Origin of the sequence: Bradyrhizobium sp. STM 3561, from assembly GCF_045571455.1 — a bacterium.
Taxonomy (GTDB): domain Bacteria; phylum Pseudomonadota; class Alphaproteobacteria; order Rhizobiales; family Xanthobacteraceae; genus Bradyrhizobium; species Bradyrhizobium vignae.
In genome coordinates, this window is record NZ_CP120695.1 from 1,254,601 (window position 1) to 1,365,998 (window position 111,398).

Annotated in this window: 111 protein-coding genes and 4 pseudogenes (1 of these 115 running past the window's edge); 64 read left to right on the forward strand and 51 right to left on the reverse strand. The window is 63.6% G+C overall.

Annotated features, from left to right (window positions below):
• Positions 1-63: 63 nt before the first annotated feature.
• The 4 genes from P6U28_RS05635 (at position 64) to P6U28_RS05650 (ending at position 3,213) form a co-directional block, all read left to right on the forward strand.
• Positions 64-1,038 (forward strand): GlxA family transcriptional regulator, encoded by a 975-nt coding sequence (locus P6U28_RS05635; RefSeq protein ID WP_122404535.1) that lies wholly within the window; start codon positions 64-66, stop codon positions 1,036-1,038.
• Between the two features lie 184 nt (positions 1,039-1,222).
• Positions 1,223-1,864 carry an HD domain-containing protein gene (locus tag P6U28_RS05640; RefSeq protein WP_407121926.1) on the forward strand — a complete coding sequence of 214 codons (642 nt, stop codon included), beginning with the start codon at positions 1,223-1,225 and terminating at the stop codon, positions 1,862-1,864.
• A 31-nt stretch (positions 1,865-1,895) separates the two neighbouring features.
• Entirely contained in the window at positions 1,896-2,645 is a 750-nt protein-coding gene (locus P6U28_RS05645) for a nitroreductase family protein (protein ID WP_407121927.1), read from the forward strand.
• 22 nt (positions 2,646-2,667) lie between these two features.
• A complete protein-coding gene (locus tag P6U28_RS05650; RefSeq protein ID WP_122404533.1) occupies positions 2,668-3,213 on the forward strand; it encodes a DUF4863 family protein in 546 nt (181 codons plus the stop codon).
• 250 nt (positions 3,214-3,463) lie between these two features.
• On the opposite strand, the pseudogene P6U28_RS05655 reads toward P6U28_RS05650, so the two are convergent.
• Positions 3,464-3,975 (reverse strand): annotated as a pseudogene (locus P6U28_RS05655) (cupin domain-containing protein).
• 14 nt (positions 3,976-3,989) lie between these two features.
• Entirely contained in the window at positions 3,990-4,865 is an 876-nt protein-coding gene (locus P6U28_RS05660; RefSeq protein WP_122404532.1) for an SDR family NAD(P)-dependent oxidoreductase, read from the reverse strand.
• 102 nt (positions 4,866-4,967) lie between these two features.
• Between P6U28_RS05660 and P6U28_RS05665 the strand changes: the two genes are divergently transcribed.
• From P6U28_RS05665 to P6U28_RS05675, 3 genes are all read left to right on the forward strand, one after another.
• Positions 4,968-6,191, forward strand: coding sequence for a Rieske 2Fe-2S domain-containing protein (locus tag P6U28_RS05665; RefSeq protein WP_122404531.1), 1,224 nt, complete (start codon positions 4,968-4,970; stop codon positions 6,189-6,191).
• A gap of 71 nt (positions 6,192-6,262) precedes the next feature.
• Positions 6,263-6,619, forward strand: coding sequence for a non-heme iron oxygenase ferredoxin subunit (locus P6U28_RS05670; protein ID WP_122404530.1), 357 nt, complete (start codon positions 6,263-6,265; stop codon positions 6,617-6,619).
• Positions 6,616-7,854 (forward strand): NAD(P)/FAD-dependent oxidoreductase, encoded by a 1,239-nt coding sequence (locus tag P6U28_RS05675; protein WP_122404529.1) that lies wholly within the window; start codon positions 6,616-6,618, stop codon positions 7,852-7,854. Before P6U28_RS05670 ends, P6U28_RS05675 begins: the two co-directional genes overlap by 4 nt.
• 12 nt (positions 7,855-7,866) lie before the next feature.
• On the opposite strand, the gene P6U28_RS05680 is transcribed toward P6U28_RS05675, so the two are convergent.
• Complete coding sequence (locus P6U28_RS05680; protein WP_160118850.1) at positions 7,867-8,460, reverse strand: MarR family winged helix-turn-helix transcriptional regulator; 594 nt, start codon at positions 8,458-8,460, stop codon at positions 7,867-7,869.
• 219 nt (positions 8,461-8,679) lie between these two features.
• On the opposite strand from P6U28_RS05680, the gene P6U28_RS05685 reads away from it, so the two are divergent.
• Together P6U28_RS05685 and P6U28_RS05690 are read left to right on the forward strand one after the other, a co-directional pair.
• Positions 8,680-9,864, forward strand: a complete 1,185-nt coding sequence (locus P6U28_RS05685) for an ABC transporter substrate-binding protein (protein WP_122404527.1) — start codon at positions 8,680-8,682, stop codon at positions 9,862-9,864.
• A 337-nt stretch (positions 9,865-10,201) separates the two neighbouring features.
• Positions 10,202-11,905 carry an amidohydrolase gene (locus P6U28_RS05690; protein ID WP_122404526.1) on the forward strand — a complete coding sequence of 568 codons (1,704 nt, stop codon included), beginning with the start codon at positions 10,202-10,204 and terminating at the stop codon, positions 11,903-11,905.
• Between the two features lie 223 nt (positions 11,906-12,128).
• Here P6U28_RS05690 and P6U28_RS05695 read toward each other — a convergent pair whose 3' ends face one another.
• The 4 genes from P6U28_RS05695 to P6U28_RS05710 form a co-directional block, all read right to left on the reverse strand.
• The gene (locus tag P6U28_RS05695; protein WP_122406789.1) at positions 12,129-12,302 is read right to left on the reverse strand and encodes a DUF3606 domain-containing protein; all 174 of its coding nucleotides are present in this window, start codon (positions 12,300-12,302) and stop codon (positions 12,129-12,131) included.
• A 323-nt stretch (positions 12,303-12,625) separates the two neighbouring features.
• A complete protein-coding gene (locus tag P6U28_RS05700) occupies positions 12,626-12,931 on the reverse strand; it encodes a hypothetical protein (protein ID WP_122404525.1) in 306 nt (101 codons plus the stop codon).
• Between the two features lie 34 nt (positions 12,932-12,965).
• Positions 12,966-13,262, reverse strand: coding sequence for a hypothetical protein (locus P6U28_RS05705; RefSeq protein ID WP_244607712.1), 297 nt, complete (start codon positions 13,260-13,262; stop codon positions 12,966-12,968).
• 263 nt (positions 13,263-13,525) lie between these two features.
• Positions 13,526-14,656 carry a LysR family transcriptional regulator gene (locus P6U28_RS05710; protein ID WP_244607711.1) on the reverse strand — a complete coding sequence of 377 codons (1,131 nt, stop codon included), beginning with the start codon at positions 14,654-14,656 and terminating at the stop codon, positions 13,526-13,528.
• 74 nt (positions 14,657-14,730) lie between these two features.
• Here P6U28_RS05710 and P6U28_RS05715 point away from each other — a divergent pair, with 74 nt between their 5' ends.
• The 3 genes from P6U28_RS05715 to P6U28_RS05725 are packed head-to-tail and all read left to right on the forward strand — an operon-like array spanning position 14,731 to position 17,224.
• Positions 14,731-15,960: an ABC transporter substrate-binding protein gene (locus P6U28_RS05715; protein WP_244607710.1), complete on the forward strand. Its 1,230-nt coding sequence runs from the start codon at positions 14,731-14,733 to the stop codon at positions 15,958-15,960.
• Positions 15,936-16,664, forward strand: coding sequence for a nitroreductase (locus P6U28_RS05720; RefSeq protein ID WP_244607709.1), 729 nt, complete (start codon positions 15,936-15,938; stop codon positions 16,662-16,664). Before P6U28_RS05715 ends, P6U28_RS05720 begins: the two co-directional genes overlap by 25 nt.
• Positions 16,665-16,678: 14 nt before the next feature.
• Positions 16,679-17,224, forward strand: a complete 546-nt coding sequence (locus tag P6U28_RS05725; protein WP_407121928.1) for a DUF4863 family protein — start codon at positions 16,679-16,681, stop codon at positions 17,222-17,224.
• Between the two features lie 826 nt (positions 17,225-18,050).
• Here P6U28_RS05725 and P6U28_RS05730 read toward each other — a convergent pair.
• Complete coding sequence (locus P6U28_RS05730) at positions 18,051-18,224, reverse strand: hypothetical protein (RefSeq protein ID WP_407121929.1); 174 nt, start codon at positions 18,222-18,224, stop codon at positions 18,051-18,053.
• A 21-nt stretch (positions 18,225-18,245) separates the two neighbouring features.
• On the opposite strand from P6U28_RS05730, the gene P6U28_RS05735 reads away from it, so the two are divergent.
• From P6U28_RS05735 to P6U28_RS05750, 4 genes are all read left to right on the forward strand, one after another.
• Positions 18,246-19,088 (forward strand): LysR family transcriptional regulator, encoded by an 843-nt coding sequence (locus tag P6U28_RS05735; RefSeq protein ID WP_407121930.1) that lies wholly within the window; start codon positions 18,246-18,248, stop codon positions 19,086-19,088.
• Positions 19,089-19,196: 108 nt separating this feature from the next.
• Complete coding sequence (locus tag P6U28_RS05740; RefSeq protein ID WP_122404521.1) at positions 19,197-20,390, forward strand: CaiB/BaiF CoA-transferase family protein; 1,194 nt, start codon at positions 19,197-19,199, stop codon at positions 20,388-20,390.
• Complete coding sequence (locus tag P6U28_RS05745) at positions 20,387-21,328, forward strand: hydroxymethylglutaryl-CoA lyase (RefSeq protein ID WP_122404520.1); 942 nt, start codon at positions 20,387-20,389, stop codon at positions 21,326-21,328. The genes P6U28_RS05740 and P6U28_RS05745 overlap by 4 nt, the downstream gene beginning before the upstream one ends.
• Positions 21,329-21,377: 49 nt before the next feature.
• Entirely contained in the window at positions 21,378-22,763 is a 1,386-nt protein-coding gene (locus P6U28_RS05750; protein ID WP_122406785.1) for an MFS transporter, read from the forward strand.
• On the opposite strand, the gene P6U28_RS05755 is transcribed toward P6U28_RS05750, so the two are convergent.
• Complete coding sequence (locus tag P6U28_RS05755; RefSeq protein WP_122404519.1) at positions 22,734-23,408, reverse strand: hypothetical protein; 675 nt, start codon at positions 23,406-23,408, stop codon at positions 22,734-22,736. The two genes, P6U28_RS05750 and P6U28_RS05755, sit on opposite strands and share 30 nt — an antisense overlap.
• Positions 23,405-25,228, reverse strand: coding sequence for a DNA ligase D (gene ligD, locus P6U28_RS05760; RefSeq protein WP_122404518.1), 1,824 nt, complete (start codon positions 25,226-25,228; stop codon positions 23,405-23,407). The genes P6U28_RS05755 and ligD overlap by 4 nt, the downstream gene beginning before the upstream one ends.
• 180 nt (positions 25,229-25,408) lie before the next feature.
• Between ligD and P6U28_RS05765 the strand changes: the two genes are divergently transcribed.
• On the forward strand, positions 25,409-25,609 hold the full coding sequence (locus tag P6U28_RS05765; RefSeq protein ID WP_122404517.1) for a hypothetical protein: 201 nt from the start codon (positions 25,409-25,411) through the stop codon (positions 25,607-25,609).
• Positions 25,610-25,943: 334 nt separating this feature from the next.
• Here the strand turns inward: P6U28_RS05765 and P6U28_RS05770 are convergent, their stop codons facing one another.
• On the reverse strand, positions 25,944-26,138 hold the full coding sequence (locus P6U28_RS05770) for a hypothetical protein (RefSeq protein ID WP_122404516.1): 195 nt from the start codon (positions 26,136-26,138) through the stop codon (positions 25,944-25,946).
• Between the two features lie 253 nt (positions 26,139-26,391).
• Here P6U28_RS05770 and P6U28_RS05775 point away from each other — a divergent pair, with 253 nt between their 5' ends.
• Positions 26,392-26,697 (forward strand): hypothetical protein, encoded by a 306-nt coding sequence (locus P6U28_RS05775; protein WP_407121931.1) that lies wholly within the window; start codon positions 26,392-26,394, stop codon positions 26,695-26,697.
• A gap of 616 nt (positions 26,698-27,313) precedes the next feature.
• Here the strand turns inward: P6U28_RS05775 and P6U28_RS05780 are convergent.
• The 3 genes from P6U28_RS05780 to P6U28_RS05790 form a co-directional block, all read right to left on the reverse strand.
• On the reverse strand, positions 27,314-27,997 hold the full coding sequence (locus tag P6U28_RS05780; RefSeq protein ID WP_122404514.1) for a hydrolase: 684 nt from the start codon (positions 27,995-27,997) through the stop codon (positions 27,314-27,316).
• A gap of 135 nt (positions 27,998-28,132) precedes the next feature.
• Positions 28,133-28,381, reverse strand: coding sequence for a hypothetical protein (locus P6U28_RS05785; protein WP_129145525.1), 249 nt, complete (start codon positions 28,379-28,381; stop codon positions 28,133-28,135).
• Entirely contained in the window at positions 28,374-28,604 is a 231-nt protein-coding gene (locus P6U28_RS05790) for a hypothetical protein (RefSeq protein ID WP_122404512.1), read from the reverse strand. Before P6U28_RS05790 ends, P6U28_RS05785 begins: the two co-directional genes overlap by 8 nt.
• A 71-nt stretch (positions 28,605-28,675) precedes the next feature.
• Between P6U28_RS05790 and P6U28_RS05795 the strand changes: the two genes are divergently transcribed.
• The 4 genes and pseudogenes from P6U28_RS05795 (at position 28,676) to P6U28_RS05810 (ending at position 31,257) form a co-directional block, all read left to right on the forward strand.
• On the forward strand, positions 28,676-28,891 hold the full coding sequence (locus tag P6U28_RS05795; protein ID WP_122404511.1) for a hypothetical protein: 216 nt from the start codon (positions 28,676-28,678) through the stop codon (positions 28,889-28,891).
• Positions 28,892-28,964: 73 nt separating this feature from the next.
• A pseudogene (locus P6U28_RS05800) lies at positions 28,965-29,854 on the forward strand (Ku protein).
• Positions 29,855-30,039: 185 nt separating this feature from the next.
• Positions 30,040-30,933 carry a helix-turn-helix domain-containing protein gene (locus P6U28_RS05805; protein WP_244607706.1) on the forward strand — a complete coding sequence of 298 codons (894 nt, stop codon included), beginning with the start codon at positions 30,040-30,042 and terminating at the stop codon, positions 30,931-30,933.
• Positions 30,934-31,044: 111 nt separating this feature from the next.
• Positions 31,045-31,257, forward strand: a complete 213-nt coding sequence (locus P6U28_RS05810) for a hypothetical protein (RefSeq protein WP_122404510.1) — start codon at positions 31,045-31,047, stop codon at positions 31,255-31,257.
• A gap of 104 nt (positions 31,258-31,361) precedes the next feature.
• On the opposite strand, the gene P6U28_RS05815 is transcribed toward P6U28_RS05810, so the two are convergent.
• Entirely contained in the window at positions 31,362-31,583 is a 222-nt protein-coding gene (locus tag P6U28_RS05815) for a hypothetical protein (RefSeq protein ID WP_122404509.1), read from the reverse strand.
• 211 nt (positions 31,584-31,794) lie between these two features.
• Between P6U28_RS05815 and P6U28_RS05820 the strand changes: the two genes are divergently transcribed.
• Positions 31,795-32,073 (forward strand): hypothetical protein, encoded by a 279-nt coding sequence (locus P6U28_RS05820; protein WP_407121932.1) that lies wholly within the window; start codon positions 31,795-31,797, stop codon positions 32,071-32,073.
• Positions 32,074-32,203: 130 nt separating this feature from the next.
• On the opposite strand, the gene P6U28_RS05825 is transcribed toward P6U28_RS05820, so the two are convergent.
• Positions 32,204-32,428: a hypothetical protein gene (locus P6U28_RS05825; protein ID WP_122404508.1), complete on the reverse strand. Its 225-nt coding sequence runs from the start codon at positions 32,426-32,428 to the stop codon at positions 32,204-32,206.
• Between the two features lie 338 nt (positions 32,429-32,766).
• Between P6U28_RS05825 and P6U28_RS05830 the strand changes: the two genes are divergently transcribed.
• On the forward strand, positions 32,767-32,943 hold the full coding sequence (locus tag P6U28_RS05830) for a hypothetical protein (RefSeq protein WP_164937167.1): 177 nt from the start codon (positions 32,767-32,769) through the stop codon (positions 32,941-32,943).
• Positions 32,944-34,037: 1,094 nt separating this feature from the next.
• Here the strand turns inward: P6U28_RS05830 and P6U28_RS05835 are convergent.
• The 5 genes from P6U28_RS05835 to P6U28_RS05855 form a co-directional block, all read right to left on the reverse strand.
• Entirely contained in the window at positions 34,038-34,337 is a 300-nt protein-coding gene (locus P6U28_RS05835; RefSeq protein ID WP_145987026.1) for a hypothetical protein, read from the reverse strand.
• A 532-nt stretch (positions 34,338-34,869) separates the two neighbouring features.
• Positions 34,870-35,703, reverse strand: a complete 834-nt coding sequence (locus P6U28_RS05840; protein ID WP_122404506.1) for a helix-turn-helix domain-containing protein — start codon at positions 35,701-35,703, stop codon at positions 34,870-34,872.
• Positions 35,704-35,744: 41 nt separating this feature from the next.
• Positions 35,745-36,302 (reverse strand): cytochrome P460 family protein, encoded by a 558-nt coding sequence (locus P6U28_RS05845; RefSeq protein WP_122404505.1) that lies wholly within the window; start codon positions 36,300-36,302, stop codon positions 35,745-35,747.
• Positions 36,303-36,374: 72 nt separating this feature from the next.
• A complete protein-coding gene (locus P6U28_RS05850; protein ID WP_122404504.1) occupies positions 36,375-37,403 on the reverse strand; it encodes an alpha/beta fold hydrolase in 1,029 nt (342 codons plus the stop codon).
• A 31-nt stretch (positions 37,404-37,434) separates the two neighbouring features.
• Positions 37,435-37,854, reverse strand: coding sequence for an organic hydroperoxide resistance protein (locus tag P6U28_RS05855; RefSeq protein ID WP_122404503.1), 420 nt, complete (start codon positions 37,852-37,854; stop codon positions 37,435-37,437).
• Positions 37,855-38,051: 197 nt separating this feature from the next.
• Between P6U28_RS05855 and P6U28_RS05860 the strand changes: the two genes are divergently transcribed.
• The 5 genes and pseudogenes from P6U28_RS05860 to P6U28_RS05880 form a co-directional block, all read left to right on the forward strand.
• Positions 38,052-40,901: an ATP-binding protein gene (locus tag P6U28_RS05860; protein WP_407121933.1), complete on the forward strand. Its 2,850-nt coding sequence runs from the start codon at positions 38,052-38,054 to the stop codon at positions 40,899-40,901.
• Between the two features lie 133 nt (positions 40,902-41,034).
• The gene (locus tag P6U28_RS05865; RefSeq protein ID WP_122404501.1) at positions 41,035-41,346 is read left to right on the forward strand and encodes a hypothetical protein; all 312 of its coding nucleotides are present in this window, start codon (positions 41,035-41,037) and stop codon (positions 41,344-41,346) included.
• The gene (locus P6U28_RS05870; protein ID WP_122404500.1) at positions 41,343-41,546 is read left to right on the forward strand and encodes a DUF1656 domain-containing protein; all 204 of its coding nucleotides are present in this window, start codon (positions 41,343-41,345) and stop codon (positions 41,544-41,546) included. The genes P6U28_RS05865 and P6U28_RS05870 overlap by 4 nt, the downstream gene beginning before the upstream one ends.
• 107 nt (positions 41,547-41,653) lie before the next feature.
• Positions 41,654-42,406 (forward strand): biotin/lipoyl-binding protein, encoded by a 753-nt coding sequence (locus P6U28_RS05875; protein WP_407121934.1) that lies wholly within the window; start codon positions 41,654-41,656, stop codon positions 42,404-42,406.
• 64 nt (positions 42,407-42,470) lie between these two features.
• Positions 42,471-43,055: pseudogene (locus tag P6U28_RS05880) on the forward strand (TetR/AcrR family transcriptional regulator); the annotation flags it as partial.
• 157 nt (positions 43,056-43,212) lie between these two features.
• Here the strand turns inward: P6U28_RS05880 and P6U28_RS05885 are convergent.
• Positions 43,213-43,968 (reverse strand): TSUP family transporter, encoded by a 756-nt coding sequence (locus P6U28_RS05885; protein ID WP_407121935.1) that lies wholly within the window; start codon positions 43,966-43,968, stop codon positions 43,213-43,215.
• Between the two features lie 96 nt (positions 43,969-44,064).
• Between P6U28_RS05885 and P6U28_RS05890 the strand changes: the two genes are divergently transcribed.
• The gene (locus P6U28_RS05890) at positions 44,065-44,985 is read left to right on the forward strand and encodes a LysR substrate-binding domain-containing protein (RefSeq protein ID WP_407121936.1); all 921 of its coding nucleotides are present in this window, start codon (positions 44,065-44,067) and stop codon (positions 44,983-44,985) included.
• Between the two features lie 39 nt (positions 44,986-45,024).
• Here the strand turns inward: P6U28_RS05890 and P6U28_RS05895 are convergent, their stop codons facing one another.
• On the reverse strand, positions 45,025-46,005 hold the full coding sequence (locus P6U28_RS05895) for a LysR family transcriptional regulator (RefSeq protein WP_407121937.1): 981 nt from the start codon (positions 46,003-46,005) through the stop codon (positions 45,025-45,027).
• 102 nt (positions 46,006-46,107) lie between these two features.
• Here P6U28_RS05895 and P6U28_RS05900 point away from each other — a divergent pair, with 102 nt between their 5' ends.
• Genes P6U28_RS05900 through P6U28_RS05955 form a run of 12 tightly spaced genes read left to right on the forward strand, consistent with a single transcriptional unit; the run spans position 46,108 to position 55,428 of the window.
• A complete protein-coding gene (locus tag P6U28_RS05900; RefSeq protein ID WP_122404472.1) occupies positions 46,108-47,052 on the forward strand; it encodes a ketopantoate reductase family protein in 945 nt (314 codons plus the stop codon).
• A 4-nt stretch (positions 47,053-47,056) separates the two neighbouring features.
• Complete coding sequence (locus tag P6U28_RS05905; protein ID WP_407121938.1) at positions 47,057-47,443, forward strand: VOC family protein; 387 nt, start codon at positions 47,057-47,059, stop codon at positions 47,441-47,443.
• An 11-nt stretch (positions 47,444-47,454) separates the two neighbouring features.
• Complete coding sequence (locus tag P6U28_RS05910) at positions 47,455-47,925, forward strand: MaoC/PaaZ C-terminal domain-containing protein (protein WP_122404470.1); 471 nt, start codon at positions 47,455-47,457, stop codon at positions 47,923-47,925.
• Positions 47,922-49,148 carry a CaiB/BaiF CoA-transferase family protein gene (locus P6U28_RS05915; protein WP_209294599.1) on the forward strand — a complete coding sequence of 409 codons (1,227 nt, stop codon included), beginning with the start codon at positions 47,922-47,924 and terminating at the stop codon, positions 49,146-49,148. Before P6U28_RS05910 ends, P6U28_RS05915 begins: the two co-directional genes overlap by 4 nt.
• Positions 49,149-49,151: 3 nt before the next feature.
• Complete coding sequence (aroE, locus tag P6U28_RS05920) at positions 49,152-49,979, forward strand: shikimate dehydrogenase (protein ID WP_209294598.1); 828 nt, start codon at positions 49,152-49,154, stop codon at positions 49,977-49,979.
• Between the two features lie 14 nt (positions 49,980-49,993).
• Positions 49,994-50,848, forward strand: a complete 855-nt coding sequence (locus tag P6U28_RS05925; RefSeq protein ID WP_245162673.1) for a shikimate dehydrogenase — start codon at positions 49,994-49,996, stop codon at positions 50,846-50,848.
• A 51-nt stretch (positions 50,849-50,899) separates the two neighbouring features.
• Entirely contained in the window at positions 50,900-51,568 is a 669-nt protein-coding gene (locus tag P6U28_RS05930) for an amino acid ABC transporter permease (protein WP_122404467.1), read from the forward strand.
• Positions 51,569-51,578: 10 nt separating this feature from the next.
• Positions 51,579-52,235: an amino acid ABC transporter permease gene (locus tag P6U28_RS05935; RefSeq protein WP_122404466.1), complete on the forward strand. Its 657-nt coding sequence runs from the start codon at positions 51,579-51,581 to the stop codon at positions 52,233-52,235.
• A gap of 55 nt (positions 52,236-52,290) precedes the next feature.
• On the forward strand, positions 52,291-53,118 hold the full coding sequence (locus P6U28_RS05940) for a transporter substrate-binding domain-containing protein (RefSeq protein ID WP_407121939.1): 828 nt from the start codon (positions 52,291-52,293) through the stop codon (positions 53,116-53,118).
• A gap of 59 nt (positions 53,119-53,177) precedes the next feature.
• Positions 53,178-53,924, forward strand: coding sequence for an amino acid ABC transporter ATP-binding protein (locus P6U28_RS05945; RefSeq protein ID WP_407121940.1), 747 nt, complete (start codon positions 53,178-53,180; stop codon positions 53,922-53,924).
• A 13-nt stretch (positions 53,925-53,937) separates the two neighbouring features.
• Positions 53,938-54,387: a type II 3-dehydroquinate dehydratase gene (aroQ, locus tag P6U28_RS05950; RefSeq protein ID WP_122404463.1), complete on the forward strand. Its 450-nt coding sequence runs from the start codon at positions 53,938-53,940 to the stop codon at positions 54,385-54,387.
• 6 nt (positions 54,388-54,393) lie between these two features.
• A complete protein-coding gene (locus P6U28_RS05955) occupies positions 54,394-55,428 on the forward strand; it encodes a Gfo/Idh/MocA family protein (protein WP_407121941.1) in 1,035 nt (344 codons plus the stop codon).
• Here P6U28_RS05955 and P6U28_RS05960 read toward each other — a convergent pair.
• Positions 55,388-55,690: a hypothetical protein gene (locus tag P6U28_RS05960; RefSeq protein WP_407121942.1), complete on the reverse strand. Its 303-nt coding sequence runs from the start codon at positions 55,688-55,690 to the stop codon at positions 55,388-55,390. The two genes, P6U28_RS05955 and P6U28_RS05960, sit on opposite strands and share 41 nt — an antisense overlap.
• A gap of 25 nt (positions 55,691-55,715) precedes the next feature.
• Entirely contained in the window at positions 55,716-56,339 is a 624-nt protein-coding gene (locus P6U28_RS05965; protein WP_407121943.1) for a TetR/AcrR family transcriptional regulator, read from the reverse strand.
• A 51-nt stretch (positions 56,340-56,390) separates the two neighbouring features.
• Here P6U28_RS05965 and P6U28_RS05970 point away from each other — a divergent pair, with 51 nt between their 5' ends.
• The 6 genes from P6U28_RS05970 to P6U28_RS05995 all read left to right on the forward strand — a co-directional run bounded on the left by P6U28_RS05970 (position 56,391) and on the right by P6U28_RS05995 (position 62,954).
• Positions 56,391-57,323, forward strand: a complete 933-nt coding sequence (locus P6U28_RS05970; protein WP_407121944.1) for a crotonase/enoyl-CoA hydratase family protein — start codon at positions 56,391-56,393, stop codon at positions 57,321-57,323.
• A 63-nt stretch (positions 57,324-57,386) separates the two neighbouring features.
• Positions 57,387-58,445, forward strand: coding sequence for a hypothetical protein (locus P6U28_RS05975; RefSeq protein WP_122404458.1), 1,059 nt, complete (start codon positions 57,387-57,389; stop codon positions 58,443-58,445).
• 285 nt (positions 58,446-58,730) lie between these two features.
• The gene (locus P6U28_RS05980) at positions 58,731-60,335 is read left to right on the forward strand and encodes a beta-(1-6) glucans synthase (RefSeq protein ID WP_407121945.1); all 1,605 of its coding nucleotides are present in this window, start codon (positions 58,731-58,733) and stop codon (positions 60,333-60,335) included.
• A 221-nt stretch (positions 60,336-60,556) separates the two neighbouring features.
• Positions 60,557-60,871 carry a co-chaperone GroES gene (gene groES / locus P6U28_RS05985; protein ID WP_164937067.1) on the forward strand — a complete coding sequence of 105 codons (315 nt, stop codon included), beginning with the start codon at positions 60,557-60,559 and terminating at the stop codon, positions 60,869-60,871.
• A 36-nt stretch (positions 60,872-60,907) separates the two neighbouring features.
• Entirely contained in the window at positions 60,908-62,527 is a 1,620-nt protein-coding gene (groL, locus tag P6U28_RS05990; protein ID WP_407121946.1) for a chaperonin GroEL, read from the forward strand.
• Between the two features lie 91 nt (positions 62,528-62,618).
• Positions 62,619-62,954: a hypothetical protein gene (locus P6U28_RS05995; protein ID WP_122404455.1), complete on the forward strand. Its 336-nt coding sequence runs from the start codon at positions 62,619-62,621 to the stop codon at positions 62,952-62,954.
• Between the two features lie 111 nt (positions 62,955-63,065).
• On the opposite strand, the gene P6U28_RS06000 is transcribed toward P6U28_RS05995, so the two are convergent.
• Genes P6U28_RS06000 through dctP form a run of 5 tightly spaced genes read right to left on the reverse strand, consistent with a single transcriptional unit; the run spans position 63,066 to position 68,935 of the window.
• Positions 63,066-64,586, reverse strand: a complete 1,521-nt coding sequence (locus P6U28_RS06000) for a malonyl-CoA synthase (RefSeq protein ID WP_129144790.1) — start codon at positions 64,584-64,586, stop codon at positions 63,066-63,068.
• Positions 64,583-65,992, reverse strand: a complete 1,410-nt coding sequence (locus P6U28_RS06005; protein WP_129144791.1) for a malonyl-CoA decarboxylase — start codon at positions 65,990-65,992, stop codon at positions 64,583-64,585. The genes P6U28_RS06000 and P6U28_RS06005 overlap by 4 nt, the downstream gene beginning before the upstream one ends.
• A 17-nt stretch (positions 65,993-66,009) precedes the next feature.
• A complete protein-coding gene (locus tag P6U28_RS06010) occupies positions 66,010-67,365 on the reverse strand; it encodes a TRAP transporter large permease (protein WP_129144792.1) in 1,356 nt (451 codons plus the stop codon).
• On the reverse strand, positions 67,362-67,919 hold the full coding sequence (locus tag P6U28_RS06015) for a TRAP transporter small permease (RefSeq protein WP_407121947.1): 558 nt from the start codon (positions 67,917-67,919) through the stop codon (positions 67,362-67,364). The genes P6U28_RS06010 and P6U28_RS06015 overlap by 4 nt, the downstream gene beginning before the upstream one ends.
• A complete protein-coding gene (gene dctP, locus P6U28_RS06020; protein WP_407121948.1) occupies positions 67,916-68,935 on the reverse strand; it encodes a TRAP transporter substrate-binding protein DctP in 1,020 nt (339 codons plus the stop codon). The genes P6U28_RS06015 and dctP overlap by 4 nt, the downstream gene beginning before the upstream one ends.
• A 123-nt stretch (positions 68,936-69,058) precedes the next feature.
• On the opposite strand from dctP, the gene P6U28_RS06025 reads away from it, so the two are divergent.
• Positions 69,059-69,742, forward strand: a complete 684-nt coding sequence (locus P6U28_RS06025; protein ID WP_122404449.1) for a GntR family transcriptional regulator — start codon at positions 69,059-69,061, stop codon at positions 69,740-69,742.
• Positions 69,743-69,798: 56 nt separating this feature from the next.
• Here the strand turns inward: P6U28_RS06025 and ftsH are convergent, their stop codons facing one another.
• Complete coding sequence (gene ftsH / locus P6U28_RS06030; protein WP_129144795.1) at positions 69,799-71,640, reverse strand: ATP-dependent zinc metalloprotease FtsH; 1,842 nt, start codon at positions 71,638-71,640, stop codon at positions 69,799-69,801.
• Between the two features lie 347 nt (positions 71,641-71,987).
• Between ftsH and P6U28_RS06035 the strand changes: the two genes are divergently transcribed.
• The 3 genes from P6U28_RS06035 to P6U28_RS06045 all read left to right on the forward strand — a co-directional run bounded on the left by P6U28_RS06035 (position 71,988) and on the right by P6U28_RS06045 (position 75,269).
• On the forward strand, positions 71,988-72,350 hold the full coding sequence (locus tag P6U28_RS06035; RefSeq protein ID WP_122404447.1) for a copper resistance CopC family protein: 363 nt from the start codon (positions 71,988-71,990) through the stop codon (positions 72,348-72,350).
• Between the two features lie 7 nt (positions 72,351-72,357).
• A complete protein-coding gene (locus tag P6U28_RS06040; protein ID WP_129144796.1) occupies positions 72,358-74,013 on the forward strand; it encodes a copper resistance D family protein in 1,656 nt (551 codons plus the stop codon).
• A 68-nt stretch (positions 74,014-74,081) separates the two neighbouring features.
• Complete coding sequence (locus P6U28_RS06045; protein WP_129144797.1) at positions 74,082-75,269, forward strand: CaiB/BaiF CoA-transferase family protein; 1,188 nt, start codon at positions 74,082-74,084, stop codon at positions 75,267-75,269.
• Positions 75,270-75,302: 33 nt separating this feature from the next.
• On the opposite strand, the gene P6U28_RS06050 is transcribed toward P6U28_RS06045, so the two are convergent.
• The 4 genes from P6U28_RS06050 to P6U28_RS06065 all read right to left on the reverse strand — a co-directional run bounded on the left by P6U28_RS06050 (position 75,303) and on the right by P6U28_RS06065 (position 79,553).
• Entirely contained in the window at positions 75,303-75,986 is a 684-nt protein-coding gene (locus P6U28_RS06050; RefSeq protein ID WP_164937072.1) for an SDR family oxidoreductase, read from the reverse strand.
• The gene (locus tag P6U28_RS06055) at positions 75,983-77,182 is read right to left on the reverse strand and encodes an exo-alpha-sialidase (RefSeq protein ID WP_129144799.1); all 1,200 of its coding nucleotides are present in this window, start codon (positions 77,180-77,182) and stop codon (positions 75,983-75,985) included. The genes P6U28_RS06050 and P6U28_RS06055 overlap by 4 nt, the downstream gene beginning before the upstream one ends.
• Entirely contained in the window at positions 77,179-78,603 is a 1,425-nt protein-coding gene (locus tag P6U28_RS06060) for a sodium:solute symporter family protein (protein WP_122404443.1), read from the reverse strand. The genes P6U28_RS06055 and P6U28_RS06060 overlap by 4 nt, the downstream gene beginning before the upstream one ends.
• 227 nt (positions 78,604-78,830) lie before the next feature.
• Positions 78,831-79,553, reverse strand: a complete 723-nt coding sequence (locus tag P6U28_RS06065) for a DUF72 domain-containing protein (protein WP_129144800.1) — start codon at positions 79,551-79,553, stop codon at positions 78,831-78,833.
• An 88-nt stretch (positions 79,554-79,641) separates the two neighbouring features.
• Between P6U28_RS06065 and P6U28_RS06070 the strand changes: the two genes are divergently transcribed.
• On the forward strand, positions 79,642-79,857 hold the full coding sequence (locus P6U28_RS06070) for a hypothetical protein (RefSeq protein WP_122404441.1): 216 nt from the start codon (positions 79,642-79,644) through the stop codon (positions 79,855-79,857).
• A gap of 1 nt (position 79,858) precedes the next feature.
• Here P6U28_RS06070 and P6U28_RS06075 read toward each other — a convergent pair whose 3' ends face one another.
• The 4 genes from P6U28_RS06075 to P6U28_RS06090 all read right to left on the reverse strand — a co-directional run bounded on the left by P6U28_RS06075 (position 79,859) and on the right by P6U28_RS06090 (position 84,876).
• Positions 79,859-81,007 carry an amidohydrolase gene (locus P6U28_RS06075; protein WP_129144801.1) on the reverse strand — a complete coding sequence of 383 codons (1,149 nt, stop codon included), beginning with the start codon at positions 81,005-81,007 and terminating at the stop codon, positions 79,859-79,861.
• Positions 81,008-81,192: 185 nt separating this feature from the next.
• Entirely contained in the window at positions 81,193-82,281 is a 1,089-nt protein-coding gene (locus tag P6U28_RS06080; RefSeq protein WP_129144802.1) for a mandelate racemase/muconate lactonizing enzyme family protein, read from the reverse strand.
• A 74-nt stretch (positions 82,282-82,355) separates the two neighbouring features.
• The gene (locus P6U28_RS06085) at positions 82,356-83,549 is read right to left on the reverse strand and encodes a M20/M25/M40 family metallo-hydrolase (protein WP_129144803.1); all 1,194 of its coding nucleotides are present in this window, start codon (positions 83,547-83,549) and stop codon (positions 82,356-82,358) included.
• An 82-nt stretch (positions 83,550-83,631) separates the two neighbouring features.
• Positions 83,632-84,876, reverse strand: a complete 1,245-nt coding sequence (locus P6U28_RS06090) for an MFS transporter (RefSeq protein WP_164937068.1) — start codon at positions 84,874-84,876, stop codon at positions 83,632-83,634.
• Between the two features lie 300 nt (positions 84,877-85,176).
• Here P6U28_RS06090 and P6U28_RS06095 point away from each other — a divergent pair, with 300 nt between their 5' ends.
• Positions 85,177-86,601, forward strand: a complete 1,425-nt coding sequence (locus P6U28_RS06095) for a TAXI family TRAP transporter solute-binding subunit (RefSeq protein WP_122404436.1) — start codon at positions 85,177-85,179, stop codon at positions 86,599-86,601.
• A gap of 124 nt (positions 86,602-86,725) precedes the next feature.
• Here the strand turns inward: P6U28_RS06095 and P6U28_RS06100 are convergent, their stop codons facing one another.
• From P6U28_RS06100 to P6U28_RS06115, 4 genes are all read right to left on the reverse strand, one after another.
• Complete coding sequence (locus P6U28_RS06100) at positions 86,726-87,106, reverse strand: avidin/streptavidin family protein (protein WP_245162671.1); 381 nt, start codon at positions 87,104-87,106, stop codon at positions 86,726-86,728.
• 10 nt (positions 87,107-87,116) lie between these two features.
• Positions 87,117-88,637, reverse strand: a complete 1,521-nt coding sequence (locus P6U28_RS06105) for a CHAD domain-containing protein (RefSeq protein ID WP_122404435.1) — start codon at positions 88,635-88,637, stop codon at positions 87,117-87,119.
• A gap of 256 nt (positions 88,638-88,893) precedes the next feature.
• On the reverse strand, positions 88,894-89,211 hold the full coding sequence (locus tag P6U28_RS06110; protein ID WP_244607694.1) for an HGGxSTG domain-containing protein: 318 nt from the start codon (positions 89,209-89,211) through the stop codon (positions 88,894-88,896).
• On the reverse strand, positions 89,177-89,827 hold the full coding sequence (locus P6U28_RS06115) for a hypothetical protein (RefSeq protein ID WP_245509590.1): 651 nt from the start codon (positions 89,825-89,827) through the stop codon (positions 89,177-89,179). The genes P6U28_RS06110 and P6U28_RS06115 overlap by 35 nt, the downstream gene beginning before the upstream one ends.
• A gap of 419 nt (positions 89,828-90,246) precedes the next feature.
• Between P6U28_RS06115 and P6U28_RS06120 the strand changes: the two genes are divergently transcribed.
• Entirely contained in the window at positions 90,247-91,230 is a 984-nt protein-coding gene (locus tag P6U28_RS06120; protein WP_122404433.1) for a tripartite tricarboxylate transporter substrate binding protein, read from the forward strand.
• Between the two features lie 35 nt (positions 91,231-91,265).
• Here the strand turns inward: P6U28_RS06120 and P6U28_RS06125 are convergent, their stop codons facing one another.
• On the reverse strand, positions 91,266-91,727 hold the full coding sequence (locus P6U28_RS06125) for an NUDIX domain-containing protein (RefSeq protein ID WP_122404432.1): 462 nt from the start codon (positions 91,725-91,727) through the stop codon (positions 91,266-91,268).
• Between the two features lie 99 nt (positions 91,728-91,826).
• On the opposite strand from P6U28_RS06125, the gene P6U28_RS06130 reads away from it, so the two are divergent.
• Positions 91,827-92,894, forward strand: coding sequence for a DUF1236 domain-containing protein (locus P6U28_RS06130; protein ID WP_122404431.1), 1,068 nt, complete (start codon positions 91,827-91,829; stop codon positions 92,892-92,894).
• Positions 92,895-92,976: 82 nt separating this feature from the next.
• Here P6U28_RS06130 and P6U28_RS06135 read toward each other — a convergent pair.
• The 3 genes and pseudogenes from P6U28_RS06135 to P6U28_RS06145 form a co-directional block, all read right to left on the reverse strand.
• Positions 92,977-93,129: pseudogene (locus tag P6U28_RS06135) on the reverse strand (transglycosylase SLT domain-containing protein); the annotation flags it as partial.
• 9 nt (positions 93,130-93,138) lie between these two features.
• Positions 93,139-93,996, reverse strand: coding sequence for a VOC family protein (locus tag P6U28_RS06140; RefSeq protein WP_122404430.1), 858 nt, complete (start codon positions 93,994-93,996; stop codon positions 93,139-93,141).
• A 144-nt stretch (positions 93,997-94,140) separates the two neighbouring features.
• Positions 94,141-95,331 (reverse strand): urate hydroxylase PuuD, encoded by a 1,191-nt coding sequence (locus P6U28_RS06145; protein ID WP_122404429.1) that lies wholly within the window; start codon positions 95,329-95,331, stop codon positions 94,141-94,143.
• 230 nt (positions 95,332-95,561) lie between these two features.
• Between P6U28_RS06145 and P6U28_RS06150 the strand changes: the two genes are divergently transcribed.
• A complete protein-coding gene (locus P6U28_RS06150; protein WP_407121949.1) occupies positions 95,562-96,899 on the forward strand; it encodes a PQQ-dependent sugar dehydrogenase in 1,338 nt (445 codons plus the stop codon).
• A 50-nt stretch (positions 96,900-96,949) separates the two neighbouring features.
• On the opposite strand, the gene P6U28_RS06155 is transcribed toward P6U28_RS06150, so the two are convergent.
• Entirely contained in the window at positions 96,950-97,750 is an 801-nt protein-coding gene (locus P6U28_RS06155; RefSeq protein WP_122404427.1) for an SDR family NAD(P)-dependent oxidoreductase, read from the reverse strand.
• 242 nt (positions 97,751-97,992) lie between these two features.
• On the opposite strand from P6U28_RS06155, the gene P6U28_RS06160 reads away from it, so the two are divergent.
• The 4 genes from P6U28_RS06160 to cyoD are packed head-to-tail and all read left to right on the forward strand — an operon-like array spanning position 97,993 to position 101,840.
• Complete coding sequence (locus P6U28_RS06160) at positions 97,993-98,826, forward strand: cytochrome ubiquinol oxidase subunit II (RefSeq protein ID WP_122404426.1); 834 nt, start codon at positions 97,993-97,995, stop codon at positions 98,824-98,826.
• A complete protein-coding gene (gene cyoB, locus P6U28_RS06165; RefSeq protein ID WP_209294616.1) occupies positions 98,816-100,816 on the forward strand; it encodes a cytochrome o ubiquinol oxidase subunit I in 2,001 nt (666 codons plus the stop codon). Before P6U28_RS06160 ends, cyoB begins: the two co-directional genes overlap by 11 nt.
• A complete protein-coding gene (locus tag P6U28_RS06170; RefSeq protein WP_122404425.1) occupies positions 100,816-101,457 on the forward strand; it encodes a cytochrome (ubi)quinol oxidase subunit III in 642 nt (213 codons plus the stop codon). Before cyoB ends, P6U28_RS06170 begins: the two co-directional genes overlap by 1 nt.
• Positions 101,454-101,840 carry a cytochrome o ubiquinol oxidase subunit IV gene (gene cyoD, locus P6U28_RS06175; protein WP_122404424.1) on the forward strand — a complete coding sequence of 129 codons (387 nt, stop codon included), beginning with the start codon at positions 101,454-101,456 and terminating at the stop codon, positions 101,838-101,840. Before P6U28_RS06170 ends, cyoD begins: the two co-directional genes overlap by 4 nt.
• Before the next feature lie 327 nt (positions 101,841-102,167).
• Here the strand turns inward: cyoD and P6U28_RS06180 are convergent, their stop codons facing one another.
• The gene (locus P6U28_RS06180) at positions 102,168-102,956 is read right to left on the reverse strand and encodes a thermonuclease family protein (protein WP_122404423.1); all 789 of its coding nucleotides are present in this window, start codon (positions 102,954-102,956) and stop codon (positions 102,168-102,170) included.
• Between the two features lie 200 nt (positions 102,957-103,156).
• On the opposite strand from P6U28_RS06180, the gene P6U28_RS06185 reads away from it, so the two are divergent.
• The 3 genes from P6U28_RS06185 to P6U28_RS06195 all read left to right on the forward strand — a co-directional run bounded on the left by P6U28_RS06185 (position 103,157) and on the right by P6U28_RS06195 (position 106,531).
• Positions 103,157-104,755: a GMC family oxidoreductase gene (locus tag P6U28_RS06185; RefSeq protein ID WP_129144805.1), complete on the forward strand. Its 1,599-nt coding sequence runs from the start codon at positions 103,157-103,159 to the stop codon at positions 104,753-104,755.
• A gap of 210 nt (positions 104,756-104,965) precedes the next feature.
• The gene (locus P6U28_RS06190) at positions 104,966-105,418 is read left to right on the forward strand and encodes a hypothetical protein (RefSeq protein WP_122404421.1); all 453 of its coding nucleotides are present in this window, start codon (positions 104,966-104,968) and stop codon (positions 105,416-105,418) included.
• Between the two features lie 93 nt (positions 105,419-105,511).
• A complete protein-coding gene (locus P6U28_RS06195; RefSeq protein ID WP_122404420.1) occupies positions 105,512-106,531 on the forward strand; it encodes a S1C family serine protease in 1,020 nt (339 codons plus the stop codon).
• A gap of 77 nt (positions 106,532-106,608) precedes the next feature.
• Here P6U28_RS06195 and P6U28_RS06200 read toward each other — a convergent pair.
• Positions 106,609-107,551 (reverse strand): IS630 family transposase gene (locus P6U28_RS06200; protein ID WP_122401624.1). Its coding sequence is split into 2 segments (ribosomal slippage): positions 106,609-107,214 and positions 107,216-107,551, totalling 942 coding nucleotides; the frame shifts between segments, so codons are not numbered across the junction.
• Between the two features lie 402 nt (positions 107,552-107,953).
• A protein-coding gene (locus P6U28_RS06205) for an indolepyruvate ferredoxin oxidoreductase family protein (protein WP_129145177.1) crosses the window boundary here: on the reverse strand, positions 107,954-111,398 show its 3' portion. The gene runs 32 nt beyond the window's last position; only the last 3,445 of its 3,477 coding nucleotides appear in the window; its start codon lies off the right edge, out of view — the gene reads right to left on this strand; it ends in the stop codon at positions 107,954-107,956.

Consider the following 111,398-nt stretch of genomic DNA (forward strand, 5'->3'; position numbering starts at 1 on the left):
AGGCCTTTTACAGGGTCCGGACTACCTGCATAATAAGGCTCCAGGGTGGAGAGGCAGTAGCAGGTGCCGGTACAAGCTGTCGCGATCGTCGTCTGTGATGGGGTCCAGGCCCTGGACGTGGCGGGGCCGATGGATGTGTTCAGCGAGGCGAACACGTTTCTTGGCAGCGCGGATCGCTACGAAACTGTATTGGTTGCTGCTCACCGTGATCCGCTGCGCGCGTCGAACGGCATACGCATGGTCGCCGACATGACCTTCGAGGAGGCGGCGGGCGGCTTCGACATCGTTCTGGTGGCCGGCACTCCGACGCCACCGGAAGCGGAGCCCGAACCGTGCCTGCTTCAGTGGGTCAAGGAGCTGCCGTGGCGCTCGAGCGTCTATGGATCGATCTGCACAGGGGCTTTTGTCCTCGGCTATGCCGGCCTCCTCGATGATCGGCGAGTCACGACCCATTGGCAGGATGCACAGGCGCTGGCGGCGAGATTCCCGAAGGCAAAAGTCGAACCGGATCTGATTTATGTGCGCGATGGACGGCTGATCACCGCGGCCGGTGTGACGGCGGGGATAGATCTGGGCCTGGCGCTCGTCGGGCAGCGGCACGGTGCCGAAACGGCGCTCAAGGTCGCCAAGCGGTTGGTCGTGGTTGCGCAGCGGCAGGGCGGACAGTCGCAGTTCAGTCCGTATCTCACAGCACCTGCCGATCCTGAATCGCCGATCGCACGCATCCAGGACCACGTCATGGCCAATATTGGGGATCGCCACACGTTGGAGTCGCTTGCCGCTGTCGTCGGAATGAGCCCCCGGAATCTGGCCCGGCATTTCGGGCAGGTGACCGGAACCACGCCGCACGAATTCATCGAGCGCGCCCGCGTTGATGCCGCGCGCATGATGCTGGAAGCGAGCGACCGACCGCTGAAGGCTATCGCCTTCGACTGCGGCTTCGGATCGGCGGACCGGATGAGGATCGTCTTCAGCACTCGTCTCGGCGTGACCCCTGTCCAATATCGCGCCAGCTTCCGGCGAGCAGAACCGGAATAGTTCGCGAGCTACCCGAGCACGAGACTGCGGGTTCCTACTGCTCTGAAGGCTCCGAGCGGCCTTTTGTCAGGAAACGACGTACGGCTGTCCTGATCCGTAGCATCCCGCTTGTTGTCCGGAGCAGGGCTCTGTTGCCTAATCCCGATAAGCAACCAGTCCGTTATCCAACCGAGGAGATTGCTCGATGTCCGAGATCATCGCCGGCATCCGCGTGCCTGACAGCGCCATTGCGCGCGCCGCCACGCAGCTTGTGCGCGAGACCGAAGACGACCTGCTCTACAACCATAGTCGCCGTGTCTTCCTGTGGGGCGCGCTCACGGGCGAGCGCCGCGGGCTGAAATACGATCCGGAGCTGCTTTACCTCGGCGCCATGTTCCACGACATGGGCCTCACCGAGAAATATTCGAGCCCTGATCTGCGCTTCGAGGTCGACGGCGCCAATGCCGCCCGCAAATTCATGAAAAGCTACGGCGTGCCCGAGCGTGACATCGAGGACGTCTGGACTGCCATCGCGCTCCACACCACGCCGGGGATCCCCGAGCATATGCGCCCGACCATCGCGCTGGTGACCGCCGGTGTGGAGATGGACGTGCTCGGCATCGCCTATCACGACTTCACGCATGAACAGCGCGACCATGTCTGCGTCCATCATCCGCGCGAGACAAACTTCAAGGAGAACATCATCGATCACTTCGCCAGCGGTATCATGAAGAAGCCGCTGACGACGTTCGGAAATGTGAAGGCCGACGTCCTGGCGCTGAAGGACATGAACTATGTCCGTCAGAACTTCTGCTCGATCATCCTTGGCTCAGCCTGGCCGCACTGAGCGCTCGTTGCTCCGAGCCGAGGAGGCCGAGATGGATACCAGCCATGCGATGATGTCCGGTCCTGAACGAGCCGCCATCGGCACGCGTGAGGGAGATGTCGTTGTGCAGACCCCGATCGATCAGATCTTGGCCGGGCGGTTTGCGTGCCGCGAGTTTTGCAGCACTCCAGTCCCGCGACGCACAATTGAGCAGATTCTCCGTATTGCGCGGTTCGCCCCCAGCGGTGCGAACATCCAGCCTTGGCGCGTCTACGTGCTGGCTGGCGCGGCCAAGGACAGAGTCTCGACCGCGCTGTTGGACGCGCACGAAAACTCGCGTGACGAGCACGTCTCGGAATACAAATACTACGCCAGCGATTTACCGGACCCGTACCTCAAACGCCGGCAAGAATTTGGTCGGTTGTTCTACGGATCGCTCGGAATTGCTCAAATCGATCTCGAGGCGAGGAGCAGACAAACCGCGAAGAACTACACATTCTTCGGCGCGCCGGTGGGATTGATCGTGACCATCGACCGTCGCCTGGAAGTCGGAAGCTGGCTCGACCTCGGAATGTTCGTGCAGAACGTGATGCTCGCGGCGGCGGGACGCGGATTTCAATCGTGCCCGCAGGAAACGTTCGCAAAGTACCATCGAATTTTGCGCCCGCTGCTGTCAATCCCGGCGGAGCAGATGGTGGTGTGCGGTATCGCCGTCGGCAAGGCCAAGGTTGAGCGGCCGGGTAGATTGATGCCGCGGGCGGACATTGATGAGTTCGCTACGTTCGTAGGGTTCGAAACGTAGTAGTCGAAGAGGAGAGATCGCAATGGGAAGCCGGGAAGAACTGATTCAGCGCAGCATTCCGTTTCTCCGGGAAGTCAAGGACATGACGCCTGGCGCCGAGATGGAACGTTGGCTCAACGAGACATATGGCGAAAACAGCGCGCTCTACCAGGATCTGGCGCGCCTGGTCAAAATCGGGGTCGAGGAGGGATGGGCGGCGAACCAGGAGGTGGACGGTCCGAACTACCGGCGCAGCCGCATCCTGGAGCCGACTCCCGAAACGTTCCAGTTCAGCATCACCGCCGTGTACATGAACAGCGCCGATCCACGCCGCTTCAAGGACGAGGACGATCACGACGTGTTGCGTGGACAGTACCATGGCCATCCCTATGGCGAGCTCAACCTCGTCGTGCCCCTGGACAAGGGCGCGGAGTTGAAGGGATTGCAGGGCTGGCAGGGACCGGGCTGGACGGCGCCCGATCCGGGCAGCAGGCACTATCCCGAGGTCAGGGGCGGCGCGGTGATCGCGCTGTTCTATCTGCCGGCCGGACGCATTTCATACGATTTCAAGGCTCCGTCTGATCGGTAACGGAACTCCGAGGTGGCTCGACACGATGGCTCCTCCGCCAGCAAAGGACATGGCGCCAGTATCCGCAGGCGGTCAAAGCCGATGACCCGATGCCGACCCAGCTGTCCGTCGGAAGGCGGTGCAACTCTCGTCACCGCACGGAGCTCGGGTCCGGTATTGCCGTCCACAGTCTCGACGTCGATCCGTAGGGCGACTGGGAGAACGTGTTCTTCGGCCCCCTTGGCCGGCAGAAGCCGGCCGGTGCGTTGAACTATGGCTCGAGAACGGTGGTCAATTCAGCTCCCTCATCAGCGACAAAGGCAGCTATCAGTTCGGCCGGTTCGGTGTTGCTCGCGTTGGCGGAGACGAGATGCGTCGCGCCGGGCGGTTCGAAGAACGATTGCCCTACCTCGAACGTCTCCAGCGGGCCACCGCTCAGCTGTGAGCGGACCTGACCTTTGGTGATGCAGGCGGTCACCGAGCCGCCGTGGCGGTGCGGCGGCGTGAAGGCGCCTGGCCCGTAGCTGACGCGCACCACCGTGACGCGCTTGCCCGGTAAATTCGGAAGCGCGTGCGAGGAAATCACCGCGACCTTGTTGAGCGACGTGCCCGACGAAGACATCTCGGCGCAGAGGGCGCCGGGAATGCTGTTGTTGCGCTCATCGTCAGCGCAATGATCTTGGCGATCCCCACCGCGCAGGCGAAGCCGCTGATAAGGGCCAGTAACAGCGGGCGCCAGTCGCGCTCCGCGAACGGCGCCAGGGCTGCGATTGCGATCCGCATGAGGTTCTCCTCCCTCAGGTCTTGACGTTTGGCGTGAACACGGACAGCGGCGCGGGATCGCGGCTCGGCGGCGGCGGGACCTTGCCGTCGACATCGGTGAAGCCGTATTCGGCCGCCAACTCCGAGGCGAGCAGAATCTGGCCGCTTTTGGCAATCACGCCGGGATCGGCGGCGAGCGCGGCGACCGCGCGCCCGGCGAACACCGGCGTCTCGCCGCGCTCGGCAATCAGTTTGGCGAGCGCTGGCGGCACGCGGTCGGGCTGCGCCGCAAGCTTCTCGCTCTTGATGTAGCCGGGCCAGATCGAGACCGCGGCAATGCCGAACGGCTTCAGCTCATGCGCCATGTCGCGCGCCATCCGGTCGACGCCCGATTTCTGCACGCCGAATGGAACGTTGAACGTGTAGCGGACGCCGCCGCCCGAGGACGTATTGACGATCAGGCCGCGCCGCTGCGGCAGCATCAGCGGCACGGCGAACTGGCTGGCGACGAAATGCGAGCGCAGGCCGACGCGATGCATGGTGTCCCATAGCGAGGCCGGCACCTGCCAGAACGGGACGTTGACCGGCATCGCGTTCGGCGCCGCAAACACGTTGTTGACGAGAACGTCGAGCCGGCCGTGGTCGCGCCGGACGAGGTCGAACACCTCGCGCACTGCTGCATCGTCCGAGTGATCGCACAGGACGCCGATGCCGCGGCCGCCGGCTGTGTCGATCGCGGCGATGGTCTCGTCGAGCGAGCCCGGCCATTCCGATCCGCCGCTATTCCGCGTGCGCGCCGTGACGATTACCGTCGCGCCGGCTTCGGCGAGGCCGATGGCAACACCCTTGCCGACCCCCCGGCTTCCTCCTGTCACCAGCGCGACGCAGTCCCCAAGCCGTCCCTTGGTCATGCGATTCCCCGATATGGCTTTCCTGGAAGACAACTTGACAACAATCTTCCTAGGAAGATAGTAGATCAAGAACGCCGGAGGCGTCAACCAGGGAGGTTCGCGATGGTCACGAGGGAAGAGAACGAATTGCTGTGCCGCGTCACGGGCGACGCGCCGATGGGACGGATGTTGCGCCAGCATTACTGGCTGCCGGCAGTGCTCTCGGTGCGAGTGCGCAAGGGCGAGGCGCCGGTGCGGGTCAAGCTGTTTGGCCGCAACTTCGTGGCGTTCCGGGGCAAGGACGGCACGGTCGGATTTCTCGACGAGGCCTGTCCGCATCGTGGCGCCTCGCTCGCGCTCGCGCGCATCGATGACTGCTCGCTCACCTGCCTGTTTCACGGCTGGAAGATCCGCGCCGATGGCGCGGTGCTGGACGTTCCCAACGAGCCGAACAATCCGAAGGAGTTTGCCAAGACCGTCAAAGCAAAAGCCTATCCGACGCGCGAGGGCGCCGGCTTGATCTGGGTCTGGCTCGGCGAAGGCGACGCGCCGCCCGCGCCGGACTTTGAATGGATGGATCTGCCGCCGGACCAGGTCTACGCCGCCGGAATCGAGCTGAAGGCAAACTGGCTGCAGGGCGTCGAGGCAACCATCGATTCCTCGCACGTCGCGCTGCTGCACCAGAGCTGGACCGCGACCTCGTCGACCGACTTCGGCGCAACGCGGGTCAACACCGAAGTCGCCTACGAGTTCGAGAAGAAGCCCTATGGCTTCCGTGCTGCGGCATTGCGCACCGCGCCCGACGGATCGTGCCTCGCCCGCGTCACCGAGTTCGTTATGCCGTACTACGGCTTGATCGCGCCGATCTTCTCCGGACCTCAGCAGGATCGCACTGCGATCATCGCGGTGCCGATCGACGATGAGAACCTGATCCAGTGGTACATCTTCTACAATCCGGAGAAGCCGGTAGATTCCTGGCGCAAGGTGCAGCGTGCCAACCAGTGGCCGATGGCCGGCGGCCTGCCGGGCGATCAATCAAACAATTGGGGCCAGAACCGCCAGATCATGGATGCCGGCAACAGCACCGGCTTCCATGAGATCGTCATCGAGGATTTCGTGGTCATGGTCAGCATGGGCCCGATAGTCGACCGTTCGCAGGAATATCTTTGCTCGGCGGACCAGGCGATCGTCAGGGTGCGTCGCCAGCTGCTCGACGAGGTGCGCGGCTTCATGGCGGGAAAGCCGCCGAAGAGTGGGCAAAGCGAGACCATGTCCTACAAGGACATCCGCGCGGTGGGCGGTCGGCTCGCCTCCGCCTCCGAGGATTGGCGGCAGATTCCCCGTTGACCGGATCGAAAGTAAAGGGCGCGGACTGCATGTCCGCGTCGATTCCCCAGCTCTGATCGAGGAGACGTCCCATGATCTGGCACCGCCTGTGCGCCGTCGCGAAACTGTCTGAGGGAGAGCCGTTGGGCTTCAGGGTGAGCGACCGGCGCATCGCACTCTTCAAGGTCGGCGACGAGGTCTTCGCAACGGATGACGTCTGTTCGCACGCATTTGCGCTGCTGTCGACGGGTTTTCTCGAAGGCCATGTGATCGAATGCCCGCTACATGGGGCGATGTTCGATGTCCGTGACGGAAAATGCCAGTCCGGCGCCTACAAGGACATCAAGGCGTTCAAGGTCGAGATCCGTGACGGTGAGGTCTATGTCGAACTCGACGGCGACGCCGCCCTGCAAGCCGCTGATGACGGCGGCGTGGACGTTAAGCCGTGAGCGGACTTGTCGTCATCGGCGCATCCTATGCCGGCATTGAGGCCGCGCTCACGGCGCGGGACGCCGGCTATGCCGAACCGGTGACGGTGGTCGCCGACGAGACGTCGTTGCCCTATCAACGGCCGCCGCTTTCGAAGGAGTTCTTGCTTGATCAGGTCAGTGCCGAGAGGCTCATTCTGCGCGATGAGGCTGTTTTCGCGAGCAAGCGGATTGAACTGCTGCTGGGTCGCCGTGTTGTCGCGATTGACCGCCATGCAGCAAGAGTCGCGCTGGCCGACGGCGCCGTACTGGACTTCGACAGGCTGGTCATCGCTACCGGTTCGCGCGCGCGGCGGATAGCGGTCCGCGGGGCCGAACTCGACGGCGTCTGCTATCTCCGATCGGTAGGAGATGCCGCCGATCTCAAGGCGCGGCTCGGCCGGGCGAGCGAGATCGTGATCGTCGGCGGCGGCTTCATCGGGCTCGAGGTGGCTTCGTCGGCGGCCAAGCTCGGCAAACGGGTTACCGTGATCGAGCCTGCCTCCCGGCTGCTCGAGCGGGCGGTGTCTCCAGTGGTGTCGTGCTTCCTGCTCGACATCCATACCCGGGCCGGCGTCGCGGTGAAGCTCAGCACATCTGTTTCGGCAATGGTCGGCGATGGGGGACGAGTGGTGGCGGTCGAACTGGACGGCGGCGTCCGCCTCGGCACGGACCTGGTCGTCGTCGGCATCGGCGGCATCCCGAACCACGAGCTCGCCGCCGCTGCCGGGCTCGGATGCGCCAATGGCATTGTGGTGGATCAGAACGGGCGAACCGCACGCGAGAGCATCTACGCCGCGGGCGACTGCACCACGCACTTCAACCAGTTTGCTGAGGACTGGATCAGGCTGGAGTCGGTTCAGCACGCGCAGGACCAGGGACGCACCGTCGGGCTTGCGATCGTGGAAAGCCATGAACCATACAACAGCGTGCCGCGGTTCTGGTCGGATCAGCACGATCTCAAGCTTCAGATCGTCGGTCATGGCGCGCGCAGGGACCGCATTGTGATCCGCGGCTCGATCGAAGCTGGCCGGTTCTCCGTGTTCAATTACCGGCAGGGCAGGCTGGTCGGCGTCGACAGCATCAACAATCCCGGGGATCAGATGGTGGCGCGGCGCCTGATAGCAGCGGGCATTTCGCCGGCGCCGAGCCAGGCCGAGGACAGTTCATGCGATCTCAGATCGCTGCTGAAGGCGGGTGTCGGGGCCGTCGTGTAGCAGGTGCCGCAGCTAGTCCACCGCCGTAAGCCGGCCGGACTTCTTCGGCGTTTTCACCGTCCGCACCGCCAGCAGCTTGCGCAGGCAGCGGTCGAGCATCGCGATCTCCGCCTTGGTCAGCCCGCTTGCCTCGATCGTGCGCGCGACGACCCTTGCCACCTCGGCGATGCCGCGGTCGGCGGTCGCGAGACCCTTGGCGGTGAGGCGGACCAGCTCGGAGCGGCCGTCGTCGTTGGCGGAGACGCGCAGCACGAAGCCGCCTTCCTGCAGCCGCGCTACGCGCTTGGTCATCGCGCCCGATGTGACGAGCAGGGCCCGGAACAGGTCGGTGGGACGCAGCTCGTACGGTTTGCCCGAGCGCCGCAGCGCCAGCAGCACATACAGCTCGCCGGTCTGCAGCCCGACCGCCTTCGCTATGTCCTGCAGGCGCCTCTCGTGGAGCTGGTTGACGCGCTCCAGCCGCAGCAAGGTGCAGGCGGCGGCGAGGTCGAGGTCGGGCCGTTGCTCCAGCCACGCGGCCTCGATATCGTCGTAAAGGGTGCTGTCAGGTGATGGCGACTGCTTGATCGCGGGTTCGCCGCGGTGTGACACGCTGCTCTTCTTCATTCCCTTCCAGTCCCCTTCACCGCGGGCCAATTGCGCCGGCATCATGCGTCGCAGCAATCTAGCACCGCCAAATTCAGGTGTCGCCTCGCAAGTTCCTGGTCTCGCTCCAGCCCCGTGCATGGCCGCGGCGCAGCGGCCAATTGCGGCCGCGTAGCGCGGGTTGACAAATAGCTTCCTAGGAAGAATATTCCAGGTAAGAAAAATCGAGGGAGGAGCGCAATGCACGGACTTTGCGCGACATTGATGTTGGCGGCTGCACTGGCTGCTTGCGGTTCGGCCAGGGCGGCGGACTCTGAACTGGTTCTCGGGCAGACCATGCCGTATAGCGGGCCGGCATCGGCCCTGAGCGCCGTCGGCAAGGTGCAGACCCGCTATTTCCAGATGATCAACGATCGCGGCGGCATCAATGGCCACAAGGTCAAGCTGATCTCGCTTGACGATGGCTATAGTCCGCCGAAGGCGGTAGAGCAGACGCGCCGGCTGATTGAAAATGACGAGGCGGTCGCGATCTTCGGCAGCATGGGAACCGCACAGAACGCTGCGGTCCAGAAATATCTCAACGCCAAGAAGGTCCCTCAGCTGTTCGTGTTCGCGGCCAGCGAGCGCTTTGCCGATCCGAAGACCAGTCCCTATACGATCTCGGGGATGACGCTGTTCAGCACCGAGGCTGCGATCTACGCGCGGTTGGTGGCCGAGCACACGCCCGGTGCGCGCGTGGCCGTGTTGTACCAGAACGACGACTACGGCCGCGAATATCGTCGCAGCTTCAAAACCGAACTGGCCCGGCTCGATCCCAAGGCCGAGATTGTCGCGGCGTCGCCTTACGAAGTCACGTCGCCCACGGTCGATTCGCAGGTCGTGGCGCTGGCGAGCACCAACGCCAACGTCTTCCTCAATGCGTCGACCGGCAAATTTACCTCGCAGGCGATCCGCAAAGCGGGCGAGCTCGGCTGGCGCGCGCAGCAGTTCCTGCCGATCGGCAGCAACTTCGTGCCGACGATCCTCAAGCCGGCCGGGCTCGACAACGCCAAGGGGGCGATCTCGGCGACGCCGACCAAGTCGGTCGGCGATCCCGAATGGGCCAACGATCCCGCATATCTGGAGTGGCTGGCTTTCATGAGGAAGTATTATCCCGAGGGCGATATCGAGGATCAGCTCAACTTCACCGGATGGAACGTCGCTGTTCTCATGACCAAGGTCATCGAGGCCTGCGGTAACGATCTGTCCCGGCAGAACATCATGAAGCAGGCCACTGCGCTGAAGAACGTGGCGCTGCCGGGCCTGATCCCGGGCATCACCGTCAATACCAGCCCGGATGATTATCGCCTGATCACGTCGCTGCGCCCGCAGCGTTTCGACGGCGAGCGCTGGGTTCCGATGTCCGGTACAATGGCCGCGCAATGAGGGCCGCCGATAGTGTGGCGAAGCGGGGCCGGCCACTAGCGGCCGTGCCTGAGCTCTCTGGTGGCGCGGCGGAGCACCTCGTGAAGCCATTCGTGCCAAGTGCTCGTTCTCGACGCGGTGCCAAGGCAGCCGAACCTTGGGCGAGTCATTGGACATCGCGAACGCGGTCCACTTTCTCGCCTGCAATCCCTTCTCGACCGGTTCGATCGTCGTCGTTGATGGGGTGCAACGATCGCGGCGTGCACGACCCTGAATCGGTGGACCGCTTTGACAGGCGGGGTATCATCGAGAAAAGGGAAGATGTTCGTCTATTGAACACAACGATCGGGAGGTTGGAATGATCTGCAGGTCGGCGGCGCTCGCGATGCTCGGTGCAGGAGTTCTATTCGCGGGCGCAGCGCCCGCTGCTGCCCAGCAAGGCAATGTCAACTCGCCCGATCTCGTCCTCGTCAACGGAAAAGTTCTGACCCTCGACGAACGATCCAGCGTGACCGAGGCGATCGCCGTTCGAGACGGAAAAATTCTTGCGACCGGTAGCAGCGCATCCATCCGGGCGCTCGCCGGAGCGCGCACGCAAGTGCTCGACGTGTCCGGCAAGACCGTGATTCCCGGCCTGATCGATACTCACGCTCACTTCAAGGCGGCCGGTCTCGCTGATTATGTCGTCAACATGAGCCGCGCCAAGACGGTCGCCGAAGCGCTCGAGGCGATCAAGACGTTCGTGGCCAAGAAGAAGCCGGGCGACTGGATTGTGGGCGGCGCGTGGCACCCGCCGTCGCAACTCGCCGAGAAACGGTATCTAACGAGGCAGGAGATCGACCGCGTCGCCCCCGACAATCCGGTCTATCTGCGGACCGTCGGTCATTTCTCCATGGCGAACACGATGGCGCTGCAGAAGGCAGGCGTCGACAAGACCACCGCGAACCCGAGCGGCGGTTCCTTCGAGCGCGACGCCGCCGGGGAACTGACCGGCGTCCTCTCCGAGACGGCGATCGACCGGGTCGAGCAGGCTGTTCCGCCGTGGACCGAAGACGACGAAATCAGGCAGTTCACGCTCGCGGAGGGGGCACTGAACACTTTCGGGATCACGAGCGCAGTCGAGGGCGCCACGGAAGCGCGCGACGTCCGCACACTGCAGAAGATCGCCGCGTCCGGACAGGCGACGTTGCGGACGGGATTGATGTTCAGACCCGAGCCGCCCGCCGAGCTGACCGCTTGGGAGGCGATCATGTCGGGCAACGGAGCTTCGTCAGGCTTTGGCGACGACTGGGTCAAGTTCGCCGGCATCAAGATCTTCTACGATGGCGGCATGACCCTGAAGACGGCGCTAATGCGAGATGTCTATCCGGACTCGCACGATGACTACCATGGCATGGCCCAGCAAACGCCCGAACGGCTCATGCAACTCGTCTCGATCTGCAATCGCTACGGTTGGCGTGTAGGTGTGCACGTCGTCGGCGATCTCGGCATCGACCAGGTACTCGATGCTTTCGAAGCTGCCGACAAGGAAAGGTCCATCCGGGACCGTCGTTTCGTTCTCATTCACGCGAGTCTGATCAGGCCCGAGCAGATGGAGCGCGCTCGCAAGCTGGGGGTCAGGGTCGATTTCCAGAACGTCTTCATGTGGGATAAGGCCGCGACCGTCGAGCGCTTCCTGGGACGGCCGACCGCCGATCGCGCCGTGCCGACCAAGACCTTGATCGAAAAAATGGGGCTGGACAGCCTCGGCGCCGGAACCGACTTCCCCGTCAACCCGATCAACCCGTTCCTCAACATGTACATCATGGTGACGCGGAAAGATCCCAATGGAAGCGTGTACGGCGCCACGGAAGCTATCAGTCGCGAACAGGCGCTCCGTCTCTACACGTCGGCAGCTTCGCGCTACACGTTCGACGAAGCACGCAAGGGTACGATACAGCCGGGCAAGCTTGCAGACCTCGCGGTCCTTTCCGCGGACTACATGGCCATTCCGGAAGAGCAGATCAAAGACATCAAGGCGGACATCACGCTGGTCGGAGGCAAACTCGTCTTTCAACGCTGACCCAGAGAGGAGACGAACGCCGAAGCGTGCAATGTCGACGTCGCCAGCAATCGCCGACGCTTGGGTCGGAGGACGGCGGGGAGCGGGCTCTGGCGACGGAAGTGTGTTCCTGACATCTGACGGTATTTGAAGAGTTGTGTCAGTCGAGCACACTGTCAGTGTTGGTGGCGCGCCATCCAGTCGATAGACTCCGATAGATAGCGAAATTGCTAGTGTGAGGGACCTAGCGGCCGAGACGCTTCTCGACGCGCTTGCGGGAATTCCCGACCTTCTTGACGGCCGATGCCGAGCGGCCGGTTTTCTTCGCTTCATACCGGACTTCGTAGTCCTGTCCCGTGGCCACTCGGGCCCGGTCCTGTTTGCGTCCACGCGCTGTTTTCTTCTTCGTTGCGGCCATCGGCTCCTCCTGTTGCTTATGGCGATGCAACGCCGCAAGAAATCGCGGGTTCCGCGTCAGCTGCAGTACGCGACTCAGAGGCCATAGGGATGGCGAGAGACGATGGGAGTCCATCCATCGAGCAACAGGCCGTCCCAGGTTACGACGCCGTCATCCCCATTCCGACGCGTGCTCTCGGTACAACGCAGCTCACTGAGGGCTCCATTTGATGATCTGGTCGTTGAGTCCAGCGTGAACGCGACACATCGGGATCGAACGTGGCCATCGAATTCATGCGGGATGCGCGGGGTCGACGTCCTTTGGCGTTTTCTTCGGTTCGGGCATCATTCAATCCGCGCCTTGTCTTTCAGGTCGCGGATCCGGATCTCGGCTTCTTCCTTCGAAGTCACGATCTCCGATTCGTCCGGGACCCGTGCGATCGCACTGAGCCTCTTGAGCTCGGCTATTTGCTCTGCAGTCGGTTTTTCCATCTTTGATTCCTTGAGCGCCTGCACGACGGTCTCGTCGTCGAGCACGTCAAGCAGCTGATTTATGGTTTGCTCGCAATCTCTGTGGCCGGGCTCGACATATCGGGCCAGAATGCCCTGAGCGTCTTCCAAGGCCTTCGCAACTCGCCGTTCCGGATCCATGGCCGGTACTCCACATACTCTCGGGAAAACGCGGCTATGAACGGCGTGTTCCTCTGCTCAGCCCCTTGAACGAGCTGGCCCGCAGGAGGCCTTCGGAGGTGATGTCGCGGTACTCGATGTCGGCATAGAACTTGGGTTCGACCCATGTTGCCTTCGGCTTCCTGATGGTCCTCGTCAGCCTCTGCTTCGGACTAACTACGGTGTCGAGCGCCTTGCGGATCTGCGCTGAGGTCGTCCGGCTCCATCCCGTACCGACCTTGCCCATGTAGACGAGGTCCGGAACATCGTAAGGTGACGCGTCCTCGCTAGTAGGAGCGAGCTGCTTAACCATTTTGTTAAACCTCGCGAAGGCACGGGCCCAAGGGCGATCCCGTCCTCTGACGGGTTCTCCACTGCGCGGGACGAGAGGCGCCCGATCGCCATTTGCACCAACAGCGCACTGATCCGTGCAAGAATTGCCAGGAACGCAAGGTGGCTAAAAAAGCGACGATTACCCGCACAGTAACGGTCGGCAACCAACTAGGTACCTTGCGCAGGCGCATAGCCGTGCGACGACGCGACATCCGGTGACGGCAACTGATGCGCTAAGGCCAACTAACGCGCGCGCCTCAGCTCCTCGGTCGCGCGGCGGAGTACCTCGTGAAGCCATTCGTGCGATGGCTCGTCCGCGATTCGCTCGTGCCACAGCATCCGCACCTCCACAGGGGTCGTGCTGTAGGGTAGTTCATAAATCGTGATCGCATGCGCTTGCTCGAAGGCACGCGCCAACGGCCGCGGAACGATGGCCGCCAGCTCGGATTCGGCCAGGAGCGCGGGCAAGGCAAGGAAGTGCGGCAGCGAAACCGCGATTCGCGGGGGCCGGTCGGTCTCGGACAACGCCCGTTCAAGCGCGGCGCGGTCATACATCTCCGACCGCCTGGCCAGCCCGCGCTCTGAGATGAAACCACCGATCGCGCCTTCCTGCTCTCCTCCGAAGGAGACGACGACTAGCGGAAGGGCGGCGAGCTTCGCGTTGTCGAGCCGGCCGAGCTTACGCTTTCCGCCGACGATCAGCACATCGTCATACTCGAACAAGAAAGCTGTGCGGAAGCGATTCGGCGGAGACGAGAACACGCCGATGGCGACGTCGATGCGTCCTAGGTCGATCTGCTGGGCGAGATCGATCCGCGTTACAGGCTTGATTGTGAGGTCGATCGACGGAGCCTCCCGGCTCAATATCTTCAGCAGCGGCGGCGCAAGCGCCATCGTCGTGAAGTCATTGGCGGCAAGCGTGAACGGCTTGGTGGATACCGCCGGAGCGAAGGTCGGCAGCTCGACCGCAGCCTCGAGCGATCGCAGCGCCTCGCGAACCTGCGGCGCCATCGTCAGCGCCCGCGCCGTCGGCTGCATCCCGGCGGCGGTGCGGACGAACAGTTCGTCCTCCAACATCTCGCGCAACCGCGCCAGCGAGTGGCTGACGGCGGACTGACTCAACGCGACCTTCTGGCTGGCGCGCAGAACGCTCCGCTCCTCCATGACGGCGTCGAAAACCTTAAGCAGGTTCAGGTCCAATGTCTTGAAGGAAACCGGCACGCCGGGAGCCCTCTCTGTAGCGGATCGCAGCCGTGGCAGGGTTTTGCGACTGAACGCAGTTAAGGCCAGACGTTCGGCGGATGCAACCGATTGGATAAGCCATGGGCGTATTGCTGTGGCGCCACCGGCCATCTGAAGCCGGTTCAGGATCATCCTGAAAGACTTTCACTTCCGTAACGCGCCGTCCTGGTCAAGATTGTCGGTACCGGGTTGGGAGGAGAAAAACGATGATGGCCTGGGTGAGATCGGCTCGAAGCCGCGTACACAAATCTCTTGGACTGGCCGCGGCGCTCGTGGCGCTCGCGACCTCGGCGATTGCACAAAACGGCCCGATCAGGCTCGGCGTGCTGACGGACATGTCGTCGCTCTACGCGGACAATGGCGGCCGGGGCTCGGTCGTCGCGGCGCAAATGGCGGTGGACGATTTCAACGGCAAGGTCCTCGGGCGCCCGATCGAGATCGTCGCCGGCGATCATCAGAACAAGGCGGATATCGGCGCGGCGATTGCCCGGCGTTGGCTGGAGAACGACAATGTCGAGGCCATCCTGGACGTCCCGAACTCCGCGGTCGCGCTGGCCGTGCAGGGCATCACGCGAGACAAGAAAAAGGTGTTTCTTGCCACCGGGGCCGCTACGTCCCGGTTGACTGGTGACGAGTGCTCGCCCACCGGGATCCATTGGACCTACGACACCTACGCACTGTCGCAGGGGACGACGAGGGCGATTTCGCGTCTCGGCGCCAAGTCCTGGTTCTTCCTTTCTGCGGACTATTCGCTCGGTGCGCAGCTCGAAGCCGACAGCCGGAAGGTGATCGACGCCACCGGCGGCAAGGTCGTTGGTGCAGTGAAGCATCCGATCAATACGCCCGATTTCTCGTCCTTCCTGCTGCAGGCGCAGGCCTCCAAAGCCGACGTGATCGCGCTGGCCGATGCCGGCGGCGACTTCATTAATGCCGTCAAGCAAGCCGGCGAGTTCGGTGTGACGCGCAGGCAAAAGCTTGCCGGCTTGATCGTCTTCATCGCCGACATTCACAGCCTCGGACTGCAGAGCGCGCAAGGCCTAATGCTGAGTTCGGCTTTCTACTGGGACCTCAACGACGAGACGCGCGCGTGGTCTAAGCGGTTCATCGAGAAGACAAAGAAGGTGCCTACCATGATCCACGCCGGCACGTATGGCGCGGTGATGCATTATCTCAAGGCGGTCGAAGCCGCAGGCACGCTCGATGGACCGATTGTGGCGGCCCAGATGCGTGGATTGCCCGTGAACGATTTCATGACCCGCAACGGCAGGATCCGGCAGGACGGTCGGCTGGTTCGCGACATGTATCTGTTTCGCGTCAAGTCACCGGAGGAGTCCAAGTACCAGTTCGACTACTACGAACTCCTGGCCACCATCCCGGGGGACGAGGCTTTCAGACCGATGGAGGACGGCGGATGCTCGCTCGTGAAGAAGTCGTGATCGACATGGACCCAGCGTACGGAGTCGCGCGTAATCCGATCGACGAGGTAATCGCCGGTCGGCTCTCGTGTCGCGAGTTCTCCGGTCGACCCGTCTCGCGGACGACCGTCGAGCAGATCCTGCGCGTGGCGCGGTTCGCGCCGAGTGGCGCTAACATCCAGCCCTGGCACGTTTACGTGCTGGCAGGCGCCGCTAGGTCCGAAGTGTCGGCCGCGCTTCTGCATGCGTATGAGAACGAGCCGAACGAGCACTTCTCCGAATATCAATACTACGCCACCGCATTGCCTGAGCCCTATCTCGGCCGTCGCCAGGAGTTCGGGCGATTGTTTTATTCCTCGCTCGGGATCGGTCAGTTCGATGCTGCCGGGAGGAGTCGGCAGACCGCAAAGAACTACACGTTCTTCGGCGCCCCGGTTGGATTGATCGTCACCATCGATCGGCGCCTGGCCATGGGAAGCTGGCTCGATCTCGGCATGTTCATCCAGAACGTGATGCTGGCGGCGGTAGGACGTGGGCTGCAATCCTGTCCGCAAGAAACCTTCGCCAAATTTCACCGGATTTTGCGTCCGCTGCTGTCCATCCCTCCCGAGCAAATGGTGGTCTGCGGGATCTCGATCGGGCACCCCAGGGAGCAGGCGAGCGGGCGGCTGATGCCACGCGCGGATGTGGAGGCATTCGCCTCCTTCAAGGGTTTCGAGGACTAAAACAGGAGAAAGTCATGGGAAGCCGTGAACAGCTGATCGAGCGCAGCATTCCTTTTCTGCGCGAGGTGAAGGATATGACGCCGAGCGCGGCGATGGAGCGATGGCTCAACGAGACTTATGGAGAGCACAGCGCGCTCTACCAGGATCTCGCTCGTCTCATTAAAATTGGAGTCGAGGAGGGTTGGGCGGCGAACCAGGAGGTGGACGGACCGAACTATCGACGCAGCCGCATCCTCGAGCCGGTCCCCGAGACGTTTCAGTTCAGCATCACCGCAGTCTACATGAACAGTGCCGATCCGCGCTGCTTCAAGGACGAGGACGATCACGACGTGCTGCGCGGGCAATATCACGGCCATCCTTATGGCGAGCTAAACCTCGTCGTTCCTCTCGACAAGGGGGCGCAGCTGAGGGGATTGCAGGGCTGGCAGGGGCCAGGCTGGACAGCGCCGGATCCCGGCAGCCGGCACTATCCGGAGGTGAGGGGCGGCGCGGTGATTGCCCTGTTCTATCTGCCCGCCGGACGCATCTCGTATGACTTCAAACCTCCGTCCGATCGCTGAGTTCGCATCGCGGGCGCGTCATCTGAAGGCGTTTGACTTGGAGCCCAGCTGCTCCACGTAATAGGGACTACCTAGCCGTCCGATGATAGATATGTAATGACTGATGCAAAACAATCGTGAGGCTGAGAATAAATTGAAAGGCATCTTTGAGAAGTATCCGACGCGCCAGGAACGATATCAGGCCGCAAGCAATGCGTTCGCTATCAGGGCGGGGTCAATGCAGGACGCGGTCTTTCGTCTCTGGTTTGACGAGCGGCATAAGGAATTTGAGCGGAACCAAAGTACATAAATCGAACTAAATGCTTTCGCGCGGTCAGCGGAGTGTCGACCTTGCCCGCGATTTGGCGCAGTCGCCTGTCCGTTGCAAGGCGCGGTCCAACTTTCACGACCGGCAACACGCTTATGCGGAGATGTCAATCTGAACTATTGCCGATTTCATGTGGAATGCGATCGCTGCCTTGTCGTACGTTATACAGGATCGTATCGAGCTAATTACCGCGAGTGCTGCGGGTTGCCATCTCTGTTCATGACGCGTCAGCGGACGGGGCATGCCAAATTAGACCGTCGCGATTTTGTCTTTAGGGCTAATTGCGGACGATCGGAGGCCGGAAACAGGGCGGGCAAGCTCGGCAGATTGCGAGCGCGAAGATTGAGAGCGCGGAACTGTTCGCCCTCGCGAACAGGCGCTGGTTCTAAGGCATGACCTCAACGGCAGCTCGGGTGATGCAGCGCAGCTGAGTGGATGCGGATTAAATGCGCGCTGCACAGCGGCACCAACTCGGTTGAAATAAAAAATAGATTTTTGGACGCATTTTGAGATTCTATCCTAATTTTGCTCGATGGCGCCGTGAAGTTTGAGAAAACGCTCCACATTGGAGGGCTTATCTTGCAGGTTGGGAAAGCCGACCATGCAACAGAAAACAATGCCGCCGCGATCAACGTCGTCACACAGGATTGATCTCGTTCGGCGCATCGACCTCACCACCTTGCGGCTGTTCATCGCCATCTGCGAAGAGGGTAAGTGACGCGCGCCTCGCAACGGGAGGCGATTGCCGCATCCGCAGTTAGCAAGCGCATGCATGATCTCGAGGAGGCGCTCGAGGTTGCCCTGTTCGAGCGGCACCCGACCGGGATGGCTCTGACGCCTGCGGGAGAATCGCTGCTGCATCATGCGCGCGTCACCCTGCTCAACGTCGAGAAGATCGCGGTCGACATGGCCGAGCACGCCCGAGGCGTGCGCGGACACGTGCGGATGCTGGCCAATCTGTCCTCGATCGTCGAATTCCTTCCCGACGATCTGCCGGGATTCTTTCGGTCGCACGAGATGGTGCGCCTCGATTTGCAGGAGCGGGCAAGCGCCGAGGTGGTTCGCGGTGTCGAGGAGGGCGTAGCCGAGATCGGCATCTGCTCAGCGGATGTGTCGACCCGCGGGCTGGAACGCTTCTCATACCGCAGGGATCGCCTCGTCATCGTGGTGCGGTCCGATCACCCGTTGACGAGGTCCGGCAAGGTCACCTTTGCCGATACGCTGGACTACGATCATGTCGGCCTGTTCGCGACCAGCTCGATCTATCTGCGCTCGCAATACACCGCGCAGCAGATCGGCAAATCGATCAGACTGCGTGTTCATGTCCCCGGCTTCGATGCGGTTTGCCGCATGGTGCAGGCAGGCATGGGCATCGGTCTCATTCCGGATCGTGCGTTCGAGGTGCTGAGCCACGGCATGGGTCTGGCGGCGGTTCCGTTGCGCGACGACTGGGCCGACCGCGAACTGGTGCTGGTTGCGAGAGATCCTGCGGGCTTGTCGGCAACGAGCCATCTGATGCTCGCGCATCTGCGCTCTCCATCGGTCAGCGCCCACTAATTTTGCGGCGTTCGTCATCCGCGAACGCTCCTTCATCAACGACTATTGGACTCAACACCTCCTGGTCGGCGACATCTCGACGAAACAGATCGTCGAGGAGCGCCTGCCATGGATGGACCGCTGTCCGGAATTCGAGTCGTCGAACTCGGAACTTTGATTGCCGCGCCGTTTGCCGCGCGGCTGCTCGCCGAGTTCGGCGCCGAGGTGGTCAAGATCGAGCAGCCCGGCACCGGTGATCCGCTGCGCAGCTGGCGAAAGCTGCATCAGGGCACCTCGCTTTGGTGGTACCTGCAATCGCGCAACAAGAAGTCGATCGCGATCGATCTGAAGTCGCCAGAAGGCCGCGAAGTGGCGCTTCGCCTTGCGGCTCAGGCAGATGTCGTGATCGAGAACTTCAAGCCGGGCAACCTCGAGAAGCTTGGCCTCGGCTGGGATGTGCTGTCCAGGCTCAATCCCGACCTGACGCTGGTGCGGATCTCCGGTTACGGCCAGACCGGCCCTTACCGCGACAGGTCCGGCTTCGGCGCGATCGGCGAGGCCATGGGGGGCCTCCGCTTCACCACGGGCGATCCGGAACGTCCGCCGGCTCGTGTCGGCATCAGCATCGGCGACAGCCTTGCTTCGCTCCACGGCGTGATCGGCGCTCTGATGTCGCTGCTGCGGGTCAAGACCGGCCAGGGGCGTGGCCAGGTGGTCGACGTCTCGCTCTACGAGAGCGTGTTCAATCTGATGGAGAGTCTCGTCCCCGAATATGACCTCATGGGGCATGTCAGGACCCGCACCGGTGGCGCTCTCCCGGGTATCAGCCCCTCCAACACCTATCCGAGTTCGGACGGTCAGCACGTCGTCATCGCCGGCAATAGCGATGCGATTTTCCGGCGCCTGATGCAGGTCGTCGGCCGGCCGGATCTCGCCGACGATCCATCGCTCGCCAGCAATGACGGGCGCGTTCGCCGCAACGCCATCCTGGACGCCGCCATCACCGCGTGGACGACGACGCGGATGATGGAGGAGATTCTGGCGGTCTTGGACGGCGCCGACGTTCCCGCAGGACGGATCTACTCGGTCGCAGACATCGTCAGCGATCCCCATTATGCGGCTCGCGAGATGATCCTGCCGACCGAGCTGCCGGGTGATGTCACCGTAAAGATGCCGGGGATTACGCCAAAGTTCTCCGACACGCCAGGCGCCGTCAGATGGTCAGGCCCCACCCTCGGTCAGCATACGGACGAGGTTCTGTCGGGTCTCGGTCTCGAGGAGGCTGACATCGCGCGGCTGCGCCGCACTGGAGCGGTGCAATGACCGCCGCACTACCCGCCATCGTCATTCAGGAGGTTGCGCCGCGCGACGGATTGCAGATCGAGCCGAAATGGGTCGGGACGCCCGACAAGATCAAGCTGATCGATTCCCTGTCCGCGATCGGCTTCGCCCGCATCGAGGTGTCGTCCTTCGTCTCGCCAGCGGCCGTTCCGTCGCTGCGCGACGCTGCCGAGGTTTTCGCCGGCATCACGCGGCGGCCGGGTACGGTCTACACCGCATTGATCCCGAACCGGCGCGGCGCCGAGCTGGCGCTGGCGGCACGCGCCGACGAGCTCAACTTCGTGATGTCGGCGAGCGAGACCCATAACCGCGCGAACATGAACATGACGCATGCGCGCTCGCTGGCGTCGCTCGCCGAAATCTCAGGGCCCGCACACGAAGCTGGCGCTCTGCTCAACGCCACCGTCGCGACGGCGTTCGGTTGCCCGTTCGAGGGGGCGCAGCCGATCAACAAGGTGCTGGACATCGTCAGCCGCTATCTCGCTCTCGGCGCCGACGGCATCACGCTCGCCGATACGACCGGCATGGCCAATCCGAACCAGGTCTCTCAACTAGTGGCCAGGACCTTGCTGCTGGTGCCCGCGGACAAGCTGACGCTTCACTTCCACAACACCCGCGGCCTGGGGCTAGTCAATGTGCTCGCCGCTCATGATGCTGGAGCGCGACGCTTCGATGCGGCGCTCGGCGGCTTGGGCGGATGCCCGTTTGCACCCGGGGCTACCGGCAATGTCTGTACCGAAGATCTTGTCAATCTCTGCCAGGAGATGGGCCTCGCGACCGGCCTCGATCTGCGAGGCCTGATTGACGTGTCATGCCGTTTGACCGGACTGGTCGGGCATGACGTGCCCGGTCAGGTCGCCAAGGCCGGCCCCGCCTCGGACCTGCATCCGCTTCCGGAGCGATTGCGGCACTCGGGCTGAACATCCAACAACTCAGAATCTCAAATAACATAAGGAGGAAACCATGACCATGACAGCGGCGGCCATCGGGCATGTGGACACCGGGATCTCCGAACATCGGGTCATCAGGAAGATTGCCTGGCGGCTGATGCCGCTGATCATAGTCTGCTACTTCTTCGCGTTCTTCGACCGCGTCAACATCAGCTTCGCCAAAGCCGCGCTCCAAGCCGATCTCGGGCTCAGCAACACGGCCTATGGGTTGGGCGCAAGCCTGTTCGTCGTCGGCTACGTCCTGCTGGAAGTGCCGAGCAACATGCTGCTGTATCGCTTCGGCGCGCGGCGCTGGATCGCCCGCATCATGATCTCCTGGGGCATCGCCACCGCGGCCATGGTGTTCGTGCGCAGCGAATGGCAGTTCTACTCACTGCGGTTTGTGATCGGCGCCATGGAAGCAGGATTTGCACCCGGCATTCTCTACTATCTGACACTTTGGTTTCCGAAGTCGCACCGTGGGCGCATGACGTCGGTATTCTTCCTCGCGACCGCCTTCTCAGGGATCATCGGTGCGCCGATCTCCGGCCTCATTCTCAACTATCTCAACGGACTGCATGGTCTCGCCGGCTGGCAATGGCTGTTCGTGGCTGGCGGTCTGCCGTGCGTTGCGCTCGGCCTGGTCGTCCTGTTCCGCTTCGATGACGGCATCGAGCAGGCGAAGTGGCTGAGCGACGACGAACGTCGTATCATCTCGGTGCAGCTCGACCGGCAGAAGAGCGAGGTCGACGAGCGCTCGGCGTGGCGCTCGCTGCTGATGCCGGGCGTGCTGCTGCTGGGCTTCATCTACTTCCTGATCCAGGTCTCATCCTACGGGCTGAATTTCTGGGCGCCGGATCTGATCAAGGCCGCGGGCGTTGGCAGCGCGGCGGCGATCGGTTTCCTGACGGCCGCTCCCTATGTGTGCGGTGCCATCAGCATGTTGGTGGTCGGGCGGATGTCCGATGCCTCGGGCGAACGTCCGAAGTTCGTGGCCGCCTTGATCCTGGCCGCAGGATTCGGCTTCTTCGCCAGCGGAGCCTTCGACAAGAATGTCGTGACGCTGGTGGGGGCGCTTGCCGTCCTCGGCGCCGGCGTGGTTGCAGCGATCCCAACGTTTTGGACCCTGCCGCCAAAGATCCTGACGGGAGCGGGCGCAGCGAGCGGCATCGCACTGATCAACACGCTCGGCCAAGTCGGCGGAATCGTGAGCCCGGTGATGGTCGGCTCGGTCAAGGACTGGACCGGCAGCACCACACCTGCGCTTTACGCGATCGGTAGCGTCTGCGTGCTCTGCGCGATCCTGCTGCTGACCTCGCTGCCGCGCGGGTTGAGGGCGAACGATCTGCCCGAAGCGGACGCGGGCGCACTCGGCCCGTTGAAGGCCGAGAACGTGTTACGGACGCCGACGATCCGACCATCCTAGTCGAACTTGACCATCCCGAGCCCGATGATCTCGTCCTTGGCGTGATCGAGGCTGGTCGTCTCGGTGTCCAGAAGGATGCCGGTCCTGCAATCCTGCCCGACGGTCCGCTGGGATGCGGACCGCGGCACCGGGCGACGCAGCACCCTGTAGTCCGCCGACCGGCTCAAGGCCTCCGCCATCGTTGGGAGCATTGTGCTGGAGCCACTTGTCGGCGGCCTGCTTGGAGGCGAAGAGCCTGGCCCAGGAAGTGTCGCCGATCGCTCTGGAATTCTCATCGGCGAGATAGATCCAAACGGAAGTTTGCCGCTGCCCGCCTTCGATCTCGTATTCCCACGCAACGCCCTCGGGATCGTGCTTGTCGAACCATCTATCGGCCGCCTCTGCGGACGCAAACACCTTTACCCATTCCTGGTCGCCGACGTTCCGCTGTTTTCCACTCTCGTAGTCGTTGAGATAAACCCACGCCGTCCTTCGGGTCCGACTCAGCTCAGCCCGATGTTCAACTGCGGCATTGACCTTCTGCCGATCGGCGCGATCCTCTCGCGGGAGCGATCGAAGGGTGGCGTGGATTTCGGACGGAAGCCCGGGTCTTTCGCCGGGCGGTTTCTTGGCCCATTCGATCCAACGGTCGAACGCGTCCGTCATGGGGGCCTCCTTTGCTTTACCCGAAACGGGCTATCCATCGTGAACGCGTCCGGCCTGATGCCCTTCTCCAGGCTCGCCCAGCTCACGGGTGCGGCGATCGGAAATCCTTCCCGCGCCCGCGGCGAATAGGTGCCGACGGCCGTCGTGCCGCGTCCGTTGCGCAGATAGTCGAGGAAGATCCGCCGAGCGCGCCTTGCCTGCGCTGAGAGGATGTAGCGATCGGGATTGCGCGCGGCGAACTCGGAGCACAGTCCGCGCGTGATCCGGTGCGCCCGATCGTGCAGCATCGGCTCATCGAGCGGCGCCATCAGATGAACGCCCTTGCCACCGGTCAGCTTCGGCCAGGGGTCGAGCCCTTCTCGCTTCAACAGGGCACGAAGCTCGAGCGCGGTGTCGGCGACCTCCTGCCACTCCACGCCTTCGCCCGGATCGAGGTCGATCACGATGCGGTCGGCATGCTCGAAGTCCTCGACCGTCGAATTCCAGGGGTGCAGCTCGACGGTTCCGATCCGCACGAGGCCGAGAAGGCCATCAAGACTGTCGACCCAGAGGCGCGTCCCTTGCCCGCCATCGCGCTTCTGGATGCGGAGCTGGTGCACGGCTTCCGGGACGTCCTTCGGAAGCGGCCCCTTGTGGTAGAAGGTGGTGCCGTGCACGTGCCGCACCAGCTTGAGGGGCCGGTGGCCGAGGTGCGGCAGCGCCTTGTTCCATACCCGCCTCCAATAGTTCGCAAGTTCTTCCTTGGAAGGGACGACCGCGTCGGGAAGAAGCTGGAGGATGTTTTCCTTGGGCACCCCGAGCTTCGGCCATCCGGCGGAGGATGGCGCCGACCGCGGCGCCTTCACCGTCCGCACTGCTAGGTCGCCCCGAAGACCTTTGAACACCGCTTCCCGCAGCAGGCCGTCGTCCGTCAGCGCACCATACTCCACCTCAGCTTCGACGGCCGGTTCGACCCATGTCGCCTTCGGCTTCCTGATCCGGACGTCGAGCGGGGAGGTTCGTCGGATCAGCGGATCCAGCCGCTCGCGCAACTCGCGCGCGGTCGTCTCAGTGTATCCGGTACGAACTTTGCCGGCATACACGAGCTTGCCGTCCTTGTGGCGGCCCACATACAGCGAGGCGATCTTGCGCGGATGGGCTCCCAGCTTTTCCACGAAGGCGACGATCGGAAAGGTCTCGCTCTTCTTGCACTTCAGCTTGATCCAGGTCTCCTGCCGGCCCGAGCGGTATGGGCGGCCGAGCCGTTTGGCGACCAGCCCTTCCAGTCCGAGCTGACAGGCCTTCGCGAAGATCTCATCGCCGTCCGCCTCGAGAGCCTCGACATAGACGAAGGTTTCCGGTGCGTTCGCGAGGAGCTGCTGCAGCAGACGCTTGCGATCCTCATAGGCCGCGCCACGTAGGTCGTAGCCGTCGAGGTACAGGAGATCGAAGGCGTGGTAGCGCACACGCTCGCTCTGCTTGCGGCCGAGCTCGCGCCGGAGCCGCTGGAAGTCGGGCAGCCCGCCGCTGCCGTACACGACGGCCTCGCCGTCGATGATCGCGCTCTTCGCGTTCACCTTATGAGCCGAGGCTGCAATCGAGGAGAACTGCTCCGTCCAGTCGAGCCCCGTCCGCGAATAGACTGTGATATCGCCATCATGGAGATGCAGCTGTGCGCGATATCCGTCCGCTTTGATTTCGTAGACCCAACCCTCCCCAGGGGGCGGTTTCTCGCGCAGCGTGGGGTCGCACGGCTCGATGTAACCTGGAATAGCGGTTTTGCGGGCGCCGGTGACGCGCGATACTTCCGAACGAGACTGACGCAACGCCACGGCACACATGCGGATTCAACCTGGCAGGCCTGAATCGTTCCCTCACGCCAGTCGCTGGTGAGCCTGCTTCCGCCTCGTTCTTGGGCCGGCGCACTCGCTAAGTTTTTGCGATGCATCTTAATTTTCCTGAATCCGGGAACGCGCGGCGCCGGTTATCCTCATTCTCCAACGACTGAGGGGCTCTCTGCGATGTTCGACGCCCAGACCACCGCGCTGCTGCGCGCGGTCCTCGACGATGTCTGTCAAACCGTGTCGCGTTACGAAACCGGCACCCGCACGCACGTAGCCGCGAAGATCCTCGAAGCGGCCAGGCAGGGCGAGGCGACGGCGGACAGCTTGATGCAGGTCGGCCGGAAGGCGCTCAGCGACGCGCCGAAGATGTGGCGGTGATGAGCCATGATCGGCGCTCGTCACTGGTCATGGGCGAGCGCCCTTCCGCCGGAGGCCATCAGGAGAAGTCCGACTGCGATCAGTATCAGAGCCAGCCTGAATTCACCTCCGAGAACGATCCGACGTCGTCGCATCGCTGGCAACGCAAGTGCGTGCCGTCGGCTCCTATTCGGCGGAGGAAAGTTGGCTCATGGGGGCGGAGTCTCCGTCCCTCGCCTCTGCAAGTCGTGCACTTGCCGGCATAGATCTTGCGGCCCGGCGCCGGCTGGCGTACCGGCGGCGGAGCCGGTGCCGTTGCAAGCCTCGCACCTGATCTCGCCGACCTGGCCGGTGCTCATGCTTCGCCCGAGCCGGAGAACAGCACGTTCGGCGGCGTTGCGCGCGGCGGCGGCGTGCGTCCGTAGCTTGATCCGCTGCTCTTGAGTTCGTACCGCTTGGCCAAATCGAGCAGCCGCCGCTTGGTGAATGGATCCGCTTTCTCCGCCAGATCGCGCGCCCGCTGCGCGAAGCCCCTGTAGAACTCTTCCACGACGCCACCCCCGCAACAATCACTGAAAACTGCATTTCATTATTCGGCGGCGGTGAGGTCAAGGACTTCGGCAGTCGCGTACAACTTTCCGCGACGCTGTTGCGCCCGCGGGTCGGATGGAACTACGCTGTAGCCGGCAGGGAAAATCCGATGACTGTGCTCTTTCCGAACCGGAAGCTGTGCCCGACGTGCGGCAAACCGATGACGGCTGTCGCGGACGGTAAGCGGGGCTGCAGCGGTATGTTTGCGTGACTTGCGATGGCGACCCGATGCGTTCGCCGACGGTTCGTGGCTGGATCGAAGGCCCCCTGAAGCCGCCGAACGAGTCCTAGTCCGGACCAGTCCGGTCGCACTTTGGGCATCGCCCATCGGCGGTGAGCGAGAGCTGGCGGCCGATTTCCTCCCTGAGTACCTCTGGCTCGCAGCTCGTCCCGTCGCTTTTGACGATGCGCTTGGCGCGCTCGAGCGCGTGGCTCTCGGCTGCATCGTCGCCGACGCGGATGGTGACGTCGTCGTGGAGGGGCAGACCGTGGTGGCGCGCGTGGTGTGGAGCGCGTAGTGCACGAGCGCAGCCAGGTCATCCGACGGTATGTTCGGCGACATCTCGGCTCTCCTCTAGCGCTCCTTCCTCGGCGCCCTGACGGAAATCAGCCCCGGCGTCCAAAGGATCGCCGGGGCCGATTGTCCGCTTTTCTAGCCAGGGGCTGTGACCCTCCAACCCGCGGTCCCGGCCTTCGTTCCATCGAACTGCCGGCGAGCCGCTCTCCGGAGCCGGCCCGTCCTCGCGGTCGGTGCCCTGATGCGAAGCGGGGTCCGGAGCGCCTAGGAGTCCGGGCTCCGCTCGTCACGGCGCCAGCGCGCTTCGCGCCAGCGTGCACAAATCCTAGGGGAGAGACAGCTAGGCGCCTTGAGCCATCTCAAAACCCAGTCCCGCTTCCTTAGGGGAGGACCTTAGGTAGTCGACCGCAATTTCGCAGGCTCGCGAGCGGGCGCATGCTCGCTTCATGGAGCGCCAGGTTTTGTTCAAGTGTCCGCGCACCGGCATGAACGTGCAGCAGCGGCTGGAAGACGATCGGCCGGAGGCGCCGCCGCAAAACACCTACATGCCCGTGCGGTGTCCCGCCTGCATGGCGCTTCACTTCGTCAACAGCACGACCGGCAAGCTCCTCGGAGGTTTAAGCAGCAGTCAGCCCGGTCGAGATCGGCGCTCCGCCTGATCCATCAAGCGACTTGTGCAGACGTCGATGCTGAGGGAAATACCATCGCATGACTTCTCGCAGCTTGTCGGAATCTCCCCGCGCCCAGTTGCGCATGATCTCGCAACCGAAGGAGATCGCCGTGATCGGCCTTGCCCCGGCCTGGATCATTCGGTCGAACGCGCGTTCGTGCGCGGCCGGCGAGATGCCGCCCACCGCGTCGGCGACCGGATAGACCTCGTAGCCTTCGGCCAGCATGTCGAGCGTCGGAAAGGCGAGGCAGACCTCGGTCCAGAGCGCTCCGATGACCACCTTGCGTCGCCCGGTGTCCTGGACCGCCTTGCGGAAGTCATCGTCTTCCCATGCATTGACGCCCGTGCGGTCGATTTCTTCCACTCCCGGCAGAGCCGCGCGGATCTCCGGAATCGTGCCTTCGTTCACGCCCATATCGACCGCCACCGTCGAGAGCACCACAGGGATGCCGTAGGCCTGAGCGAGTTTGCACAGCGCAACCGCATTGAGGGTGATCTCCTCACGGGAGGATGAAGTCACGCTGGAATACTGCTCAGGCTGGTAGTCGATCAGGACCAGAACGCAGTTTTGCGGGGTCAGAAGATGATCGGCCTTCGGATCGCGGACAGGTTCGGGCTGGGTCTTTGCCACGTTGTTCCTCTTTCGAATGGAAGTGAAGGATCCGCCAAATCTATATCAGGAAGATCTGCTGATGCGCGAGCTTCCACGGTCGACGAGCCGGACGTCGGCCAGATCATGAAGGAGCACGACGTCAGACGTAGGCCCTCACAGCGCGCTGAGGTCGTCGGGCACCTCGCCGCACTTCCGGATCAGCTTGGCGTGCCTGAAGTCGCCGCTAGAGGGGTCTCCGGTCCGACTGAACGCGATTGCGCCGGCGTGACCGGGCTTCCGGGACAGCGCCTCCGCCCGCATGACTGCGGCGTTGGCGCTGAGGCACTCCGTCGCCTCGCTGGCGGCCAGGCCCTCGTCGGAGAAAACGAACGGTAGAGCGACATAGTAGGTCACATCAGCCATTTGCCTCGTCTTTGCGTTCTCGGGCTCCTGGGAGCCGTCCCCGCGAGTAGCCGGTCGACACCTTCGTCCGGAGCTCGTCGAGCTGGGCCTCGAGGAAGTCGTTGGCGACGATCAGGGCCTTCACGGCTTTGTGCGCATCGCCGCCGCAGGCCGTGATCGCCTGGTCGGCGGCGAGCTCCACGTCCCCCTCGACGCGCGTTGTGGCTTCTGGCGCAGCGGGCATGCGCTATGTTCCCTTTTTGTTCACGTGGGTTTTAATGCCGGACCAGCTTGCCGTTGGAGTAGGCTGCGCGGATGGACCCGCTGATGGCGCACCGGCACCTTGCGGAAGCGGAGCGTCACGTCGCGCTTGCGGAGGACCATGTCGCCCGGCAGCTCGCAATCGTGGAAGAATTGGAACGGGCCGGACATCCGGCTGGGCTGGCCAATGACGTGCTCGGCACGTTCCGGATGCTGCTGGCCTCGCACATCGGACACCGCGATCTGATCCGCCGGGAAATCGATGCCTAGAAGGCCGTCGCGAGATGTCGGAACCTAGGCGTCCCGTTCGTCTTGAATCGAGGCCCAACGGAGTTCTGCGTACATGGCACCCCGCGCCAACTGGAAAGGCTTCCTCCGTCTCTCGCTGGTCACCTGTCCCGTGGCGCTCTACCCGGCCACCTCCGAATCCGAGAAGATCTCGTTCAACCAGCTCAACCGGCAGATCGGCCATCGCATCATGTACCTGAAGGTCGACGCCGATACGGGCGACGAGGTGCCGAACGAGGACATCGTCAAGGGCTACCAACTCGAGAAGGACCAGTTCATCGAGGTCTCGAAGGAGGAGCTCGAGAAGATCGCGCTTGAGTCGACGCGCACCATCGAGATCGACGAGTTCGTGGACAAGGCGGACATCGACCCGCGCTATTTGATCCGCCCGTACTACATCAGGCCGGACGGCAAGGTCGGGCACGACGCCTTCGCGGTGATCCGCGAGACCATCCGCGAAATGAACAAGGTCGCGATCGGTCGGGTGGTGCTGACCAACCGCGAGCACATCATCGGGCTCGAGCCGCTGAACAAGGGGCTCGTCGGCACGCTGCTGCGCTACCCTTACGAGGTGCGCAGCGAGCAGGAGTGTTTCGACGACATCCAAGACGTGAAAGTCACGAAGGACATGCTGGATCTCGCAAGCACATCATGAATCAAAAGGCGGGGCGCTTCGATCCCGATAAGTTCGAAGACCACTACGAGACTGCGCTGATCGACCTCATCAACCAGAAGCGCGCCGGCAAGCCGATCACACCCAAATCCAAGCCCGCTGCGACGAACGTCGTCGACCTGATGGAAGCGCTGCGCCGGTCTGTCGGTCAGGAGACCGCGCCGGCGAAGGCGGCCAAGCCGGCCAAGAAGCCGAAGAAGGCGTCCGCCGGAGGCCGCAGCGGAAGTCCGCATAGCCCAAAATATTCGCAAAGCGTACGCCACGACCAATGATCGGCTGATCAATTTGAAGGCTGCCATGTTGGTCGGGCGCTGCCCTTGTGGCGTCGCGAACCTTTTTCTGCATAATGGCGTCTCTCTTGCATAGTTCAGCACTCAACCGAGATGAGGGCGTCAGTTTGGATCAGCGATTGCTCCGTTCCCGAAGCAATACTGCGAATCCGTCTGGCCTGTCCCGGGTGGAAGCCGACCACCTCGGCCCCGATGCGGCCGCCGAGATGGCGCGTATCTTGGACGAGCCGCCCATATTGCTGTCCGAGGTTCTGAAGGGCGATGCGCGCCTGACGCCGAAGTGGGCGCACGGAGGCCTGAAAGAGGATTACATGCGCGGCGTGACCGGACACATCGCGGTCGGCTGCTACGAAGGGCAGCATCGGATATCCTGGCGGGTCGAGAACAAACTCCTGGACTCCAGGACAAACCCGAGAGCGTTCACTTTCATTCCGCAAGGCGTAGATGGCCACTGGAACATCGCAGGGCCCGTCGTGGTTTCGCACGTGTACCTCACGCAAGAACGCCTTCAGGCGTGCGCGGATGAGATCGCGGGCGGAAGGCGCGTCGAACTTCTGCCGCGTGTGGCTTTCGCCGATCCCGCGGCGGCGGGGTTGCTCGATGTCCTGAGCCATGAGGCGGAGCGGGACAGCGCCTCGTCCCGCCTGTTCGTGGAGCAAGCGATCGACCTCCTGTGCTTGCGGCTGGTCCAGGAGCATTCGTCTTTTGGCGGGTTGCCTGCTCAGGACAGAAGGGGTGGGCTCGCCGATTGGCAGGTGAAGCGCGTCACCGCATTCATCGAGGAGAATCTCAACCGCCACGTCGGGCTTGATGAACTCGCCGCCCTCGTCGGTCTCAGCCGGTTTCACTTCTGCACAGCCTTTCGGCAGTCGACCGGCCAAACCCCGCATGCATGGTTGACCGGGCAACGAATGAAATGCGCGCGCGAACTTCTCGCCCACTCGAGGCTGAGCGTCACAGAGGTCGCGCTTGCAGTCGGTTACGAAACTCCATCGGCTTTCGCTGCGACTTTCCGAAGGAGGGTGGGAGTAACCCCTTCCGCATTCCGGCGAGCGCTGTAAGCGCCCGGCGGCAATTTATCGCAAGAGTGCGATAGCCGCCGCAATATCCGAACGGTACTTCTCTTGGGAACATGCCCATTTGCAGGCTTATCCGAGGGATGGCAGACCACCATGACCAACCATGAGCCGTTCATCGACGGCGCCGTCGAGACAGAAGAAACGTCGGGCGGGGTATCACGCCGTTCGCTCCTGCTGACCGTCGGGGGAGCGGCATCCCTGGCGGCCGTGCCGCAAGCTGCCGCGCGAACCGCATCCGAAAGCAAGCCCGCCGTGTCGAAGGCACGACGGGTTTGCGCTGATGCCGTCCGGCCGGCGCGCCAGTAGCTGCTGCAAGGTTCGCCTTCCGCATGTGGAGGGGCAGGGTCCGCAAATCATCGCGGCCCATAGCGCGGATATTCGACTCTGATGCTACGGTCTGGCAGTCAGCGCTAGTCTTCCATTTCGATGCCGGTCAGCTCCGACGTGAAAAACTCGTTACGCAAGTGTTGCTTAATATTGTCCGGCCGACGCTCGCCTTGGGAAGCGAGCTTGAGAATGCGCTCAGCGACCTCCAACGCCGACCGCTGCTGCTGGAGCGTGAATGGCGGGCTGGAAAGAACCTCATCAAGAACGTCGCGAAGCATTTGCACCGTGACGGCATCGTAGGCCATAGCCGAGGCTCCGAATTAAGAGAACCAGCAAAACAGCGGTGCCGAGCTCAAAATACGTGTCTCGGCAGCGCCTATTTTCAAACTGAGCACTGAAATCCCAGTTGCCGTTTATTATGCAACGGCTATGCCACAATCCTATGACAGGCCGGAACGAGCCGAACGTCCGGTCCTCGCCCGCTGCTTGTCGACGACCGCGACTAGGCGGGCAAGGATGAGGGAGACAGTTAAGGCCGCTCTGGAGGCGGCCTTACTTTTTGTTAGAGGCTTTTCCCTCAACCGCGCATCGCTGCACCACCTTGCTGAAGCAGGCGCGTTGCCGCTGCGCGGAGCCTTCGTCGCGAGTTGGCCAAGCAGAACTCACATCGTTTGCAACAATATCACTCCGACGACGGTCACAAAGAAACCGATTGCCGTCACTGCGGCGAAGCACCGCTCTACGCTATCCATGAACCCAACCCCCGCCAAAAAAATAGTTCAGCTTATTTCGTGATGTACTCTGCTATTCCAACCGCTGACTCGCTCGTACCCCGCGAGGAAGTTCGAGACCTCCTCCGTCCAGAACAGAACGCTTTTAAAAGTGAGAGCTGTGTTTCGTCGAGCGACTTGAGCACCGAAAGCGCTCATGCCGCCATACCGTGCGCCGATTGCGTGGTGCTCGCATCATCTCCGATTGCTCGGAGCGAGAAGCCAGATGTGCACGGTTTGAAGTGATCGCGCAGCGCACCGTTCGCTAAATGCTCCCAATACTCAGCTTCGGCGAGCAGTTTCCAACTTCTATCGGGATTACGCGCGGCGGTCTGACGGCACAGCGATGCCATCGCGCGCAGGCGACACACAGTATCCATCTACTCCTCCCACTCTTTTTTTGTTTTTTGCACCCTATTTTCTATTTTTGCGTCGGAGTCATTATAGTTATGACTCAGAACCAAATTTAACTCCACGAAGCGCGATTCGGCGTTCGTTGCGCCTGCAAATCGCGCATCGATCACAATCGGCGCAATCCAGTACATTCATTCGGCGATCAATGATCGGCCCCCGCGAGTAAAGCGTTCTTGTCGAGCATGCACCATTTGCACTGCAAAAAGTCCGTCATGCCCGTAATCCTACGACATTGCGCACCCGTAGTGTTTGGCGCCTACTCTTCCGATTGTTTTTATTGACGATTAGCTTTTAGCGAGAGGTCATGAGCGTTAAAGCCATGATGGCGACAATCCTCCACAATCAACTGACGTTGCGCGGCGTGCATTCCCTCACGCCATCTGACTACGAGGAGATCGTAGAACATTTGCTCGAACAGCTCAGAGAGCTGGAGCTTAGCTTGGCCGCGCGCGAATTGGATGGCAGGCAAGAGCCGAAGTAACTTCATAGAAGCCAAGACGCCCACTTGGTTGGTCGGCACGGCGACTCAATGTATCTCTCGCCACCATGAAATACACATCTGCTGGCCCCTTAGCCGACCCCGAGACTGGCGCCCGAAAGCTAATCGAGATTGCCAGCGGCATTCAACCCGTGCAGGACGGACGCGTCTTCATCGAGCTGATCAATGTCCCTTTCTTGAAGCAGGGCGGGACTGGCGAACAATTCCGTAGCGCAATCGCGTCGGCGCAGGAGCGAGGCTGGCTGGAGCTGCATGAGTCCGGGATCCGACCATACTCCCGGCAGCGACGACCGCCGCGATCCGACGTCTCCATTTCGTCATTTCGGCTTCCTCCGAGATGGAACTGCATCACGCCGCCAGTTCTCGTCGTCGCCGGCGACGCGACTAAGTCTGTCTTGGAGCTACCCGCAACAAACGACTTTGCGCCCACGGTCCTGCGTTTCGTCCCGCGCGACGACGGGATGGACCCGCAGGCCTGCGGCTATCCCAATTCATCCGCAAAGAATGATTTAAGAGGCTCTGTCGCGTCGTCCCGAGGGATGCGATCGGTCTTCTGAAGACCGTCGCTTGGCTTCGAGAGAAGGATGAACTTGAAATCGGTGATGAAGTCGTCGCCCGAGGTGTGAGTTTGGAATCCGACCATTCGACCTCGAGCGACTCCCGGCGCAGTCGGAGTACCTGGCATTCCTATGCCCGACGCGGGTTCCGGCACCTCTTGATGCGAATAGACCTCAAAGGTAATCGCTTTCCCTATTAGGCGGACGTCCCTCCGGAAGCGGCCATGGCCGAGGTGCGCGATGCGCTGAACTCGATTGGCGACACCTGTCCGGAGTGCCCGCCAGAGGGCAATTAGGCGGGCTCGCTCGACCTGCAGAGTTCACGGACGGCGGTGGCTCTCAAACCCGTAAGCTCGGTCCACGCTAAAGCGGCCCGGATCCAGTTCAGCCGCTTGTCGCCGCTGGCTTCCGCAGCGAGCTACATCGCCGCGACCGCCTCGCACTCGGGATCGTGCTTGAGATTCATGGGTCGAAAATATAACCACAGATCGTCCATAGCTTTTCCCGTGGGAAACATTCCTATCCCCGCGGGGCGCCAATGCAAAGTCTCAGGCCGGCGCCCTGCTGTGGTCTGCCCAGGACATTCGCAGCACCGCCAAGGCCATCGACACGATCCCGGCCGCTTGCGCCTCTATCAGGTGGAAGGGTGACCCGGCAGGTCCGCCGGGTGAAGCGCCGCTTGACCGGCACGCCCGCGGCCGTGCGCGACAGCGCCGGCGACCGCATCGTCTTCCATTCGACGACCTGCTCCTGCAGCTTGCGCGCGAGATCGCGCTCCAAAGCGTCCGGAGTCACTCCGTGTGACTCGATCGTCTGCATCGTCCTCCTCCTAGGCCGCAGCACGTTCGACCTGTACGGGCTTGGCGCGGGCCAAACCCCGGGAGCCCTCATCCAAGGCGCACAACGTCCCAACGATATCGTCGATAGATACTTGCCCTATTACTCCTCTGCTGCAGGGCCGTGCGGGACATAATGACCGAGCCGTCGGAGGCGGACTAGGCGGCGCTCCTTTCGGTAACACAGAGAATCTGTTTCGACACCCGCTGGTGCTCGAAGACGCTGACGCGGACGAAGGATGGCGCTGAGATCGATACTGTCGCGCTTGGTACCGGGACTCGAGCAACCAAACACTGCTTAGCTAGGCAATGCGGGATGCTGGCAGCCATAAGCCGACAAAACCTTAGCGTTACACGCCCGTGGAAGCCGCCTGCTCCGGGCTCCGCGGATGCGAAACGATACGAAGCGCCGAGATCCCGAACGATCTCTAACAATCCCAGTATCTCGTCGTGTGCCACGGCCGGCTTGATGCCAACTATATGCGGCAGCAACGAGTGAATGTCAGGGTTGCTCATCACGGCTTCCCATCGGCCCGCGGCAGCGGAAAGGCTTGTAGGAGATGAGCGCTTCTCCATCGATATGGCGTTTCGCCGGTAAAGCGCTTGAATACCGTCGTGAAGTGAGCCTGGGTCTGAAACCCCACGGCCAAGGCGATGTCGATGAGCGACACGTCGGCCCGCTGCATCAACTCCTTCGCTCGGTCGATCCGCCGCTTCAGGAAGTAGTCGTGCGGCCTCATGCCCACGGCCGCGCGGAACTGCGCGGCAAAATACATCCGGCTCAAGCCAGCCACAGCAGCCAGATGCTGCAAGGTGACCTTAGCGTCCAGATTGTCTTCAATATATTCGAGCACGCGCTTCAGACGCCATTTCTGCAGCGACCGCACTCTCCGAGCGGCTTGTCCTTCTCGGTCTTCCGGGGCTCGCGTGTCCCGGGGCCGACTGACAACCGTCCCCCAGCTGGCCTTGCGGGTCAGCATGGCTAGACGCAACGCGTCGAGAAGGATGGCGTAATCGGGATGGTGCATGGCTCTCGTTGCTGCGAGCGCATCAGACAGGCGCTGCATCACCGGGTCTGTGATCTCCTCGCCGGCAGTGCCCCGATCAGAACAAATGGCTGCTCGCGCAAGAGGCTTGGCGGATACCCTGAAGCTCGGCTCGCCGAGGACAGATGTGCGCATATCGGGTGCGGGCGGCTCGATGGCTAGGGAAACATCAAGATGCACAAGGGAGAACATCATTGCCTCGGCCCCCGAACGCGGATCCGGTGATCTCGGGCTGCGACGTGACAAGACGTCTGTTGCGGCGGTGACATGATTGTTTTGCGAGTATGACCTCTGCAGCGACATCGTCGGTGCTCCTTGTCTCACTACGTGTTCTCCAGATCGCCTCAAGGTGCGAGCCGCGTGAAGACGTAGTCTTGGCTCTTTGCGCGAGCTTCGTGACAGGCAAAGCAAGTGCGATGCTGGGCCTCGTCGACCGGCTTGCCGTCGACAAAGCGGCCAAAGCCCCAGCCGCCGGTCGCGACATATTTTTTGGAATCCTTAACCATCACCTGAACCGTCGTGGCCGAGCCGGGAATCGTGGCGGACGCGAACTCCGGCGATTGCTTTCGCTTCCAGGCGCGCTTGACCAGAACGGTGCCGTCCGGGAAAGGCAGCTTGCCGGCCTTATAGGTGTCGATGGCGATCTGGTTGCCGACGACGGCGCGAAGCTCGTCAAGCGGAGCCGCCTCCTCGGCAGGGGCGATCAGCTCCCACTGCTTGTAGCTGGGCGGAATGGTGACGCCGAAGATTGGCGAGGCATCGGCGTGCTCTGTCGGTCCCTCCGCGAGCGCGATCGCGACGAAGTAGGGCGCGCAGGTCAGGAGAACGGCAAGGACAATCACGGCGAGTACGATGGCCGTGGCAAGTGGGGACGTCTTCTTGTTAGTTTCAGTCGAATTCATGATTCTTCACCGGGCTGGGAGCAGAAAACGAACCTCGGCCAGCGGGGCTGAACCGAGGAAGTCAAGCGATGCTCAGGCGCCGTCAGCCTCGATCACAGCCTTGGCAAAGGCTTGCGGCGCTTCCTGCGGCAGATTGTGCCCGACGCCGCCGGTGATGAGACGAAACTCGTAGCGGCCCGAGAACTTCTTGGCATAGGCGCCCGGCTCGGGATGCGGCGCGCCGTTCGCATCGCCTTCCATCGTGATCGTCGGCACGTCGATGACCGGCGTCGCCGCCAGCTTCTTTTCGAGATGCTCGTATTTCGCCTCGCCCTGGGCAAGACCGAGCCGCCAGCGGTAGTTGTGGATCGTAATCGCGACATGATCCTTGTTATCGAGCGCCGCCGCGCTGCGGGCGAAGATGGCATCGTCGAAGTTCCATTGCGGCGAGGCGAGCTTCCAGATCAGCCTGGCGAAGTCATGCGTATATTTCTCGTATCCGGCGCGGCCGCGCTCGGTGGCGAAATAAAACTGGTACCACCATTGCAGCTCGTCCTGCGGCGGCAGCGGCGCGCTGCCGGCGGCCTGGCTCGAGATCAGATAGCCGCTCACCGAGACCAGCGCGCGGCAACGCTCCGGCCACAGCGCAGCGATGATGTCGGCGGTGCGCGCGCCCCAGTCGAAGCCGGCGACCACGGCCTGCTTGATGTCGAACTTGTCCATCAACGCGATGATATCGAGCGCCATCGCGGCCGGCTCGCCGTTGCGCAGCGTCTCGCTGGAGAGAAAATGCGTGGAGCCATAGCCGCGCAGATACGGGATGATGACTCGGTACCCGACCTTGGCCAAGATCGGCGCGACATCGACGAAGGCGTGAATGTCATAGGGCCAGCCGTGCAGCAGGATGGCCACGGGACCGTTCGCGGGGCCCGCCTCGGCATAACCGACGTTGAGAACGCCGGCGTCGATCTGCTTGATCGGTCCGAAGGACGCATTCGATGCGGACGATCGCGATGCCCCCGATTGGGCGCGAGCGAGGCCGACGGCGCCGAGGCCGATGGCGAGGCTTCCCGCGGCGATGCCGAAGAACTTGCGGCGGTGCTGGTCGATGATCTGCTTCATGTGCAGGGTCCCTGAGATTGTTAGTGGTGCGTCAGATCAGCGCGACCGTGACGTCGATATTGCCGCGGATGGCCTTGGAATAGGGGCAGGTCTGGTGTGCTTCATCGATGATGGTGTGCGCGATCTCGGGATCGAGACCCGGCAGGCTGACGTTGAGGCGCGCCCGAAGCAAGTAAGCACCTTCGTCGAGCACGAGATCGATCTCCGCATCGATCGCGCTCTTCCTCGGAAGCTCGATCTTCCGCTTGCTCGCCGCGATTTCCATCGCGCCTTCGAAACACGCCGACCAGCCAGCCGCGAATAATTGCTCCGGATTGGTGCCGATGCCTGCGCCGCCCGGCGGCGACAGCATGATGTCGAGGCGACCGTCGGAACTGCGCGATGTGCCGTCGTGTCGCCCACCGCAGGTGTGGGTCCTGGCCGTGTAGAGTAGTTTAGCCGTTTGCGTCATTGTGGTCTCCTTGCCGTCGCGAGCCGACTAGCAGCGACGCGCACAAGGCACCCGTTTGGACTTGTGAGAATTTGTGAGGTCCAGCTTTGCAAGTCTCACAACGGCCCCATGCGACCCGGCGGTCGCGACCGGGATGGCCTTGCCGGACCACAATCAGCTGGTTATCGGATCCTGTCGGAGAAACCTAAGATCTTGCCATGACCGAGCCAGCCGGCGCTGCCACCCCCACATTGTCGTTTGGGCCGTTCACCGTGACGCCGCATGAAAGGTTAGTGACGCGAGACGGTGTTACGGTGCCGCTGGGCGCGAAGGCTTTCGACGCGCTGATCGCGCTGATGTCGCGACCGAACGAGGTCGTCAGTAAATGGGATCTGATCGCGCAGGTTTGGCCCGGCATGAACGTCGATGAAGCCAACCTGCGCTTTCATGTCGCAGCACTGCGCAAGGCGCTCGGCGACGGCAAGGATGGTGCCCGCTACATCACCACGCTGTCCGGCCGCGGCTATTGCTTCGTGGCCCCGATCTCGCGCGGAGACATTCCGGCCCTGCGGCGCCCCGCGCCAGCGATGGAGCTGCCGCCCGTCAAGCTGCCGAACCGGCTGCAGCGCATGATCGGACGCGACGAGGTGGTTGCCGCCATCTCCGACAAGCTTCTCACCTCGCGCTTCGTCACGATCATCGGTCCTGGGGGCGTCGGCAAGACCGCAGTTGCGATCGCGATCGCGCACGACCTGCTCGAAACCTTCTCCGATGCCGCACATTTCGTCGATCTCGCCGCGCTCAGCGATCCCGATCTCGTGATCACGTCGATCCTGCTGATGCTGGGGCTGCCGGCCCAGAGCGACGATCCACTGCCCGCGCTACTGGCGCATCTGCGCGACAAGCGGATGCTGCTGATCCTTGACAATTGCGAGCATGTGATCGGAGCGGCGGCGTCGCTGGCTGTGGAGATCTTCCATGCCGCGCCGCACGTCCATATCCTCGCCACCAGTCGCGAAGCCCTGCGCGTCGAGGGCGAGCAGGTCTATCGATTGGCGCCGCTCGCCGTTCCGCCCGAGGACTCTAGATTGACGGCTGCTGCAGCGCAGAGCTATCCCGCGCTCCAGCTCTTCCTCGAACGCGCTTCAGCCGGCGGCGCGCGGATCGTGCTCGACGATGCCAATGCCGCGATCGTCGCGCAGATCTGCCGCAAGCTCGACGGCATGGCATTGGCAATCGAGCTCGCCGCCGGCAGGGTCGAGGCCTACGGCCTGGCGCAGACGGCCGCCCTGCTCGACGACCGCCTGAATCTGCTCTGGCACGGACAGCGCACGGCGCCGCCCAGGCAGAAGACGTTGCAGGCCACGCTCGACTGGAGCTACGGACTGCTGTCGGATGTTGAACGGCTCGTGCTGCGCCGGCTCGCCGTCTTCGCCGGGCATTTCACCATCGACGCAGCGCTCGAAGTGGTGCCAGACGAGCATATTGATCGCGGCAGGCTGTTCGATGCCGTCGACAGCCTCGTCGCCAAATCGATGGTCGCACCACGGCCGATCGGCGCCATGATGCGTTATCGGCTGCTCGACACCACGCGCGCGTATCTGCTCGAGCTCGAACCCTATGACGCGGCACTCGCCGCGCGTCACGCACTTTACTATCAGCGCTGGCTGGAACGGGCCGGCACGACATGGGCAATCGTGCCAAACGCCGACGAACGCGCCGTCCATTTCTCCGCGCTTCACAACGTGCGCGCGGCGCTGGAGTGGTGCTTCGGCGCGGGCGGAGATGCCAGCATTGGCGTCGCGCTCGCCGCTGCGGCGGCGCCGATCTTCCTCGCGATGTCCCTGCTGATTGAATGCCGGCGCTGGTCGGAACGGGCGCTGGTTGCGATCGATCGGGCCTCGCGCGACAGCGGCGAGGAGATGCACCTGCAGGCCGCCCTCGGCCTGACCCTGATGTTCACGCGGGGCGGCAGCGAAGCGGCGCGCAGCGCCTTGAGCCGCAGCCTTGCCATCGCGAGGGCTCGAGACGATGAGATCAACCAGCTCCAGCTGCTTGGGCGTATGCATATCTTCCATGAACGGATGGGCGAGTTCGATGCTGCGCTCAACTACGCGCAGCAGAGCGTCTCGGTCGCCAAGTCGCTGGGCGATGCTGCCTCGATCGCGCTCGCCCATTCGCTCCTCGGCGTCTCGCTGCATCTGGCCGGCGAGCACCGCGATGCGCTGAAGGTGGTCGAGCTCGCCTGGAACGGTCCGGGAACGGAACGGGTCAGCACGGTATATGGCTTCGATCATCGCAACCGCGCGGGCATCACGCTTGCGCGCGAGCTTTGGCTGCAGGGCAGTCCAGCGGACGCGCTGACACTGGCGCGACAAACTGTTGCGGAAGCCGCGCAAATGGACCACCCAATCACGCTCTGTATTGCGCTGATCTGGGCGGTATCGATCGATCTGTGGAGCGGTGATCTCGAGGGCGCGGAAGAAAACATCGACCGCTTCATTGCACATGCCCAATCGCGCTCGATGGGACCTTATCTCGCCGTCGGCCGGGGCGTCAAAGGCGAGCTCGCGATCCGGCGCGGCGATGCCGCAGGCGGGGTCGAGACGATCAAGGCTTCCCTCCGCGAACTCCACGAGGCTGGCTACGAGCTGCTGACCACGACCTTCAACATCGCGTTGGCTCAGGGCTTGTTGAAGCTTGGACAAATAGAGCAGAGCGCAATCCTAGTCGATGATGCTATTCGCCTGGTCGAGCAAAGCGGTGATCACATCTACATGCCCGAGCTGCTGCGAATGAAGGGCAACGTCCAATTGCATATGCCGGAGCCGCGGATCGATGACGCGGAAGCTTGTCTACTGCAATCACTGAAGCTGAGTCGCAACAAGGGCGCGAAAGGGTGGGAACTGCGGTCGGCGATTGATCTTGCGCAGCTTCTCGCTGAACGGCGTCGTAGCAGGAACGCAAGGCTATTGCTCGAATCAGCGCTGGAGGGCTTTGCCGAAGGATCGGACACGGCGGATATCAGGAGCGCCGCTGACCTGCTGGGCAGGCTGGCGCGGGAGTAGTGAAGCGCCTCGTCGTTGGCCCAGCCGCCACGATGTGCGCGGGGACGATCACCGCTCAGCCTGGCATGGCCGAAAGCGGCAGCGCCTCGATGCTCGGCGTGGCTCGGGCAGCCTCAAGCGATCAACAAAATTGATGCAGGCGCTAGTCGTGGTCTGCACGCGATCGCAGCTCGGCAATAAGGCTGATATCGAGCGCGCCTTTGCGCATCTCATGTACGAGTCAGACCCGGAGAGCGGTTTCGCGGACGTTCAGGAGAACACCCAAAGCTCATACCAGGACTGGCTGAAGATCATTCGCGAGACGATCGGAATTCGCCGGATCGACGCGCTGACCGCGAAATACTTGCTACAGGGCTTGGCGGGAGCCGGCCTCGCCCGGCGAGGAGCCGCGGGTGCGTCGTGCCTACGGCTGCATCCAGATGATCAAGATTCTGCTCGGCTATGACTCACGTACACCGCGATTTCATAGTAGGCGGCTTGTTGATCTCGCCTATCGTCGCGTTCGGAGTAATGGCGCTGCTGCTTTTGCTGCTATTGCGGCCGCTATTATCCGGGCTGGGATTTGAACGGCTATTCAGCAATCCGCCACTCGCCGAGTTCTGTCTATACATCACGATGTTCGGATTGCTTGTGCTGTTCTTCTAGGAAATCTCCATGGAAGCGGCTGCTCCTAAAAAACCCGACAGCCCTCGCGACGAGGATCGCCGAGCCGGCTCTTTCAACGGTCCGCGGAAACAGGTCCGGATCCTGACATGTCGCCAGCTGCGACGCGGGATGGCATCAATCTGTGCGCTGAGAGCGAGAATGAAACTTGGCGAGTGGTGGATGCCGAGCCCATGCTGCACGACGAGGTCAGACGGATCTTCGTCTCAGCATGTAGGCGAGTAGCCACGTTCATATTGGTGTTGATCGCAATCTTTATCTCTTTAGTCGCATGGCACTACTACGTGACCGCTCCTTGGACCCGAAACGGAAGCGTCCGCGTCCAAGTCGCAAACGTGGCGCCGCAGATCTCTGGGAAAATCGTCTCAGTCCAGGTGGCAGATAACCAGTTCGTCCACCGAGGTGACGTTCTTTACGTCATCGATCCTTTCGATTTCGACATAGCCGTGCGCACGACCCGGTCATTGGTTGAACAAAGAGCTGCGGACCTAGAAGTCAAACAGGCAGAAGCAGCCAGACGGCAAAATCTGTCGAGCTTGGCCACGACGCCTGAGCAGCAGCAGATCTATGCGGGGAGTGCAGCGGAGGCAAGGGCGGCGTACGACGCCGCTCAGCACCAGTTGGCCCAGGCAGAACTGAACCTCCGACGTACTAAAGTGCTGAGTCCCGTCGACGGCTATGTCACCAACCTCCTGCTGCGGGCCGGAGACTATGCAGTCGCCGGCGCAATCAATATCTCGGTGATCGATACGAACAGCTTTTGGATAGACGGCTATTTCGAAGAGACGAAGATGGCACGTGTCTGCATCGGGGAGCGGCTAGAAGCTCACCTTATGGGATAAGCGCAGCCGATTCTGGGTCATGTGAAGACCATCACTCAAGGTATCAGCGTTTCACGCCGCTGTCGAGTTGTTCGGCAAGCAGGGTATCGACGGCGCCACCACGGCGCAGATCGCAAAACAAGCCAATGTCACGGAGAAGACGCTGTTTCGCTACTTCCCGACCAAGAAGGATCTGGTGAGGCGGGTGTTCTTTCCGCTGCTGCTCAGGATCGGGCTGGTGCAGAACTGGGAATCCTTCAAGGCGCTGTTGCGGGAGAAGGGAAGGGATGCCGGCTTCCGCGGCTGGTACGTGGCGCTCGCGACTGACCGGCTCGCTACCGTCTCGCGCAATCCGCAGCTTGCCCGCACTGTGCTGCTCGAACTCGTTCAGAACGAGGAGCTGCGCGACGTCATGGAGCGCGTATGGCGGCAGTATATCTGGCAGCCGATGCTGGAGAGCCTCACCGAGCTCAAGGGGGAGGGCGCTATCCGCAAGGACGTAGACGTCGAGGTGCTCGCCCGCGCCGTGCATTGCTTCCACATTGGCTACTTCCTGACACGCTTTGTGTTCGCTCCCCACGTGAAGTGGGACGATGCCGAGCAGATCGAAATGATGGCCGATCTTCTCGAGAGTGGTGCGGGCACGCGAGGCAATGTCGTGCAGAGATGAGACGTTGAGCACATTCCGTGAAATATGCGATAGTTCAAGACCGCGCCGAGCCGCGCGACCAGGGTTGGGCATGGCGCCGATCTCGGAAAATTGCGTGGACATCTCAGACACGATGAATCTCCTTGTGCGGCGCTTTGGTGCCTTTCAGGGCGAGTGCTCATCCAATACCTTCGAACGTGAGGACGAGGCCCTGGGCAAGGCTGATGGCCGCAATCGCCGCGATCAGCCACCGCGACCACCGCGCGAAGGTGGCGTCGCTCAGGGCGTCGAGCAGGGACCGCGACAGCAGCGTACCGAGCACCGCCGCGGCGGTGGCAAGCAGCACGGCCGTCGGCGAGATTGCGCCGCCCTCGATCAGCAGCAGCCGGCCGAAATAGATCAGCTTCAGCACGTGCCCAATCGACTGGATCGCGGCCTTGGTCGCGATGATCTCCTTGCGGCCGAGCTCGGTCTTGACGAAGAACACGTCGAGGATCGGCCCGGACACGCCGGCAATCAGTTGCAGGACGGTGCACAACGTGCCGCAGCCGACGGCCTGGCTGGGCACCATCACGGTGGGCGTCAGGCGATGCGGCAGATGGAGCCCGGCGAATGAGACGAGGCCGATCAAAATTAAGGCTAGTGGCTTGCTGGGGGCGACCACGCCGGAAACCACGATGAGGCTCGCGATCAGTGCGCCAATGGTGTAGCGCAATACCACCGGCCGCACGATGTGCTGCCGCCAGCTCCAGGCCCGCGCCAGATTGGCCGCGATCTGGGAGAGGCCGTGCAGCACCATCGCAGGCGCCAGCCCCGTGAATGACAGCAGCAAGCCCATCAGGATCATGCCGCCGGCCATGCCGAACACCCCCGAGATGAAAGAGGTGGAGAGCACGGAGGCGGCAAGCGCGACGGCGAAGGGTAGGGTGATCATGGCAACCCCCAGATTTCGGTTGCCCCTTCATCACGGATTTGACAGCCCTCTCGCAAACGGCTTTAACTGGGCCATAGGCTAAGGAAAACTAAGTCTATGCCGATCCGCCGCCTGCCATCGCTGAACGGCCTGCGCGCCTTCGAGGCCGCCGCGCGCCATGGCAGCTTTGTCGCTGCCGCCGACGAGCTGAACGTCACGCAGGCCGCGATCAGCCGCATGGTGCGGTTGCTGGAGGAGCGTTTTGGATTCCAGCTGTTCGAGCGCCGGCCGAACGGCCTCGATCTCACCGCACAGGGCAGGGCGCTGCAGCCTGGACTCACCTCGGCCTTCGATGCGATCGCAGGTCTCGCCGAACAGGTCAGCCTGATGCGGACGACGCCGGTGCTGACTCTCGGCGTGGGTCCGACCTTTGCGGTGCGCTGGCTGATCCCGCGGCTGCGCGGCTTCTACGAGCAGCATCCGGAAATCGATGTCCGCCTCTCGACAGGAGGCGCGCTGAATCCGTTCCGCGATGACTGGACCTGCGGCATCCTGCTCGGCGACGGTCACTGGCCCGGCTACGAGGCCGAGCTTCTGTTCGCGACCGATCTGTTTCCGGTCTGCACCAAGGCGGTCGCCCAACGGATCCAGCATCCATCAAAGTTGACCCGGCAGGATATGCTGCAGGTGGCGCACTCGCCGGAGGATTGGGATCTCTGGCTCGCCGCCGCCGGGGTGAAGCCGCGCGGAAAGGGGGTCGGGCCGACCTTCGGCAATTACACGATGGCGCTGCAGGCCGCGGTCGACGGCATTGGCGTCGCGATCGGCCTGCGACCCTACGTCGAAGAAGATCTCGCCAAAGGCCGGCTGGTTGCGCCGTTCTCGGTCACGGTGCCGAAGAAGCGTGCCTGGTATCTGCTCTATCGCGCCTTCCGCAAGGACGATCCAGGTCTTGCGGTGCTGCGCGCTTGGCTGATCGACTCGCTATCATCAGAGCGGCGGAGCATTGCACCGAAGGCGCCTCGAAATGAGCCGTGATCGGTGGCGGGGCGGTCGCTGCCGCGCTACCAGGGACCGTTACGATTGCAAATCGCGCGGCCTTCGTTGCCTTGGCCGGCCGGAACGATGCAGACCCCGCACTTCCTGCTGTTGAAAAAGCTCCCCGCATACATCACGCAACCATTGGCTTGCCGGGTCGTGATGAAAGCGGGCGTGCCAATATTGCTTCACCGTGAAGCCGGCGATCGCCAGCGGGCAGTCGAGCACGCGCAGTCCGTAGTAGTGAGCCAGCGTTTCGCCGATGTGCCTTGGAAGAGTGGCGATCAGGTCGGTCGTCCCGATGATGGCGGGCAACCCCAAAAAGCCCGGTAGCTCGAGCGCAACGTCAGGGACTATCCGCTGCTCCCGTAGCGCATCCGCGAGCAATTGATGTCCGGTGCCGGAGCGAATGAGGACGTGCGCCTCACACCGAAAATCCCTTGCCGTGATGCGCTCGTGGATCCGGGCATGCTTTGCGTTTGCCAGGCAGACCCAATCCTGCGGAAAGAGTGCCTGTTGGAAGTGCCCGGCGTCGAGGTCCGAGATGTAGCCGAGCGCCAGATCGGCCTCGCCAGACTGCAGCATTCGTGGCGTATCACTGCCGATCTGCGCCGCCTCGATGCGGATGCCCGGAGCAACGCGACGAACGTAGGCGAGGATGGCCGGGAGCAGCGTGATGTGGCTCGCATCCGTCATGCAGATGATGAAGCGGCGCTTTGCAGTCGCCGGATCGAACTCAGGACGAAGCTCCGCCAGACGCCGCAGCATCTCCAACGCCTGCCTGGCCGTGCCGATGAGAGCCTCGGCGCGCGGAGTCGGCAGCATTCCCTCAGCCGACCGAATGAAGAGCGGGTCGTCCAGTTCTTTTCGCAAGCGCGCCAGCCAGATCGAAATGGTCGGCTGACTTTGACCGAGTTTCTCGGCTGCTTTGGTGACGCTGCCCGTGGAGAACAATGCGTCGAAGAGCCGGAGCAGGCGCGGCTCCAAAAGGTTCGTCTCGGAGAGGTCCCGGTGCTTCATTGCGATCCGCAATAATGGATATAAGAGTCATAGCATATCCAAATACAGGGTGGCCTGCTAGTACGCCTCCAACGCCAAAACGGGCGAGGGAGAAGCGTTCGGATGAGGATCTGCTTTATCGGAGCGGGAGCCTTGGGCTCGACCATCGGCGGGACGCTGGCGCGCGGTGGGGCCGAGGTTTGGCTGATCGATCCGTTTCAGGCCCATGTCGACGCGATCAATGCGGGCGGCCTACGGATGCTCGAAGGTGACGCCGAGACCGTTGTGAGGGTTTCGGCCTGCACCTCCGCGAACCAGGTCGGCATCGTGGCGGACCTCGTCATCGTTCTGGTCAAATCCTACCACACGCGGGATGCGATCCGGGCGGCCACGCCGATCATCGGGCCGCAGACGGTCGTGATGTCGCTTCAAAACGGTCTTGGTCACGAGGACATCCTTTCGGAGGAGGTTGGTCGTGACCGCGTCATGGCAGGCAAGACCTACGTTGGCGGCGTGCTGCTTGGTCCCGGCCATGTTCGCTCCGGAGTCATCGGCAAGGAAACCATCATCGGCGAACTCGATGGACGCTTGACCGAGCGCGCACAGCGAATTTCCGAGACTTTCAATCGTGCCGGCATTCTCACGCTGCTCAGCGACAACATCTTGGGCACGATGTGGGACAAGTTGTTCATCAACGTCGCCGGAGGAGGAATTACCGCCGTTACCGGGCTGACTTATGGTGGTCTCTATTCGCTACCGGTCCTGGAAGATTGCGCGCTGGCCGCAATCTCGGAGAGCATCGCGGTCGCACAAGCTGCCGGCGTGAAGATCTCGATTGCCGATCCGCGCCGTGCCTGGACGATGGCATCCGCTGGTCTACCGCCCGAGTTCAAGACGTCCATGTTGCAGAGCTTGCAGTCCGGCAATCTGACCGAGATCGATTACATCCACGGCTCCGTCGTGCGTTGGGGCGCCAAGCTCAATGTGCCGACCCCCGTCAATTCCACACTCGTCGCGTTGGTCAAAGGGCTCGAATACGCCCGCAGCGATTATCCAGGAAAGGCCTGAGACAATGTCGTTGCCCCGCGCTTATGTCGAACACGTCGCGATCCGCGTGCCTGACGTCGATCATCACGTCGATTTCTTTCGTGAGGTGCTTGGTCTTGCCATTCGCGACGAGCAACCCGCCGAGGGTTCACGCCCGCGTCAGGTGTGGGTGCTCGGAAGCGTGCAACTCATCGAGGATCCGAATTTTACCGGTCCGGAAGGGCGTCTCGCCCATCTCGGCATCATGGTCGACGATTACGAAGGTGTGCTCGCTCGTGCGGCCGCGTGGGGCGCCAAGGCGTTGCCCGCTGGGCCCAACTGGCTCGAGCTGCCGGGCGGGCTGAACGTCGAAATCTTGCAAGCCAGCGCAGGCGCCGTGGAAGCCGCCCTGGCGATCAATCCCCGTGCCTAGAGGAAGACGCGATGACCGATGAACGCTACTGGGACGATGCCAGGGTCGGTGACGAATGCGTCACCCCTTCGGTGACGGTCACCGAGGCGATGGTGAATGCCTATGCCGAACTGACGGGTGATTTCACGCCGGTCCATGTCGACGAGGAATACGCCAAAACCACGCCATTCGGCACGCGCGTCGCGCATGGACTGTTTGGCCTGTCGCTGGCCGACGGTTTGAAGACCCGCGCCGACTATCGCTTCCTTCCGGGAATGTCGCTGGGCTGGACGTGGGATTTCAAGCTGCCGATCAAGCTCGGCGACACCGTGCACGTGAAGTTTCGCGTCGGCTCGATGCGCACCACCAAGCGTGATGGGTGGGGCATCGTAGTGTTGCCCTCGGAGCTGATCAATCAGCGCGGCGAGGTGGTGCAGCTCGGTGAGCATCGACTGATGATTCCGATGCGCCCGAAGACCAGTGCCAAAGGAGAACAGGCATGACCGCGCAAGATCTGCCGCTCAAGGGCATTCGCGTCATCGACTACAGCCATTTCCTGGCAGGCCCGTTCATGGGCCGCTGCCTCGCCGCGATGGGCGCGGAAGTCATCAAGGTGGAGCGTCCGAAGGCAGGCGATGCGGGCCGCGCCCACGGCTATTTCAAGGACGGACAATCCGGCTACTTCCTGCAGCAGAACATGGGAAAGCAGGGATTGTGCATCGATCTGCGCGACACGCGTGGCCTCGACATGATGATGAAGCTCATCGACACGGCCGATGTCTTCATCGAGAACTACCGCCCCGGCGCACTCGAGCGCCTCGGGCTCGGCTACAAGGCGCTGTCGGCGCGGAATCCCGCACTGATCTACTGCTCGGTCTCCGCCTATGGCCACACCGGTCCCTATGCCGACCGTCCGGGCTTCGGCCTGATCGCGGAGGCGATGTCGGGCGCCCTGGCGCAACTGGGCTCCCCCGGCGAAGCGCCGCCGCTGCTGCGGATGCCACTGGCCGACATGTACACCGGCATCCACGGTGTGGCTGCCATCAATGCGGCGCTGGTCGGCCGCACGTCGTCCGGGCGCGGCCAGCATATCGATCTCGCGCTGTACGACTGCATGGTGTCGATGCACGACTATGCGGTGCAGCGCTACTTTCTCTCCGGCGGCACCGACCTGCCGAAGCAGACCGGCAGCGGTCAGCCGGATTCGACCGTCTACGGAGTCTTTCCGGCCAGGGACGGCAATCTTGTGATCGCCGCGCAGGTCGATGATGCGTGGCGGCGATTGGCGACGCTGATCGGAGGAAGCAGGTTGTCGTCCGACGAACGCTTCACCACGCCTGCCGCGCGCAACGCCCATTATGCCGAAGCGATGGAGATCGTGCGCGACTGGACGCTGTCGCAGCCGTCTCGGGATGCTTGTCTTGCCGCACTCGAGGAAGCAGGTGTGCCGTCCGCTCCCGTGCAGACCATCGAAGAGGTCGTGAAGGATCCGCAGATCCACGCGCGTGGCATGCTGGTCGAGCAGGAGCATCCGGTGCTCGGCAAGGTGACGTTGCCGAACTTGCCCTTCCGCTTCTCCGGCTGCGACACCACGGTGCGCACGCCGGCGCCACTGCTCGGCCAGGACAATCGCCGCATTGCAGAGTCGCTGGGACTATCGACCGAGCTCGTCGAGGCGATGGTGCGCGATGGCGTGCTGTACAACGAAGCCGCCGTGCAGGAGTGAGCCATGAGCGATCGTTACGCGGTGATAGGCAATCCGATCGGCTTCAGCAAATCACCTCTCATCCATGGCACTTTCGCCAGAATGACAGGACAGGACCTTGTTTACGAGGCGATCGAGGGTCCCCTCAATGGCTTCAGCGAACGGGTCGATCAATTCCGGACCGAGGGCGCCAGGGGGCTGAACGTCACCGCCCCGTTCAAGCTCGATGCCTTCGCCTATGCAAACGAGCTTTCAGAGAGCGCCAGACGAGCAGGCGCCGTAAACTGCCTGAAGTTCGAGGGCGATCGGATCATTGCCGAGAATTTCGACGGGATCGGCCTGGTGCGTGACATCACCGCCAATCTCGGCGTCAAAATGGCCGGCCGCCGCGTCCTTATGCTCGGCGCTGGGGGAGCGGCACGCGGTGCGCTGCTGCCGTTCCTGCGCCAGGAGCCGTCCGAGCTGGTTCTGGTCAACCGAACGCTGTCGAAAGCGGTGGCATTGGCCGAAGAGTTTGCCGGCTGTGGCCCCCTGATCGTCAGCGGCTATGCTGAACTGGCCGATCTTGCCGAGGGTTATGACGTCGTCGTCAATGCGACGTCGGCCAGCCTGCGAGGTGAGATGCCGCCGCTTCCAGGCAATGTCTTCCGCGGTGCGGAGCTGGCGTACGAACTCGCCTACGGCAAAGGGCTGACCCCCTTTCTGCGGGCGGCTCGCGCCGAAGGCGTCACCAACCTGGCCGACGGTGTCGGCATGCTGGTCGAGCAGGCGGCGGAAGCTTTTGCCTGGTGGCGCGGCGTTCGACCGAGCACGGCTCAGGTCATCGCCGAGCTGACCGTCCCATTGAGCTGAAGGCGATGCCGAGCATGCATCAGAAGTCCAGCTTTCTCGTCGGCCTGATCGGCAGCGGCATCGCCGCCTCCCGCACCCCGCCCATGCACGAAGCGGCCGCTGACGCCGCCGGCATCCGCTATATCTACAAGAAGATTGATCTGGCCGAATTGAAGCTCGGCGTGGAGACATTGCCGGAGTTGCTCACGGCGGCAAGGCGAATGGGCTTTGACGGGTTGAACGTGACCCATCCCTGCAAGCAGGCGATCATTCCACTCTTGGATGAGCTTTCGCCTGACGCAGAGGCGCTTGGTGCCGTGAACACCGTGGTCCTCAGGAGTGGCCGCATGACCGGCCACAACACCGACTGGTTCGGCTTTGCCGAGAACTTCCGCCGCAACATGCAAGGTGCACCACTCGGACGGGTCGTCCAATTCGGCGCGGGCGGCGCAGGCTCGGCGGTCGCTTTCGCGCTCATGAAGCTCGGCGTGCGGGAACTGACTATCATAGACGTCGACCTGGCCAAGGCGCAGAGTCTGGTTGACGGCCTGTCCCCTCAATTTGCAGATGGGCGCCTGGAGGCCGGCCAGGATGTCGCTGCGGCCGTGGCTGCCGCAGACGGAATTGTCAACGCGACGCCGATCGGCATGGACAAATATCCGGGCACGCCGTTGCCGACGGCCCTGCTGCGTCCCGATCTGTGGGTCGCAGAGATCGTCTACTTCCCGCTGGAAACCGCGCTGCTGCGCGCGGCGCGTGCCCTCGGTTGCCGCACCGTCGATGGCGGTGGCATGGCGATCTTCCAGGGCACCGAAGCATTCCGCCTGTTCACGGGCATCTCACCCGATCCGGACGTCTTCTTCGCCACTTTTGCATCCCTGGGAGGGTGACACCCGGCCGATGGGCGAGCGGCACGGACAACGCCCGAGAGGAAACGCAAGATGGGCTACACGCTCGATTTCTCGGTGGTTTGGCACGCGATGCCCGCGCTGCTGTGGGGATGCGTGGGTACGCTGGGCCTGGCGCTTGCCGGGATGACGCTCGCAATGATGATCGGTGTCGCGGGTGTCGCGGCGCGCGATTCGAAAGCTGCGTGGTTGCGTGCTCTCGTGATCGGCTTCGTCGAGACTGTGCGCAACACGCCTTTCCTGGTGCAGATCTTTTTTCTGTTCTTCGCTCTGCCGCTGATCGGATTGAAGCTCAATCCGACCGCCACCGCCATTATCGCACTCGGTGTCAATGGCGGCGCCTACGCCATCGAGATCATTCGCGGCGGGGTGCAATCCATTCACAAGGGCCAGGTGGAGGCCGGCTACGCGCTCGGCCTGCACAAAGGACAGGTATTCCGGTTCATCGTGCTCAAGCCTGCGCTTCGCGCGATCTATCCCTCGCTCACGGGGCAGTTCATCATGCTGACGCTGACCTCATCGATCTGTTCGGCGGTATCGGCCTACGAATTGACGTCGGTTGCGCAGCGCATCGAAAGCGACACGTTCCGCAGCTTCGAGGTCTACTTCTTCGTCACCTTCCTCTACCTCGCGATCTCCTGGCTGTTGATGCTCGGCTTCGCGGTCGTCTCTCACCGCTTCTTCTCATATCCGACACGCTGAGGGGGCGATCATGACACCGCATTTTGGTCTTCCCGAGTTCGGCTTCCTGCTGCGCGGGCTGCAATGGACGGTGCTGCTCACGCTGGTCGCGTTTGCGGGCGGCTGCACGGCGGGGCTGGCCGTCGCCTTGCTGCGCACCTGTGGTCATAGGAGCGTGGAATGGATCACCCGCATTTACATCGGGATATTCCAGGGCACCCCGCTGCTGCTGCAGCTTTTCGTCGTGTACTACGGATTGGCGCTGACCGGGTTGAAGCTCGACGCCTTCGCCGCGGTGGCGATCGGTTTCACCGTGAATGCCTCCGCCTTCCTCGGCGAGATCTGGCGCGGTGCGATACAGGCCGTGCCGCGCGGCCAGACCGAGGCGGCGATGGCGCTTGGACTGCACTATTCGTCGCGCATGCGCGACATCGTGCTGCCGCAGGCGATCCGCATCTCGCTGCCGGCGACGATCGGTTATCTCGTTCAGCTCATCAAGGGCACTTCGCTCGCCGCCATCGTCGGATTCATCGAACTCGCCCGCGCCGGTCAGATCGTCTCGAACCAGACCTTCCAGCCGTTGCTCGTCTTCGGCGTGGTCGGCGCAATGTATTTCATCCTCTGTTGGCCACTTTCGTGGTGGGGCAGTCGGATGGAGGCCAGGCTCGCCCTGGCCAATCAAAGGTAGGAACGGCGCACCTGCCCAATCAAACACAGCCATCACCAGGAGGAGGAAACATCAGATGTTATTTTGGTTCAATCGCCGCCAGCTCGGCATCGCGCTGCTGACGCTCGGGGCCGTCACCGTCGCAGGTAAAGCGCAGGCGGGCACTCTGGAAGACGTGAAGAAGAAGGGCGTCGTCGTCATCGGCATCCAGGGCGACAATCCTCCCTGGGGCTATGTCGACAGCTCGGGAAAACAGGATGGGATCGATGCCGACATGGGGCGCGCCTTCGCCGAATATCTCGGCGTGAAGGCCGAGTTCGTCCCGTTGGCCGTGGCCAATCGTATTCCGGCGCTGACCACAGGCCGCGTCGACATTCTGTTCGCAACCATGGCGATGCTGCCGGAGCGCGCGAAGGCGGTGCAGTATTCCAAGCCGTATGTCGCCAACGAGATCACGCTTGTCGCTGCCCAGGCAACACCAATCAACAGCAATGCCGACATGGGCAAGTACGTGATCGGCGTTCCGAGGTCATCGACGCAGGACACCCAGGTCACCAACAGCGCTCCAGCGGGCACCGAAATCCGCAGGTTTGACGATGATGCGGCGACGATCCAGGCGCTGCTCTCCGGTCAGGTGCAGGCCGTCGGCGCAAACAGCTTCTATCCGCAGCGTCTGAACGCCGCAAAGCCGGAACTGGGATTCGAGCCCAAGCTTCACTTCACAGCACTATACAACGGAGCCTGCACCCGCCTGGGCGAGAAGGAGTGGAACGAGACGGCCAACAAGTTCATCGACCAGATCAAGTCTAACGGCAAGCTGGCCGGCTTCTACGCCAAATGGATGAAGGCGCCAGTGCCGACCTTCCCGGACTCGATCCCCGGCGTCCCCTTCACAGTCCAGTAGCCACTGCGAGCGGCCGACGCGCGATCCGCGTTGGCCGCCGCCCGACGGCGGAGACCAGCATGCAAGACCAGATCCTGATCGAAATGAAAGGCGTGCAGAAGTGGTATGGCGGGTATCAAGCTCTCCGCAACGTCGATCTCACTGTCCGCAGGGGTGAAAAGATCGTGCTCTGCGGTCCGTCCGGTTCGGGCAAGTCGACGCTCATCCGATGTATCAACCGCCTGGAGGCGATCCAGCAGGGCAGTATTGTTGTAGACGGTCATCGGCTCGACGACAGCATCAAGGCCATCGATGTCGTACGTCAGGACGTCGGCATGGTCTTTCAGAGCTTCAACCTTTTTCCGCATATGACCGTGTTGCAGAACTGTACACTCGCGCCCATTCGCGCACGCCGCATCGGCAGGACCGAGGCGGAGGCGACCGCGCGAAAATACCTCGAGCGGGTACGCATCGGTGACCAGGCCGAGAAGTATCCGGCTCAGCTTTCGGGAGGTCAGCAACAGCGCGTCGCGATCGCGCGCGCACTCTGCATGCAGCCCAAGGTGATGCTGTTTGACGAACCGACCTCGGCTCTCGACCCTGAGATGGTCAAGGAGGTGCTCGATACCATGATCGGCCTCGCCAACGACGGCATGACCATGATTTGCGTCACCCACGAGATGGGCTTTGCTCGCCAGGTTGCAGATCGGGTCATCTTCATGGCAGAAGGGCAGATCATCGAAGAAGGCGCGCCCGACGCTTTCTTCCGCGAACCACAGCACGCCCGCACCAAGCAGTTCCTTGGCGAGATCCTCGCCCATCACTGAACGGAGTTCTTCGATGAGTCGTCTTGTCTACGTCCTCAACGGGCCGAATCTCAATTTGCTCGGCAAGCGCCAGCCTCACATCTACGGCCACGAGACGCTTGCGGATGTAGAGCGGGATTGTCGAGCGCTGGGCAAGGAGCTCGGCCTGGACATTCGCTTTCATCAATCCAACAGGGAATACGAGATCATCGATTGGATTCACGAGGCGCGCGAGACGGCTGCCGGTATCGTGATGAATCCCGCAGCTTTCACCCATACGTCGGTCGCCATCCTGGATGCTCTGAACACGTTCGAGGGGACGGTGATCGAGGTGCATATTTCCAACGTGCACAAGCGCGAGGAATTCCGTCACCATTCGTTTGTTTCCAAACGAGCCGATGGGGTCATCGCAGGCTTCGGCACGCAGGGCTATCTGCTCGGCTTGCGTCGTGTGGCCAAGCTGCTCGATGAGAACAAGGGGTAGCATCGGATGGACGCACCCGTCCGCCTGTCGGTGATGGGAGCGGGCCTCATCGGCAAACGGCATATCGAGCACATTCTCGCGCGGCCGGAGGCGGTACTGTCGTCGATCGTCGATCCGGCGCCGGCGGCACGAGAGTTGGCGGCTGCCCTGAAGGTGGACTGGTTTCCGTCGTTTCAGGACTTGCTTTCCGGAAATCGGCCGGAGGGGGTGGTCGTCGCCACCCCCAATCAGATGCACGTTGCCAACGGCATGGATTGTATCGCGGCTCGCATCCCGGCGCTCATCGAGAAGCCGTTAGCAGACGACGTCCTCGCTGCACATGCTCTGGTCGAGGCCGCCGAGGGGGCGGGCGTGCCGCTGCTCACCGGCCATCATCGCCGCCACAATCCGATGATCCAACGCGCCAAGGCGGAGATCGACAGCGGCCGGCTCGGCGAGATCGTGTCGGTGCATGGCATGTTCTGGCTGATCAAGCCGGACGAGTATTTCGATGTGGCTTGGCGCCGGCAGAAAGGAGCGGGGCCTGTTTTCCTGAATCTCATCCACGATGTCGACCTGCTGCGGTACCTCTGCGGGGATATCGTGGCGGTACAAGCTGCCCAATCCAATCGGCTGCGTGGAAATGCGGTTGAAGAGACAGCGGTGATCCTCCTGCACTTCGCCTCCGGCGCCTTGGGAACGGTCAATGTCTCCGATACCATCCAGTCGCCTTGGAGCTGGGAATTCACCGCCGGTGAGAACCCGGCCTACAGTCATACGCAGGAGGCGTGTTACCAGATCGGCGGCACGAGGGCATCGCTGGCTATTCCGCAACTCGATCTATGGCATCACCCAAGCCAGGCCAGCTGGTGGGCGCCGATCGAGCGCGAGCGGCTGCGGTACGAGAAGGAAGATCCGCTCGGCCTGCAGATTGCCAATTTCTGTGGGGTGATCCGGGGTACGGCCGAGCCTGTGGTGAGTGGACGCGAAGGGCTGAAAACCCTCAGAGCGATCGACGCGGTCAAACGCGCGGCGGAAACGGGGGGGTTCGTATCGGTTTGATGCCGGAAAGCACGGCCTTCTGTTGCAGAGTGAGCACGCCGCGAAGATATTCGAGCGGCGTCCGGATCGTATGGATGAGGAGCAGCGGAGGCCCATTGCCGGTCTTTTGAAAGCGCACGCTGAGTTTGATGATATCCACGATGTTGCGTGCGAGAAGCCGGACCTGCAGCCGGCACTGGCTGCCGAATAGGGCCGTGCCGGTCCGATGATTCCATGAATGCCCTGACGTCGATGCCACCGCGGAAGCGGCCCGGGCGGTCACATTAGGCGTTCATGTCCTCCGTTTTTCACTTCTGTCGTTTCTTCTTTTTGGCCTCGAGCAGGGTTCGCATCGCGTCGGCCCACATCGCTACAAGTCGCTCGCGTGGTCCCGCAGAGGTTCGAAGGTTCTCGGAAATCGCGAGGCCTCTGATGAAATGGAGCGTCAGCGCGATGACGTCGTGATAGGCCTCGGAATCCGCCCACTCGCCGAAGAGCTGGACATAAACGCGCTCGAGATCGTGTCGGGCACCGCGCTCCGCCGTGGTCAATGCCTGTTTCAAGGCAGCATCCGTGCGAGCCACCGCCCAGAGCTCCAACTCGGCGAGATAGGCTGGCTGGCGCGCGGCGAATGCAAGCGCTTCGACGGCCGCAACCAGAGTGTCAGCCGGCCCCGCGCCTGCGCGCCCCTGCGAGACGGCCTTCTCGTTCCGGCTGACGAGTTCGGCGACGCTCGCGGCCAACAGAGAGGCGTGGGTTGGAAAGTGATGGAGTAGGGCGCCGCGGCTGACTCCAGCCCGATGCTGTACCGCGAGCGTGGTCGTGCCGGCGACGCCGAGGTCGATCAGGCAATCCACGGCGGCGTTCAGAATCCGCGATCGTGTGGTCTCGGCCGCTCCGTCGAGAGCGCCGTTCTTCGCTGGTCTCGGCATGCCTTCCCTCGGCAGTCAGCATTGACTGTAATACGATAGTTGGTACAGTCAATGCTGACTGTCCATACATACATCCGGGAGGTTACGATGCCGAATTTCTCGACTCTCAGTATCGCAGTCCGCGAGGATGCACCGAACATCGCCCGTCTCGTCCTCGACCGCCCGGGTCGGTTCAACGCCATCGACGACGTGATGCCCGAAGAGATCCGTGCGGCGGTGGAGTGGGCGGAGAAAAACGACGACGTGCACGTCGTCGTGATCGAAGGCGCAGGTAAGGGGTTCTGCGGCGGATATGATCTCGTCGCCTACGCGGAGAGCGAGATCGAGCACCCGTGCCAGCAGGAGAGCGAGCCTTGGGACCCCATGGTCGATTACGCATTCATGAAGAAGAACACCGAGAACTTCATGAGCTTGTGGAAGTGCTCCAAGCCGACCATCGCCAAGATTCACGGCGCGGCGGTCGCCGGGGGTAGCGATATCGCGCTCTGCTGCGACCTGATCGTGATGGCGGAGGACGCTCGGATCGGCTACATGCCGACGCGCGTATGGGGATGCCCTACCACCGCGATGTGGACGTTCAAGCTCGGACCTGCGCGCGCCAAGGAGATGATGTTCACCGGGAACATGATCGACGGGCGCAAGGCGGCGGAGTGGGGGCTGGCGAATGTCTGCGTTCCGGTGGAGCGGCTCGAGGCCGAGACGCGAAAGCTCGCCGACCGGATTGCCGGCGTTCCGAAGAGTCACCTCGCCATGCACAAGATGGTCGTCAACCAGGTCATGCTGACCATGGGTCTCGAGCAGACGCAGTCGCTCGCGACGCTCTTTGACGGCATCACGCGTCACAATCCTGAGGGGTTGTGGTTCAGGCGGTACGCGCAGAAGCACGGTTTCAAGGCGGCCATCGAATGGCGTGACAGCGGCCGCCCGATCCCGGAACGCGACGAGGCACGCAGGTTGATTCACGAAATGAAGGGTCGTGACTGACGCCGTCGGGAGCGCGAGCGATGTCGGCGCCATTCATTCATCGAAGAACGTCCGGAGAAACGAATGAGCATTAAGAACAGTACGTCGGATGACGTGCAGGCCTATCGCGCGGTCGAGCGGATTTATCACTCCTATCTTACGGGTCTCATCCTTCATCTCTCGTCGCGCGCCGGGGCGGCTCGCGCTGCTGAGATCGTGTTCAGAATGTTCCGCCGCCAGCAAGCGACCCATTTCGTCGCTGGCCTCAAAAAGCTCGGTTTGGACGGCTTGCCCCATGCAGTCGCCAGCGCACAGTACAACTACCTCGCCAATCAGATCGGCGGCGTAAAGGTCGAATACGTCTATGAGAGCGACAAGAAGGCATGGATTCGTTATCCGCCTCCCCGGTGGCTTTGGTATGGTACCGCAATCTGCGGAATTCCCTCGGAAGTGTCTCGCGGGATGCTCAGGGGATGGCACGGCAATAACGGCGTGGTTCTCGGTAACCCTCGCCTGGGCTTCGTCTGCACGGGACAGACCGTCGACGGGCAGCCCGGCCTGGAGGGATATTACCGGGAGTACGATCACGAACTTTCTCCGGAAGAGCGGCTGCAATTTTCGCCCGGAGAGCGATGCCCTCCATTCAGGCCAGAACTTGCGCCACGCCTTGGCGAAACGAATTGGCCAGAAAGTCGCTTGAGAAAGGCCCTCCGCAATTACGCGATGGACTACATCACGTCGATCCTGCCTGAAATGATGTCGGTGCTCGGACCGGCCGAGGGAGGTCACCTGGGAGGTTTAGCCGCTCGATTGATCGGCATGCACACGTTCGACGATGTTGCGTCCATGCTCGGTGGAGTGGACCGAGGTGTCGCAGGTTTTGCAACCGCACTTACGAGGCTGTTACGTGGCCAAGGCGATGACGCCGAGATGCATCTTGAAGGCAGCACGGCGATCGTAAGGCAAACGACGTGGCGCCTCATGTCTGGGAGGGAGCAAATGTCTCCCGCCATATTCGATGCGTGGAATGAGCTGTGGCTGGGCGCTGCACTGGCTCACGATCGTTTCATGCGCGTCACCCTGATCAGCCGCCGAGATGCCGGTGATCCGGTCTGGGCATGGGAGATTCGACAGGGCCATTGAATGAATTGACCTGAATCAACCAGCTTGTGGGAACGCGAGCGATCCTATAATTGGGTTGGAAGCGACCTTGAACCAATTCACTTGCATGATCCTCCCGTTTTTCATGCAGTTGCGATCGCAGGCGTGCGCTTTGGAGCAATGCGACGCGTCCGCGACATCGCAGCAAGTGAAAAGCCGTACCTCACGTGTGATCAGTTGGTCCATCCTCGGAAAGCAAGCTGGTTCTCCAGGCTGCTGCTCCCGCCAAGCGGGGAGGTCAAGGCCGTCGCGCCTGCCACGAGGCCAGTGTATGGTCTCCGCGTTTCGCTCGCGCTCTTCCTGATATCGCTGGGCGCCATCGCCGCCGTGTGGTGGTGGTTGGGGACGCCAGTCCATTTGGTGCGCGCACCCATCGATCCAAACGAAAAGGTCCAATGCATCTCATACGCCCCGTTCCGCAGCCATCAGACCTCGCTTTCGTCCGCGACGCAGGTATCGCGTGAGCAGATCGCGGAAGATCTCGCCCAGCTTGCGGAGATATCCGACTGCATCCGTACCTATGCGACCGATCTTGGTCTCGACCAAATCCCCGAGCTTGCAGCCCGAGCGGGGTTGAAGGTCGTCCAGGGTATTTTCCTCGACAAGGACCAGCAGAAGAATCGAGCGCAGATCTCAACGGCGATACGCCTCGCCAGGGAGTATCCCGGGACCGTCATCGCGTTGGTGGTCGGCAACGAGACCTTGTTGCGCAAGGACATAACGGTCTCCGATCTCGCCGACACGATCCGCTCGGTCAAGGCGCAGGTCAGTGTCCCCGTGACCTATGCCGACGTCTGGGAATTCTGGCTCAGCAGTCGTGAGCTCTACGACGCCGTCGACTTCGTCACGATTCACATCCTGCCATATTGGGAGAACGTGCCGATTCCGGCAGAAGCGGCTGCCACGCACGCCGACGCAATACGCCGGCAGGTCGCGGCGGCCTTTCCGGGCAAGGAGATCCTGATCGGCGAAGTAGGCTGGCCGAGCCAGGGACGGATGCGGGGATCGGCGTTGCCGTCGCGTATCAACCAGGCCCGGGTGGTCTCGGAGGTTCTCGACCTCGCCCGGCGCGAGAATTTCCGCTTCAACCTGTTCGAGGCCTACGACGAATCCTGGAAGCGAGAGATCGAGGGCACAGTCGGCGGATCATGGGGCCTGTTCGGAGGCGAGCAGCGCGTGCTCAAATATCCTGCCGGCATCCCCGTCAGCAACTTTCCGCTCTGGAAGCTGCAAATGAGCTGCGGAATTGCGCTCGCGACCCTGGTGTTCGCCGCGGCATGGTTGACCTCGCGTCGCAAGCCCGCGAGCCCTGGCCTGGCTTCATGGCTCGGGGTGGCGATATCGGCGACGGCAGCCGGAATCCTGTTTGGCGTGGACGCCCAAAAGGTGTTCTTTGAAAGTGTCGGAGCGGGTGGCTGGCTCCTTTGGAGTTCTCTGCTGCTGGCCGCGACGGTTTCGCCGGTGCTTGGTGCCAACGCTCTCATGTCGGGGCGCCCACCGCCGAGTTTTCAGGAGTTGCTCGGTCCGAAAGGCTACCGGACGGAAACGATGGTCGCGACCATGCACGGGTTGGCCTTGATCGTGACCGTCGTGATCGGTGCGGCCACCGCACTAGGGCTCGTGTTCGACCCGCGCAACATCGATTTTCCTTTTGCAGCACTCACCATGGCAGCGTTGCCTTTCGCAGCGATGACGCTGCTCAATCCATCCGGGAAGGGAGATCGCCCTGTGGCGGAGTCGCTGTTTGCCGGCGTGTTCGTCGGAGCGGCGATCTATGTGACCGTCAACGAGGGGACGGCGAACTGGCAGGCGATGTGGACTTGCGCCGCCTACCTCCTGCTTGCCGCGACGCTGTGGCGGGCCCGCGCCTGAGAAGGGCACGACATGACCCGCCGTGCCTGCGCGAGCACCACCTTGATGCGGCCGATCGAGAGCGTTGAACTTTGAGCAGGCGGGTGCGCAAGGATGCGACAAAAAATTTTCACCGAGTCCCCTTGAACAAAGATGAACCTGTTCCTAGGTCGTTTGCCGCCCGGGGGCCGGTTCCGGACCCGGATTTTGGACATCGCTGAACCTACCCAAGGAGGATGTGCATGCATTTCCGCCCGTTGCACGATCGCGTGCTCGTGCGCCGCGTCGATGCCGAGGAGAAGACCGCCGGCGGCATCATCATTCCCGACACCGCCAAGGAGAAGCCGCAGCAGGGCGAGATCATCGCCGCTGGGCCGGGTGCGCGTAACGAGCAAGGCCAGCTCGTGCCACTCGACGTCAAGGTCGGCGACCGGGTGCTGTTCGGCAAGTGGTCAGGCACCGAGGTCAAGATCGATGGCGAAGAGTTCTCGATCATGAAGGAAAGCGATCTTCTCGGCGTGGTCGAACAGGGCGGCACGCTGAAGAAGGCGGCGTAACACTGACGGTCATCGAACAGAAAGGAGAGTGGCAACATGGCTGCCAAGGACGTGAAGTTCGCGACCGAGGCTCGCGAGCGCATGCTGCGGGGCGTCGACACGCTGGCGAATGCGGTGAAGGTCACGCTCGGTCCAAAGGGACGCAACGTCGTCATCGAAAAATCGTTCGGCGCGCCGCGCATCACCAAGGACGGCGTCACCGTCGCCAAGGAGATCGAACTGGAGGACAAGTTCGAAAACATGGGCGCCCAGATGGTGCGCGAGGTCGCGTCAAAGACCAGTGATCTTGCCGGAGACGGCACCACGACGGCGACGGTGCTGGCGCAGGCCATCGTCAAGGAAGGTGCCAAGGCCGTCGTCGCCGGCATGAACCCGATGGACCTCAAGCGCGGCATCGACCTTGCCGTGGAGGCGATCGTGACCGATCTCAAGTCGCACGCCAAGAAGGTCACCTCCAACGACGAGATCGCCCAGGTCAGCACCATCTCCGCCAACGGCGACACCGAGATCGGCCGCTTCCTGGCGGACGCCATGCAGAAGGTCGGCAATGAGGGCGTGATCACGGTCGAGGAAGCCAAGAGCCTGCACACCGAACTCGAGGTGGTCGAGGGCATGCAGTTCGACCGCGGCTATGTCTCGCCCTACTTCGTCACCAACCCGGAGAAGATGAGGGTCGAGCTCGAAGATCCCTATGTGCTGATCCACGAGAAGAAGCTCTCCAGCCTGCAGTCGATGCTCCCGCTGCTCGAGCAGGTCGTGCAATCGGGCAAGCCGCTGCTGATCATCGCTGAGGAGGTCGAGGGCGAGGCGCTTGCGACTTTGGTCGTCAACCGTCTGCGCGGCGGCTTGAAGGTCGCCGCCGTCAAGGCGCCGGGATTTGGCGATCGCCGCAAGGCGATGCTGGAGGATATCGCGATCCTCACCGGCGGCACGGTGATCTCCGAAGATCTCGGCATCAAGCTCGAGAACGTCACAGTGAAGATGCTGGGCCGTGCCAAGAAGGTGGTGATCGACAAGGAGAACACCACGATCGTCGATGGGGCCGGCGCCAAGAAGGACATCGAGGCGCGAAGCCAACAGATCAGGACGCAGATCGAGGAAACCACCTCGGATTACGATCGCGAGAAGCTGCAGGAGCGGCTGGCCAAGCTCGCCGGCGGCGTCGCGGTGATCCGGGTCGGCGGAGCGACCGAGGTCGAGGTGAAGGAACGCAAGGATCGCGTCGACGATGCCCTGCATGCGACCCGGGCTGCTGTCGAGGAGGGTATTCTACCTGGCGGCGGCGTTGCACTGCTGCGCTCCCTCAAGGCGCTCGACGGCGTCAAGACCACCAATGCCGACCAGAAGGCGGGGGTCGAGATCGTGCGTCGCGCCATCCAGGTGCCGGCCCGGCAGATCGTTCAGAATGCGGGCGAGGATGGCTCCATCGTCGTCGGCAAGCTCCTCGAAAATCAGACCTACACCTGGGGCTTCAATGCCGCGACCGGCGAGTACCAGGACATGGTCCAGGCCGGCGTGATCGATCCTGCCAAGGTGGTGCGCACCGCCTTGCAGGACGCGGCCTCGGTCGCTTCGCTGCTCATCACGACCGAAGCGCTGGTCGCTGACAAGCCGAAGAAGACAGAAGCGGCAAGCGCCCCCGCCATGGACTTCTAGAGACGAGCGAGCCCGGCCGAGCGGCCGGGCTCGTTCTTCGCGTGCTCTGTTCTGATCAATTGGATCTGTTTTCGAACGAAAGGAGGATGAGATGATCAACGATCGTGCTTTCTCCGCTCGCGGGGAAGCCACCCAGAAAACGCTGCGGCGACTCGCCGCCTTGGCCGTTGGTGCCGGCCTCTCCCTCGTGCCCTTCGCAGCCTACGGCGCCGAAAGCTCGAGCTCCGCCGCCAAGGCGGCGGACACTTTCGAGCGGCTGGCCTTGCCGCCGATCCCGTACCTGGACACGATGCCGTGGTCGAGCTGGCAACGGGGCAGCCCGACTATGAAGGTGGATACGCTGCTGTCGCCGGTTCTGGGGCCATCCGGTATCCGGCTCGATGTCACGCCGCTGGATCGGAACCGTCCAGAGCCTGCCATGAGCTGAGGTCGTAGAGCGGCCGGGAGATCGCTACCTCCCGGTTCTCGCCCGCCGCCATCGACGTCGCGCTATCAGGATCTCGGCAGCCCAATGCAGAGGGGGAAACGCCGCGGGGGACTACGCCCGCCCGGAATAGAGATCTGCAAAGCGTTCGCGCAAGACGTTCTTCTGCACTTTTCCCATCGCGTTGCGCGGCAGCCCCTCGACGAACACGACGCGCTTCGGCTGCTTGAACTTTGCCAATCGTCCCGACAGTGCCGCGAGAATGGCGCGTTCGTCGACCGATGAGCCCGGCGACCGAACCACCGCCGCGGTGACACCCTCGCCAAAATCGGCGTGCGGCACGCCGACGACCGCGCTTTCGGAAACGCCGGGAATCGCGTCGATCTCGGTTTCGATTTCCTTGGGATACACGTTGAACCCACCGGTAATGATGAGGTCCTTGCCGCGCCCGACGATGTGCAGATAACCATTCGCATCGAATTTGCCGAGATCGCCGGTGATGAAGAAGCCGTCGGCACGGAACTCGGCCGCGGTCTTGTCCGGCATGTTCCAGTAGCCCGCAAAGACGTTCGGCCCCTTCACCTCGATCATGCCGACCTCGCCAACGGGGAGCATTGCGCCGGTTTCGGGATGGGTGACGCGAACCTCGACGGCGGGAAGCGGCCGGCCGACCGATCCGGCGATGCGAGACCCCTCATAGGGATTGGAGGCGATCATCCCGGTCTCGGTCATGCCGTAGCGTTCCAGAATCGCGTGCCCGGTCCGCTCCTTCCAGGCCCGGTGTGTCTCGGCCAGAAGCGGCGCCGAGCCGGCGACGAAAAGCCTCATGTTGGCGGTGCTTCGCTCGTTCAGGTCAGTGCTCTCGAGCAGGCGGACATAGAAGGTCGGCACGCCCATCAGAACCGTGCTGCGCGCCATCGTTGCCAGAATGCGTTCGGCGTCGAACTTCTGCATGAACAGGATGCGCGCGCGTGCGGCGAAGCTGACGTTGCAGGCGACGAAGAGCCCGTGAACGTGATAGATCGGCAGGGCATGGATCAGCACGTCCTTGCTCGAAAAACGCCACTCCTGGACGAGCGTCAGGGCGTTCGAAGAAAGATTGCCGTGTGTCAGCATGGCTCCCTTCGAGCGGCCGGTCGTGCCCGACGTGTAGAGGATGGCCGCAAGATCGTCAGTCGTCCTGGCGACGGTTTCAAATCGCACCGGGAAGTCTGCCGCAGCTTCGACGAGCGAACCCTTGCCGCGGTGATCGAGCGTCTCGACGCGGCCGCCCGCCTTGGCGGCGATGGCGCGCAACTCGGCCTCTTCCCTGGGATCACACACGATCAATGTCGGCTGCGCGTCGCGGATGAAATACTCGGTCTCAGTCGGCGTATAGGCGGTGTTGAGGGGCAGATAGACCGCGCCAGTGCGCAGCGTTGCGAGATAGAGCGCGACCGCCTCGACGGATTTCTCCACCTTGACCGCGACGCGGTGGTTCGGGCCGATGCCGATACTGGCGAGGAAGTTTGCGAACCTGCCGTTCAGCGCAGCAAGTTCGGCATAGCTCAACGCCGTGCCGTCGTCCTTCTCGATGCAGATGGATTGGTCGGACGCCGCGCCGGCCAGCAGGCGATCGTACAGGTTCGAGGTCATGACGAGATCTTCCGTTGCGAGTTGGTGTGAGGACTGGGAACGAGGTCCCGCGATGACAGTTTCGCGCGAAGCGCCTTCTTCACCTTGTCGGACGCGACGACCGTGCCATGCTCGGCAAAGGCCTCGTGGTTCGCCTCGATGCGCTCGAGCGCGTAGAGATAGTTCACCATCAGCCCGTAGGATTGCTTCATGCCCTTGGCGGAGGCATCGCCGAGGAAATTCAGCCGTTCCAGGCGCGCGCCGTTACCGAGATGGAAGCGGGCGACGGGGTCCACCGGCTTGCCTGACGGCAGTTTCGCCTTCAGGAAGTAATAGGCGGCGAGCGCCGTGATCGCCTCCTTTGCCTGCGCGATGTCGCCGCCGTCGTCGAGCGCGGCCAGCGCGCGTCGCGTCTCCTCATCGATCGCGGCGGAGGCCTCGGTCTTGAGCTCGCGCCGCACCCAGCCGGCAAAGCCGGGAACGGGAGACAGCGTGACGAAGGTCTTCAGGTTCGGCAGCTCGCGGGCGAGGTCCTGCACCACCTGCTTGATCAGGAAATTGCCGAACGAGACGCCGGCCAGGCCCTTCTGCGTGTTCGAGATCGAGTAGAACACGGCCGTTGTCGCCTCGTGCGCGGCAATCGCCTCGCGCGATTTGTCTAGCAATGGGCCGATCGCGCCGGGAATCTCCTTCGTCAGCGCGACCTCGACGAAGATCAGCGGCTCGTCGACCAGCTGCGGATGAAAGAATGCGTAGCAGCGGCGATCCGGTGGCTCCAGTCGGTTGCGTAAGTCGTCCCAGTCTTGGATGGCGTGGACGGCTTCATATCTGATGATCTTTTCGAGGATGTTGGCCGAGGTGGTCCAGTCGATCGGTCGCAGCACGAGAAAACCCCGGTTGAACCAGGACGAGAACAGATGAACGAAATCGTCGTCAACCGGCTGGAGCTCGGGATGCTCGCGCAGCAGCGCGAGCAGCACCTCGCGCATCCGCACCAGCGACGATGTTCCACCGGGCGCAAGGTTGAGGCGCCGGATCAGCTCCTGCCGGCGCGGCTCTGCGGCAGCATGGAGCGCCTCGAGTTTGCTCCCGTCGCCGCCCTCCTTGCGCTGGTAGGCGGCGATCGCGAGCTCGATCGCGCGCCGGTCGGGCCCGAACCGGTCGGCGAGGGAGGATAGAAACTTGAGCCGCTGCGGCTCGGCCGCCCGCTCGAAGGCCGCAAGCAGCGATTGCGCGATCGCAACGCCGGAGGCTTCGCCGCGCCGGGAAAGTAGCGCCTCGCCGAGAAGCTCGAGGTCGCGATCCTCGCCGACATCGCGATCCGGCTTGATGCCGAGAACCGCGCGGCCGCGTTGCGTCAACGTGTCGATCAGCCCTTGCAGGAATTCGGGCGCCGCAATGCGTCCGGATCGGATGTCGTTCAGCATCGTTCATGCCTCCTCGGTCAACGCGACGGCGCGCCCATCACCAGATTGGGCAGAAAAGTGGAGATCGACGGCACCAGGCAGAGCAGGACGACCGCGAACGCCATCAGCAGGACGAAAGGCAGCGTGCCCCAGATCACGTCCCGCAACGGGATGTCGGGCGCGATGTTCCTGATGACGAAGATGTTGAGTCCGACCGGTGGATGGATGAGGCCCATCTCCATCACGATCGTCATCACCACGCCGAACCAGATCAGGTCGAAGCCGGCGTCCTTGAGCGGCGGCAGGATGATCGGCGCGGTCATCAGGATGATCGAGACCGGCGGCAGGAAAAAGCCGAGCACGACCACCAGCACCAGGATCGCGCCCAGCAGCACCCATCGCGACAGCTGCATCGCCACGATCGCCTGCGCCGCCGCCTGGCTGATGTGGAGATAGCTCATCACATAGGAGTAGAGCAGCGACATGCCGATGATGAGCATCAGCATGGTCGATTCCTTCAGCGTCGATTCCAGGATCGGGCCGAGATCCCGCGGGCGCCACACGCCGTAGATCGAGGCGATCAGGACCAGCGCCAGGATGCCGCCGAGGCCGGCGGTTTCCGAGGGCGTCGCATAGCCGCCATAGAGCGCGATCATGACGCCGCTGAGCAGCACGACGAAGGGCAGCACGCGCGGCAGCGCGCCGAACCGCATCGCCATGGTGAAGCGCTCATTCGACAGGATCGGATGCTGCGCCGGATCGGCCGCATAGGCGCGCTGCGCCGCGTTGTATTCGGCCTTGAACCTCAGCACCGCGTAGATCGCGAACAGCAGCACCAGCAGGAGGCCCGGTCCGATGCCGGCGAGGAAGAGGCGTCCGAGCGACTGCTCCGCCGCGACCGCGTAGAGGATCATGGTGATCGAAGGCGGCAGCAGGATGCCCAGCGTACCGCCGGCGGCGATCACGCCGGCGGCGAAGCCGCCGGAATAGCCGCGCTTGCGCATCTCGGGGATGCCGGCCGAGCCGATCGCCGAGCAGGTGGCCGGAGACGATCCGGCCATCGCGGCGAACAGCGCGCAGGCAAACACATTGGCGATGCCGAGACCGCCGGGAATGCGGCCCATCCAGACATGCAGTGCGCTGTAGAGGTCCTGTCCCGCCTTCGACTTGCCGATCGCGGCGCCCTTCAGGATGAAGAGCGGGATCGCCAGCAGCGTGATCGAGGCCATCTCCTCGTAGACGTTCTGCGTCACCGTATCGAGCGATGCGGCGGGCATGAAGTAGTACATGAAGACGACGGCGACCGCGCCGAGTGCGAGGGCGATCGGCATGCCCGAGGCCATGACGGCGAGGGTCGCACCACCATACATCAGTCCGACGGCAAGCGTGCTCATTTGCTCCTCCATGCGTCGATGCTCGCGGCGAGCTGAAGCGCGATCTGCAGCGTCATCAGGGTCATGCCCAGCGACATCATGCTGTAGGGAATCCACAGCGGCGGAGCCCAGGTCGATCCGGACACCTGGCCGTCGACCCAGGCTTCGTGGAACAGCGTCCAGGATTTCCAGGCGAAGAAGCCGCAGAACAGCAGGCTCGCCATGTCGACCACGAGCATGCGGATCGCGTTGCCGCGTTTCGACAGATAGCCGGTGAGGGCCTCGATGCCGATATGGCCGCGCCCGGCCTGCACGAACGCGGTCGACAGGAACGTGGCGCCGACCAGCAGGAACACCGCGGCCTCGTCCTGCCAATAGGTGGCCGCGTTGAAGAAGTAGCGCGTGCCCACGCTGTAGCTCAGGATCGTGCTCGCGACGATGAGCGCGATCGAGCAGAGCACGACGATTGCCCTGTTGAGCAGGGTCATCGCGCGGCTGATGCGTCCCACGGGGGAGCCGGAGCGCGCCGCGGGCACGGCGGCGGAATGGCCGAGATCGATGCCGTGCGCGCTCATGAGCCGGCCTCCATGGCAAGCTTGATCAGGCGGGCGCAGTTCTCGTTCTTGCCAGCGTAGTCCTTCCAGGCGGTGTTGCGCGCAAGCTCACGCCAGGCCTGAACCGTCTTGTCGTCGAGATCGTGCACCGTCGCGCCGGCGGCCTGGTAGACCTTGGCGACGCGGACGTCGTCCTCCACGGCCGCAGCGCGGCCGAACGCTTCGAGCTCGGTGCCGACCGAGACGATGATGTCGCGCTCCTCGCTCGAAAGCCGGTCGAACACCGCCTTCGACATCACGAGCGGCTCGAGCATGAACCAGTAGCTCTTGGCTCGCCCGGTCGTCAGATGCTTGGCGAGCTCCTCCAGGCGGAACGAGGTCAGGCTGGTGGACGAGGTGAGGGCGGCATCGCAGGCGCCGGTCTGCATCGCCGCATAGAGTTCGTTGGAGGGCAGCGACAGCACCGAGGCGCCGGCAGCCTGCACCACGAGATCCATCTCGCGCGAGCCGCCGCGAATCTTCATGCCCTTGGCATCGCCGACCTCGACCAGGGGGCGCGCACGGCTGGCGACGCCGCCGGCCTGCCAGATCCAGGTGATGATGACGAGACCCTTGGCGGCAAGGAATTTGCTGAACTCCTGGCCGATCGGCTTGTTCTTCCAGCCGAGGCCTTCGTCGTAACCGGTGACGAGGCCCGGCATCAGGCCGATGTTCAACTCGGGAAGATCGCCGCCGGCGTAGGAGATCGGGATGAGGCTCATGTCGAGCGCGCCTTTGCGCATCGCTGAGACCTGCACGTTGGTCTTCATCAGCGACGAGCCCGGATAGATCTCGGCGGTCATCGCACCTTTGCTGCGCTCCTGGATCTGCGCCGCGAAACGCCGGCAGAGCCGGTCGCGGAAATCGCCCTCGGTTGCGGTGCCTCCAGGAAACTGGTGCGAAATCTTCAGGGCCGTGGCCGCACGCGCCTCTCCGAACCGGAGCAGCGCCGGGGCCGCGATGCCCAGGGCCAGGGCTTGGCGTCTCGAAATCCTCATTCCATACCTCCCGTCGCCAAATTGCATTTTTTATTTCTGATCTTGCATACAATTACCATATGAACTGCATGCTGTATGTTTTGTCAAGGGTATGGTATGGAACTGTGAGATCGGATGTATACAATGAGCCAGGCCTTCAGACTGAAGCAGTCGATCGAAGACGCTGTGATTGCAGGGGAATTTCAGCCCGGCGATCGCTTGGACGAAGCCTCGCTGGCGGAGCGATTCGGCGTGTCGCGGACACCCATCCGGGAAGCGCTGCTGCAGCTCGGGGCCGAAGGCTTCATCGATGTTCGCCCGCGACGCGGCGCCATTGTCAGCGTCCCGTCACCAACCCGGCTGTTCGAGATGTTCGAGACCATGGCCGAGATCGAAAGCGCCTGCGGACGGCTGGCCGCACGGCGGCTGACGCCGGACAATGATGCGGCGATGGAAGCTGCGCACCGGGCCTGCGAGACGGCCGCGCGGAACGGCGACAGCGAGCAGTACTACGCCGACAACCGCAACTTCCACGAAGCGATCTACCGCGCCAGCCGCAACAGCTTCCTGGCCGATCAGGCTTTCGCCTTGCACAAGCGCTTGAGTGCCTATCGCCGCATCCAGCTTCGGGCGCGCAACCGGCTGCTGCAATCGCTGCAGGAGCATGCCGGCATTCTGGAAGCGATCCGTGCCGGCGACGAGCAACTGGCCGCAACCCGCCTCCACGACCACGTCCTGGTGCAAGGCGAACGGTTCTCGGACATGGTCCTTGGCCTTTCACCCGGCGGCCAATCTCCTGCCGAAAGCAGGAGGCAGACGGCGAAATAGACGTGGCCGCCAGCATCTGGTCTGGGACGCAGACCGGCTGCCGTGCGGCGCGCCAGTTAGATGGCCCGCAGCCCTTCCTTGGGCATCTCCCGGATCAGCGCATCGATATCGTTCTGCTCGAGCGTCTCCTTCTCCAAGAGCTTCTTCGCGGCGCGGTCCAGGATCGGCCGGCGCGTGTTCAGGATGCCCTGGGTGCGTTGGAAGACCTGATCGAGGATGGCCTTCACCTCGCGATCGACCGCGGCTGCAGTCTCTTCCGCATAGTCGCGCTCGCGCGCCGGATAGGGGCGGTCGGCGCCGGCAAGGAAGTTGCCGGGATCGCGCTCGTAGGCGACGCCGCCCAATCTCTCGGACATGCCGTAGCGCGTCACCATGCTGCGGGCGATGTCGGTCACGCGGCGCAGATCGTCGGCCGCACCCGTGGACAAATGACCGAACACGATCAGCTCCGCGGCGCGGCCGCCGAGCAGCACCGCCATCTTGTTCTCCAGCTCCTCCTTGGTCATCAGGAAGCGGTCTTCGATCGGTCGCTGAATGGTGTAACCGAGCGCGCCGACCCCGCGCGGGATGATCGAGACCTTGTGCACGGGATCGGTCCCCGGCAACGAGAGGGCGACGAGGGCGTGGCCCATCTCGTGATAGGCGACGATCTCGCGTTCCCTGGTGTTGAGCAGGCGGTTGCGCTTTTCGAGGCCCGCGACCATGCGCTCGACCGCATTGTTGAAGTCAATCATGCTGACCGCGTCGGCCCCGCGACGTGTCGCCAGAAGCGCCGCTTCATTGACGAGATTGGCGAGGTCCGCGCCCGTGAAACCCGGGGTGAGCGCTGCAACGGCGTCTGCATCGACGCCATCCGCCAGCCGCACCTTCTTCATGTGCACCTTCAGGATCTCGATGCGGCCCTTCTTGTCGGGCCGGTCGACCAGCACCTGCCGGTCGAAGCGGCCGGCGCGGAGCAGGGCGGGATCGAGGATTTCGGGCCGGTTGGTGGCGGCGAGGATGACGAGCCCCGACCGCGAATCGAAGCCGTCGAGTTCGACGAGCAGCTGGTTGAGCGTCTGCTCCTTCTCATCGTGGCCGCCCGCGAAAGCGCCGATGCCGCGGGCGCGGCCGAGCGCGTCGAGCTCGTCGATGAAGATGATGGCCGGAGCCTTTTCATGGGCCTGCTTGAACAGGTCCCGCACCCGCGCGGCGCCGACGCCGACGAACATCTCGACGAACTCCGAACCCGAGATCGAGAAGAACGGCACTCTGGCCTCGCCGGCAACGGCCTTCGCCAGCAGGGTTTTGCCTGTGCCCGGGGGGCCGACCAGCAGCACGCCTTTCGGCATGCGGCCGCCGAGTCGGCCGTAGTCGGTCGGGTTCTTCAGGAAATCGACGACCTCGCGAAGCTCGTCCTTGGCCTCATCCACTCCGGCGACGTCGGCAAAGGTGACCCCGGTGTTGGATTCGACATACACCTTGGCCTTGCTCTTGCCGATGGCCATCAGCCCACCGCCGATCCCGCCGCCTTCCGCCATGCGGCGGCCGATGTACCACCAGACCCCGAAGAACAGCAGCACGGGCATGACCCACGACAAAAGGTCACGCAGAAACGTGCTCTCGATCTGGCCGGTGAATCGGACGTTGTATTTCTCCAGCTCCTGCGCAACGTCCTGATCGACGCGCGTGGTGACGAATTGTTTTTGGCCGCCGGGCAGCGGCTCCTTCAGTGTGCCCTGCAGGGTGCGGTCGGAAATGCCGACGGCATCGACTTTCCCCTGGCGCAGCAATTGCTGGTATTCACTGTAGGGGATCACGGCGGTCTGGTGCGCCGTGGAGATCAGATACTGGATCAAGAAGACCGCGAAGATCGCGGCCACAGCATATCCAAGATTGAAACGGATATTCTTGTTCATGCGAGAGCCAGATCCGATCGTGTTGCGGCCGCGCCGCGTCGAGGCGCATTTTTGCGCGCTCGGGCCCGGTACGCGGCCGGACCTGCATCGTTATCGACAAAACTTCTCCTGCTGCCTTCAGTTCCGGATACGCCAGTGCGCTTGGGGTGAGAGGCGCAGGCCGGGCCCTTGCTCAGCCGCCGCAGCCGGTGTGTCGCAGCGGCAACAGCCGGTGCTTTTCCGCGGGTTGTAACCGGGTTGGCGCTCGCGCGCCCTTGCGAAGGGCGTCCCGGTTCCAACATAGGCACGGACCACGCGCCGGCGGGCGGTGCGGTGGCGAGACGGCTACCGGCAGCGAGTGAGCAATCATGCGCGTGTTCGTTCGAATCGCGATCCTTCTATCTGCCATCTGGTGTCTAGCCGACCCGAACGCAGCTTGCGCACACGCCATCATCGTGTCGTCCTCGCCGGCGGCCGGTGCGACCGTATCGGGCGATGCGGTCGCGATCAGCCTGCATTTCAACAGCCGGATCGATCGCGCCCGTTCCAAGCTGACGCTGCTGGCTCCGAACGGCGCCGCGCAGGCGCTGACGCCCGCGGCCGATGCGCCGGCCGACGAGCTCAAGGCCGAGGCGGCGCGGCTTTCCAGTGGCGCATGGCACCTGCGCTGGCAGGTGCTGAGCGTCGACGGACACATCACGCGCGGCGACATTCCGTTCATCGTTCACTGACCTCACCTTGTACCTGTTTCTCGACATCTTCGGCTATCTGTCGGTCGTCCTGCGCGGCCTGATCCTGATCGCCCAATCCTTCGCACTCGGCGGTCTCGCCTTTCAGATGCTTTTGTGGGGGCCGTTGCAGCCGCAGCTCTCCGTGTTCGGCCTCTCGATCGAGGAGAAATGCCTGACGGTGCTGAAGGCCAGCGCCTTCGCGTGGGCGATCCTCACCGTCGCCTCGCTCGGCCTCAATACCGCCGCGCTGGTCGGAACGCTCCAGGTGCCCTGGAGCGAAGCTGTCACCGCCGATTTCGGCCGGGCGGACTTCGTCATCGCGATATGTGCATTCGGCCTTGCCGTACTGGCGAATGGTCGCGCGCAGGCCCTGCGATCCGCTGCGCTCCTCGCGCTTGCGCTGCTCGCGCTCGCGATGCAGACCAGGCTGACCCACGCGGCGAGCCGGCCGGTCGTCAGCTGGCCGCTGCTCCTGTCCGATGCCGGACACATGCTGGGCGCCGCGACATGGATCGGCGGGCTTCCCTATTTCCTGATCGCGCTGAACGGCTGCAAGTCGCCTTCCGACTGGCGTCTCATCGCACGGCGCTACTCGCTGATGTCCATGGCCGCAGTCGCGGCGATCGTCGGCGGCGGTCTCGTCATGGCCTTCGATTACATCGGCTCAATCGAGGCGATCTACGGCACCGCCTATGGCGTCATGACCCTCGCCAAGGTCGGGTTGCTGCTGATGCTGCTCGCGCTTGGCGCGGGCAATTATTTCCTGGTCGAGCGGCTGCGGCGCGACGCCGCAACGCCCATCCTCCGCCTCAAGCGCTTCGCCGAGGTCGAGGTCGGCATCGGTCTCACCGTTCTGCTCGCCGCTGCGTCGCTGACGTCATTGCCGCCCGGCGTCGATCTTTCGCGCGATCGCCTGAACTGGCAGGAGATCGTCGAGCGCGCTACGCCGCAATGGCCGCCGCGCCTGACCAGCCCGGACTACGACAAGCTGACCATCGCGCAGCTCCAGGCCAGGATCAGCGTGTCCGATGCCGGGCGCAGCAGCGCGCCATCCGCCTACGTTCCCGGCGAAGGCACGATCCTGCCGCGCAACGCCGAGGACATCGCCTGGTCCGAGTACAATCATCACTGGGCCGGCGTCTTCGTGGTGTTGATCGGGCTGCTCGCCTTGATCGAGCATTTTCGCTGGGGCCGCTGGGCGAGGCACTGGCCGCTGCTGTTTCTCGCGATGGCCGCCTTCCTGTTCCTCCGCGCCGACGAGCAGGCCTGGCCGCTCGGGCCGGCCGGTTTCTTCGAGTCGCTTCGTGATCCCGAGGTGGCGCAGCATCGGATCTTCGTGCTGCTGATCGCCGCGTTCGGCCTGTTCGAATGGCGCGTGCGGCTGCGCGGCGACAAGGCCGGACGCGCAGCGCTGGTGTTTCCCCTGACGACCGCGCTCGGTGGTGCGCTGCTGCTCACGCATTCCCATGCCATCGCCAACATCAAGGACCAGCTGCTGATCGAGATGAGCCACACACCGCTGGCGCTGTGCGGCATCGCTGCCGGCTGGGCGCGCTGGCTCGAATTGCGTCTCGACGGTCGCGTCCGCGAGGTCGCGGCGTGGATCTGGCCAGTCGCCTTCGTCCTGGTCGGGCTCGTCCTGCTGGACTACCGCGAAGCCTGAGCGCCCGCTGCCATCTTGCCGTGGCAACCATTCCCTGTAATCTGATCAAAACACCGGGGAAGAGGCCGATGGGAGGAGTTTTGGAGGGCGTGCGCGTGCTCGATTTCGGGCGCTACATCGCCGGGCCCTATTGCGCGACCTTGCTGGCGGAGTTCGGGGCCGACGTCATCCGAGTCGAGAAGCGCGACGGCAGCGAGGATCGTTTCGTGGCGCCGGTGGGCGAAGGCGGCGAGGGCGCACTGTTTCTCCAAGTCAATCGCAACAAGAAGTGCATCACGCTCGATCCGATGAAGGCGGAAGGCCAGGGGGTGATGCGCCGCCTGATCGCGACCGCGGACGTCGTGGTGGCCAATCTGCCGCCGCAGACCCTGCGCGCGATGAAGCTCGATTACGAGTCGTTGAAGGCGATCAAGCCGGACATCATCCTGACTACGGCGACTGCGTTCGGCGGGCCGGGCCCCTGGTCTGACCGCGTCGGCTTCGACGGCGTCGGGCAGGCGATGTCGGGCTCGGTCTACATGACGGGCGCGGGCGATCCGCCGTATCGGGCCGCGGTGAACTGGGTCGATTTCGGCACGGCGCTGCATTGCGCGTTCGGCACGCTCGCCGCGCTGATCGAGCGCGGCAAATCCGGACGCGGGCAGATCGTCGAGGGCGCGCTGCTCGCAACCGCGCTGTCCTTCACCAATGCCAGCCTGATCGAGCAGGCGGTGATCAACGTCAATCGCGTTCCGACCGGCAATCTCGGCCAGACCGCAGCGCCGGCCGACATCTACCGCACGAAGGACGGCTGGGTGCTCTGCCAGGTCACCGGCCATCCGCTGTTCAAGCGCTGGGCGAGGCTGATCGGCGAGGAGGAGCTTTGGCTGAACGATCCGCGCTTTGCCGACGACATCAGCCGCGGAAACAACGGCCGCATCATCAGCGAGCGGATGGCGCGCTGGTGCGCCGAGCGCACCACGCAGGAAGCCGTCGACGCGCTGGGCCAAGCGATGATTCCGACCGGTCCCGTCCTCAGCCCGCAACAGGCGCTGGATCATCCGCACATCCGCGCCGCCGGTTTCATGCAGGACGTCGATTATCCGGGCCTGCCGAAACAGGCGCCGGTCGCCCGCGCCGCGGTGCGGCTGTCGGAAACGCCGGGCAACATCGCAACGCGTCCGCCGACACTCGGCGAGCACACCGATCTCATCCTCGCCGAGCTCGGCTATGACGAGGCGGCGATCGCGGCGCTTCGGCGAGGCGGCATTATCTAGCTATCAGGGTGCAAGCTCTGGGATGGCGGGCGCTCAAAGCGAGCTGCCGCCGCAGATGACCAGCTGCTGTCCGGTGATGGCGGCGGCTTCGGCCGAGAGCAGGAAGGCGACTGCGCCGGCCACTTCCTCGGGGCGGATGTAACGGCCGAGTGGCGGCAGTCTTGGTGCAACATCAGCGCGCGAGGGATTCTCCAACATCGGCGTCTCGGTCGCAGCCGGCGCAACCACGTTGACCGTGACGCCACGCGGTGCAAGCTCCATTGCCCAGGACCGGGCCAGCGCGATCAGCGCCGCCTTCGTCGCGGCATATTGCCCGCGTCCGGGCGCACCCGATGCGGTTCGGCTGCCGATGAAGACGATGCGCCCGCCCTGTGGAAGGCGCGGTGCCAGGGCGTCGGCGAGACGCTCGGCAACCTCGACATGCAGCCGCCACATCGCCGCTCCCGCCTCGTGATCGAGCGACCCGAGCTGACCGACCCTCAGCATCCCGGCGGCATGAACCAGTGCGGTCGGCGCGATGCCCGCGACGGTGTCCGCGATGGCCCTGACGTCGGCAAGGTCGAGCGACACATGATCGAAGGCCGGATGCTCCAACAGACCGGGCCGCCGGCTGATCCCGGTGACGCGCCAGCCGTCGCGCAGCAGCCGCTCGACGATCGCAGCGCCAATCCCCGAACTGGCGCCGGTGACGAGAGCGTGAGGCCGCATGTGCATCATCTCAGTCCCGGGCGCCGCGCGTTCACCCATGGTTCGGTCACACGCACATATTTGATGGCGCGGCGGTGGAAGGTGAACGCCATGTGGAGCGCGCCGTCGGCGGTCTGCTTGATGGACGGATAGGACAGCTCGCGATTGCTTTGCTCGCGCGAATTGTTGGTCATGCAATAGCCATCGCCGGTCTCGACGTTGCGCCTGGTCCAGCTCCGTCCACCGTCGGCCGAGACCGCCAGCGTCATCGGTGCCCGCGGCGCACCCCAGAAGGCGGTGCGTCCGTTCGCCGTGCTGCCGTCGGCGGCGAGGACCGGTGGCAGATTATCTTCGATTTCGTCATAGAGCGAGAGCCGACGCCCGGTTGCGTCATTGGCGCTCGAGTCGTTGAACACGAGTGCGAGATGGCCGTTCACGAGACGCGTAAACTGGATAGACGAGTTGTTGTTGGGAAGCGCGGTCGCAACCGGCGCCGACCAGCTGCTGCCGTGGTCGACGGACCTGCTCTGATAGATGTTGTCGGCCCAGCGGCTGCGATACAGCGCGAGCAGCGAGCCGTCGTCGAGGCGCGCGACGCACATATGCACGCAGCCCCGGCTGCCGGGGACGTCGACGTCCCGCCAGGTCGCGCCGGCATCCGACGAGATCTTCACCGCGCTGGTGTCCTCGTCGCCGTTCCATTTCCGGCCCGGTGTGCTGTGGCAATAGAACACGGGCAGTAGCCAGTCGCCATTGTCGAGCACGACGACCGGCTGGCGGATGAAGGTGCCGCGGCCGCGCTGCTCCGGGAACAGCGTCTCGATCGGGCCCCAACTCTTGCCATTGTCACGCGAGAGGCGGCGGCGGATCAGCGCGGTGTCCTGGTTTCCGGCGAGCTGAGCCGTCCACATCAGCCACAGCGTGCCGTCGGGAGCGGGAAACAGCACCGGGTTCTGCTCCGAACGTCCGGTGTCATCGGAGAGCTTTTCGGCAGGCGACCACTGTGTCGCGCCGCGGGATAGGCGTGAAAAATAGATGGAGATATCCGACATACCCTCCTGCGTGCCGCCGAACCAGACGCAAGCCAGATCGCCGCCCGCGAGCGGCATGAGATTGGCGGCGTGGTTCTGGACGCAAGGCGAGGGGATGAAGGCGTCGAACCGTTCGGGATCACCGGCCACCGCGCGGACGACGCCATCGGCGACGATCTCCATGTCGGCGATCATGTCGAGGTCCTTTCCATCAGGGCATTTCGTTGCGCCGCCCGCGCGCTGGGCGAGCGGCCCAGCACCAGGTGCTCGATTGCCATCACGATCAATGGCGTCGCGGCGGCGACGTACATGTTGTCGATGCCGAACGGGTTGCCCAGCAGGTACCAGACCGTGGTCGACACCGCCGCGCCGATCAGCCCGGCCGTGGCGCCGCGGTTGCTGGCAAACAGCGGCAGATAGAAGCCCATCATCGCCACCATCGTGATCGACAGGCGCAGCGCGCGCGTGAAGAACGACAGCTTGAGGATCTCCGGAACGAAGAAGACGAAGACCAGCGGCACGATGCCGATCAGCACCGAGAACACGCGGGTCATCTTCAGCTCGCGCTCCGGCGTCGGCTTCCAGTATGGAACGTAGAAGTCGCGCACCACGAGCGAGGCGATCGCGAGCGCCACCGTGCAGACGCTGACGAAGATCGAGGCGACGAGCGAGGTGGTCACGAAGGCCGAGGCCAGCGGCGGCATCTTCTCGAGGAACACCGGCAGGGCGTAGAGGCTGTTCATGTCGGGATAGAGGAATTTCGCGGCGACACCGACCAGCGCGAGCAGGATGCCGAGCGGCAGGCAGAACGCGGCAGCATAGAAGGTCGCCTTGCGTGCGTCGTCGGCGCTCGGCGTCGAGGAGATCGCCTGGACGATGAACTGCGTCGAGAAGATCGCGCCGACCGTGCCGAAGGTCCAGGCAAAGATGGTCGCAAAGCCGATCTTGCCGTCCCAGCTGAAATAGTAGGCGGGCAGCTTGGCCTGCATCGGCGCAATCCCGCCGGTCAGCGACATCGCCACCGCAAAAATGATGAGGATGCCGACGACCTTGATGGCGCTGTGCAGGATCGTCACCCAGGCGACGCCCTTCAAGCCGCCGAACACGTAGTAGAAGGTGCTGACGAATGCGATGATGCACATCGCGACGGGCAGGCTGACATGGAGCGCGGTGGCGATCGCGGCTGCCCCGCTGACGTAGTTGCCGACGTTCACCAGCAGCAGGGCGTAGATCATGATCACCGATACCGTGAGCATGGTCGACTTGCCGTATTTCTGCGCGATCGCGGCCGAGATGGTGTATTCGCCGGAATTGTAGAGCTTCTTCACCATCAACAGCCCGAACAGCAAGAAGCCGATCGAGGCGCCGAGCACGGCCCAGCCTGCCGCGATGCCCGATTGGAAGGCCTCCTGCGCCGTGCCGACGGTCGACTTGGCCCCTACGAATTCGCTCATCATCAGCACGCCGACGACGACGGCCGGCATTGCGCGCGCGCCCGTCATGAACTGATCGCTGGTTCGGCTGCGCAGCTTCAGCGTGAGCCAGGACGTGAAGGCGATATAGGCGACGATCATCGTGACGATGAGCGTGCTCTCGCCGTTGAGGATGGCTTGCATCGTTGACGTTTCCTCTGGTGACGCGGACGCGGTGTTGTGAGCCCGCTGTATCCGACTGGATCGGTGTTCGGAATGCGAACAATTGTTCTTTGTCCCCATTAGACCTTCCCGGACAACATGCGTCAAGCGCGCTGAGGCGGGGCCGCCCGGCAGGCGTGCGATCAGCGGGATTCTGTTTGCTTGGTCCAAGGGAAGGCCGGATTGCGCGGCGAGCCGGCGTCCGCCTGCTACAGCAATTGCTTCAACGCCTCTGCATCGGCCGGCGCTGCGCTCTTCTGGTCGTTGTCGAAATAGACGTAGACGTCGCAGCCCTGCCGCTTCCACGACTTGATGCGCTTCGCCCATTGCGTCAGCATGGCCTTGGTGTAGTGCCCGTGATAACGCCCGCTCGGCCCGTGTCCGCGCACATAGACGAAATCCGCGGTGCGCTTCCACGGCGCCGGCGCATCGTGATGATCGGACAGGCACAGCGAGATATTCTCGTCGGCCAGCATCCGCAGGATGCGCGGCTGATACCAGCTCGGATGACGGAATTCGAAGCTGTAGCGCCGCTTCCGTGACAACAGCTTGAAGAAGGACGCGAGCCGGTCCGCATTCGCCTCGAACTGCGGCGGCAGCTGGAACAGGATCGGGCCGGCCTTACCGCCGAGCCGCGAGATGCGGTCCTCCAGCAGCTCGAGGCTGTTGACCGAGCGGTCCGACAGGCGCTTCCAGTGCGTGATGAATTTCGACGCCTTCCAGGCGAACACGAAATCGCGGCCGGTCTGCTCGCGCCATCCCTTCACCGCTTCCGGCGTCGGCGTGCGGTAGAACACGCCGTTCAGCTCGGTGGTGTCGAACTGCCCGGAGTAGTAGCGCAGCTGCTGCTTCAGCGTCACGCCCTCGGGAAAGAACGGGCCTCGCCAGGAGGCATAGTGCCAGCCGGAGGTTCCGATCAGAACGCGCGCCATCGCTCACGTGCCATCCGTTGCCATTTGCCGGAGGGAACGTCCGTGCGGCCGATACGTTGCTCTGGGCATCAACGCAGGACCGGAACCGATGTACGCGCTGTTCGAAGGCAACAAGCAGATCGGCAATCCCTTTCCGACCGAGAAGGAGGTGTGGGAAGCCGCCTTGATCGAGGGCCTCGTGACCGACGTCCCCGTCGCGGACGAGGAGGGCGGCCACCTGTTGCCCGCCGGCTATCATGTCGAGCGGGTGGACGAGGTTTGCGAGCCGCGGCCGGATTGGAAGCTGCCACACGAGATCTCGTGAGCTAGTTCGAGGCCAGCGCCGTCTTGGCGACCTCAGCCATCCAACCGGAGGCCACCGGCAGGATCGCGTCGTTGAAATCGTAGCGCGGGCCGTGCAGCTCGGCGCCCTCGCGTAACTCGCCATTGCCGATCCAGACAAATGCGCCCGGCCGCTGCTGCAGGAAGTGGGCAAAATCCTCACCGGCCATGCTGGGCGCAAGGTCGCGCCGCACGGGCGCCTGCACCTTTTCCGCGGCGATACGCGCGAGCTCCGCTTCGGCCGGCGTGTTGATCACGACGCCGACGCCCATGACGATCTCGGGCGTGACCTTGACGCCAAAGCCGGTCGCAATCCCCGCGCAGGTGCGTTCGATGCCATCGAGGATGGTGCCCTTGACCGCCTCGCGGTGGTACCGCAGCGTGCCGCGGATGGTGACGCGTCCGGCGATCTGGTTCGGCGCGGTGCCGCCTTCGATCGTGCAGAGCGACAGCACGGCAGTGTCGAGCGGATCGACGCCGCGCGAGGTGACCGATTGCAGCGCCACGATCAAATGGCCGGCGGCCACCACCGGATCGCGCGTCAGATGCGGCATGCCGGCGTGGCCGGCATGGCCCTCGATGGTGATGGTGATGCGCCCGCCGGAGGCCATGACGACACCGTCATGGACCGCGATGGTGCCGGCGGCAAGGCCCGGCCAGTTGTGGAAGCCGAATATCCGCTCCATTGGAAAGCGGTCGAACAGCCCCGCCGCGACCATCGCGCGCGAGCCGCCGAATCCTTCTTCGGCCGGCTGAAAGATGAAATCGACCGTGCCGCTCCAGTCGGCGTCGGCGGCGAGCAGTGCTGCTGCGCCGAGCAGCGAGGCGGTATGGCCGTCATGGCCGCACGCATGCATCACGCCCGATGTCTTTGAAGCGTAGGCCAGGCCGGTGTCCTCGGTGATCGGCAGCGCATCCATGTCGGCGCGCAGGCCCACCCGGCTGCGGGCGTGCCCGCGCGTCAAGGTCGCGACGATGCCGTGCCCGCCGATGTTGGCTTCAAAGGGGATGCCGAGCTCGGCGAGCCTGTCCTGCACGAAGGCGGCTGTGGCTTTTTCCTGGAGCGACAATTCGGGGTGGGCATGCAGGTGCCGGCGCCACGCGGTCAGTTTCTGGTGGAGTTCGGGGGACAAGGTGGGTGTCTCTCGCAAGTTGTCTGCCGCCACCTTAGCGGATTATCGGGCCTACGCATCCCACGCAGGGGTATGGCTCGCGTGCAGCCGCATCGTCATGGCCGGGCTTGACCCGGCCATCCACGTCTTGCTTCGCAGCTGAAAAGAACGTGGATGCTCGGGACAAGCCCGGCATGACGGGTGCCCTAAGGCGCCAGCTTCGCAAGGCCCTTCCAGTCAAAGCCGATGCCGTGCCCCGGCCGATCAGGCGCCAGCGCCAGCCCGTCCTTCAGCACCAGCGGATGCTCGATATATTTGTCCAGCCCGAACCCGTGCGCCTCCAGATAGGAGCGGTTCGGGCAGGCCGCGAGCAGGTGCACGGTGATGTCGTGCGCGCCGTGGCTGGTGACCGGCAGGTTGAACGCTTCCGCCAGCCGCGCGATCTTCATGAAGGCAGTGACGCCGCCGCAATTGGTGACGTCGGGCTCGGGATAGGACACCGCGCCACCGGCGATGTAATTCTTGAACTCCCACAGCGAGCGCAGATTCTCGCCCGCCGCGATCGGCACGCCGCCGGCCTGCATGATGCGCGCGTGCCCGGCGACGTCGTCGGGAATGATCGGCTCCTCCAGCCAGGTCAGGTCATAGGGAACGAAGGCACGCGCGGCCCGGATCGCCTCCTCGACCGTCCATTTCATGTTGGCGTCCGCCATCAGCGGAAAGCCGTCGCCGAGATGCTGTCGCATCGCGGAGACACGCGCGATGTCGGACTTGAGATCGGGCCGGCCCACCTTCATCTTGATGGCGCGAAATCCCTTGGCGAGGTTGTCGTCGGTCTGCTCGAGCAGCGCATCGACGGAGAGATCGAGGTCGATGCCGCCGGCATAACACGGCACGCGCGCGTCAAAACCGCCGAGCAGGCGGAACAGCGGCAGCTTGGCGCGGCGCGCCTTCAAATCCCACAGCGCGATGTCGAGCGCGGAGAGCGCCAGCACCACCGGCCCGCCGCGGCCGCCATAATGCAGCGTCCACCAGACGTGATTCCAGATCGCTTCGGTGTCGTCGGCCTCGCGCCCTTCGATCAGTGCAGGGATCTCGCGCGCGAGAATGTCGGCAACAGAACCGCCATTGCGGCCGACGGTGTAAGTGTAGCCGACACCCTCGGCGCCATCGGCATCACGGATGCGGCAGGTGATCAGCTCGAACGCGGCGATCTCGCCATGGGTGGAGTCGGAGAGCGTAATAGGGAGAGGGATCCGGTAGAGTCCGGTCTCGGTCGTCGCGATGCGCGCCATGGTTCCTTCCTGTTTTTTTCTTGCAGGCTAGGACGATGCGCACCGCTCGGCAAGCGCGCATCGCGCAAGGCACCTCACCGCATGGTCGCCAGCTGCAGCGCCAGCGCGCAGGCGCGGTCGTATTCGTCGAGATTGATCCATTCGTCGATCGTGTGCGCTTCATTCTGCCCCGCGCCGAAGGTCACGGTCGGAATACCGTGACGGACCATCCAGTTGGCGTCCAGCCCGCCATTGGCCGCGCGCACGTTCGGAGTTCCGCCCACGGCCGTTACCGCCTCGATCGCGCGTTTGACCACCGGCAGGCTCTCCTTCATCCGGAAGGGATAATAGTCGGTCTCGGCCTTGAACTTGACCTTGCCGGACTTGCCTTGCGCGTTGGTGACCTTCTTGGCCGCCTTCTCGAAGGCGGCCTTGTAGGCCTTGGTGATCTCCTTGAAGAATTTTCCGTCATGGCTGCGGCATTCACCGCGCACATGCACGTAGTCCGTGACGACGTTGGTGGCATCGCCCGCGGGGCGGCCCTCGCCGCCGGTGACGGGGCCGACATTGCTGGTGCCTTGCTTCTTGCCCTTCACCACCTTGCCGAACCAGCCGCCGGCCTTCACGTCGGCCAGCGCTAGCGCCATGATCATGGTCGCGGAGATGCCGCGCTCGGGCGAGACGCCGGCATGCGAGGCGCGCCCGAAGATCTCCACGGTCCAGCGATCTGCGCCGACGGCGCCGATGACGACGTTGGACGCCGAGCCGCCGTCATAGTTGAAGGCCATCGCCGGCGCGCCAAGCTCATCGAGCTTGACGTGCCGCGCGCCGTAGAGCCCGCTCTCCTCGCGCACGCAGAACAACAGCGTGATCGGCGGATGATCGAGCTTCTGCCGTGAGAGCTCGGCGGCCAGCGTCACCAGCACGCCGCAGCCGCAGCGATTGTCGCCGCCGAGCGCGGTCTTGGCCTCGTTGACGATCTTGCGCCCCGACAGTTTCGGCCTGGCGCCGGCGCACAGTGGCACGGTGTCCATGTGGGTCATGAACATGATGCGGGGCTGGTTGTGCAGCACGCCGCGGCCGGGCAGATCGACGATGAGATTGCCGGTCTCGGTCGGCACCGGAATGCGCGTGTTGGCATCGTCGAGCCGGATCGCCTTCGCCGGCACGCCGGCCTCCTTCAGCGCGGCCGTAAGCTCGCGCCCGATCGCAGCCTCCTGTCCCGTCACGCCCTCGACGGCGAGAAAGCGCATGAGGCGATCGGTGGCGGCTTTGTGGTCGACAGGCATGGACTGGAATTCCCTTGATGCAGGCAGCGGCGCGGGGGCGAACGGTTAGGCGGGCTAAAGCTCTTCGCTCTATCCATCCATCCTACGAATTCGCGCTCGTGTAAGTCAAAAAGATCAGCACGCCGAGCGCCAGCGCCGCCGCCATGAACAGTAGCACCGCCGGCAGCCCCGCAAGCGCGGCCACCGCGCCGGTGACCGACTGCATCAGCGCAGTGCCGAGAAAGAAGGCGAGATTGAGAGCCGCGAGTGCTTTCCCTGCGACCTGCGCGTCGACGAGTTGCCTGGACATGCCGAACAGCAGCGGCTGCGCGGAGGTGAAGAGCCCGATCAGCACGAACAGTGCCAGATCGTAGTACGGCGGCATGACGGTCACGCCGAACAGCCATGCAACGGCAAGGTGCGGGGCTCCCAACGCCATCAGTGCGAGCAGCAGTGCCGCGACAGCGTGCGTGCCGACGACCAGTTCGCGACGGCGGCCGAGCCTGCGGTCGACCATGCCGATGCACAGGGGGCCGGCGATCATCGCCAGCGTGAACGCGCCGAGCTGGTTGCCGGCTTCGACCCGCGTCAGTCCCTTGACCTGCATCAGCCATGGCCCGCCCCACAGGCCGCGCAGCACCAGCGAGCTCGCCAGCGACACCAGCGCCAGCGCGATGAGGCCTCGCAGCGGCCGCGACAGGCCGAGCCTGACAACCTCGATCATCTGCGCCAGCGGCGAGGAGTCGTCCTTGTGCTCGGCCGGCTGGTTCGGCACCAGCGCGAACACCGCGAGTGCAACGAGGATGCCGCCGAGCGCCGAGATCCAGAACCCCGCGCGCCAGCCATAATGGTCGATCACGAAGGCGAGCGGACTCGACGACAGCAGCATGCCGATATTGCCGATCGAGAGAATGGCGCCGGACCACAATCCGAACCGCGCGGCGGACAATTGCTTGGCTGCGAGCGTCATCGGGCACATCAGCATGCCCGAGGTGGCTATGCCGAGCAGCAGCTGCCCGACGGCGAAGCTTTCCGGTCCCGTCGCAAACCCGGACGCCACCGCGCCAAACACGGTTCCTGCCAGCAGGCTCAGCGACACCGGCCGCACGCCGAACCGGTCCATCGCCGCGCCAACCGGGATCTGGGCCGCCGCAAAGGCGAAATGATAGATCGAGGTGAGGCTCGCCAGCGCCTGCGGCTCCATGTGGAAATCCGCCGCCATCAGGTCGAGGCTGACGGCCGGAATGGTGCGCAGCAAGGTCGAGAGCATGTGGCCGCAGGCGAGCGCGAGCAGCGCAAAGATCAGCGCGCGGGTGGCGATGCCCGCGTCGTTGGCGGCAGTGGTCATGAGCGTCCCGTCCCTAGAAGGTTTCTGTACGGCGTACATGATCACGGATCGGGCGCCAATGGCGGCAGCGGGAACCCCCTCATTCCGGAATGTGGCTTCTCCGGATACCGCGAACGACCAACGGCAAGCAGCCGCAATCAGCCTGCACTGCCGATGCCCGCGGGCCTCACCGACGACGCGCCGACAGACTCATTCAGGCCTCTGCCGGTTGTGAACCAGGATGGCCGTCAGGACGTTATGTTCGGGAAAGCGTGGCACCCTGCCAGGCAGGAAGCGCTGTGATCCGCAGTGGCGGCGGCAATGTCTTCGTCCGAGAGTTCTAGTCAGACGCACAGTGACGCGGGCCGTCGAGCGCGGAGAAGGAGCAATTCCTTACTGCTGGTTCTTGCGATTGGATTCCTTGTTTTTGGCGCCGCAACGGGTGCGCTCTACTATGCATTGCGACCCTACAGCCTCAAGATCGCGGTTGGGCCGCCGGGCAGCGATGATTACAAAGTCATTCAGGCGATGGCCGACGTCTTCGGCGGTGAAAGCCGCACTGTCAGGCTGTCGCCGATCAAAACCGAAGGGGCGGTCGAGTCCCTCGCCCTGCTTGGGGCTGGCAAGGCAGACCTTGCGATCGGCCGGGCCGATCTGGAAATGCCCGCCGAGGCGCAGACCGTCGCCGTCTTGCGCAAGAACTTCGTTGTGCTGTGGGCGCCGGCTGGACCTGCAAGCAAGAATCCAAAAACAAAGCGCGCGCCGAGAATCAAGGAGGTTGCCGATCTCACAGCGCGCCATGTCGGCATCATCGGGCGGACCCCGGCGAATGCCGCGTTGCTGCGGGTCATCCTGAGCGCCTCCGGGGCGGAGGCGGACAAGGTTGCGGTGACCCACTTTGGCACGGACCAGATCGAGGAGCTGGCGCGCGATCCGAGCCTCGATGCCTTCATGGCGGTCGGGCCGCTCGATAGCAGGATCACGTCGGATGCTGTCGCTGCGACAGCGCGCACAAGAGGCGAGCCGAAGTTTCTCGCCGTCGAGACATCGGAGGCAATCGCCCTGAAGCATCCCCGGTATGAATCCGAGGAAATACCGCCCGGCGTCTTCGATCCAGCTTGGCCGGATGACAAGGTTGAGACGGTCAGCGTCAGCCATCTCATCGTAGCAAGAAAGAGCCTGTCCGAAACGACCGTTGCTGCCTTCTTCCGGCAGCTTTTTACCGTGCGTCAGGCCATCGCGAGGCATGTACCTGGCGCCGCCCACATCATCAAGCCAGACCTCGAGAAGGACACCGAGCTGCCGGTCCATCGGGGAGCGGCAGCCGTCATCGACGGCAACGAACGCACCTTTCTCGACCGCTATGGCGATTATTTCTGGTTCGGCCTGCTGCTCCTGTCCGGAATCGGCTCGGCAGTCGCGTGGTTGCGTCGCTATTTGAACCGCGACGAACGAGAGGACAACACCAGCCATCGCAAGAGAATCCTGGCCATGGTTTCCAGCGCGCGCACGGCGGAATCCAACCAGGAACTTGTTGCACTCCAGCGTGAGGCCGACGCAATCATCCGCGAGACACTCGAGTGCTACGATGACGGGGCTGTCGAAGAAGAGGAGCTCGCGGCATTCGGGCTGGTGCTCGAGCTGTTGAGCAGCGCCATCGCGGAGAGGCGGGCGGCATTACAACGTGTCAGCTTCGAAACCGTTCGCGGCGCGGTAGCCGGCCAGGGCGTGACGCCACGCGGATGAGGACGCCATCTGAACCTGCCGTAGCTGGCCCCGCGTGCTCTGCCGTGCCTCGTCAAGTGCGAGACCTGACATTTGGGGCACCGTTGGCTTGTCGGCAGTGATCCTCGGCTCGGGGAGCTGAGTGCTAGCTCCGCTCGAACGTATCGACATTCGTTGTCACGGCGCGCCACCAGTTCACTGGCTTCAGCCTTGCCGGCTCGCCTTCCCTGGACGCGCTCAAGGCCTGGTCTGCAATCACGAACCAGGCAGTCTCTATTTTTCCGTGACGCAGCAGTCCGGTGTAGGAGACGGCGCGGTCCCCCGTCACGGACGAGCCCACCGCGACGAAGGCAATGCAATTGCCTCTGTGAAACCCGGTGACGGGCACCGCCTGCCCGAAAAAGCCGCTGTCATCGAGTGCGGTCTCGAAATTCCCCTCGATGCGGCCGTTCGCGTCGTCCGTGATGCGCAAGATCGAGCCGAATTGATTTCGCCAATTGCCGACCCAGGCGATGTCGCTTGCCATGCCGGTTCTCCTACGCTCGGTCATTCGGCACGACGCGCAGTTTGCGCAGCCGATGCAATTCCGTTGCAGCGTCCTTCATCAGGCCATCGGCCGTCTCGCGTTCATGGCCGACGATGACGCCTGACGCGAAAGCCTGAGCACGGCGGTGCGCAGGTGGCGCGGTCAGCGCAGCCTCGGTTGCCAGTTCGCGGTGGGCCATGAAGTCGTTGAGCGATCCCAGGGCGGATTGAATTTGCTTCAGCCGGTCGGACAGGTCTGCGAGCTCCTTCTGGTCGGTATCGCTGTAAAGGCTTTCGAAGAAATCGACGGCATAGCGAATCTTCTTGATCTTGATCCGTAGCTTGTGGCGCTGCATCGGATCGAGATCGTTCAGGTGCTTGCCCTCCTTGCGCGCCTTCCGGATACGCCGATCGAGCACCTGCGCGGCATAAGCGGCGATCGAGCGGTCATCCTTGACGCGAGACCGTCCAGCCTCGATCCATTCGATCACGTCGATGAGCAGGCGGCGATAACGTGCCGACGCAACCGCATCGCGGGCACGCCTGAATGCCGCCTGCCGCTCGCCGGAGAACTTCACGCGGAGCGCGCGAGCGCCGCGTCGCGGAACGTCCTTCTCGGTGATCGGCTCGATGCTCTCCGTCAGAAACACGTCGATCTCGCGCGCCGGCGCCAGTTCGCCCGTGAGCCATTTCAGCTCGGCCTTGATCCGCGCAGTGCTCGCCCGAGGCAGGATGTCGGAGAACAGCGAGATCGCCGCCCGCAAGCGGCGCAGGCCGACCCGCATCTGATGAACACCTTCGGCGTCCATGTCACGCACCGGATCGGCGTTGGCCGTGATCTGACGCAGCGTCGAATGTGCGATGACGCGGAACGCATCCCGCGGCGGGAGTTCCGGCTTCAGCTCGATCGGCTCGGCGTGTTGCGCACCGCCGCCGTTGCCTGCGACCAGCTGGAAGCCTCGCTCGCATTTCGAGCGAAGATCGAGCTCGGCCCCCGTGCTGCGTTCGAGCTTGCGCGCCAGTCGGAACAGATCTGCAGCGCGTCCGGACTTCAATTCCAGCTCCAGCTCGGACACAGGTCGCGACCTCCGCCCGGCGCTGATCCGGCCTTGATCGACGGCAAGCTCGATCTCGCTGTTCCGGACCCGTTTCGCTCGCGCCTTGCGATGAATGTTGGTCTGGAACACCGGCTTCAGCTTGCGAGGGAGTTTGCCGGTCGCGAGCTGTCGCAGAGGCGTCTTCCTGGTCTTCTTCAGGTCAGGGCTTGCACCGGAGATCTCGCGCTCCCATTCGCCGCGCGTCACTCCGCCCGTGCCGCCCGCCTTCACGGTTTGCACGTAGCGCCCTTCGACCTTCCGGACCCGCAGCGTCAAGCCATGGCGCCTGAGCTTGTGCTTGTTCGTATCGAAGTAGGTCGACACGAGCGTCTGCCCGGCCTGGTCGCGGCGGTGCCCGTTCAAACCGTTGTTGCGCAAGACCGATGACAATTGTCGCGGCGCAATCCGGAATTTTAGTTCCGTCTCTGCGTTCATGTGGGAGCTCTTTCCGCTGCCGAAGCAAAGCGGCGCAAGGGCGGTAAGTTCCCCTCTTATGCGAGCATTTCAATCCAGCAGTGCCAGAGCTTGCAGGTCATTGAGACTTCACGGAACCGGGTGCGCGCATGGTCGATTGGAGCCGCGATCTTGCAGCCTCGATCGGTGACCGGGCGCGGAGCTGTTTGGCAATTCGCGGGCGCCGCGCCGAGGCGCCTGCCCATGGATCATCCTGGCGCGCAGGTCGCGCCACCACCTACTTCAGCTCATCCAGAACCTTCCATGCGTCCTCCAGCAAAGCCTGCACCTGGTGTCGCTCGGCACTACCATCCTCTGTGAACATTCCGTGTCTGAGCGCATTCCGGTTTCCCTTCGGCGCGCCCGATCTCCGCGCGCCGCCGTGCATGCGGCAGCGTGCCTTGCCTTGCATCGCCGGCGCGCGGCAGGCGGTGCCGTGGCGTGTCCGCGCGCCGCAGCGCGGGCTCGACTGCATTGCATCCGTATGACGGATGTGATCGCTGGTCATGCGCTGGTGCCATTCACACTCCGGGTCCATCGTTTCCGCGGTGGGCATCGCAGCCTGCGCTCGTTCCCGTATCCGCAGCCGTATCCATCGTGCCGGTCTCCGCAACGATCACATTCGCATGCTGCGTGACGTTGCCCACGATCGCCCGTCCGCCGTCCTGCACCGACAGGTTCTGTACCGTGATCGGGCGCTCGTCGCTGTTGCGGTGGCGATTCAGTGCTTCGACCTGGGCGGCGAAGGTGCGGGAGAGCCGGGTCAATGCGCGGGTGACACCCTCCTGCTGTGCAAGATCATCCGTACAGGCGAGGCGACATGCGCAACGCATCGCCGCCACGTGAACCGAGACCATCTGGGAGACCAGCATGGCCTCGATGGAATCTTTCGGCGCGATGCTCCTGATCGTCGAGATCATGAAGGCGAGGTTGGCCTCATCGGGCCTCTGCCCGACCGCGCTGGCCTTGACCAATTGCCTCAGCATGCCCTGCAGCGCGTCGCGGTCGGCGGCGCCGAGCGCCTCGGCCAGCAGCCGCTCGCCGGCCTGCGGGTCGGGATGGCTGATCGCGATGCGCCGCTTGTAGAGTTTGATGCGCGGGCTCACGAGCGGGCCGCTGCGATCGCTTGCCGCGAGCGGCGAGGTGATGTGGCGGGCCGGTGCTGTCGTCATGCTCTGTGTCCTTTGATGGGCAGGCGCGAGCGACCGTCCGCTGTCGCGCGCGAATGCGAATTTCGGGATGCCGATGAAGGGTTTACGCGCAACCGCGTCGGGCGGCCCGTAGTCGGGCAGGCCGGGATGCTCACGATTTTTGCGATGATGCCATCATGCCACTGTTTTGCCCGACGAGTCAAAATGGATTTCGTAAATCCGAAAATTTTCTCGCCCTGCGCAAGTCCTTGTTCCGACAGGGGCCGGCTACTGTGCATGGGGTTGTTTTCGCATTTTTTGTTTGGAAGCGGCGTGCACGTGCCGTGCGGCGGAATGCCGGCGGCCAACCGCGATTGCGAAATCCGGCGCGTCCGCTAATCATGAACGCGTCGCATCGACAAACACGCACAAGCGGCGCCAAGAAGTCCGGGAGAGAACGAATGCAACGAACGGCCCGCCTGCTGGCAGTCATCGCCGGATTATGCGCAGCAGTGCTGGCGACAGATGCCCTCGCGCAGAAATATCCGGTGCGGCCGGTCAAGGTGGTGGTCGGCTTCAGCGCGGGGGGACCGGTCGACGTCGTTGCGCGCATCATCGGCGATCGCCTCGGCAACAAGCTCGGCCAGCCCTTCGTGGTCGAGAACCGCGCCGGCGCCAACGGTATGATCGCCGCCGAAGGCGTCGCGCGTGCGGATGCGGACGGCTACACCATGCTCGCCTGCAACTCGTCGACGATCACGCTCAACAAGACGCTGTTCAAGGAGATCCGCTACGATCCGGAAAAGGATTTCGCGCCGCTCACCACTGTCGTGTCGGCGCCGCTCGTCCTCGTCGTCAATCCCGAGAACCCCAAGACGGCGAACGTCAAATCGGTGGCCGATCTCGTCGCTGCGGCAAAGGCCGCGCCCGGTGCGCTTGCTTACGGCTCCGGCGGCAACGGCAATCTCGCCCATCTCGCCATGGAACTGCTCAGCCAGAAGGCCGGCATCAAGCTGATCCACGTGCCCTATCGCGGCGGCTCGGCCGCCGAGATGGGCATTCTCGCGCAAGAGGTCCTGGCGGTGTTCGATCCGCTCTCGGCCGTGCCGCTGGTCAAGGCCGGCAAGCTGCGCGCGCTGGCAGTGTCGTCGGCCGAGCGGCTGCCGGCGCTACCCGATGTGCCCACCGTCGCGGAAGCCGGTTATCCCGGCTTCGACATCTCGTTCTGGGTCGGCTTCTTCATGCCGAAAGCGACGCCCGCGCCGATCACGGAGATGCTGCACCGGGAGATCGTCGCCGCTGCCAAGGATCCGGCGGTCGAGGAGAAGCTCGGCTCGCAAGGGGTCGTCCGCGTGCTCAGCCAGGCTGACTATGCCGCGAAGATCGCGAAGGAGACCAAGGAGCTTGCCGAGGTGGTGGCGGCGGCGAACATCAAGGCGGAGTAGGGCGCGATCGGCGAGCGCAGGCAAGTACGCCGCGCCTATTCGCCGCCGGTCAGCTGCTCCAGCCGATCGAGCAGCGGACGTTGTCCGGCGTTGATCTTCTCCCGCGCCCCTTCCAGCGTGAACCATTGCGCGCGGTCGACTTCCGGAAAGGCCTGCCGCTTGCCGCTGCGCGGCGGCCATTCCATCTCGAACGTGTTGCTGCGAATGCCGCGCACGTCGATGTCCAGCTCGGCCGCGAAGGCGGTGACGAGCTTGCCGCCGCGCTGCCTGACCTGGCCAAGCGCGATCAGCGGCACGGACAGCTGAAGTCCAAGTTCCTCGGCAAACTCCCGTCGCGCGGCAATCTCTGCGTCTTCTCCGTCCGCGTACTCGCCCTTCGGGATCGACCATGCGCCGAGATCCTTGTTACGCCAGAACGGCCCTCCGGGATGAACGAGGAGCACCTCGACTTTCCCGCGTTTCCGATAGGCGATGATCCCGGCACTCTTCGATGGCATTGCAGGTTCCGTGCAGGTTGGGGGCAGCCTCTTAACTGGAACAGAGCGTCCTAACGTGGGTTAGTAGCCAACGTTCATTTTGATCAAAGGGAGTGAATCATGATCCGCCTGCTGGCAACCACGGCCTTGGGGCTGGTGCTGGCGAATGCCGCTTTTGCGCAATCGCCAGGCACGAACACGACGTCTCAGCAGTCGCCGCAATCACAGTCAAATTCCACCGCGCCATCCACCGCCTCGCCGTCGGGCGCGGCCGATAGGCAGCAGACCACATCGCAACCGCAGCAACCATCGACGTCGGGAACGTCGGCCCAGAATGCGCAGAGCAACACACCATCTCCCGGCTCCTCCAATGCCGCCAACAACCCAAGCCCGACCGCTCCGTCGCAGAGCGGTACGGCAAGCTCCAATGCACCCGGCAACCAACCTGCGACGCAGCAGAGCGCCAACCCGCCGCCGGCGAACACGAACCAGGCCCAGCAGGCTCCCGCTGCATCTGGAACCAACCAGGCCCAGCAGGCGCCGAATGCGCCAGCCAGCAATCAGGCGCAGGGCGAGCGTTCGAGCACCAATTCACAGGCGGCCGCCCAGACCGACGTCAACCTCAACAAGCAGCAGGAGACCAAGATCAGCGCGTCGATCTCGCGCCTGAACGTGCAACCGCTGACCAACGTCAATTTCGCGCTCAATGTCGGCACCGTGGTGCCGCGCGACGTGCACCTCTCGACATTGCCGCCCGACGTCGTCGAGATCGTGCCGCAATATCGCGGCTACAGCTTTGCGCTGGTGAAGGATCAGATCGTCGTGGTCGATCCGGCGACCTACAAGATCGTGACGGTGCTGCCGTATTCGGGGCAGTCCACGGCAACAACGACGACGACCACGCGCGAGCGTAGCGCCAGCAAGTTTTCGGATCGCGATCGCGAAGTGATCCGCAAGCACGCGAAGACTCGCACCGAAGGACGGGGCGAGGCGCGGACCACCGGCAGCACTGCGCGCACGGAGATCCATGTCGGTGACCGCATCCCGGACACTGTCGAGGTCGAGGAATTCCCGAGCACGGTCTATCGGGAGGCGCCTGACCTGCGGGAGTATCGCTACATCCATCGCGACACCCGGACCTATGTCATCGAGCCCAGCGAGCGTCGCGTGATCGAGGAGATCGACTAAGCCCATCGGAAGCCGCTCCATCGAGCGGCTTCTCCATCTCCGCATCAGCTCGCGGAGCGTTCTCGAGCGGCGAAGCGAACGGCGTTTCCGGCATGAATTGCGCGACGCCCGGCGCGCCCGCCGGGCTGACTTCGTTGCAACGAAAGCGGCTCTCCTGCCAGAGCAGGTGCGCGAAGAACGACACCGGAATGCTGCTGGCCTCGGCGGCTTCACGAAGCGCGTGACATAGGCGATCGGCGAACTCTCAGCCGGCAACGAAGGCGAGCAGTGTGCCGTTGGCCTTGGCCGGCGGCACGCAGATTGCAGCTCCGCTCCGCACGGCTGCCGAACCGAGCGCTTTTTCGGTCGCCGCGAGATCGGCGCTAACCAGCACCAGCGCGGCGCCGCCGCGCTCGGAGAGACCTGCGAGCGGCACGCCGGGATAGCGCTTGGCGAGCTGGTCCAGCGTCAGATAGACGAAGTCGGCGCGCTCGCCGCCGGAGGGCACCGTGACCGCGCCGTCCGTCTCGGTCTTTGGCTCGCGGTCGATCAGACGTGCGAGGTGAGCGGCATCCTTGGCCGGCTCTGGCGTTGCTATCAGCGTCTGCTTGATCCGCCTGGCCGCATTGGCGTGGGTCATCAATTCGGGAATCCACACCGTCTCGCGGGTCTTGTGCTCGCAGGCGAAGATGCGCACGCCGCCCGGTGCTTCGGCGGTCGGCCACATGAAGGTGCGGAATTTTGCCGCCGAGACCGTGCCGTTTGGCAACGTCACCGGCCGTTCGAAATCGGTCGGGCCGATCGCCTCCAGGCCCCGTGCACGGATCTCCGCAGCGCCGGCGGCGGAATCGATTGCGGTGAAGGCGATACGCTCGATACCTTCGCCGCGCTTGTCGAGGAAGGCGCGCGCCGGGGCGTTGAGCTCGGTCGCAGCTAGCACGCCGAGCAGCTCCATATAGTCGGGGTCGAACATGATGGTGTAGTTGCCCGTGCCCATATGGACGCTGTGGGTGCCGCGCGGCGACACGGTGAAGCCGAGTTGCCGATAATTGTCGGCAGCCTTGTCGAGGTCCTTCACCATGACCACGGCGTGGTCGATACCGATGATGTTCTTGAGGGCCACTGTTCTTCCCCGATTGCAAACTGACTTTGGGCCGCGCCGGCGGCTGCCGGTCATGTCTACGCCGGATACGCGGCCGAGTCATTTTCAATTCAGCGGCAGTTGCGGAATTTCATTTCCGCGCAGGGCACCCTCGCGCGACGCACGTCAGCGGGCCTGCTCGATGTAGGCGGCGAGGACTGCGCGCTCTTCGCTGGTCATCTCGGTGATGTTGCCGGGCGGCATGGCACTCGACCAGGCGGCCACACGCCCGATCAGGCGGATGTTGCGCTGAATGTGCTCGGGTGCGTCGAGCAGGATGCCTTTCGGGGCGGTGACGATGCCGGCCCAGACCGGCTCGGCCGCGTGGCACATGCTGCAACGGGACATCACGATCTCCTCGACATTGGCGAGCGTCGGCGGCGTCGATAGTGCGCCCGTCTTCACCTCGCGCGGACCGGCGGCGGAGAGGAAGAGGATCGCGATCACGCCGGCCGCCGTCACGCCCCACACCCACCACGGCGATTTGCGCCCGGCATGGCGCTCGTTGAAGAAGTGGCGGATCACCGGCCCCAGCGCCAGGATGATCGCAACGATGATCCAGTTGAAGCGCGTTGCGTAGAGCAGGGGATAGTGGTTGCTGATCATCAGCACGACCACGGGGAGCGTCAGGTAGTTGTTGTGGACCGAGCGTTCCTTGCTGGCCATGCCGAGCTTTGGATCGGGCGCCTGGCCCGCGATGAGGCTGGCAACGATCTTCTTCTGATTCGGGATGATCAGCGCGAAGACATTGGCGACCATGATGGTGCCGATGATCGCGCCGATCTGGTTGAAGGCGCCACGTCCGCTCAGCACATGGGTGAAGGCGTAAGTGAGCGCGACCAGGAACAGATAGCCGCCGATGGCGAAGGGCAGCTCGCGTTGCGCAAGCCCGGTGCGACAGGCGGCCTCATAGAGCAGCCACGCCAGCGCCAGGCTGCAGAAGCTGAACAGGCCGGCCTGGAATGGCGTGAGGTCGAGAATCGACTTGTCGACCAGGAACAGATCGGCCTCGAGATAGTACACCACCACCATCAGCGCGAAGCCGGACAGCCAGGTGGTGTAGGCTTCCCATTTGAACCAGGTCAGCTCGTCCGGCATCTGGTGAGGGGCCACCAGATATTTCATGATCCGGTAGAAGCCGCCGCCATGGACCTGCCAGGCTTCGCCCTGCACGCCGTCAGGCAGCTCGCTTCTGGGCTTGAGGCTGAGATCGAGGGCGATGAAATAGAAGGAACTGCCGATCCAGGCGATCGCAGCCACCACGTGCAGCCAGCGCAGCAGCAGGCTCGCCCATTCCGATATGACGGATCCCCACATGATCTTCCCATCAGTCGCGACATCGGTGCCGCAGCCTTGATGACCGCAACCGGCCGTCGCCGCCCTTACAATGTGTCGCACCGATCAACTGCATTTTCCAGTATGATGGGCCGTGGCTGATGCACATCGTGCGGGCATGAACTGACGTGCGATTCGGCAGGCGTCAGACCTGCTGCAGGCCATTGCCGGTGATCGGCGTTGACGTGCGGGAAAGGCGGGGAATAGACGACGTGAGCCACAGGATATCGTTCGTGACGGTGCTCGCAGGGCTGCTGGTTGCAGTCGCGCTCGGCGCGCAGGCCGAGCCGGTGTTGCAGGGCAAGGACGCCTATGGCGATTGGCGGGCCGACAAGCCCGGCACGGTCAGGCTGATCAGGCCGCAGGATCTGGTCAGGCCCGGCGCCACGCGGTCGGTTGCGAGCTCGTCACGCGTGGTGCCGCGTCCGCCCGAGGCGGCGCTCCAGGTGCCGGCCGGCTTCAAGGTCGAGCTGTTCGCCGAAGGCCTGCGCGCGCCGCGCATCGTGCGGGTTGCGCCGAACGGCGATGTCTTCGTCGCGGAGACGCGGGCGGGCACCATCCGCGTGCTTCGCGCTGGAGAGGGTGGCAAGGTCGCGACCAATGAGGTGTTTGCCAGCGGCCTGCGGCAACCGTTCGGGATTGCCTTCTTTCCGAACGGCGACCATCCGCAATGGGTCTATGTCGCCAACACCGATAGCGTCGTCCGCTTTCCGTATCAGACCGGTGATCTCAAGCCGCGCGGCAAGGCGGAGACGATTGTGGCGAGCCTGCCGCATGATGGCGGCCACTCCACCCGCGATATCGTCTTCACGCCCGACAACAAGCGCATGCTTGTCTCCGTCGGCTCGCTCAGCAACGTCGCCGAGGGCATGGGCACGCCGCCGGGCGGATTGGAGGCGTGGTCGAAGACGCAGCCACTCGGCGCAACGTGGGCCAGCGAGCTCGAGCGTGCCGCGGTGTTGGCCTTCAATCCCGACGGCAAGGAGCGCAAGATCTACGCCACCGGCCTGCGTAACTGCGTCGGCCTAGCAATCCAGCCGCAGACCGGCTTGCCCTGGTGCTCGACCAACGAGCGCGACGGCCTCGGCGACGATCTCGTGCCCGATTACGTGACCAGCGTGAAGGAGGGTGGCTTCTACGGCTGGCCGTGGTTCTATATCGGCGGCAACGAGGACCCCCGCCATGCCGGCGCACGTCCGGATCTCAAGGACAAGGTGACGGTGCCTGATGTGCTGATCCAGCCGCACTCGGCCTCGCTCGGCATGACCTTCTACCAGGGCACTCTGTTTCCATCGGAATACCAGGGCGACGCCTTCGCCGCCGAGCACGGCTCCTGGAACAGGTCGAAGCGCACCGGCTACAAGGTCATCCGCATCAAGATGAAGGATGGCAAGCCGACGGGCGAGTACGAGGATTTCGTCACCGGGTTCGTCGTGAGCGATACCGAAGTGTGGGGCAGGCCGGTCGGCGTTGCCACGGCCAAGGACGGTTCGCTGCTGATCTTGGAGGATGGCAACGGCACGATCTGGCGGGTGACGCATTCGCGATGAGCGAGTTCTCTTCGCCTCTCCGCGCAAGCGGGGAGAGTGTGAAGAAAAACCTACCCCCGTCTCACGCTCGCGCCGCCATCCACCGGCAGTGTCACACCCGTAATGAAGTTCGCCTCGTCGCTTGCCAGGAACAGCGCGGCGTTGGCGACGTCCCATCCGGTGCCCATCTTCCTGCGTAGCGGCACCTTGCTGTCGCGTTCGGCTTCGACCTCGGCGCGGGTCTTGTGCCATTCGCGGGCGCGGGTATCGACAGCCATCGGCGTGTTCATCAGGCCAGGCAGGATGACGTTGGCGCGGATGCCGTATTCGGCGTTCTGGTAGGCGAGCTGTTCGGTGAAGGCGATCATCGCCGACTTGGTCGCCTTGTAGGCGACGTAAGGGTAGGTCGTGATCGCCGCCATCGACGAGATGTTGATGATGGCGCCGCTTCTCTGCGCGCGCATGATCGGGATCACCTCTTTCGCCGCAAGGATGCAGCTCTTCAGATTGATTGCGACGACGCGGTCGAACGCCTCCTCGGTCAGCTGCAGCAGCTCGGCATCGCCACCGGCGAGACTGACGCCGACATTGTTGTGCAGCACGTCGATCCGGCCCCAGCGCGATTGCGCGTCGGCCACCATCGCCTTGATGTCGACAGCTTTGGTCACGTCGGCCTTGAAGGCCGCGGCCGTGCCGTGTTGCGCGGTGATCATGTCCACCGTCTCCTGCGCCGACTCCAGATGGTGGTCGACGCACAACACCTTCGCACCCTCGCGCGCGAAAGTCAGCGCCGTGGCGCGGCCATTGCCCATGCCCTCGCCGGAGCTTTGCCCGGCCCCGACGACGATCGCAACCTTGTCCTTCAAGCGCATCCGGCTCGCTCCCAAGCTTCTCGATTATTTTCGTGCAGGTTAGCAATCGCGCCGATCGGAGAGAAGGGCGTGCGTCTGCGTTCATGTCATTGACATCACATGGAATTGCATGTTGCGGCCGGCGCATCGCGCGTGGCTGACCCCGGTCGTCCAGGAACCGTTCTGAGGCCAGTGCGTTTGCTGCCGGAACTTTTCCGCGTTAGGCTCAGTCCCGGGGCTTCCCAACCGCCAGTGGCTTGCCGATGAATCTGCTCGATCCGCAAGGACCCGTGGCTGCGGCCAACAGCACCATTTTGGTCGATTCCGTCTTCATCATGCTCGTGATCGTGGTGCCGACCATTTTCGCGATCCTGGCTTTTGCGTTCTGGTTTCGCGCCTCGAATCCCAAGGCGCGTTACCAGCCTGAGTTCGTCTATTCCGGCCGCGTCGAAATGGTGGTGTGGTCGATCCCTGCATTGACCGTGATCCTGCTCGGCGGCGTCGCCTGGATCGGCTCGCACCAGCTCGATCCGGCTGCGCCGGTGCCTGGCACCGGCAGCCCGGTGCGGATCCACGCCGTGTCGCTCGACTGGAAGTGGCTCTTCATCTATCCGGACCAGCGCATCGCCACCGTCAACACGTTGACGGTGCCCGCCGGCGCCGAGCTGAACTTCCAGCTGACATCCTCGAGCGTGATGAACACGTTCTTCATCCCGCAGCTCGGCAGCATGATCTACACCATGAACGGCATGGTGACGAAGCTGAACCTGCGCGCCGACAATGAAGGCAAGCTTCAGGGAATGTCGGCGCATTTTTCCGGCGACGGTTTTCCCGACATGATGTTCGACGTCAACGTGATCTCGCCGCTCGCCTTTCCGGAGTGGGTGGCGGCCACCGCGAAGACGGATGCGGTGCTGAACGCAGACAGCTACAAGAGGCTGATGCAGCAGGGCATCGAGAAGGGCCGGCCCGTCTACCGCCTGGACGATCCCCAGCTGTTCGACCTGATCTCGACCCTGCATATTCCGCCGGGACCTGGGCCAGAGCTCGCATCCGAAGCAGGCCGGTCGCACAGCGGAGGCCATGATGCTCGGTAAGCTCGATTGGTCGGCCATTCCGTTCGATCAGCCGATCCCGCTCGTCGCCGGCGCGGTGGTGCTGGTCGCGATCCTCTGCGTCTTGGCGTGGGTCGTGGTGAAGGGACATCTGCCCTATCTCTGGCGCGAATGGATCACCAGCGTCGATCACAAGCGGATCGGCGTCATGTACATCCTGCTGGCGTCCGTGATGCTGCTGCGCGGCGGCAGCGACGCCGTCATGATGCGGATCCAGCAGGCGGTCGCCTACCAGTCGCAGGGCTATCTGCCGCCGGAGCACTACAACCAGATCTTTTCCGCGCACGGCACCATCATGATCTTCTTCGTGGCGATGCCGTTCGTTATCGGGCTGATGAACCTGATCGTGCCGCTCCAGCTCGGCGTGCGCGACGTGGCGTTTCCGACGCTGAATTCGGTCGGCTTCTGGCTGACCGCGACCGGCGCGCTGCTGGTCAACGTCTCGCTCGTGGTCGGCGAGTTCGCACGCACCGGCTGGCTAGCCTTTCCGCCGCTGTCGGAATTGTCCTACTCGCCCGGCGTCGGCGTCGACTATTACGCCTGGTCGCTGCAGATCTCCGGCGTCGGCACGCTGGTGGCCGGCATCAATCTCGTCACGACGGTGCTGAAGCTGCGCACCAGGGGCATGAACTATCTGCGCATGCCGATGTTCTGCTGGACCACGCTTGCCTCGAATCTTCTGATCGTCGCGGCCTTTCCGATCCTCACGGCCACGCTCGCGATGCTGCTGCTCGACCGCTATCTCGGCTTCCACTTCTTCACCAACGAGGCCGGCGGCAACGTCATGATGTTCATGAACCTGATCTGGGCCTGGGGCCATCCCGAGGTCTACATCCTGGTGCTGCCCGCCTTCGGCATCTTCTCCGAGGTGGTCTCGACCTTCTCCGGCAAGGCGCTGTTCGGCTACCGCTCCATGGTGCTGGCGACAATGGCGATCTGCGTCATCTCCTTCATGGTCTGGCTGCATCATTTCTTCACGATGGGGGCGGGGCCCGACGTCAACGCCATCTTCGGCATCGCCAGCATGATCATCGCGGTGCCGACTGGCGTGAAGATCTACAACTGGCTGTTCACGATGTATGGCGGCCGCATCCGCTTTGCGACGCCGATGTTGTGGTCGGTCGGCTTCATGGTCACCTTCATCATCGGCGGCTTGACCGGCGTCCTGGTCGCGGTGCCGCCGGCCGATTTCATGCTCCACAACAGCATGTTCCTGGTCGCCCACTTCCACAACGTCATCATCGGCGGCGTGCTGTTCGGCGCCTTCGCCGGTTTCGAATATTGGTTTCCGAAGGCGTTCGGTTTCCGCCTCGACGAGCGCTGGGGCAAGGCCGCGTTCTGGTTCACCTTTCTCGGCTTCTACGTCACCTTCATGCCGCTCTACATCGTCGGCATGCTCGGTATGACGAGGCGCATGCAGCACTATGACGTCGCGGCCTGGCGGCCCTGGATGATCATCGCCGCGTTCGGCATGGCCGTGCTGACGATCGGCGTGATCTGCCAGATCATGCAGCTCGTGGTCAGCATTCGCGACCGCGAGGCGCTGCGAGATCGCACCGGCGATCCCTGGGACGGGCGCTCGCTGGAATGGGCGACGTCGTCGCCGCCGCCGGTGTTCAATTTCGCCTTCAATCCCGATGTGCGCGGCGAGGACGCCTATTGGGAGATGAAGGCCCATGCCCGGCAGCAATCGTTCGCGCACGAAGAGCGCGAATATGAGGATATCGAGATGCCGCGCAATTCTCCGACCGGCTTCGTCTGCGCGTTCTTCGCCACCATCATGGGCTTCGCGCTGATCTGGCACATCTGGTGGATGGTGATCCTGGGGGGTATCGGCGCATTCGCGACCTTCGTCGTGTTCGCCTGGCGCGACCATGACGAATACGTGATCCCGGCCGAGGAGGTCGCCCGCATCGACCGCGTCAATATCGAGGAGCGGCGCAGCCTCGTCAGCATGGCGGGGTCAGTCTGATGGCGATGACCGCGACCGCCGACCATGTCCATGCCGATCCCCATCACATCGGGCGCGTCATCGAGCATCCCGGGCCCGCGCCGAAGCGGATCGTGACTGCCTATGGTTTCTGGATATTCCTGCTCTCCGACATCGTGATGTTCTCCTGCTTCTTCGCAGCCTACGCCGTGCTGTCCGGCCAGACCGCGGGCGGCCCGAGGGGCTCCGAGATCTTCGAGCAGCGGAACGTCGCGATCGAGACGGTCTGCCTGTTGCTGTCGAGCTTCACTTGCGGCATGGCCAGCATTGCCGCCGACGTGCGCAACCGGTTCTGGTTCTATCTCGGCATGGCCGTGACCTGCGTGCTCGGCCTCATATTCCTGGCCATCGAGTTCCGCGAATTCGCCGACCTTGTCGCCCGTGGCTACGGCCCGTCGCGCAGTGCGTTCCTGACCGCGTTCTTCTCGCTGGTCGGGTGCCACGGCCTGCATGTTTCTGCCGGCATCTTGTGGCTCCTCACCATGATGGCCCAGGTGTTCGCAAAGGGCTTTCGCGCCGACATCTTGCGGCGGATGATGTGCTTTGCGTTGTTCTGGCACGCGCTCGACATCATCTGGGTCGCGGTGTTTTCCGTCGTTTACCTGCTCGGGAGTGCGCCATGAGCGACGAGACGCATCTGACCGCTCACCACGATCTCGCTCCGGGCGAGGAAGAGCAACACAGTGTCGGCGAGCGGATCCTGGGCTATGTCGTCGGTCTGGGTCTGGCGCTGCTGCTGACGGCGACGTCGTTCTTCATCGCCGGCACGGACCTGGTCTGGCAACCCTCGATTCCCGTCGCGCTGATCGTGCTCGCGATCGCGCAGATGGGCGTGCACCTCGTGTTCTTCCTGCACATCACCACCGGCCCCGACAACACCAACAACGTGCTGGCGCTTGCCTTCGGACTGCTGATCGTCTTCCTGGTGGTGGGCGGTACGGTCTGGATCATGTCGCATCTGAATGCGAACATGCCGCCGATGGATCAGATCATGCGGATGCAGTGATGGCACCGAACAATCGTAGCGGGGCGTCACCAGAACATCTTTTTTGAACGCTGACGTTTCTGCATCGGCATGGCCGGGACAAGCCCGGGCATGACAGGTTCGGTTTGGAGCGACGCACAAAAAAGAAGAGCCGCTTGCGGTGACAAGCGGCCCAAGTCTAGGGAGGAAACGCCCGAGCAAGGCAATCGGGCCCAAGCCGGATTGCTGCCGAGGAAACGCTCGCGCAAGGCTTTGCGTACACTTATAAGTGCAGCAACTGCCGATGAAGTTCAATTCCGGATCAATACGGTCTCGGACTACCACTCACGGATGCGTGAACCAACTCGCTCATTTCGGCCGGCGGCAATTGTAGGCCTTGCGGAAGCCGGCGGCCTGGGCGTCGTCCTCCGAGCAGAACCAGCGGTCGGGCTTGGTGGTCGCCGGATAGCTCGGGCAGCCGCGCAGATGATAGATGCCGATATTGCCGGTGACGCGGGCGCGCACCGCTAGCTTGCCCTTGATGCTGCAGCTGGGCGGCATGGTCAGCTCCTCCGGAAACAGCACGGCGCGAATCTCCTTGTCGCGGTCGCGCCGGCAGGCGGCGCCGAGGAGCGCGCCGTCCTTCTTGCCGCTACGGAAGTCTTGCGGCGCAACAAAGCAGCCCTTCCAGATACCAACCGCCGCCGTCTTGGCCTCGGCGGCTGCCGGCTTGACGTTGGCCTTGATAGGCTCGCGCGCGAGGGCAAAGCCGAGCTTGATCAGCTGCTCGTTCAAGCTGGCCTTGTCGCCTTCGGCCGTGCAGATGGCGCGGTGCCGCTTGCCGAAACTCTTCTCCGGGCCGACATCGTCGCAGCGCACCGTCCGTTTGTTGATCAGCTTCGCCAGCTGGTCGCGGGCCTCGATGCCGCAGGTCCAGGAATCGGCGTGATCGTCGATACAGACCTGATCCAGCTCGGGCGCGTCGACGCCGTCGAGCCGGTAGGTGACGTCGCCGAGCTGGATCGAGTTGCCGTCACGGACAGTCGCGGCGCCGGTCAGCGCGGCGACTGGTCCGGACGAGGCCAGAAAACCGGACAAGGCGAACAACGAAACGAGCGCAAAAGCGCGGGCGGCGGCAAAGAAATTTCGGGAGGACATACGGTCTCGCTATCGATGGCTCGTGCGCCCTGTTCCTAGCATCCGGATTTGGCGTTACCAATGGTCTGCGCCCTGCGAAGTGCGACATTCCGGCCTCGCGGCTTTACTCGGCCGTCGCTCTGACCCTATCGTTTGCCGGCCTCGCTGAGCGCGAATGGCCGAATCGCCCGGGAAGCGGCGAGGGGGAGGAAAAGGCTGCGATGAAAGACCCCGTGGACGTCCTGATCATCGGCGCCGGCGCTTCCGGCGCAGCGGTGGCGTGGTCGCTGGCCGAAACCAAGATGCACATTCTCTGCCTGGAGCAGGGCGGCTGGATGAACCCGGCGGAATATCCCAGCACGGGCCGCGACTGGGAGGCCAAGTTCTACGGCGAATGGTCGTCGAGCCCGAACGTCCGCGGCCGGCCCGAGGACTATCCCGTCAACGACGACAACTCCCCGATCAAGGTCGTGAACTACAACGCGGTCGGCGGCTCGACGGTGATGTACACCGCGCATTGGCCGCGGCTGCACCCTTCCGATTTCAAGGTGAAGACGCTCGACGGCGTCGCCGACGACTGGCCGATCGACTACGACACGCTGACCCCGTTCTTCGAAGAGAACGACCGCATGATGGGCACGTCCGGCCTATCAGGCGATCCGCTGTCGCCGCTGACGCATCCGCCGATGCCGCAGCAGCCGCTCGGATTGTCCGGCGCCATCATCGGCAAGGCCATGAACAAGCTCGGCTGGCACTGGTGGCCGTCGGATACCACGGTCGCGACGATGGACTATGAGGGCCGGGCGCGCTGCATCAATCTCGGCCATTGCACGCCGGCCTGCGCGCAGGGCGCCAAGGCCTCGACCGACATTACCTACTGGCCGCACGCGATCCGCGCCGGCGTCGAGCTGCGCACCCATTGCCGGGTGCGTGAGATCACCACCGACGAGAATGGCATGGCCTCGGGCGTGGTGTATTACGACAAGGACGGCATCGAGCAGTTTCAGCCCGCGCATGTCGTCATCATCGCCTGCAACGGTGTCGGCACGCCGCGCCTGCTGCTGAACTCGGCCTCGGGGCGATTCCCGAACGGACTTGCCAATTCGTCCGGCCTCGTCGGCAAGAATCTGATGTTCCATCCCTATGCGCAGATCTACGGCTATGTGAAGGAGCCGACCGATTCCAACCGTGCGCCGCCGACCTGTTTGTGGAGCAAGCAGTGGTACGACACGGACCTGTCGCGCGGTTTCGTGCGCGGCTATGGCGTGCAGTTCGTGCGCGGCGCAGGGCCGGTGTTCGAGGCCGTGGTCAGCGAGCAGAAGGGCATTCTGCCCTGGGGCGCCGATCATCACCGCGTCTTCCGCAAGCTCAACGGTCATCGTTTGGGTTTCTCCGCGATCTGCGAGGACCTGCCGGAGGAGCACAATCGCGTCACGCTCGATCCGGTGCTGAAGGACAGTCACGGCATTCCCGCGCCGAAGGTCGACTACACCATCAGCGAGAACAGCCGGAAGATGATGGAGCATGCGCTGGCGCGTGGCCGCGAGTTTCTCGATACGGCAGGAGCGAGCGACATCTGCGTCAATTCGCCGATCCCGTGGGGCGGCTGGCACCTGCTCGGCACCGCGCGCATGGGTACCGACCCCGAGCGCTCCGTCGTCAACGAATGGGGCCGCTCGCACGACGTGAAGAACCTCTTCATCGTCGACGGCAGCATTTTCGTCACTTCGGGCGGCGTGAACCCGACCTCCACCATCCAGGCGCTCGCGCTCTACATCGCCGACCAGATGAAGCAGCGCTTGGCTAGTTTATTTGATTGATGCGCGTGATGGATGCACCGAACCCGCCACGAACTCGCTGCACCTCTGCCGCCTGCGGGAGAGGTCGACGCGCTCGAAGAGCGCGGCGGGTGAGGGCTCTCTCCCCTGGGGGAGTCCCTCTGCGGAGACACCCTCTGCCCGACCCTGCCCCGCAAGCGGGGGAGGGAGCGCACCGTCTTCGTGGCGGGAATGAACCAACGAGAGCACGCCATGTCTGATCAACAACTCACCCTCACGCCTCGGCAGCGCGATGACCTCCGCACCATCGCGGCGATGATCATTCCTGCCAGCGACGAGTACAAGGTGCCCGGCGCCGACGATCCCGCGATCCAGGCCGACATCCTCGCAACGCTCGGCCGCGACACCAAACTGGTGGTGGCGGCGCTGGACCATCTGGCGCGGCTGGCCGGCATGCCCTTGGCCGACCTCGAGCCCGTCGCGCGCGCCGGTGTCGCCCAGAAGTTCCGCATCTCCGGCGGCATCGCCGCTGCAACGCTCGTCCGCGTGGTCCTGCAATGCTATTACCGCGACGACCGCGTGCTGCGCTCGCTGGGGCTGGAGCTGCGCGCGCCGTTTCCCAGGGGGCACGTGCTCCCGGATGGGGACTGGTCGCTGCTCGACCCGGTCAAGGCGAGGGGAGGCACGCTGCGACGCGCGCCCTAGCCATCTTGGCAGGTCCAGCCCTGCGCCCCGGCCGGGCCACTTGCGCTGGCGGGAACAGGCCACCATCTGTGTGAGCCTTCAAGGACTCTTGCCATGCTGGATTTCACCTCAGATATCGCCGATGACGCAGCGTCATCGCGAAGGACGGCGGCTACCCCGGTCGATGACCGGGCGCTGCTGGACGCCTATTCCAATGCCGTGATCGATGTGACCGACCGCGTCGGCCCTGCGGTCGTGCGGGTCGAGACCGGGCCGAAGGTGCCGAACGGCCGCGAGCGCGGCGGGCTGGGCTCCGGCATCGTGATCTCGCCGGATGGTCTTGTCCTCACCAACAGCCATGTGGTCGGCTCCTCCAAGGAGATCCGGCTGCGCGACGTCGAGGGCCATGTCGGCGATGCTCAGGTGCTTGGTGTCGATCCCGACACCGACCTTGCGTTGCTGCGCGCCAACGGCGTGCGCGACTTGCCTTACGCCGCGCTCGGCAACTCCAAGATCTTGCGGCGCGGCCAGCTCGTGATCGCAATCGGCAATCCGCTCGGCTTCGAATCGACCGTGACCGCCGGGGTCGTCTCGGCGCTCGGGCGCTCGATCCGCTCGGTCAGCGGGCGTACCATCGAGGACGTGATCCAGACCGATGCCGCACTCAATCCCGGCAATTCCGGCGGCCCGCTGGTGTCGTCGAATGCCGAGGTGATCGGCATCAACACCGCCATCATCAATGGCGCGCAAGGAATCTGCTTTGCGGTCGCCAGCAATACCGCGCAATTCGTGCTGTCGGAGATCATCCGCCACGGCTATGTCCGCCGCGCCTATATCGGCGTCGCCGGGCAGACCGCGCCGATCCCGCGGCGGCATGCCGTGCTGGCCGGGGTCGAGAACAAGATGGGCGCGCTTCTGATGCAGATCGAGCCTGATGGACCTGCGGCGAAGGCCGGCCTGCTCCCCGGCGATGTCGTGATCAGGCTCGACGGCGTCGAGATCAACGGCGTCGATGACCTGATCCGCGTGCTCGACCGCGACCGCATCGGCCGCCGTCTGGCCATGGACGTGCTGCGGCTCGGCCGCCTGCGGGCGATCGATATCGATCCGATCGAACGCAAGCCTGCGCGCTAGCGCGGAATGGGTGAGCTTCCGTCTAAAGCGCGATGAGATTTGGATGAATCGTCATCGCGCTTTAGAGCATGATGTTTTTATACGGAAACATAGCCTGAGTTTTTGAAGTAGTTGGTGCACTCCTCCTTGGAGAAGAGATCGAGGAGTTCACCAACCTTTCTCCAGGTTGCCTCCACGTCACGGGGCTCGGCAGCTCGCATGAGATGTTTGAGTTTGGCGAAGACCTGCTCGATCGGATTGAGGTCGGGGCTGTAGGGCGGCAAGAAGATGCGGTGGGCGCCTCTGGCGCGGATGGCTTGGCGAGCCGCTTTGCCCTTGTGGCTGCCAAGATTGTCGAGAACGACGATCTCACCCGGTGCGAGGGTGGGTGCCAACACCTTCTCGACGTACAGCGTGAAGAGCTCACCATTGATGGGACCATCAATCACCCAAGGCGCGCTGATCCGATCGTGACGCAGCGCCGCGATGAAGGTCATTGTCTTCCAATGGCCGAAAGGTGCAGAGGCTTGGAGGCGCTGCCCGCAAGGCCCCCAGCCGCGCAGTGGTGCCATATTGGTTTTGATCCACGTCTCGTCGATAAACACCAACCGCGCGACGTCGATCCTGCCTTGATGTGCTTTCCAGCGGGTCCGCTTACGGGCGACGTCGGGACGATCCTGCTCGGCTGGTAGAATCGTTTTTTTTGAAGCTGAGCCCTTCGGTGTGAACAAAAGTCCACACCGCCCGCACGTCTGTCTTGATCCCGCGTGCAGCCAGTTCCTGCGTCAGCTTGCGCAAAGTGAATGGCCCCGAGCGAATGCGTTTGCGCAGCCAGTCGGCGTTGGCATCCGACAGAACCCGCTTCTTGTGGCCGCCGATTTGGCCAGGTGACAGGCCTCCGGTATCCCGTCTCAGATTCTTCCACTTCGTCACGCAGGAGGCGCTGATCTGGAGCGCCTCGGCAATCGAACGAACTGTTTCTCCTGCATCAGCTCGCGCCAAAGCCCGTTCCCGGATGTCTTCCGAATAGGGTCGCGTCATCCATGCCGGCCTCCGCCCTCCAGCATGGATGTTGAATCAGAAATCGCTCCCGGGGGGAATCCCGATTCCAGCCAAAAACAACATGCTCTAGCTTGTTGTTTACGCATGATCTTTCCGGAAAACCGCGTCGCACTTTTCCGGATCATGCTTTAGCCCTTGGCATCGCTGTGATGCCCGCGCAGGCGGGCATCCAGTCCGCCGCGGTCTATCGTTGAGCCACAATCATCTCGGCATACTGGATCGTCCGGTCGAGCCGGGCGAACACGGCGAGTGCGTGGCGAGCGCGTCCCCACAATCTCGTCATTGCGGGCGAAGCGAAGCAATCCGGAGTCTTTCCACGGCTGCGGTCAGGATTGCTTCGCTTCGCCCGCAATAACGCGTGGAAAGAGCACGGTTCTTTCGCTACTCCGCCGCTGCGGCAAAGCGGCTGTTCTCCAGTTCCGCCTCAAGCCGCGCCGCCTCGGACCTCGCCAGCTTGATATTGGCTTCCTTGACATGACCGAAGCCGCGGATCGTCTCCGGTACGCGCGCGAGCCGTGTCAGCAGCGGGATCTGCTCGGCCTTCAACCCGGCGATGCGCTGATCGATGATCGCGAGATAATCCTCGACCAGCTTGCGCTCGGTCCGGCGCTCCTCGGTGCGGCCGAACGGATCGAACGCGGTGCCGCGCAGGAACTTGAGCCTGGCGAGAATGCGGAAAGCGTGGATCATCCAGGCGCCGAACTCCTGCTTCTGAAGCCGGCCTGTCGCCTTGTCTCGCTTCGCGAAGATCGGCGGTGCCAGGTGATACTTCAGTGTGAAGTCGCCGCCGAACTTCTCGGACACTTTCTTGGCGAAGCTGCCGTCGGTATAGAGCCGCGCAACCTCGTACTCGTCCTTGTAGGACATCAGCTTGAACAGGTTTTTCGCGACTGCCTCGGTCAGCTCCGTGGATGCGGGCGAAGCCGCGCTCTCGGCCTTGCGCACCTTGGCGACAGCCGCAAGGTAACGGTCGGCATAGGGTTCGTCCTGATAGAAGGTCAGGAACTCGGCGCGGGTGGCGATGATCTCGTCGAGCGATTTCGCCGGCGCGGATGCGCGGTTCTTGAACTGGAGCACGCTGCGCACCCGCGACATGTCGTGGGCCGCGAGGCGGCCCCAGGTGAAGGCGAGCTTGTTCATCTCGATCGCGGCGCCGTTGATCTCGATGGAGCGGAGCAGGGCCTCCAGCGACAGCGGGATCGCGCCCTTTTGGAAGGCGAAGCCGAGCATGAAGGGATTGGTGGCGATGCTGTCGCCCATCAGCGCCGCGGCGATGCCCGTGGCATCGACAATGTCGAGGTTCTTGTCGCCGATCGCGTCGCGCAGCACGGTCTGCATCGTGCCCATTTCGAAATCGAGATCGGGATTTTGCACGAAGCTCGCCGTCGGCTGCAAATCGGCGTTGATAAAGGCCTTGGTCACGCCGCGCTCGGCGCGGCTCAGCGCAGTCGGGCCGGCCGAGACGATCATGTCGCAGCCGAGGATGACGTCGGCGCCGCCGGTGGTGATGCGGACCGCGGAAATGTCCTCCGGCTTCGGGGCGATGCGGACATGGCTCATCACCGCGCCGTTCTTCTGCGACAGGCCGGTGAAGTCCAGCGCCGAGCAGCCGCGACCGTCGACATGGGCGGCCATGCCTAGCAGGGCGCCGATTGTGATGACGCCAGTGCCGCCGATGCCGGTGACGAGGATGTTGTAGGGGCCGTCGAGGTCGCGCGCGGGCGGCAGCGGCAGATCGGCGAACAGCTGGCCTGAATCCACCGCCGTGGTCTTCATCCGCTTCAGGCTGCCGCCGTGCACCGTCACAAAACTCGGGCAAAAACCTTCGACGCAGGAAAAGTCCTTGTTGCAGTTCGACTGGTCGATCTGCCGCTTGCGGCCGAACTCGGTCTCCAGCGGCTGCACCGAGACGCAGTTGGAGGCCTGCGAGCAGTCGCCGCAGCCTTCGCAGACCAGCTCGTTGATGAAGGCGCGCTTGGCCGGATCAGGATAGAGCCCGCGCTTGCGGCGGCGGCGCTTTTCGGCGGCGCAGGTCTGGTCGTAGATGATGACGGTGAGGCCCTTGATGTCACGCAGCTCGCGCTGCACGGCATCGAGCTCGCGGCGGTGATGGATGGTCGCGCCTTGCGGGAAGTAGTTGCCTTGCGGGTACTTGCCCGGATCGTCCGAGACGATCGCAAGCCGCTTGACGCCCTCGGCCCAGACCTGGTGCGCGATCTGTGCGACGTTGAAGGCCCCTTCCGCCGGCTGGCCGCCGGTCATCGCCACGGCGTCGTTATAGAGGATCTTGTAGGTGATGTTGATGCCGGCGGCGGAGGCGGCGCGTAGGGCCAGGAGACCGGAATGGGTGTAGGTGCCGTCGCCGAGATTCTGGAAGATGTGCGTCTCGGTCGTGAAGGGCGACTGGCCGATCCAGTTCACGCCCTCGGCACCCATATGCGAGATCAGGTCGGTGCGGCGGGTCGGCATGCTCAGGGCCATGCCGTGGCAGCCGATGCCGGCCATGGCGCGGCTGCCTTCGGGCACGCGCGTCGAGGTGTTGTGCGGACAGCCCGAGCAGAAGAACGGCGTGCGCGCGAGCTTGATCGGTGCGCTGGCGGTGACGGGATTGTCGAACGCCTCCAGGCGTGCCAAGCGCTGTTCCAGCACCGGGCTGTGATGGCCGAGCTTGCGCAAGCGCGCCACCAGCGCGGACGCGACGATGGTCGGCGTCAGCTCGCCCTCACTCGGCAGCAGCGGCGCGCCGCGCTCGTCGCGCTTGCCCGTGACCGTCGGGCGTCTGGACGCATCCACGTTGTAGAGGATGCGCATCAGCTGGTCTTCGATGAAGCCGCGCTTCTCCTCGACCACCAGAACGTCCTGGAGACCTTCGGCGAAACGTTTGGCGCCGCTCTCCTCCAGCGGCCATGTCATCGCGACCTTGTAGATGCGAAGGCCCAGATCCTGCGCGTCCTTGTCGGTGATCCCCAAATCGGCGAGGGCCTGGCGGAGATCGAGATAGGCCTTGCCGGTCGCGACGATACCGAGCCGCGCAGGCTTGGAATCGAGCACGATGCGATCGAGCTGGTTGGCGCGGGCGAAGGCCTGCACCGCCGCCATCTTCGGGCCGAACAGCCGCTTCTCGGCCTCCAGCGGCGGATCGGGCCAGCGGATGTTGAGGCCACCGGGCGGCATCTCGAAATCCTCGGGGAGCACGATCTTGACGCGCTCGGGATCGCTGTAGATCGACGCCGAGCTCTCGACGGTCTCGCTGATCGCCTTGAAGCCGACCCAGCAGCCGGAGAAGCGCGACAGCGCAAAGCCGTAGAGGCCGAGATCGAGATAGTCCTGCAGCGTCGCCGGGTTGATCACGGGGATCAGCGACGCGGCGAACACCTGCTCGCTCTGATGCGCCAGGGTCGAGGACTGGCAGCCGTGGTCATCGCCGGCGAGCGCGAGCACGCCGCCATTGACCGAGGTGCCGGCCGCATTGGCGTGCTTGAGCGCATCGACCGAGCGATCGACGCCCGGGCCCTTGCCGTACCAGATGCCGAACACGCCGTCGACCTTGGCCCCGGGAAACAGCCCAACCTGCTGGCTGCCCCAGACCGCGGTCGCGGCCAAGTCTTCGTTGAGTCCCGGAACAAAGGCAATGTCGTGCTGCTGAAGGTGCGACTTCGCCCGCCATAGCGCATGATCGTACATGCCAAGCGGGGAACCGCGATATCCTGAGATGAAGCCGCCGGTGTTCAGTCCCTGAAGCCTGTCGCGTTCGCGCTGCAACATGGGAAGGCGGACCAGCGCCTGCGTGCCCGACAGGAAGATCCGCTTCGATTCGAGCCGGTAT

Bases quoted from the DNA above. Each gene is read 5' to 3' on its own strand.
- P6U28_RS06155 (WP_122404427.1), bottom strand. From the start codon at position 97,750: ATGCGCTTGAAGGACAAGGTTGCGATCGTCGTCGGGGCCGGGCAAAGC.
- P6U28_RS05825 (WP_122404508.1), bottom strand. From the start codon at position 32,428: ATGGATACTGTGTGTCGCCTGCGCGCGATGGCATCGCTGTGCCGTCAG.
- P6U28_RS05865 (WP_122404501.1), top strand. From the start codon at position 41,035: ATGCAGGCGCTAGTCGTGGTCTGCACGCGATCGCAGCTCGGCAATAAG.
- aroQ (WP_122404463.1), top strand. From the start codon at position 53,938: ATGAGTCGTCTTGTCTACGTCCTCAACGGGCCGAATCTCAATTTGCTC.
- P6U28_RS05925 (WP_245162673.1), top strand. From the start codon at position 49,994: ATGCATCAGAAGTCCAGCTTTCTCGTCGGCCTGATCGGCAGCGGCATC.
- P6U28_RS06085 (WP_129144803.1), bottom strand. From the start codon at position 83,549: ATGCCTGTCGACCACAAAGCCGCCACCGATCGCCTCATGCGCTTTCTC.
- P6U28_RS05910 (WP_122404470.1), top strand. From the start codon at position 47,455: ATGACCGATGAACGCTACTGGGACGATGCCAGGGTCGGTGACGAATGC.
- P6U28_RS05695 (WP_122406789.1), bottom strand. From the start codon at position 12,302: ATGGCCGCAACGAAGAAGAAAACAGCGCGTGGACGCAAACAGGACCGG.
- P6U28_RS05765 (WP_122404517.1), top strand. From the start codon at position 25,409: ATGTTCGACGCCCAGACCACCGCGCTGCTGCGCGCGGTCCTCGACGAT.
- P6U28_RS05930 (WP_122404467.1), top strand. From the start codon at position 50,900: ATGGGCTACACGCTCGATTTCTCGGTGGTTTGGCACGCGATGCCCGCG.
- P6U28_RS06110 (WP_244607694.1), bottom strand. From the start codon at position 89,211: ATGCCCACCGCGGAAACGATGGACCCGGAGTGTGAATGGCACCAGCGC.
- groL (WP_407121946.1), top strand. From the start codon at position 60,908: ATGGCTGCCAAGGACGTGAAGTTCGCGACCGAGGCTCGCGAGCGCATG.
- cyoD (WP_122404424.1), top strand. From the start codon at position 101,454: ATGAGCGACGAGACGCATCTGACCGCTCACCACGATCTCGCTCCGGGC.
- P6U28_RS05940 (WP_407121939.1), top strand. From the start codon at position 52,291: ATGTTATTTTGGTTCAATCGCCGCCAGCTCGGCATCGCGCTGCTGACG.
- P6U28_RS06195 (WP_122404420.1), top strand. From the start codon at position 105,512: ATGCTGGATTTCACCTCAGATATCGCCGATGACGCAGCGTCATCGCGA.
- P6U28_RS05785 (WP_129145525.1), bottom strand. From the start codon at position 28,381: ATGGCTGATGTGACCTACTATGTCGCTCTACCGTTCGTTTTCTCCGAC.
- P6U28_RS05915 (WP_209294599.1), top strand. From the start codon at position 47,922: ATGACCGCGCAAGATCTGCCGCTCAAGGGCATTCGCGTCATCGACTAC.
- P6U28_RS05725 (WP_407121928.1), top strand. From the start codon at position 16,679: ATGGGAAGCCGTGAACAGCTGATCGAGCGCAGCATTCCTTTTCTGCGC.
- P6U28_RS05720 (WP_244607709.1), top strand. From the start codon at position 15,936: ATGCTCGCTCGTGAAGAAGTCGTGATCGACATGGACCCAGCGTACGGA.
- P6U28_RS06185 (WP_129144805.1), top strand. From the start codon at position 103,157: ATGAAAGACCCCGTGGACGTCCTGATCATCGGCGCCGGCGCTTCCGGC.
- P6U28_RS06190 (WP_122404421.1), top strand. From the start codon at position 104,966: ATGTCTGATCAACAACTCACCCTCACGCCTCGGCAGCGCGATGACCTC.
- P6U28_RS05710 (WP_244607711.1), bottom strand. From the start codon at position 14,656: ATGATCCTGAACCGGCTTCAGATGGCCGGTGGCGCCACAGCAATACGC.
- P6U28_RS05995 (WP_122404455.1), top strand. From the start codon at position 62,619: ATGATCAACGATCGTGCTTTCTCCGCTCGCGGGGAAGCCACCCAGAAA.
- P6U28_RS06010 (WP_129144792.1), bottom strand. From the start codon at position 67,365: ATGAGCACGCTTGCCGTCGGACTGATGTATGGTGGTGCGACCCTCGCC.
- P6U28_RS06080 (WP_129144802.1), bottom strand. From the start codon at position 82,281: ATGGCGCGCATCGCGACGACCGAGACCGGACTCTACCGGATCCCTCTC.
- P6U28_RS05855 (WP_122404503.1), bottom strand. From the start codon at position 37,854: ATGACGCAAACGGCTAAACTACTCTACACGGCCAGGACCCACACCTGC.
- P6U28_RS06120 (WP_122404433.1), top strand. From the start codon at position 90,247: ATGCAACGAACGGCCCGCCTGCTGGCAGTCATCGCCGGATTATGCGCA.
- dctP (WP_407121948.1), bottom strand. From the start codon at position 68,935: ATGAGGATTTCGAGACGCCAAGCCCTGGCCCTGGGCATCGCGGCCCCG.
- P6U28_RS05970 (WP_407121944.1), top strand. From the start codon at position 56,391: ATGCTGACTGTCCATACATACATCCGGGAGGTTACGATGCCGAATTTC.
- P6U28_RS05830 (WP_164937167.1), top strand. From the start codon at position 32,767: ATGAGCGTTAAAGCCATGATGGCGACAATCCTCCACAATCAACTGACG.
- P6U28_RS06025 (WP_122404449.1), top strand. From the start codon at position 69,059: ATGAGCCAGGCCTTCAGACTGAAGCAGTCGATCGAAGACGCTGTGATT.
- P6U28_RS05740 (WP_122404521.1), top strand. From the start codon at position 19,197: ATGGATGGACCGCTGTCCGGAATTCGAGTCGTCGAACTCGGAACTTTG.
- P6U28_RS06045 (WP_129144797.1), top strand. From the start codon at position 74,082: ATGGGAGGAGTTTTGGAGGGCGTGCGCGTGCTCGATTTCGGGCGCTAC.
- P6U28_RS05850 (WP_122404504.1), bottom strand. From the start codon at position 37,403: ATGAAGCAGATCATCGACCAGCACCGCCGCAAGTTCTTCGGCATCGCC.
- P6U28_RS05705 (WP_244607712.1), bottom strand. From the start codon at position 13,262: ATGGTTAAGCAGCTCGCTCCTACTAGCGAGGACGCGTCACCTTACGAT.
- P6U28_RS06035 (WP_122404447.1), top strand. From the start codon at position 71,988: ATGCGCGTGTTCGTTCGAATCGCGATCCTTCTATCTGCCATCTGGTGT.
- P6U28_RS05870 (WP_122404500.1), top strand. From the start codon at position 41,343: ATGACTCACGTACACCGCGATTTCATAGTAGGCGGCTTGTTGATCTCG.
- ligD (WP_122404518.1), bottom strand. From the start codon at position 25,228: ATGTGTGCCGTGGCGTTGCGTCAGTCTCGTTCGGAAGTATCGCGCGTC.
- P6U28_RS05975 (WP_122404458.1), top strand. From the start codon at position 57,387: ATGAGCATTAAGAACAGTACGTCGGATGACGTGCAGGCCTATCGCGCG.
- P6U28_RS06015 (WP_407121947.1), bottom strand. From the start codon at position 67,919: ATGAGCGCGCACGGCATCGATCTCGGCCATTCCGCCGCCGTGCCCGCG.
- P6U28_RS06105 (WP_122404435.1), bottom strand. From the start codon at position 88,637: ATGAACGCAGAGACGGAACTAAAATTCCGGATTGCGCCGCGACAATTG.
- P6U28_RS05700 (WP_122404525.1), bottom strand. From the start codon at position 12,931: ATGGATCCGGAACGGCGAGTTGCGAAGGCCTTGGAAGACGCTCAGGGC.
- P6U28_RS06095 (WP_122404436.1), top strand. From the start codon at position 85,177: ATGTCTTCGTCCGAGAGTTCTAGTCAGACGCACAGTGACGCGGGCCGT.
- P6U28_RS06100 (WP_245162671.1), bottom strand. From the start codon at position 87,106: ATGGCAAGCGACATCGCCTGGGTCGGCAATTGGCGAAATCAATTCGGC.
- P6U28_RS05810 (WP_122404510.1), top strand. From the start codon at position 31,045: ATGACCAACCATGAGCCGTTCATCGACGGCGCCGTCGAGACAGAAGAA.
- P6U28_RS05900 (WP_122404472.1), top strand. From the start codon at position 46,108: ATGAGGATCTGCTTTATCGGAGCGGGAGCCTTGGGCTCGACCATCGGC.
- P6U28_RS05690 (WP_122404526.1), top strand. From the start codon at position 10,202: ATGATCTGCAGGTCGGCGGCGCTCGCGATGCTCGGTGCAGGAGTTCTA.
- P6U28_RS05715 (WP_244607710.1), top strand. From the start codon at position 14,731: ATGATGGCCTGGGTGAGATCGGCTCGAAGCCGCGTACACAAATCTCTT.
- P6U28_RS05745 (WP_122404520.1), top strand. From the start codon at position 20,387: ATGACCGCCGCACTACCCGCCATCGTCATTCAGGAGGTTGCGCCGCGC.
- P6U28_RS06090 (WP_164937068.1), bottom strand. From the start codon at position 84,876: ATGACCACTGCCGCCAACGACGCGGGCATCGCCACCCGCGCGCTGATC.
- groES (WP_164937067.1), top strand. From the start codon at position 60,557: ATGCATTTCCGCCCGTTGCACGATCGCGTGCTCGTGCGCCGCGTCGAT.
- P6U28_RS05640 (WP_407121926.1), top strand. From the start codon at position 1,223: ATGTCCGAGATCATCGCCGGCATCCGCGTGCCTGACAGCGCCATTGCG.
- P6U28_RS05965 (WP_407121943.1), bottom strand. From the start codon at position 56,339: ATGCCGAGACCAGCGAAGAACGGCGCTCTCGACGGAGCGGCCGAGACC.
- P6U28_RS05890 (WP_407121936.1), top strand. From the start codon at position 44,065: ATGCCGATCCGCCGCCTGCCATCGCTGAACGGCCTGCGCGCCTTCGAG.
- P6U28_RS05730 (WP_407121929.1), bottom strand. From the start codon at position 18,224: ATGAACAGCCGCAAGGTGGTGAGGTCGATGCGCCGAACGAGATCAATC.
- P6U28_RS06060 (WP_122404443.1), bottom strand. From the start codon at position 78,603: ATGCAAGCCATCCTCAACGGCGAGAGCACGCTCATCGTCACGATGATC.
- P6U28_RS06145 (WP_122404429.1), bottom strand. From the start codon at position 95,331: ATGTGGGGATCCGTCATATCGGAATGGGCGAGCCTGCTGCTGCGCTGG.
- P6U28_RS05955 (WP_407121941.1), top strand. From the start codon at position 54,394: ATGGACGCACCCGTCCGCCTGTCGGTGATGGGAGCGGGCCTCATCGGC.
- P6U28_RS05645 (WP_407121927.1), top strand. From the start codon at position 1,896: ATGGATACCAGCCATGCGATGATGTCCGGTCCTGAACGAGCCGCCATC.
- P6U28_RS05680 (WP_160118850.1), bottom strand. From the start codon at position 8,460: ATGAAGAAGAGCAGCGTGTCACACCGCGGCGAACCCGCGATCAAGCAG.
- P6U28_RS05945 (WP_407121940.1), top strand. From the start codon at position 53,178: ATGCAAGACCAGATCCTGATCGAAATGAAAGGCGTGCAGAAGTGGTAT.
- P6U28_RS05860 (WP_407121933.1), top strand. From the start codon at position 38,052: ATGACCGAGCCAGCCGGCGCTGCCACCCCCACATTGTCGTTTGGGCCG.
- P6U28_RS06055 (WP_129144799.1), bottom strand. From the start codon at position 77,182: ATGATCGCCGACATGGAGATCGTCGCCGATGGCGTCGTCCGCGCGGTG.
- P6U28_RS05790 (WP_122404512.1), bottom strand. From the start codon at position 28,604: ATGCCCGCTGCGCCAGAAGCCACAACGCGCGTCGAGGGGGACGTGGAG.
- P6U28_RS06125 (WP_122404432.1), bottom strand. From the start codon at position 91,727: ATGCCATCGAAGAGTGCCGGGATCATCGCCTATCGGAAACGCGGGAAA.
- P6U28_RS05755 (WP_122404519.1), bottom strand. From the start codon at position 23,408: ATGACGGACGCGTTCGACCGTTGGATCGAATGGGCCAAGAAACCGCCC.
- P6U28_RS06180 (WP_122404423.1), bottom strand. From the start codon at position 102,956: ATGTCCTCCCGAAATTTCTTTGCCGCCGCCCGCGCTTTTGCGCTCGTT.
- P6U28_RS05885 (WP_407121935.1), bottom strand. From the start codon at position 43,968: ATGATCACCCTACCCTTCGCCGTCGCGCTTGCCGCCTCCGTGCTCTCC.
- P6U28_RS05845 (WP_122404505.1), bottom strand. From the start codon at position 36,302: ATGAATTCGACTGAAACTAACAAGAAGACGTCCCCACTTGCCACGGCC.
- P6U28_RS05815 (WP_122404509.1), bottom strand. From the start codon at position 31,583: ATGGCCTACGATGCCGTCACGGTGCAAATGCTTCGCGACGTTCTTGAT.
- P6U28_RS05660 (WP_122404532.1), bottom strand. From the start codon at position 4,865: ATGACCAAGGGACGGCTTGGGGACTGCGTCGCGCTGGTGACAGGAGGA.
- P6U28_RS06170 (WP_122404425.1), top strand. From the start codon at position 100,816: ATGGCGATGACCGCGACCGCCGACCATGTCCATGCCGATCCCCATCAC.
- P6U28_RS06070 (WP_122404441.1), top strand. From the start codon at position 79,642: ATGTACGCGCTGTTCGAAGGCAACAAGCAGATCGGCAATCCCTTTCCG.
- P6U28_RS06160 (WP_122404426.1), top strand. From the start codon at position 97,993: ATGAATCTGCTCGATCCGCAAGGACCCGTGGCTGCGGCCAACAGCACC.
- P6U28_RS05835 (WP_145987026.1), bottom strand. From the start codon at position 34,337: ATGCAGACGATCGAGTCACACGGAGTGACTCCGGACGCTTTGGAGCGC.
- P6U28_RS05905 (WP_407121938.1), top strand. From the start codon at position 47,057: ATGTCGTTGCCCCGCGCTTATGTCGAACACGTCGCGATCCGCGTGCCT.
- P6U28_RS05670 (WP_122404530.1), top strand. From the start codon at position 6,263: ATGATCTGGCACCGCCTGTGCGCCGTCGCGAAACTGTCTGAGGGAGAG.
- P6U28_RS06130 (WP_122404431.1), top strand. From the start codon at position 91,827: ATGATCCGCCTGCTGGCAACCACGGCCTTGGGGCTGGTGCTGGCGAAT.
- P6U28_RS05935 (WP_122404466.1), top strand. From the start codon at position 51,579: ATGACACCGCATTTTGGTCTTCCCGAGTTCGGCTTCCTGCTGCGCGGG.
- P6U28_RS05895 (WP_407121937.1), bottom strand. From the start codon at position 46,005: ATGAAGCACCGGGACCTCTCCGAGACGAACCTTTTGGAGCCGCGCCTG.
- P6U28_RS05875 (WP_407121934.1), top strand. From the start codon at position 41,654: ATGTCGCCAGCTGCGACGCGGGATGGCATCAATCTGTGCGCTGAGAGC.
- aroE (WP_209294598.1), top strand. From the start codon at position 49,152: ATGAGCGATCGTTACGCGGTGATAGGCAATCCGATCGGCTTCAGCAAA.
- P6U28_RS06115 (WP_245509590.1), bottom strand. From the start codon at position 89,827: ATGACGACAGCACCGGCCCGCCACATCACCTCGCCGCTCGCGGCAAGC.
- P6U28_RS06005 (WP_129144791.1), bottom strand. From the start codon at position 65,992: ATGCTGAACGACATCCGATCCGGACGCATTGCGGCGCCCGAATTCCTG.
- cyoB (WP_209294616.1), top strand. From the start codon at position 98,816: ATGCTCGGTAAGCTCGATTGGTCGGCCATTCCGTTCGATCAGCCGATC.
- ftsH (WP_129144795.1), bottom strand. From the start codon at position 71,640: ATGAACAAGAATATCCGTTTCAATCTTGGATATGCTGTGGCCGCGATC.
- P6U28_RS05795 (WP_122404511.1), top strand. From the start codon at position 28,676: ATGGACCCGCTGATGGCGCACCGGCACCTTGCGGAAGCGGAGCGTCAC.
- P6U28_RS06000 (WP_129144790.1), bottom strand. From the start codon at position 64,586: ATGACCTCGAACCTGTACGATCGCCTGCTGGCCGGCGCGGCGTCCGAC.
- P6U28_RS05650 (WP_122404533.1), top strand. From the start codon at position 2,668: ATGGGAAGCCGGGAAGAACTGATTCAGCGCAGCATTCCGTTTCTCCGG.
- P6U28_RS06065 (WP_129144800.1), bottom strand. From the start codon at position 79,553: ATGGCGCGCGTTCTGATCGGAACCTCCGGCTGGCACTATGCCTCCTGG.
- P6U28_RS05665 (WP_122404531.1), top strand. From the start codon at position 4,968: ATGGTCACGAGGGAAGAGAACGAATTGCTGTGCCGCGTCACGGGCGAC.
- P6U28_RS05820 (WP_407121932.1), top strand. From the start codon at position 31,795: ATGAGGGAGACAGTTAAGGCCGCTCTGGAGGCGGCCTTACTTTTTGTT.
- P6U28_RS06050 (WP_164937072.1), bottom strand. From the start codon at position 75,986: ATGATGCACATGCGGCCTCACGCTCTCGTCACCGGCGCCAGTTCGGGG.
- P6U28_RS05750 (WP_122406785.1), top strand. From the start codon at position 21,378: ATGACAGCGGCGGCCATCGGGCATGTGGACACCGGGATCTCCGAACAT.
- P6U28_RS05685 (WP_122404527.1), top strand. From the start codon at position 8,680: ATGCACGGACTTTGCGCGACATTGATGTTGGCGGCTGCACTGGCTGCT.
- P6U28_RS05840 (WP_122404506.1), bottom strand. From the start codon at position 35,703: ATGTCGCTGCAGAGGTCATACTCGCAAAACAATCATGTCACCGCCGCA.